The 113,318-nt window shown below is 47.7% G+C and carries 120 protein-coding genes and 1 riboswitch (1 of these 121 running past the window's edge); of the genes, 69 read left to right on the plus strand and 51 right to left on the minus strand.

The features are described from left to right. The first annotated feature begins 178 nt into the window (after positions 1–178). Both B2X65_RS17830 and B2X65_RS07610 read left to right on the plus strand, forming a co-directional pair. A complete protein-coding gene (locus B2X65_RS17830; RefSeq protein WP_414631413.1) occupies positions 179–832 on the plus strand; it encodes an inovirus Gp2 family protein in 654 nt (217 codons plus the stop codon). 274 nt (positions 833–1,106) lie between these two features. Further along, entirely contained in the window at positions 1,107–2,198 is a 1,092-nt protein-coding gene (locus B2X65_RS07610) for a hypothetical protein (protein ID WP_290611700.1), read from the plus strand. A gap of 43 nt (positions 2,199–2,241) precedes the next feature. Here the strand turns inward: B2X65_RS07610 and B2X65_RS07615 are convergent, their stop codons facing one another. Both B2X65_RS07615 and radC (B2X65_RS07620) read right to left on the minus strand, forming a co-directional pair. After that, positions 2,242–2,802, minus strand: a complete 561-nt coding sequence (locus B2X65_RS07615; protein ID WP_290611701.1) for a tyrosine-type recombinase/integrase — start codon at positions 2,800–2,802, stop codon at positions 2,242–2,244. Positions 2,803–2,953: 151 nt separating this feature from the next. Next, positions 2,954–3,430 (minus strand): RadC family protein, encoded by a 477-nt coding sequence (radC, locus tag B2X65_RS07620; protein WP_290611702.1) that lies wholly within the window; start codon positions 3,428–3,430, stop codon positions 2,954–2,956. A gap of 141 nt (positions 3,431–3,571) precedes the next feature. On the opposite strand from radC (B2X65_RS07620), the gene B2X65_RS07625 reads away from it, so the two are divergent. The 3 genes from B2X65_RS07625 (at position 3,572) to B2X65_RS07635 (ending at position 6,483) form a co-directional block, all read left to right on the plus strand. Beyond that, positions 3,572–3,757: an AlpA family transcriptional regulator gene (locus tag B2X65_RS07625; RefSeq protein WP_290611703.1), complete on the plus strand. Its 186-nt coding sequence runs from the start codon at positions 3,572–3,574 to the stop codon at positions 3,755–3,757. A gap of 190 nt (positions 3,758–3,947) precedes the next feature. Next, on the plus strand, positions 3,948–5,162 hold the full coding sequence (locus tag B2X65_RS07630; RefSeq protein WP_290611705.1) for a phosphoribosyltransferase-like protein: 1,215 nt from the start codon (positions 3,948–3,950) through the stop codon (positions 5,160–5,162). Between the two features lie 178 nt (positions 5,163–5,340). Continuing rightward, entirely contained in the window at positions 5,341–6,483 is a 1,143-nt protein-coding gene (locus B2X65_RS07635) for a reverse transcriptase family protein (RefSeq protein ID WP_290611707.1), read from the plus strand. Positions 6,484–6,601: 118 nt separating this feature from the next. Here the strand turns inward: B2X65_RS07635 and B2X65_RS07640 are convergent, their stop codons facing one another. Both B2X65_RS07640 and B2X65_RS07645 read right to left on the minus strand, forming a co-directional pair. Then, a complete protein-coding gene (locus B2X65_RS07640) occupies positions 6,602–7,492 on the minus strand; it encodes a helix-turn-helix transcriptional regulator (RefSeq protein ID WP_290611709.1) in 891 nt (296 codons plus the stop codon). A 71-nt stretch (positions 7,493–7,563) separates the two neighbouring features. Next, on the minus strand, positions 7,564–7,842 hold the full coding sequence (locus B2X65_RS07645) for a hypothetical protein (protein WP_290611710.1): 279 nt from the start codon (positions 7,840–7,842) through the stop codon (positions 7,564–7,566). Between the two features lie 439 nt (positions 7,843–8,281). On the opposite strand from B2X65_RS07645, the gene B2X65_RS07650 reads away from it, so the two are divergent. From B2X65_RS07650 to B2X65_RS07675, 6 genes are all read left to right on the plus strand, one after another. Further along, complete coding sequence (locus B2X65_RS07650; protein ID WP_290611711.1) at positions 8,282–8,578, plus strand: hypothetical protein; 297 nt, start codon at positions 8,282–8,284, stop codon at positions 8,576–8,578. 484 nt (positions 8,579–9,062) lie between these two features. Further along, positions 9,063–11,435, plus strand: a complete 2,373-nt coding sequence (locus tag B2X65_RS07655; protein WP_290611712.1) for a sigma-70 family RNA polymerase sigma factor — start codon at positions 9,063–9,065, stop codon at positions 11,433–11,435. 5 nt (positions 11,436–11,440) lie between these two features. Then, positions 11,441–12,943: an ATP-binding protein gene (locus tag B2X65_RS07660; RefSeq protein ID WP_290611714.1), complete on the plus strand. Its 1,503-nt coding sequence runs from the start codon at positions 11,441–11,443 to the stop codon at positions 12,941–12,943. Then, complete coding sequence (locus tag B2X65_RS07665) at positions 12,936–15,842, plus strand: Z1 domain-containing protein (RefSeq protein ID WP_290611715.1); 2,907 nt, start codon at positions 12,936–12,938, stop codon at positions 15,840–15,842. Before B2X65_RS07660 ends, B2X65_RS07665 begins: the two co-directional genes overlap by 8 nt. Continuing rightward, entirely contained in the window at positions 15,829–16,851 is a 1,023-nt protein-coding gene (locus B2X65_RS07670; RefSeq protein WP_290611716.1) for a PD-(D/E)XK motif protein, read from the plus strand. Before B2X65_RS07665 ends, B2X65_RS07670 begins: the two co-directional genes overlap by 14 nt. Further along, the gene (locus tag B2X65_RS07675) at positions 16,848–18,629 is read left to right on the plus strand and encodes an AIPR family protein (RefSeq protein ID WP_290611717.1); all 1,782 of its coding nucleotides are present in this window, start codon (positions 16,848–16,850) and stop codon (positions 18,627–18,629) included. Before B2X65_RS07670 ends, B2X65_RS07675 begins: the two co-directional genes overlap by 4 nt. 68 nt (positions 18,630–18,697) lie before the next feature. Here the strand turns inward: B2X65_RS07675 and B2X65_RS07680 are convergent, their stop codons facing one another. The 6 genes from B2X65_RS07680 to B2X65_RS07705 all read right to left on the minus strand — a co-directional run bounded on the left by B2X65_RS07680 (position 18,698) and on the right by B2X65_RS07705 (position 23,561). Beyond that, on the minus strand, positions 18,698–19,126 hold the full coding sequence (locus tag B2X65_RS07680; protein ID WP_290611718.1) for a very short patch repair endonuclease: 429 nt from the start codon (positions 19,124–19,126) through the stop codon (positions 18,698–18,700). A gap of 12 nt (positions 19,127–19,138) precedes the next feature. Beyond that, a complete protein-coding gene (locus B2X65_RS07685; RefSeq protein WP_290611719.1) occupies positions 19,139–20,710 on the minus strand; it encodes a DNA cytosine methyltransferase in 1,572 nt (523 codons plus the stop codon). Positions 20,711–20,753: 43 nt separating this feature from the next. Beyond that, entirely contained in the window at positions 20,754–20,945 is a 192-nt protein-coding gene (locus B2X65_RS07690) for a hypothetical protein (protein WP_290611720.1), read from the minus strand. A gap of 15 nt (positions 20,946–20,960) precedes the next feature. Then, positions 20,961–21,158, minus strand: a complete 198-nt coding sequence (locus B2X65_RS07695) for a helix-turn-helix domain-containing protein (RefSeq protein ID WP_290611722.1) — start codon at positions 21,156–21,158, stop codon at positions 20,961–20,963. Positions 21,159–21,287: 129 nt separating this feature from the next. Further along, a complete protein-coding gene (locus B2X65_RS07700) occupies positions 21,288–22,502 on the minus strand; it encodes a tyrosine-type recombinase/integrase (protein ID WP_290611723.1) in 1,215 nt (404 codons plus the stop codon). Positions 22,503–22,700: 198 nt separating this feature from the next. After that, on the minus strand, positions 22,701–23,561 hold the full coding sequence (locus B2X65_RS07705) for a YicC/YloC family endoribonuclease (RefSeq protein ID WP_290611724.1): 861 nt from the start codon (positions 23,559–23,561) through the stop codon (positions 22,701–22,703). Between the two features lie 249 nt (positions 23,562–23,810). Between B2X65_RS07705 and rph the strand changes: the two genes are divergently transcribed. After that, a complete protein-coding gene (gene rph / locus B2X65_RS07710) occupies positions 23,811–24,524 on the plus strand; it encodes a ribonuclease PH (RefSeq protein ID WP_097112337.1) in 714 nt (237 codons plus the stop codon). Positions 24,525–24,542: 18 nt separating this feature from the next. Next, positions 24,543–25,190, plus strand: a complete 648-nt coding sequence (pyrE, locus tag B2X65_RS07715; protein WP_290611726.1) for an orotate phosphoribosyltransferase — start codon at positions 24,543–24,545, stop codon at positions 25,188–25,190. A 201-nt stretch (positions 25,191–25,391) separates the two neighbouring features. On the opposite strand, the gene slmA is transcribed toward pyrE, so the two are convergent. The 3 genes from slmA to coaBC form a co-directional block, all read right to left on the minus strand. After that, the gene (gene slmA / locus B2X65_RS07720; protein WP_290611727.1) at positions 25,392–25,982 is read right to left on the minus strand and encodes a nucleoid occlusion factor SlmA; all 591 of its coding nucleotides are present in this window, start codon (positions 25,980–25,982) and stop codon (positions 25,392–25,394) included. A gap of 279 nt (positions 25,983–26,261) precedes the next feature. After that, entirely contained in the window at positions 26,262–26,720 is a 459-nt protein-coding gene (gene dut / locus B2X65_RS07725; RefSeq protein WP_290611728.1) for a dUTP diphosphatase, read from the minus strand. Next, the gene (gene coaBC / locus B2X65_RS07730) at positions 26,717–27,976 is read right to left on the minus strand and encodes a bifunctional phosphopantothenoylcysteine decarboxylase/phosphopantothenate--cysteine ligase CoaBC (RefSeq protein ID WP_290611729.1); all 1,260 of its coding nucleotides are present in this window, start codon (positions 27,974–27,976) and stop codon (positions 26,717–26,719) included. Before coaBC ends, dut begins: the two co-directional genes overlap by 4 nt. 82 nt (positions 27,977–28,058) lie before the next feature. Here coaBC and radC (B2X65_RS07735) point away from each other — a divergent pair, with 82 nt between their 5' ends. The 5 genes from radC (B2X65_RS07735) (at position 28,059) to mutM (ending at position 30,764) form a co-directional block, all read left to right on the plus strand. Beyond that, positions 28,059–28,733 (plus strand): RadC family protein, encoded by a 675-nt coding sequence (gene radC / locus B2X65_RS07735; protein WP_214000520.1) that lies wholly within the window; start codon positions 28,059–28,061, stop codon positions 28,731–28,733. Positions 28,734–28,912: 179 nt separating this feature from the next. Further along, on the plus strand, positions 28,913–29,149 hold the full coding sequence (gene rpmB, locus B2X65_RS07740; RefSeq protein WP_026349251.1) for a 50S ribosomal protein L28: 237 nt from the start codon (positions 28,913–28,915) through the stop codon (positions 29,147–29,149). Between the two features lie 11 nt (positions 29,150–29,160). Continuing rightward, positions 29,161–29,316: a 50S ribosomal protein L33 gene (gene rpmG, locus B2X65_RS07745; protein ID WP_008219722.1), complete on the plus strand. Its 156-nt coding sequence runs from the start codon at positions 29,161–29,163 to the stop codon at positions 29,314–29,316. A gap of 111 nt (positions 29,317–29,427) precedes the next feature. Continuing rightward, a complete protein-coding gene (locus B2X65_RS07750; protein WP_290611739.1) occupies positions 29,428–29,901 on the plus strand; it encodes a hypothetical protein in 474 nt (157 codons plus the stop codon). Positions 29,902–29,954: 53 nt separating this feature from the next. Then, complete coding sequence (gene mutM / locus B2X65_RS07755) at positions 29,955–30,764, plus strand: bifunctional DNA-formamidopyrimidine glycosylase/DNA-(apurinic or apyrimidinic site) lyase (protein WP_290611741.1); 810 nt, start codon at positions 29,955–29,957, stop codon at positions 30,762–30,764. Position 30,765: 1 nt separating this feature from the next. Here mutM and B2X65_RS07760 read toward each other — a convergent pair whose 3' ends face one another. The 3 genes from B2X65_RS07760 to B2X65_RS07770 form a co-directional block, all read right to left on the minus strand. Next, positions 30,766–32,382, minus strand: a complete 1,617-nt coding sequence (locus tag B2X65_RS07760; RefSeq protein ID WP_290611742.1) for a BamA/TamA family outer membrane protein — start codon at positions 32,380–32,382, stop codon at positions 30,766–30,768. A gap of 137 nt (positions 32,383–32,519) precedes the next feature. Then, positions 32,520–33,344, minus strand: a complete 825-nt coding sequence (locus B2X65_RS07765; RefSeq protein WP_290611743.1) for a mechanosensitive ion channel family protein — start codon at positions 33,342–33,344, stop codon at positions 32,520–32,522. Between the two features lie 14 nt (positions 33,345–33,358). Next, complete coding sequence (locus B2X65_RS07770) at positions 33,359–34,174, minus strand: DUF432 domain-containing protein (RefSeq protein WP_290611744.1); 816 nt, start codon at positions 34,172–34,174, stop codon at positions 33,359–33,361. A gap of 229 nt (positions 34,175–34,403) precedes the next feature. On the opposite strand from B2X65_RS07770, the gene mgtE reads away from it, so the two are divergent. Together mgtE and B2X65_RS07780 are read left to right on the plus strand one after the other, a co-directional pair. Further along, the gene (gene mgtE / locus B2X65_RS07775; protein WP_290611745.1) at positions 34,404–35,837 is read left to right on the plus strand and encodes a magnesium transporter; all 1,434 of its coding nucleotides are present in this window, start codon (positions 34,404–34,406) and stop codon (positions 35,835–35,837) included. 118 nt (positions 35,838–35,955) lie between these two features. Further along, a complete protein-coding gene (locus B2X65_RS07780) occupies positions 35,956–36,453 on the plus strand; it encodes an outer membrane beta-barrel protein (protein WP_290611746.1) in 498 nt (165 codons plus the stop codon). Positions 36,454–36,559: 106 nt separating this feature from the next. On the opposite strand, the gene B2X65_RS07785 is transcribed toward B2X65_RS07780, so the two are convergent. Further along, entirely contained in the window at positions 36,560–37,327 is a 768-nt protein-coding gene (locus B2X65_RS07785) for a M15 family metallopeptidase (RefSeq protein WP_290611747.1), read from the minus strand. A 150-nt stretch (positions 37,328–37,477) separates the two neighbouring features. Continuing rightward, positions 37,478–37,590: riboswitch (TPP riboswitch) on the plus strand. Positions 37,591–37,630: 40 nt separating this feature from the next. Here B2X65_RS07785 and B2X65_RS07790 point away from each other — a divergent pair. From B2X65_RS07790 to B2X65_RS07805, 4 genes are read left to right on the plus strand one after another with little or no spacing between them, the layout of a single operon-like run. Beyond that, on the plus strand, positions 37,631–39,745 hold the full coding sequence (locus tag B2X65_RS07790) for a TonB-dependent receptor (RefSeq protein ID WP_290611748.1): 2,115 nt from the start codon (positions 37,631–37,633) through the stop codon (positions 39,743–39,745). A 33-nt stretch (positions 39,746–39,778) separates the two neighbouring features. Next, entirely contained in the window at positions 39,779–40,030 is a 252-nt protein-coding gene (locus tag B2X65_RS07795; protein WP_290611749.1) for a YkoF family thiamine/hydroxymethylpyrimidine-binding protein, read from the plus strand. Next, positions 40,027–40,656 carry a nicotinamide riboside transporter PnuC gene (gene pnuC, locus B2X65_RS07800; RefSeq protein ID WP_290611750.1) on the plus strand — a complete coding sequence of 210 codons (630 nt, stop codon included), beginning with the start codon at positions 40,027–40,029 and terminating at the stop codon, positions 40,654–40,656. Before B2X65_RS07795 ends, pnuC begins: the two co-directional genes overlap by 4 nt. Continuing rightward, positions 40,605–41,516 carry a phosphotransferase family protein gene (locus B2X65_RS07805; protein WP_290611751.1) on the plus strand — a complete coding sequence of 304 codons (912 nt, stop codon included), beginning with the start codon at positions 40,605–40,607 and terminating at the stop codon, positions 41,514–41,516. Before pnuC ends, B2X65_RS07805 begins: the two co-directional genes overlap by 52 nt. On the opposite strand, the gene B2X65_RS07810 is transcribed toward B2X65_RS07805, so the two are convergent. Then, a complete protein-coding gene (locus B2X65_RS07810) occupies positions 41,502–41,684 on the minus strand; it encodes a helix-turn-helix domain-containing protein (RefSeq protein ID WP_290611752.1) in 183 nt (60 codons plus the stop codon). The two genes, B2X65_RS07805 and B2X65_RS07810, sit on opposite strands and share 15 nt — an antisense overlap. A 325-nt stretch (positions 41,685–42,009) precedes the next feature. Here B2X65_RS07810 and B2X65_RS07815 point away from each other — a divergent pair, with 325 nt between their 5' ends. From B2X65_RS07815 to B2X65_RS07840, 6 genes are read left to right on the plus strand one after another with little or no spacing between them, the layout of a single operon-like run. Further along, positions 42,010–44,805, plus strand: a complete 2,796-nt coding sequence (locus B2X65_RS07815; RefSeq protein WP_290611753.1) for a monovalent cation/H+ antiporter subunit A — start codon at positions 42,010–42,012, stop codon at positions 44,803–44,805. Next, positions 44,805–45,158: a Na+/H+ antiporter subunit C gene (locus B2X65_RS07820; protein WP_290611754.1), complete on the plus strand. Its 354-nt coding sequence runs from the start codon at positions 44,805–44,807 to the stop codon at positions 45,156–45,158. The genes B2X65_RS07815 and B2X65_RS07820 overlap by 1 nt, the downstream gene beginning before the upstream one ends. Further along, positions 45,158–46,681, plus strand: a complete 1,524-nt coding sequence (locus B2X65_RS07825) for a monovalent cation/H+ antiporter subunit D (RefSeq protein WP_290611755.1) — start codon at positions 45,158–45,160, stop codon at positions 46,679–46,681. Before B2X65_RS07820 ends, B2X65_RS07825 begins: the two co-directional genes overlap by 1 nt. Continuing rightward, entirely contained in the window at positions 46,678–47,214 is a 537-nt protein-coding gene (locus B2X65_RS07830) for a Na+/H+ antiporter subunit E (protein ID WP_290611756.1), read from the plus strand. The genes B2X65_RS07825 and B2X65_RS07830 overlap by 4 nt, the downstream gene beginning before the upstream one ends. Next, a complete protein-coding gene (locus B2X65_RS07835) occupies positions 47,208–47,477 on the plus strand; it encodes a K+/H+ antiporter subunit F (RefSeq protein WP_290611757.1) in 270 nt (89 codons plus the stop codon). The genes B2X65_RS07830 and B2X65_RS07835 overlap by 7 nt, the downstream gene beginning before the upstream one ends. 10 nt (positions 47,478–47,487) lie before the next feature. Further along, positions 47,488–47,877, plus strand: a complete 390-nt coding sequence (locus B2X65_RS07840; RefSeq protein ID WP_290611758.1) for a Na+/H+ antiporter subunit G — start codon at positions 47,488–47,490, stop codon at positions 47,875–47,877. Between the two features lie 7 nt (positions 47,878–47,884). Here the strand turns inward: B2X65_RS07840 and B2X65_RS07845 are convergent, their stop codons facing one another. From B2X65_RS07845 to B2X65_RS07895, 11 genes are read right to left on the minus strand one after another with little or no spacing between them, the layout of a single operon-like run. Then, on the minus strand, positions 47,885–48,157 hold the full coding sequence (locus B2X65_RS07845) for an HPr family phosphocarrier protein (RefSeq protein WP_290611759.1): 273 nt from the start codon (positions 48,155–48,157) through the stop codon (positions 47,885–47,887). Further along, positions 48,147–49,004, minus strand: a complete 858-nt coding sequence (rapZ, locus tag B2X65_RS07850) for an RNase adapter RapZ (protein ID WP_290611760.1) — start codon at positions 49,002–49,004, stop codon at positions 48,147–48,149. The genes B2X65_RS07845 and rapZ overlap by 11 nt, the downstream gene beginning before the upstream one ends. Then, the gene (gene ptsN / locus B2X65_RS07855; RefSeq protein ID WP_290611761.1) at positions 49,001–49,474 is read right to left on the minus strand and encodes a PTS IIA-like nitrogen regulatory protein PtsN; all 474 of its coding nucleotides are present in this window, start codon (positions 49,472–49,474) and stop codon (positions 49,001–49,003) included. Before ptsN ends, rapZ begins: the two co-directional genes overlap by 4 nt. A gap of 7 nt (positions 49,475–49,481) precedes the next feature. Beyond that, on the minus strand, positions 49,482–49,769 hold the full coding sequence (gene hpf, locus B2X65_RS07860) for a ribosome hibernation promoting factor (protein WP_290611762.1): 288 nt from the start codon (positions 49,767–49,769) through the stop codon (positions 49,482–49,484). A 26-nt stretch (positions 49,770–49,795) separates the two neighbouring features. Next, on the minus strand, positions 49,796–51,292 hold the full coding sequence (locus B2X65_RS07865) for an RNA polymerase factor sigma-54 (RefSeq protein ID WP_290611763.1): 1,497 nt from the start codon (positions 51,290–51,292) through the stop codon (positions 49,796–49,798). Positions 51,293–51,338: 46 nt separating this feature from the next. Continuing rightward, on the minus strand, positions 51,339–52,061 hold the full coding sequence (gene lptB, locus B2X65_RS07870; RefSeq protein ID WP_290611764.1) for an LPS export ABC transporter ATP-binding protein: 723 nt from the start codon (positions 52,059–52,061) through the stop codon (positions 51,339–51,341). Further along, positions 52,058–52,552, minus strand: coding sequence for a lipopolysaccharide transport periplasmic protein LptA (gene lptA / locus B2X65_RS07875; RefSeq protein WP_290611765.1), 495 nt, complete (start codon positions 52,550–52,552; stop codon positions 52,058–52,060). Before lptA ends, lptB begins: the two co-directional genes overlap by 4 nt. Continuing rightward, entirely contained in the window at positions 52,539–53,096 is a 558-nt protein-coding gene (gene lptC, locus B2X65_RS07880) for an LPS export ABC transporter periplasmic protein LptC (RefSeq protein ID WP_290611766.1), read from the minus strand. Before lptC ends, lptA begins: the two co-directional genes overlap by 14 nt. Then, positions 53,093–53,647, minus strand: coding sequence for a 3-deoxy-manno-octulosonate-8-phosphatase KdsC (gene kdsC / locus B2X65_RS07885; RefSeq protein ID WP_290611767.1), 555 nt, complete (start codon positions 53,645–53,647; stop codon positions 53,093–53,095). The genes lptC and kdsC overlap by 4 nt, the downstream gene beginning before the upstream one ends. 1 nt (position 53,648) lies before the next feature. Continuing rightward, positions 53,649–54,617, minus strand: a complete 969-nt coding sequence (locus B2X65_RS07890; protein ID WP_290611768.1) for a KpsF/GutQ family sugar-phosphate isomerase — start codon at positions 54,615–54,617, stop codon at positions 53,649–53,651. A gap of 26 nt (positions 54,618–54,643) precedes the next feature. Next, positions 54,644–55,621: a calcium/sodium antiporter gene (locus B2X65_RS07895; protein WP_290611769.1), complete on the minus strand. Its 978-nt coding sequence runs from the start codon at positions 55,619–55,621 to the stop codon at positions 54,644–54,646. Positions 55,622–55,908: 287 nt separating this feature from the next. Here B2X65_RS07895 and mlaF point away from each other — a divergent pair, with 287 nt between their 5' ends. From mlaF to murA, 7 genes are read left to right on the plus strand one after another with little or no spacing between them, the layout of a single operon-like run. Then, a complete protein-coding gene (gene mlaF, locus B2X65_RS07900; protein WP_290611890.1) occupies positions 55,909–56,700 on the plus strand; it encodes a phospholipid ABC transporter ATP-binding protein MlaF in 792 nt (263 codons plus the stop codon). Then, positions 56,697–57,479: a lipid asymmetry maintenance ABC transporter permease subunit MlaE gene (mlaE, locus tag B2X65_RS07905; protein WP_290611771.1), complete on the plus strand. Its 783-nt coding sequence runs from the start codon at positions 56,697–56,699 to the stop codon at positions 57,477–57,479. Before mlaF ends, mlaE begins: the two co-directional genes overlap by 4 nt. A gap of 1 nt (position 57,480) precedes the next feature. Further along, on the plus strand, positions 57,481–57,945 hold the full coding sequence (gene mlaD, locus B2X65_RS07910) for an outer membrane lipid asymmetry maintenance protein MlaD (protein WP_290611772.1): 465 nt from the start codon (positions 57,481–57,483) through the stop codon (positions 57,943–57,945). Between the two features lie 2 nt (positions 57,946–57,947). Further along, on the plus strand, positions 57,948–58,622 hold the full coding sequence (locus B2X65_RS07915; protein WP_290611773.1) for an MlaC/ttg2D family ABC transporter substrate-binding protein: 675 nt from the start codon (positions 57,948–57,950) through the stop codon (positions 58,620–58,622). A gap of 3 nt (positions 58,623–58,625) precedes the next feature. After that, positions 58,626–58,934 carry an STAS domain-containing protein gene (locus B2X65_RS07920; RefSeq protein ID WP_290611775.1) on the plus strand — a complete coding sequence of 103 codons (309 nt, stop codon included), beginning with the start codon at positions 58,626–58,628 and terminating at the stop codon, positions 58,932–58,934. A gap of 8 nt (positions 58,935–58,942) precedes the next feature. Beyond that, on the plus strand, positions 58,943–59,200 hold the full coding sequence (locus tag B2X65_RS07925) for a BolA family protein (protein ID WP_290611776.1): 258 nt from the start codon (positions 58,943–58,945) through the stop codon (positions 59,198–59,200). Between the two features lie 8 nt (positions 59,201–59,208). Further along, positions 59,209–60,468: a UDP-N-acetylglucosamine 1-carboxyvinyltransferase gene (gene murA, locus B2X65_RS07930; RefSeq protein WP_290611777.1), complete on the plus strand. Its 1,260-nt coding sequence runs from the start codon at positions 59,209–59,211 to the stop codon at positions 60,466–60,468. 33 nt (positions 60,469–60,501) lie between these two features. Here the strand turns inward: murA and B2X65_RS07935 are convergent, their stop codons facing one another. The 3 genes from B2X65_RS07935 to B2X65_RS07945 all read right to left on the minus strand — a co-directional run bounded on the left by B2X65_RS07935 (position 60,502) and on the right by B2X65_RS07945 (position 63,569). Beyond that, complete coding sequence (locus B2X65_RS07935) at positions 60,502–61,623, minus strand: trypsin-like peptidase domain-containing protein (protein ID WP_290611778.1); 1,122 nt, start codon at positions 61,621–61,623, stop codon at positions 60,502–60,504. 55 nt (positions 61,624–61,678) lie between these two features. Further along, positions 61,679–63,031 (minus strand): Do family serine endopeptidase, encoded by a 1,353-nt coding sequence (locus tag B2X65_RS07940; RefSeq protein ID WP_290611779.1) that lies wholly within the window; start codon positions 63,029–63,031, stop codon positions 61,679–61,681. A gap of 91 nt (positions 63,032–63,122) precedes the next feature. Further along, positions 63,123–63,569, minus strand: coding sequence for a YhcB family protein (locus B2X65_RS07945; protein ID WP_290611780.1), 447 nt, complete (start codon positions 63,567–63,569; stop codon positions 63,123–63,125). Positions 63,570–63,692: 123 nt separating this feature from the next. Here B2X65_RS07945 and zapE point away from each other — a divergent pair, with 123 nt between their 5' ends. The 8 genes from zapE to B2X65_RS07985 all read left to right on the plus strand — a co-directional run bounded on the left by zapE (position 63,693) and on the right by B2X65_RS07985 (position 69,852). Continuing rightward, positions 63,693–64,784 carry a cell division protein ZapE gene (gene zapE, locus B2X65_RS07950; RefSeq protein ID WP_290611781.1) on the plus strand — a complete coding sequence of 364 codons (1,092 nt, stop codon included), beginning with the start codon at positions 63,693–63,695 and terminating at the stop codon, positions 64,782–64,784. A gap of 225 nt (positions 64,785–65,009) precedes the next feature. Then, positions 65,010–65,438, plus strand: coding sequence for a 50S ribosomal protein L13 (gene rplM, locus B2X65_RS07955; protein ID WP_019675269.1), 429 nt, complete (start codon positions 65,010–65,012; stop codon positions 65,436–65,438). Positions 65,439–65,450: 12 nt separating this feature from the next. Next, positions 65,451–65,843: a 30S ribosomal protein S9 gene (gene rpsI / locus B2X65_RS07960; protein ID WP_097112381.1), complete on the plus strand. Its 393-nt coding sequence runs from the start codon at positions 65,451–65,453 to the stop codon at positions 65,841–65,843. Between the two features lie 272 nt (positions 65,844–66,115). Next, entirely contained in the window at positions 66,116–66,706 is a 591-nt protein-coding gene (petA, locus tag B2X65_RS07965; protein ID WP_290611782.1) for a ubiquinol-cytochrome c reductase iron-sulfur subunit, read from the plus strand. Then, positions 66,706–67,980 carry a cytochrome b gene (locus B2X65_RS07970; RefSeq protein ID WP_290611783.1) on the plus strand — a complete coding sequence of 425 codons (1,275 nt, stop codon included), beginning with the start codon at positions 66,706–66,708 and terminating at the stop codon, positions 67,978–67,980. Before petA ends, B2X65_RS07970 begins: the two co-directional genes overlap by 1 nt. Positions 67,981–67,982: 2 nt before the next feature. Then, the gene (locus B2X65_RS07975; RefSeq protein WP_414631415.1) at positions 67,983–68,717 is read left to right on the plus strand and encodes a cytochrome c1; all 735 of its coding nucleotides are present in this window, start codon (positions 67,983–67,985) and stop codon (positions 68,715–68,717) included. Positions 68,718–68,794: 77 nt separating this feature from the next. Further along, entirely contained in the window at positions 68,795–69,433 is a 639-nt protein-coding gene (sspA, locus tag B2X65_RS07980; protein ID WP_290611785.1) for a stringent starvation protein SspA, read from the plus strand. A gap of 8 nt (positions 69,434–69,441) precedes the next feature. Further along, entirely contained in the window at positions 69,442–69,852 is a 411-nt protein-coding gene (locus tag B2X65_RS07985; RefSeq protein ID WP_414631416.1) for a ClpXP protease specificity-enhancing factor, read from the plus strand. A 55-nt stretch (positions 69,853–69,907) separates the two neighbouring features. On the opposite strand, the gene ilvY is transcribed toward B2X65_RS07985, so the two are convergent. Continuing rightward, positions 69,908–70,792 carry an HTH-type transcriptional activator IlvY gene (ilvY, locus tag B2X65_RS07990; protein ID WP_290611787.1) on the minus strand — a complete coding sequence of 295 codons (885 nt, stop codon included), beginning with the start codon at positions 70,790–70,792 and terminating at the stop codon, positions 69,908–69,910. 218 nt (positions 70,793–71,010) lie between these two features. Between ilvY and ilvC the strand changes: the two genes are divergently transcribed. From ilvC to B2X65_RS08020, 6 genes are all read left to right on the plus strand, one after another. Then, the gene (gene ilvC, locus B2X65_RS07995; protein ID WP_290611789.1) at positions 71,011–72,492 is read left to right on the plus strand and encodes a ketol-acid reductoisomerase; all 1,482 of its coding nucleotides are present in this window, start codon (positions 71,011–71,013) and stop codon (positions 72,490–72,492) included. 168 nt (positions 72,493–72,660) lie between these two features. Beyond that, entirely contained in the window at positions 72,661–73,092 is a 432-nt protein-coding gene (locus tag B2X65_RS08000; protein ID WP_290611791.1) for a methylglyoxal synthase, read from the plus strand. 10 nt (positions 73,093–73,102) lie between these two features. Then, positions 73,103–73,915 (plus strand): TlpA family protein disulfide reductase, encoded by an 813-nt coding sequence (locus tag B2X65_RS08005; protein ID WP_290611793.1) that lies wholly within the window; start codon positions 73,103–73,105, stop codon positions 73,913–73,915. 96 nt (positions 73,916–74,011) lie between these two features. Next, positions 74,012–75,031: a Fe(3+) ABC transporter substrate-binding protein gene (locus tag B2X65_RS08010; RefSeq protein ID WP_414631414.1), complete on the plus strand. Its 1,020-nt coding sequence runs from the start codon at positions 74,012–74,014 to the stop codon at positions 75,029–75,031. A gap of 29 nt (positions 75,032–75,060) precedes the next feature. Further along, a complete protein-coding gene (locus B2X65_RS08015) occupies positions 75,061–76,695 on the plus strand; it encodes an ABC transporter permease (RefSeq protein WP_290611795.1) in 1,635 nt (544 codons plus the stop codon). 2 nt (positions 76,696–76,697) lie between these two features. Beyond that, a complete protein-coding gene (locus tag B2X65_RS08020) occupies positions 76,698–77,735 on the plus strand; it encodes an ABC transporter ATP-binding protein (protein ID WP_290611797.1) in 1,038 nt (345 codons plus the stop codon). Between the two features lie 25 nt (positions 77,736–77,760). Here B2X65_RS08020 and B2X65_RS08025 read toward each other — a convergent pair whose 3' ends face one another. The 3 genes from B2X65_RS08025 to B2X65_RS08035 form a co-directional block, all read right to left on the minus strand. Next, the gene (locus B2X65_RS08025) at positions 77,761–78,510 is read right to left on the minus strand and encodes a substrate-binding periplasmic protein (RefSeq protein WP_290611798.1); all 750 of its coding nucleotides are present in this window, start codon (positions 78,508–78,510) and stop codon (positions 77,761–77,763) included. Positions 78,511–78,727: 217 nt separating this feature from the next. Continuing rightward, positions 78,728–79,897 carry an E22 family MetX-like putative esterase gene (locus B2X65_RS08030; RefSeq protein WP_290611800.1) on the minus strand — a complete coding sequence of 390 codons (1,170 nt, stop codon included), beginning with the start codon at positions 79,895–79,897 and terminating at the stop codon, positions 78,728–78,730. Between the two features lie 10 nt (positions 79,898–79,907). Next, on the minus strand, positions 79,908–81,209 hold the full coding sequence (locus B2X65_RS08035) for a GntP family permease (protein ID WP_290611802.1): 1,302 nt from the start codon (positions 81,207–81,209) through the stop codon (positions 79,908–79,910). Between the two features lie 154 nt (positions 81,210–81,363). On the opposite strand from B2X65_RS08035, the gene B2X65_RS08040 reads away from it, so the two are divergent. Both B2X65_RS08040 and B2X65_RS08045 read left to right on the plus strand, forming a co-directional pair. After that, the gene (locus tag B2X65_RS08040; protein ID WP_290611804.1) at positions 81,364–83,676 is read left to right on the plus strand and encodes a TonB-dependent receptor; all 2,313 of its coding nucleotides are present in this window, start codon (positions 81,364–81,366) and stop codon (positions 83,674–83,676) included. A 72-nt stretch (positions 83,677–83,748) separates the two neighbouring features. Beyond that, positions 83,749–84,402 carry a response regulator gene (locus B2X65_RS08045; protein WP_097112397.1) on the plus strand — a complete coding sequence of 218 codons (654 nt, stop codon included), beginning with the start codon at positions 83,749–83,751 and terminating at the stop codon, positions 84,400–84,402. A 19-nt stretch (positions 84,403–84,421) separates the two neighbouring features. Here the strand turns inward: B2X65_RS08045 and B2X65_RS08050 are convergent, their stop codons facing one another. Then, positions 84,422–87,907, minus strand: a complete 3,486-nt coding sequence (locus B2X65_RS08050) for a PAS domain-containing hybrid sensor histidine kinase/response regulator (RefSeq protein ID WP_290611806.1) — start codon at positions 87,905–87,907, stop codon at positions 84,422–84,424. Positions 87,908–87,950: 43 nt separating this feature from the next. Next, complete coding sequence (locus B2X65_RS08055; RefSeq protein WP_290611808.1) at positions 87,951–88,700, minus strand: 3-hydroxybutyrate dehydrogenase; 750 nt, start codon at positions 88,698–88,700, stop codon at positions 87,951–87,953. A 422-nt stretch (positions 88,701–89,122) separates the two neighbouring features. On the opposite strand from B2X65_RS08055, the gene B2X65_RS08060 reads away from it, so the two are divergent. The 4 genes from B2X65_RS08060 to B2X65_RS08075 all read left to right on the plus strand — a co-directional run bounded on the left by B2X65_RS08060 (position 89,123) and on the right by B2X65_RS08075 (position 94,273). After that, positions 89,123–90,724, plus strand: coding sequence for an AbgT family transporter (locus B2X65_RS08060; RefSeq protein ID WP_290611810.1), 1,602 nt, complete (start codon positions 89,123–89,125; stop codon positions 90,722–90,724). Positions 90,725–90,978: 254 nt separating this feature from the next. Next, a complete protein-coding gene (locus B2X65_RS08065; protein ID WP_290611814.1) occupies positions 90,979–91,689 on the plus strand; it encodes a SapC family protein in 711 nt (236 codons plus the stop codon). Positions 91,690–91,751: 62 nt separating this feature from the next. Next, a complete protein-coding gene (gene nagA, locus B2X65_RS08070; RefSeq protein ID WP_290611816.1) occupies positions 91,752–92,903 on the plus strand; it encodes an N-acetylglucosamine-6-phosphate deacetylase in 1,152 nt (383 codons plus the stop codon). A 44-nt stretch (positions 92,904–92,947) separates the two neighbouring features. Then, positions 92,948–94,273, plus strand: a complete 1,326-nt coding sequence (locus B2X65_RS08075) for a sugar MFS transporter (protein ID WP_290611820.1) — start codon at positions 92,948–92,950, stop codon at positions 94,271–94,273. Between the two features lie 10 nt (positions 94,274–94,283). Here the strand turns inward: B2X65_RS08075 and coaD are convergent, their stop codons facing one another. Further along, positions 94,284–94,769 (minus strand): pantetheine-phosphate adenylyltransferase, encoded by a 486-nt coding sequence (gene coaD / locus B2X65_RS08080; RefSeq protein WP_349678706.1) that lies wholly within the window; start codon positions 94,767–94,769, stop codon positions 94,284–94,286. Between the two features lie 120 nt (positions 94,770–94,889). On the opposite strand from coaD, the gene B2X65_RS08085 reads away from it, so the two are divergent. The 3 genes from B2X65_RS08085 (at position 94,890) to tdh (ending at position 97,936) form a co-directional block, all read left to right on the plus strand. Beyond that, the gene (locus B2X65_RS08085) at positions 94,890–95,555 is read left to right on the plus strand and encodes a TetR/AcrR family transcriptional regulator (RefSeq protein ID WP_290611823.1); all 666 of its coding nucleotides are present in this window, start codon (positions 94,890–94,892) and stop codon (positions 95,553–95,555) included. Positions 95,556–95,699: 144 nt separating this feature from the next. Then, entirely contained in the window at positions 95,700–96,896 is a 1,197-nt protein-coding gene (locus tag B2X65_RS08090; protein WP_290611826.1) for a glycine C-acetyltransferase, read from the plus strand. A gap of 14 nt (positions 96,897–96,910) precedes the next feature. Then, positions 96,911–97,936 carry an L-threonine 3-dehydrogenase gene (gene tdh, locus B2X65_RS08095; RefSeq protein ID WP_290611827.1) on the plus strand — a complete coding sequence of 342 codons (1,026 nt, stop codon included), beginning with the start codon at positions 96,911–96,913 and terminating at the stop codon, positions 97,934–97,936. A 38-nt stretch (positions 97,937–97,974) separates the two neighbouring features. Here tdh and dusC read toward each other — a convergent pair whose 3' ends face one another. From dusC to B2X65_RS08135, 8 genes are all read right to left on the minus strand, one after another. Continuing rightward, positions 97,975–98,928, minus strand: coding sequence for a tRNA dihydrouridine(16) synthase DusC (gene dusC, locus B2X65_RS08100; RefSeq protein ID WP_290611829.1), 954 nt, complete (start codon positions 98,926–98,928; stop codon positions 97,975–97,977). An 82-nt stretch (positions 98,929–99,010) separates the two neighbouring features. Continuing rightward, a complete protein-coding gene (locus B2X65_RS08105; protein ID WP_290611830.1) occupies positions 99,011–99,220 on the minus strand; it encodes a hypothetical protein in 210 nt (69 codons plus the stop codon). Next, the gene (locus B2X65_RS08110) at positions 99,220–99,804 is read right to left on the minus strand and encodes a glucosamine-6-phosphate deaminase (RefSeq protein WP_290611831.1); all 585 of its coding nucleotides are present in this window, start codon (positions 99,802–99,804) and stop codon (positions 99,220–99,222) included. Before B2X65_RS08110 ends, B2X65_RS08105 begins: the two co-directional genes overlap by 1 nt. A gap of 139 nt (positions 99,805–99,943) precedes the next feature. Then, positions 99,944–100,087, minus strand: coding sequence for a DUF2256 domain-containing protein (locus B2X65_RS08115; protein WP_290611833.1), 144 nt, complete (start codon positions 100,085–100,087; stop codon positions 99,944–99,946). Positions 100,088–100,106: 19 nt separating this feature from the next. Then, positions 100,107–100,982, minus strand: coding sequence for an HDOD domain-containing protein (locus tag B2X65_RS08120; RefSeq protein WP_290611834.1), 876 nt, complete (start codon positions 100,980–100,982; stop codon positions 100,107–100,109). Between the two features lie 105 nt (positions 100,983–101,087). After that, positions 101,088–101,564 (minus strand): hypothetical protein, encoded by a 477-nt coding sequence (locus B2X65_RS08125; RefSeq protein ID WP_290611835.1) that lies wholly within the window; start codon positions 101,562–101,564, stop codon positions 101,088–101,090. 100 nt (positions 101,565–101,664) lie between these two features. Beyond that, positions 101,665–103,554, minus strand: coding sequence for a M48 family metallopeptidase (locus tag B2X65_RS08130; protein WP_290611837.1), 1,890 nt, complete (start codon positions 103,552–103,554; stop codon positions 101,665–101,667). Positions 103,555–103,560: 6 nt separating this feature from the next. Then, on the minus strand, positions 103,561–104,151 hold the full coding sequence (locus tag B2X65_RS08135; RefSeq protein ID WP_290611839.1) for a LemA family protein: 591 nt from the start codon (positions 104,149–104,151) through the stop codon (positions 103,561–103,563). A 217-nt stretch (positions 104,152–104,368) separates the two neighbouring features. Here B2X65_RS08135 and glpE point away from each other — a divergent pair, with 217 nt between their 5' ends. Next, a complete protein-coding gene (gene glpE / locus B2X65_RS08140; RefSeq protein ID WP_290611842.1) occupies positions 104,369–104,695 on the plus strand; it encodes a thiosulfate sulfurtransferase GlpE in 327 nt (108 codons plus the stop codon). Next, a complete protein-coding gene (glpG, locus tag B2X65_RS08145; RefSeq protein ID WP_290611843.1) occupies positions 104,688–105,506 on the plus strand; it encodes a rhomboid family intramembrane serine protease GlpG in 819 nt (272 codons plus the stop codon). The genes glpE and glpG overlap by 8 nt, the downstream gene beginning before the upstream one ends. Before the next feature lie 18 nt (positions 105,507–105,524). Here the strand turns inward: glpG and B2X65_RS08150 are convergent, their stop codons facing one another. Then, positions 105,525–105,923 (minus strand): flagellar basal body-associated protein FliL, encoded by a 399-nt coding sequence (locus B2X65_RS08150; protein WP_290611845.1) that lies wholly within the window; start codon positions 105,921–105,923, stop codon positions 105,525–105,527. Between the two features lie 161 nt (positions 105,924–106,084). Between B2X65_RS08150 and B2X65_RS08155 the strand changes: the two genes are divergently transcribed. From B2X65_RS08155 to B2X65_RS08165, 3 genes are read left to right on the plus strand one after another with little or no spacing between them, the layout of a single operon-like run. Further along, positions 106,085–106,606, plus strand: coding sequence for a chorismate--pyruvate lyase family protein (locus B2X65_RS08155; RefSeq protein WP_290611846.1), 522 nt, complete (start codon positions 106,085–106,087; stop codon positions 106,604–106,606). After that, positions 106,603–107,478 carry a 4-hydroxybenzoate octaprenyltransferase gene (gene ubiA, locus B2X65_RS08160; protein WP_290611847.1) on the plus strand — a complete coding sequence of 292 codons (876 nt, stop codon included), beginning with the start codon at positions 106,603–106,605 and terminating at the stop codon, positions 107,476–107,478. The genes B2X65_RS08155 and ubiA overlap by 4 nt, the downstream gene beginning before the upstream one ends. Positions 107,479–107,516: 38 nt before the next feature. Continuing rightward, on the plus strand, positions 107,517–107,951 hold the full coding sequence (locus tag B2X65_RS08165) for a DUF192 domain-containing protein (protein ID WP_290611848.1): 435 nt from the start codon (positions 107,517–107,519) through the stop codon (positions 107,949–107,951). Between the two features lie 43 nt (positions 107,952–107,994). Here the strand turns inward: B2X65_RS08165 and B2X65_RS08170 are convergent, their stop codons facing one another. Then, entirely contained in the window at positions 107,995–108,648 is a 654-nt protein-coding gene (locus B2X65_RS08170; RefSeq protein ID WP_290611849.1) for a 2OG-Fe(II) oxygenase, read from the minus strand. A 175-nt stretch (positions 108,649–108,823) separates the two neighbouring features. On the opposite strand from B2X65_RS08170, the gene B2X65_RS08175 reads away from it, so the two are divergent. Continuing rightward, entirely contained in the window at positions 108,824–109,414 is a 591-nt protein-coding gene (locus B2X65_RS08175; RefSeq protein WP_290611850.1) for a DUF3833 domain-containing protein, read from the plus strand. Here the strand turns inward: B2X65_RS08175 and B2X65_RS08180 are convergent. Then, positions 109,411–110,004, minus strand: coding sequence for a DUF4136 domain-containing protein (locus B2X65_RS08180; RefSeq protein ID WP_290611852.1), 594 nt, complete (start codon positions 110,002–110,004; stop codon positions 109,411–109,413). The two genes, B2X65_RS08175 and B2X65_RS08180, sit on opposite strands and share 4 nt — an antisense overlap. 300 nt (positions 110,005–110,304) lie before the next feature. On the opposite strand from B2X65_RS08180, the gene B2X65_RS08185 reads away from it, so the two are divergent. After that, entirely contained in the window at positions 110,305–111,543 is a 1,239-nt protein-coding gene (locus tag B2X65_RS08185; protein ID WP_290611855.1) for a hypothetical protein, read from the plus strand. A gap of 29 nt (positions 111,544–111,572) precedes the next feature. Further along, the gene (locus B2X65_RS08190; RefSeq protein ID WP_290611856.1) at positions 111,573–112,178 is read left to right on the plus strand and encodes a YjaG family protein; all 606 of its coding nucleotides are present in this window, start codon (positions 111,573–111,575) and stop codon (positions 112,176–112,178) included. On the opposite strand, the gene rsmD is transcribed toward B2X65_RS08190, so the two are convergent. Continuing rightward, a complete protein-coding gene (rsmD, locus tag B2X65_RS08195) occupies positions 112,175–112,768 on the minus strand; it encodes a 16S rRNA (guanine(966)-N(2))-methyltransferase RsmD (protein ID WP_290611857.1) in 594 nt (197 codons plus the stop codon). The genes B2X65_RS08190 and rsmD overlap by 4 nt on opposite strands. Before the next feature lie 81 nt (positions 112,769–112,849). Between rsmD and ftsY the strand changes: the two genes are divergently transcribed. After that, positions 112,850–113,318, plus strand: partial view of a signal recognition particle-docking protein FtsY gene (gene ftsY / locus B2X65_RS08200; protein ID WP_290611860.1) — the start only. 773 nt of this gene lie beyond the right edge of the window; the window shows 469 of its 1,242 coding nt (coding positions 1–469); it begins with the start codon at positions 112,850–112,852; the stop codon falls past the right edge of the window.

The following is a 113,318-nucleotide window of genomic DNA, read 5'->3' on the forward strand; positions in this document are numbered from 1 at the left end:
TCTACTTTTTATGGGTAAGAACAATTGGTATATATAGGTATTATCTATAACTACTTAATTAAACAATGTCTGTAGCAGTAATATTACGTACTGTTAAGCACTAGGTATTACTCTAAATTACTGTAGAGAAATACATACCACGTTAATCCTTTTGAGATAACAGCAAAGAGGATTAGTCATGGTTTACAAAAAATTAGTTATAGCGAATACACCCGAAGCAGAGCAATTTACTAGCTATCCAGTTTTATCAAACATAGGGCCTTTGAGCCCTTATTACTTAGACCGGATACTAACAATTGTAGACAGAGCATTAGCTGACCACCCCAGAACACTGGCGATAAGGTTCGATCTACATCTTCCTTGTGGATATGGTGATGTTGGCTCAGACTTGATGACCAAATTTGTTGAATCGTTAAAAGCACAAATTAAAGCTGACTTACACCGAAGGGCTGCACAAGGCAAGAGGGTACATCACTGCAATATGCGGTACATCTGGGCAAGGGAGCGAGCTGATTCGGATTCACCACACTTTCATGTTGTCATTTTGTTGAACCATGATTCATATCACACATTAGGTGTTTATGTGGATGATCAGGCTCGGAACATGGCTTCCAGAATCCGGAAAGCTTGGGCAAGTACATTGAGGCGGTTGCCTGAAGAGATACTAGGACTGGTTCATTTCCCCGCAAATCCAACCTACAGCGTAAACGTCAACTCGCCTGATTTTTGGGCTATGAAAACTGACTTATTTCGTCGGCTAAGCTATTTTGCGAAGCTGGATACTAAAGAGTACGGTATTCATTCCCGTAGCTTCGGTTGCAGCTTGAAGTAGTGATTTGGTTATTTTCAAAGATAATATAGGTTTAAGATTTCTTCGGTACCATCAACGCAAAAATAAATCTTGCAAGCGATCTTAGAGCGGGTTAGCCTTTACTTAAGGCGCCCGCCTCACTTACATGCGAGTGAAAACAGGCAAAAATCGCTAACGCGTATCAATGTTATGTATAAACAGAATTTACTAACTTAATTCCAGGTTGAGCTACCTGGCCTTAATCGCATGCGGTCATGGTTAATTGCCCACGGCACTCAGCCACCGGAGTTAATTTATGTACAATCTATCTTCAACTGCGCATGCAGTTCTGCAACAACTTAAAAAACAAATCACTTCAGTGCCAACCCGAGCTCAGATACTTGAACTGCTGGCTGCGTATTTCGATTATAAAACTTACGCTGCTTTCAAGGCTGACGTCTCAATCAACGAAGATCAACTTAAGGCAGCAATTGCAGACCGTGCATCAGCACACTCGCGTTTACTATCAAGACTTACAGAATTAAGGCTATCAGCATCACTAGTTGACCGGCTTGAGCAAAGCTTTATCCAACAACTGCAGTTAGTTAAGCTAGAACCCAAAATCAGCCTTTTGCGAATTGCGCAGTATCTGAAGATTGCGGGCGGTCCCATAAGACTCGATTCTAAAGAAAGGAAAGTAAGTTACGACTATCTAGCTAAGGGACGTGATGCCGAAAGTTCACTTCTCAGGTATGTCTGGCAGGCTCATGAGCTGGGCAAAAGTTATGGCGACAAAGACGATTACTCTGGTGCAAGTGCTTATTGGTATCAACAGCGTGAAGCTGGAGCTCAACTTTCCGCTGCGGCTACTCAATGGGCCAACGCTTATGAGCGACAGTTGGCAGCAGAGAAACGCCAACAAGATTTTCTATCGGCTTATGCTGATGCCATCCTAGCCAGTCCTAATACTACAGATATCATTCGAGAAAATGCTGAACCCAACCTTTGTTGTCAGCTCGATGCTTCATATCTGCTGTTCTTGTTTGAGCGTTTACCAATGGCGACTATGACCGACGACTTTTATTATGAATGGCATTATTTGGCGACCTTACAAAGGCCGTGTCATGAAAGCATGGTTGAGTTAGCTGAAGGCATTGAAGATTCAGTTGAGCTGTGGTCTTGGTATCTGTTTGGGCTAAGCCAGAAAATCGATATTACAGCGAGTAATCATTGGGCTATAAATTCTGACACTGGTGCAATGTGGGATGAAGATGGGCCTGCTGAAGTAGCTGGCTACGATGGTATTCACTTGCCTGCAATATCAGACAGCCAAAAGCATGAAGCCAAGTTAATGGCTGAACGTATGCAAAGCCTGATGAACTTGGTGCGCCAGCCAGCAAAAAAATAAAAACGGCATAAGGCTACCGCATATGCGGTAGCCTATATCTGCGTTAAATTTCCAGTTCAATAAAGTCTTTATCAATATCCTCCTGGGTAATGCCGATGTAGCGCAGCGTCACACCTTCAGAGCTGTGTCGCAGCATCTTCATTACCCTGGCAATGTCTTTGGTTGATTTGTATAAGTGGTAACCGCGGGTTTTGCGCATCGAGTGCGTGCCAAGGTCGATGCCGACATCTTCACCTATCAATGCAAAAGCCCGGCTAACATAACGACGTGATAGTGGCGCCGGCGGCAAGTTACCGGCTCGCTGATTTCGATACGACTGAAACAGATAAGTATGATCCAGGTGTTGTCGTCTAATCCTGTTGGTAATTTCAATCGTCTTCTGGTTAAGTTTAATATTGGCCAACTTGCCGGTCTTACCTTCTTTAAGTAATAATCTTTGATCCTGGATATCGGTAAACCGAACTGACAGCAGATCGGTTATTCGCAGTGCCAGGTTTAAACCAATATTCCAAATATCCGCCATTTGTTGGCCATAGTGCCTGTCCAATAGGTGACTAATCAGTTTCACCGTGTCCAGGCTTTTGACCGCTTGTACCTCAGCCATAGTCAAGTTCCTCTTTTCGATTAAAACGCAGTTTTGAGAACTTCAGCACAGTGCAAAAAGTAACAGTGCCGGTTTATAAGGCTTGCCAAGTTCCCAAAAGGCTAATTTGGGAACTTGGCCATTTATGCCGTTTTTCTACAAATTAGTTAAGTTACAGAAGCCCACGCTCTGCGAACGAAACAGCTGTTTCGCCTACCACAATGTGGTCCAGCACTTTAACGTCGATAACGGCCAACGCATCAGTTAGCCGGCGGGTGATGCGTTTGTCAGCCTCTGATGGTTCAGAAACTCCGGAAGGATGGTTGTGGGCAAAGATCACCGCGCCGGCATTGTGTTCCAGTACCAGCTTTACCACTTCACGTGGATACACCGGTGCAGCATCAATAGTACCGAAGAACAATTCTCTGAATTCGATTAGCCGATGTTGGTTATCCAGCAGCATTACCGCGAAAACCTCTCGCTCATGATGCGCCAGTTTGTAAGTTAAATAGTCCTTAGTGGCTTGTGGGTTAGTAAAGGCATCTTGCCGGGCATATTTCTTGGCAATCAAAGTCGCCGCTTTATCTAAAACTTCCAATGCAGCAACTGACCATTTTACAACGTCAGCAGCAGTAGGTTTAGGGGCCATAGGTTATCTCCTTTAAGGCATTTGTTTGCTTGTGCATAAAGGTGATATAGGTCTGAGATTTTTTCGATTTGGCATATTCGCCAACAAGGGTAAGAAAATACGCAACAGGCACATGGTCTGGACTAATACGAGGACCCGACCATGAAACTAATCAAATTAAAAGCAGTGATGGAATGCACCGGCCTGGCCCGTTCAACTGTTTATAAGTTTATCGCAGAGGACCGCTTTCCAAAGCCAGTTAAGCTGGGTACCAGAATGGTGGCGTGGGTGGAGGGTGAGATACAAGAGTGGATTCGAGAGAAAATTGATAGTCGAAGTTCTCATTAGGCAAACCACATTGCCAGCTCAGCTTATAAGTTATTGTAAGTTAGGGAAAAGCTGTGTAATGTTGTATGAATTAAACTTAAAATTTTTTAAGTTCGTGACTTATACTAGATAAGTATTCTCTGAAAAGGACGGTATATGGGGAAAATGAAGGGACTCTTGTTCGCTTGCTGGTTGCCAAAAAGAGCTTTCGATGCAATCGCTGTCAGAGGCTGAGGCCGTACAAAAATGGCTTGCCAACTTCGGAGATGCCGATCAACCAGCAGCTTTGGATTTGATTAATGAAGTAATGCTGGTCAGTAGAGATGATTTTGCTGACGGTTTGAAATCATTATTGGATTCGATTAGCGGTACTCCAAATTGTGGTATAAATATCGCTCTTTATGCTGAACGACCGATTAAGAAAGTTTTTGGCAGAATCCCAAGTTTTTTTCCTCAATCTAGACGTGGTCGAGCTGAAGGTAATGGCATTCCTCCGATAGTTGTTGACCCTAGAGATCAAGAGGTTGGCAGTGAGGGCGTTGTCGCGAATCTAATTACTGATTACTCCCGGCAGAAAGGGCCGAATTACATATCGCACCCCGGACCTGATAAATTGAGAAAAGAAAAAGTGAGAGTTATAGCGATTGTCACTGATTTCATTGGTTCCGGGAAGCGAGTTCTGGATATGCTTGAATCTTTAGGACATGTGGCAACTCTTAATAGCTGGAATTCTTATCATCTTATTCGGTTTGTTGTCCTGGCATACTCTGGTGCCGCTGATGGATTAAAAGCTGTTCGATCTCATAAGTTGCAACCTGAGGTTTTAATAGTAATGGGATGCCCAACTATTCAAAATACCTTTAAAGGCAAAAGACGGACAGAAGTGGAAAGAGTTTGTAAAAAATACCCCAAAAGAAACAAAAATCCTCTCGGGTTTATGCAGAGCGGCGCGCTAATCGCATTTTCTCATGGTTGTCCTAACAACTCACCGCCTATTCTTCATAGCAAAGCAGCCGGATGGAAACCTCTATTCCACGGGAGGAGCACCAGTGAGCTTCCTGCGGAATTATTTCAGCTCAAAGATTTTGAGCAGCGAGCTAAAAATCTTCTCGGTATTAGGGAGGCCAGGGAAACCCTCTCTAGCCATAAAAACAGTGAGTGGTTATCAGTATTAAAAGTGCTGTCGGCCGCAGAGTCAGGTTTAAGATTTACAGATGACATCTCTGCAAAAACTCGAATAGAGGTAAATTCCGTTAATGAAATCCTCTCATTGACAATACAAGCGCTTTGGTTGGATAGCCAGAACCGATTGACGCAGCTAGGGGAACGTGAGTTGGCTCGCTTTCGTAAGCGCCGAAAAAAAACGCCTTTGCTTGCTGGTGATGAAGGAAAATATTACTATCCAACTCAGCTGAGGACTTCATGATCGAGATTAGACATTTGTCACGAGAGTGGCAAGGGGTTCTGTTTTTGGGACCCTGGATGCGGGAGTTCCTGCATTCGTTTCGCGGAGCTGTATTTTCATGCTGCGCATTAGTGCGCGTTAGCCCAGGCGACGTCTTCAGGCTAACGCGCACTAATCCCCACCGAGGTGGGTCAAAGTAATGTCTTCATGGAGTTCTCAGCGCTATAAATTTGAAGGCGAAACACAAGGAATTGATGACAGCGTTCTAGATAGTTCTATTTCGGCAATTGGACGAATTCAGAAAGTTGACGAGCGGCTACCTATTATCTTAACTTTGCGTCATTTCAGCTTGTTGACAGATTGCCATTTCGGCTATCTGAGAAGAGTAGTAAGTCGAGAATCTAGAGAGTATAAACGCATTCTTTTCAAGAAAAAAGTTCCGGGCAGATCTCGTTATCGTGAGATACATGTCCCTGAACAAGAATTGCTTGAAGTTCAGCAATGGGTTACGGCAAAAATATTAAGTAATACCAAAGCGCACCATTCGAGCTTTGCATATCATCCTAATTCGCAACCGATTTTCGCAGCAAGCCAACATTGTGGCTGTAAATGGCTACTAAAAATTGATATCGAAGATTTTTTTCACAGTATATCTGAGAGAATGGTTTATAAGGTTTTTAAGGACCTTGGTTATAATAAGCTGCTATCGTTTGAGTTGGCTCGAATAACTACAATTGTGAAAGCTAGGGACAAAAGCCAAGCTTCATCAGACTTAACTAAGTGGCCTGCCATTCCGACGTATTGCAAAAATAGTGAAGGCTTTCTTCCGCAGGGTGCTCCATCAAGCCCAATGCTTTCAAATCTTGTTATGAAAAGTGTTGATGAAAAGCTGGCAACTTTAGCCAAGACTAATGGGTTTATATATAGTAGGTATGCTGATGATCTTGCATTTTCAACGAAGCTGAATGTAGGCATGGTATCTATGAGACAGTTAAGTAAGCTAGTTAGCTGTTTACTTAGCGCGGAAGGGTTTAATCTGAATAAGAGAAAAACAGTCATTCGTGGGCCAGGCACTAGGAGAATTATACTCGGCATTTTAGTCGATAGTAAAAAACCTAGATTAAGTAAGGAATACAAGGATGATTTACGGCAGCATCTTTACTACCTATGCTCTCAGGATCATGGGCCGTCAAAGCATGCTGAAATACGTAAAATTTCAGTTTCAACTTTATTTCACCATATTAGGGGTAAGATAGCATGGGCAGAAAAAGTTGAACCAGAATTTGGCGCATACTGCTTGGAGCAATTCAATGGTATAAAGTGGCCTCCATTGGGCTATTAATAAGCCAAAGCATTCGGATACAAATCAGAAAAGTTTGAGTTAACGTGTGATTGATACGAAAGTTCACCTAGCTATATTTGTTATCATATTAAAATACTAAAAATTTAAGTAGTATCTTTTAAAAAGCATGCCGCTTAACTTCATCCAAATTCGCTACCATTATCTGCTGCGCCTCCGGGCGCGCTTCTATCTTTGCCAGGTCCAGGTTTAATGCCTGCACGGCATAGGGTACCAGCGCAGAGCGTACTGAAATAACCCGTTTACCGTCAGTCATATTGTAATCTTCGGCAATAATGGCTTTTTGATAGTCGCTTAACCTGGAGTCTGGCATTAGCACGATGTCTATTTTGGTATTCCAGCGATCATCCTGAACTTTGGTCATATTGGCATCGCCTTCGATGCCATTTATGCCGCGAAACCGACTCAGCACAAAATCGCGATACTCCCGGTTCTTTTCGCAGTAAGCACGTACATGCCAGCGAAGTGGGGTACAAACCAGAGTGTGCGGGGCGATTATGCGGCTTTCTTCATCAGGCGAAGTGAGTGACACGTAGCCCATATCAATCTTTTTGCCATCGCGCGCGGCTTGAACCAAGGCGCGTAAAATGTCCGGATTAACCTGCCGCAGCGGTGGTGTTAGCATTTCAGTATGGGCAAAGCCTAAATCGAGCTGGCTGAAAGTGTGGGCAAAGTCTTTAATGCTGGCTAAGGCATGCAGATATTCATCTGCCAGGCCGCTGGTTAGCTTGGGTGAAAAATCAGGTGCGGGTTTATAGCCTTTAAGCTTACCGTCGTAGATCAGGTTACCCGGTGCCACATCGCGCAAATAAGCATTAATGTCTTTTGACGCTTGCTGGCGGGCAATACCAAAACTGTTGCATAAGTGGTTGGTTGTTAGCCGGCCTTCCCAAAGGGCGACAATTTCAATTAGCCGGTAACGCATTAACAGCTCCCAGCGAATGGGCCAGCCTTCAGTTTCACGCTGCGCAATGTGTTCCATCGTTTTCATACTTACAATCCTTTAAATGTGTATGCAAAGCGTGCACGAGTAAACACTACATATCAATTACATATCAAGGGCTAGGCGGGCCAGGCCAAATGGTGCTGTTTTGAAAGAGCTTGCTCTTGCTCCAGCCACTTTACAAAATTATGTACCGTTAATCCATAATTACGTGCCAGTACATAGTACTCATATGCTAAATAGACTAAATCGGCATAACACCAAATCTTCCCTTCACAAATCACCTTATCGCTACGGTGCTCAGCTAAATGGGCAATTTTAGTCATCAGTTCGCGCAGTTTACCTATCCTAATCAGCGCAGGTAAATCATCGCTTGTAACGTTAAAGTTTATGGCCATCAGTCAATTGCTCCCGTTTATGTAGCTTTATACCTGTCATCCTTGAAGCTGCAGGGGTGTTGGCTGCCTTCACTCACTGGTGCGCCAGCCCGGCCCAATCGCATAGATAGCTATGCTCATGGAGATTCATTCAGTTGCCGCCTACCTGCAACTTCAATGATTTTGGGTATAGTTATTCACTCATATAAAAACTGTAGAGTAATTAAGCCAGGTACCCAACGCTTATTAAAGAATGCAAAAAAGCTCCTGCCTGAAAAACATACACTGAGCATCTGCACAGTATGGTGTGAATTTGGAAACTACCTAAGATGTGCAGCAAGGGATGACATGTCGCTATCAGTGACATAGTGAATGGACAAGGCTGCAGGAAGTGGCCAACAGGATGTAACAAGGACAAGCTGGCAGGGATGCCAATTACTCAAAGGCCAGAGGTATAGCAATGAATTACGCACAACACGAGCTGTTTTTAATCAATTTACGCCAGCAGTTTTCAGACATTTTTTTAGTAAGTAAGGCGGGAAAAGACAATTCTGAACAGAGGCTACGCGCTCAGGGTTTTATCCACGCTGGTGAGCTACTTGAAATATGCGGTCGGCAGGAAGTGCAGCAACTAATGGAGCAGGTACACCTGGAAGTGTTTGGGGTAACCATAGCCGAGCGGAAACCCAGCGAATTGGCGCGCCGCCAGCAGGCACTAAAGCTAGGTGATTATGATTACTTTGATGAGCCGGCCTGATCGCGTTTAAAGCGTTGAGTATAGATTGGAAGTTTAGATTTTATTAATGACCGTCAGGCGGGTTATCAAATCATATATCAGCTGCAGAAAACCAGTACTTGTTGTATTGGTATTCATTTGTTAATTTAGGTACGTAATAGTCATACCCTTAGTCAATAGATCTATATTTTGCAGTCGCTTTAAATCAGCTTGTTAGGAGCTTGATTAAAGCTGTGAGGCATCACTGGACCACTTGTCATTAGAACGAGAATCAATGTGTGCATAGTTCAACGGAAGTGTGCAGGTCTTTTTAACTGGAGACTTCAAAGATTATACAGGGAGAGTTTTTTGGCATTTGGCATCATTGGAAACATTTTGAATTTATTGGGTTTTTCTCTCCGGGAGTACTTAAAACTTCCAACTTCTTTTATAGTTTGGTGGCTTTAGTTGATGCTAGATGTAACTTATTGCTTGCTTTTGATAATTGCTGGGTTAGCAAAAGCCTATGATTAAGCTTAATCCATTGCTGCGTCTAGCTATTATCACAAATGCTCAAACAGCTATAAAACACCATATCCAAAAAGGCGACGACATAAATGGAGTAGACAGCAATGGAGCGACTCCTTTAATTTTGGCTGCAACCAGAAAGAACACTGATGTTGTCAGACTTTTGCTGGCTGCCGGGGCTGAACCAAACTTGGTTGATAATAAAGGCAATAATGCTCTTTTCTATGCTATTAAAAGTAATTGTCCTGATTTGATTCAGTTGCTTACGAATTTAAATATAAATATGCGTTCCAGTTCATACGATATCAGTACGGTAGAGACCGACCAATCTATAAAAGAAGAGTCATGTTCTCCCGAAGATTTGACGCAATTTAGGCCAAATAGTTTTGCTATCTCAGAAGATAATAATACCTCAATTTATAGCTTACAAACACCGGGATCAAATGAAAGCGCAATGGTACTCGAAGTAAATGACAACTCTCCAAAGACAGAGGTTGGTGAGCAAAGCTTTATCGATGATATTTGTCATGAGCCGAATTATCAAGTTCACAAGACTATAGATAATAACGAAGTATTAGGTGTTGGATTTCCGGTTTTATACATTGAAAAGCATAGTGATTTGAACAATAGCGTCAACACTGCGACATCTAAATATGAATTGCCAACTCATAACTTGAGTACCTCCGTCTTGCTTGATGAAGAACCTTTAGACTCGTGCCTTATCGATGAGTGGATTACAGAAAAGGAACCGGTTGCACCTGATGGCGATGAACAAGTTGTAGAAGCTGTTAAGAATGTACATAACGCTATTGGTCGACATAGGGCTTTAGATAGAGACGAAGATTGGGGCGAAATAGATCTTTATTTGCCTGAGCGCTCAGAATTACTGAACAAAGGCGATATCGATGAAACTCTCACAACATTTCTACTTTCTGCTGTTAGTTTGGGAAGTGTTTCCGAAACAGAGTTAATTGAGCTTTGTTTAGACCCCGACGGTTCGCGAAATCCTGATTCTGAGGGAGTTATTTCCTATGTTGTTGGCGAGCTCAAGTCGATTATCGGCGAATACAGCGAACTTTATTTTGAGGAAGTAGATTTGGAAAATGCATCGTCTGAAGAAAAATTTCAGATAGATGAAGCCAGAGATTTCATCAAGGAACTCGCCTCTAACTATAATGAGCCGTCCAGATTTTACTACAAAAATGTTCGGGGTAAACTTCTTGAAGCTGAGGAAGAAATTTCCCTGGGCAAGCAGATGGAAGATTCATTGCAAAGCGCCTTGCTCGCTCTAGCGCAATGGCCAGAAGGGCTTTCTGTTTTGTTTGAAAAAGCTGATAAGGTTGTTCTGGGTGAGATTGAATCAAAGTCTATCAGTCGAGGGCTAAACTCAGACAGTGAAGGTGATGATCAAATTTCAGATGAGATGTTAAATGACGATGAAGACTTTAAGGAAGGTAGTGAAATTGCTCCTTCAGGATTTTTGGATGCGATAGGCGCTGTCCGTGATGCTGAGGGAGATATCCAATTAACTGTTGAAGCATTGAAAGTATTGAGATTGACTCGTCAGTTTCTTTTTGAGCTGGTTGGTAAGCAAAAAGACTCTAATGCTTTTTATCAAGACTTTTTGACTGCATTAGAAAGTTATTCCCAAGCCAGACAACATATGATTCAGAGCAATCTGAGATTGGCTTTATCTATTGCCAAGAAATACTCTCGCTCTGATTTAGCGATGGATGATCTGATTCAGGAAGCAAATATTGGCCTAATGAAAGCGGTTGAGCGTTTTGACTGGCGTAGAGGATTTCGTTTTTCAACTTATGCTACTTGGTGGATCCGTCAGCAAGTAACAAGGGGTATAGCAGACACAGAAAGAACGGTTCGAGCTCCAGTTCATGTTCAAGAAAAGGCCAGAAAGCTGCTTCGCGAGCGAGAAGAAATGCAGCTTCGAAGTGGGATGCCTGAAACTGATATCGAAACTGCGAGACGTATAGGTGCTTCTTTGTCTTCCACTTGGCAGCTTCTTTCAATGTTTGAAAAGGCAGAGTCGCTTGATGACCAAGACTTTTCAATGAATTTAGCAGACGTCAATTTCCTAGATGAATCAGACCCATCAACGCCTGAGGAACAAGCTATTTATGAGTCTCTCTGCAGAGTAATCCACAAAATGTTGCAGGAATTCGATCCCCGATCCAGGGAGATAATAATTTCTCGCTTTGGTCTTTTTGAATCAAACGAAATGACCCTTGAAGAAGTTGGGCAGTCTTTTGGTGTTACTCGTGAGCGCATTCGGCAAATCGAATCAAAGGCCATGAGTAAACTTTTTCATCGGGAGAGAAAGGAAGTTCTAGCACCATTTTTAAATAAGGAATGACGGTAGTGTTGCTAAAGAAAAGACATGCGCCACCAAAAGCCAGTGCAATGATTGAAGCACTCCGCGGGCTTGGATACTCAACTGCTGCATCGCTGGCAGATGTTATCGACAACTCAATTTCTGCCGGGGCAACAGAAATTCGCTTGCAGTTCTACTGGGACGGTTTACAGAGTCGAATAAGTATTATAGACAACGGGCGTGGCATGAATGATGCTGAACTCGAAGCTGCTATGACCCTTGGAACAATCAACCCATTAGATGAGAGGCATCCAACAGATCTTGGCCGATTCGGAATGGGACTTAAGACGGCTTCTTTCTCACAATGCCGGAGGCTTACGGTTGCTTCAAGAGTTAAAAATGGTGACTTAGTTTGTTTACGTTGGGACTTGGATGCAATTGCTGAATCTTTAGATAGTGACTGGTATATGCTTGAAGGACCAGCAGCCGGGTCAGAACTTTTTATAGAGAAACTATCTTCGTTTGAATCAGGTACCTTGGTTCTCTGGGAACTAATGGACCGAGTGGTCACGCTTGGTACAGATTTGAATCATTTTTCTGACATGATTGATGACATAGAACTGCGTCTAGGTATGATATTTCACCGACTAATTGAAGGAGCACGACCTGGTTTTCGTCTTTTCATTAATGACAAGCAGGTTGCCCCTTGGGACCCGTTCATGACTGGGAATCCGGGAAAAGCTCTTGAATCTCCGATTGAACGAAAAAGCACGTCTTCAGGTGTTGTAGAAGTCCAGTGTCATGTCCTACCGCACAGGGATAAGCTTTCGGAGGAAGAATTTCTTAAAGCTGGTGGCCCTGAAGGATGGACATCGCATCAAGGTTTCTATGTTTATCGGAATAAGCGTCTTTTGTTGGCTGGAAATTGGTTAGGGTTAGGAAAAGGACGGGCTTGGCATAGAGAAGAGCCGCATCGACTTGCAAGAATTCGTATTGATATACCGAATACCGCGGATGCAGATTGGAAAATTGATATTAAAAAATCGACTGCCCGCCCGCCAGTTTTTGTGCGCAACTGGCTTACAAAACTTGCCGAAAGTACAAGAGATAAAGCGCGCAAGGTATTTGCTTTTCGCGGTTCCCCAACAACTGGTATCGGTGGCGAACCAATTGAGCATACTTGGCGTGTTGAACATCTGAAAAGTGGTGTCCGTTACAGGATTGATGTTTCACACCCAGCTGTGTCTGCTGTTATTGAAGCCTGTGGCGGTCATAAAGACCTTGTTAAGGCAATGCTTAGGGTTGTTGAAGAAACTGTTCCAGTTCAGCGAATATGGCTTGATACAGCAGAAAATAAAGATACGCCTAGAACAGGGTTTGATGGAGAACCGAATGATACAGTTGTAGAAGTGGCAACTGTTCTATTTAACGATTTGATCGAGCGCAAGGGATTGAGCGTTGAGGATGCCCACCAGTCTATGCTGAGAACGGAGCCTTTCCAAAAATACCCCTCCCTAATAGCGAATTTAAGGAAAACATTAAATGAATAAAACGGACGGCACTGGTTCGCAAGCTGAGTTATTGGAGAATATCATAGCCACAGCTCAGAGACTGGTTAAAGCTGAAAAAGATAAATCTAATGTTACCCCGGCGTTCATATTAGAGAAAGTCAAACTTGCAACCATGGTTTTCGGTGGTGATTCACATGATTTAGTAGATCAAAAACAAGCCGTAGCAACACTTATTCAGCGCTTTAGTCATCGGATTGGTAAATCTACCACATTAAAAGACGATATTGATCATGTTGATTGGTTATCTGCTTCTCGCAAACGTGACTGGCAATACTGGCGTCGCTACAAAGATTATCTCGAGTCAAAACTTTCAGATGTTGTGGTAGAAGGGTTGAATGAAGCCACCGATGACATTCTTAGTCTTTTGGAAGATCCAAAACGAGTCGACTCATGGGATCGTCGTGGGCTAGTTGTTGGCCATGTCCAGTCAGGTAAAACTAGTAATTATTCAGGTCTAATTTGTAAGGCTGCTGATGCTGGATACAAGATCATTATTGTACTTGCAGGGATGCACAATAATCTGAGATCACAAACACAAATAAGACTAGAGGAGAGTTTTCTCGGTTATGAAACAACAGTTGATCGAGACCCCGGAAAACCAATAGGTGTAGCAGAATTTGGTGGCGATTTAAAAACTAACTCTGCTACAACAAGAGCTGAGAATGGTGATTTTAATAAGGCTATAGCAAAGCATTTTCATGGTATAACTCCTGAAGAACGACCGTGGCTTTTCGTTGTAAAAAAACAGAAGACAGTGTTAACAGCACTTTTGCGGTGGTTACAAACGCGTGTAGCCGACAGCACAGATGAGAACGATGGAAGAAGCCTTGTAACTAAGTTGCCGTTATTGATGATAGATGACGAAGCCGACAACGCTTCTGTGGATACCGGCGAACAGTCATTCAATGAAGATGGAACACCGGACGAGGAGCATCAGCCGAAAACTATCAACAGCCTCATCAGACAGATCCTTCACTCCTTTACTCGAAAGGCATATGTTGGTTACACCGCAACGCCGTTTGCAAACATTTTTATTCATCAAAAAGGGGCCACTATAAAGGAAGGTCCTGATGTTTTTCCAAGCTCTTTTATCATTAACTTAGCTGCACCATCAAATTATGTTGGTCCCACACGAATGTTTGGCAAATTAACAAAAGATGGTCGAACTGAAGGACTACCACTTTCTAGATTCATTCTCGACGTCTATAACGATGAAACAAGATCAGGTTGGATGCCTCCTACACACAAGACAATTCATATTCCGACTTTTCAAGGGGAAGAGGTTATTCCACCTTCTCTTCAGGAGGCAATTTACTCATTTATATTGGCATGTGCTACTCGACAATTACGTGGGCAAGAAGGCGAGCACTGTTCAATGCTAATACACGTAACTCGTTTCGTTAACGTTCAAAAGCAAGTCTATGAACAGGTTGAAACTTTTATACGTCAAGTTCGACAAAGAATTGCACGGAGAATGGGTACGGAAGATATTCTAGAACAGTTAAGGAAGCTCTGGGAGAATGATTTCATTCCTATCAGCTATAAGGTCGCCGCGTTATCACCGAAAGAGGAATTGCCTCCACAAATGCCAGAGTGGAAGGAAATTCTTAATGTTTTACCAGAGGTGCTGGAGGATATTGAAGTTCGAGCTATTAATGGAACGGCAAAAGACGCATTAGATTACGTGACTCCGGGCGCTGCCCTTAAAGTCATAGCTGTGGGTGGAGACAAGCTGGCTCGAGGTTTAACGCTTGAAGGTTTATGTACTAGTTACTTCGTTCGGACCACAAAGATGTACGATACCTTAATGCAGATGGGGCGATGGTTTGGATATCGACCAGGTTATTTAGACTTATGCCGGTTATATACGTCACCTGATTTGGTTAATTGGTTTGGTCATATTGCAGATGCTGCGGAAGAGCTTCGAGAGGAGTTTGATTTTATGTCTGCAGCGAAGCTGACTCCCAAGCAGTATGGTCTCAAGGTATTGTCGCATAAGGTGATGATGGTGACCTCACCATTGAAGATGCGGAACTCTCAGAAGTTAGCACTCACCTATAGTGGAACGCGTCCTCAGACAATCCTCTTTCATCGAGATGCCAATATTCAGCAAAACAACCTGGACGCTACCGACTCATTAGTGCTATCTCTTGGAACTTCTTTTACAGAGTCCCCCAAATACGATCGTGATGGAGTTCAAGACTCTTGGTCAAACGCAAGACTTTGGAGAGATGTGGATGTTGCTAAAGTTCTCGATTTTCTGAATAGTTATATTACTCATCCTACAGCGACGAGCGCAAACGCATCAGTCTTGTCAGAGTTCATAACTAAAATGGTTGAAACTGGGCAATTGACCAGATGGAGTATTGCTTTATTAAGTGGCGGGAAAGGGGAGGGGAAGAAGCACACTTTTCCGGGGGGGACGGCATCCAAGAATTATTTCATCCGTAAAACTGAGGATTCCGAGGACTATGAACTTCAGGAGCCTGGCAAGTTTTCTATTGGAGTGTTGACTGATCCTAAGGATGAGGGAATCGATCTAAACGATGATGTCTGGCGTCAAGCGTTGAAGGCAACTCTTGACGCATGGAAGCCTGATCATGCTCGTGGCCGAGTTAAGCCTCCGCAGGTCCCTAGTGGTAAAGGGATTCGCGAAATCCGAGGTAAACTAGGTGATGAAGTTGATAGAGGTTTACTGCTGCTATATCCGCTTAGCCCTTATCATGACAACGGAAAGCTGAAAGGAAAATGTATAGTTCCTGGTTGGACAAAGCCCATAATGGCTTTTGCTATGGCATTCCCATCAAGTGACAATGCTATAACAGTGGTGTATGACGTAAATGACCTCTTTTGGAATCAAGAACATGGCCCGCTCTAGTGAAGAGTTCATTTTAGCTTGGTCTGCTCTCGCATTTAAGAATGTTGAATGCGAGGAAATCGGCTGGCAGGCCATTTTTTTACCCTCTGCTGGTTCTGTAGAGGTTCAGGCTGGACTGCGGTCTCCCAATAATGAGGAGGCGGTATTATTTTCTTTCCCGAATGCACGGATTACAAATAGAGAAAGATTACCCGAAGGTAAAGGATTCCTTGTTGAGAAGACAGAAACTTTTGGAAGTGGTGGTGTAAGGTTAGCTTTGACTAGAAAGATTGATGGTGATCTGGAATTGTTTACAACAATGGTCTGCGACATTGTAGGATCGATAGATGTAGCTGCAGCCGCAAATATGTCGGAATCCGGTTTATTACAAACTCTCATCAAACGGGTATTGCACTGGCAACGATTTATGTCACGAAATACAAATCCTTTAAGTCCTGAAGCAGAGCTCGGATTGGCAGGAGAACTTTATTTCGTGAAAGTTTTGCTTAAATCGCACTTACCGTCGGAAGTAGTTTTAAATGCATGGGTTGGACCAGAAGATGCACAACAAGATTTCTTGCTAGGGCAAGGTGCTATCGAAGTCAAGGCTACGATGTCGTCGTCGGGGTTTCCTGTGAAAATTGGTAGTTTAGAGCAATTAGATGATGCAGTTGCTTCGCCACTTTTTCTGGCCGCAGTAAAGTTTGTGGGAACTGACGAAGGTATGACTTTATCAGGCATGGTAACTGATATTGAGCATATTCTTAGGGAAGAACCCGAAATGGTTAATCTGTTTTATGAACGATTACTCCTTGCTGGATATACAGCTTCTCATTCAGAACAATACACCCGTCAATTTGAACCTAAAGAACAACGTATATTCATTGTGACGAATGATTTTCCCCGTATGACAACGGCTTCTGTCCCTGCCGGAGTAATCAGAGCCATCTATGAAATTAATTTGGATCAAGTGAAAGGTTTCTTTATTGAGTTGGATACGATGCTTAAAAAACTTGGAGTGACAGGATGACCCTTGACGATTTTTTGATGGAAATGCGAGTCGAAATAGCTTCTCAAATCAGTGATGGCTCGTCTTTTACCGAACTTATTTTTTGCGAAGTTGTAATGCAACATCTGATGGATGCAGGGATGACCTTTGAGCCTGTAGTTTGCCATTATCAAGGGAAGATAGGGAATGCAATTCTCAAATTGAGCGGTTATGCGATGTCTGAGGATGCGGAGCAGTTGGATCTTTTTGTTAGCCTTTATGAGGGGTTTGAGGTTCTTACACCAATACAAGAACACGACACCAAAACTGCTGCTCAACAATGTATCCGCTTTCTGGAGCTTTGTGCTAACGGGCGCCTTCAAGACAAGCTAGATCCGACCAGTGACGCACACTCCTTATCCTTAACTATCGGTGAAATTTATAACAGTCTCGAACAAGTACGAATTTTCGTTCTCACAGATGGTGTCGCAAAATCCAAAAACTTTAAAGCGCGAGAAATCGGTGGAAAAACTGTAAAACTAGAAGTTATGGACATCGAGCGACTTTTCCGCCATCGCTCTGAGGGTAAGCCACGAGATGAGCTTGTTATAGATTTTAAAGACGTTTCAGGATCCCCGTTGCCTTGTGTATATGTTCCCGGCGACTCAGGAGATTATGATTACGCATTGACAGCAATACCAGGCGAGGCCCTAAGATTTCTCTACGAGAAGTTTGGTCCGAGATTGTTGGAAGCCAATGTAAGATCTTTTCTAAGTGTTAGAGCTAAGGGAGTAAATGCCGGTATTCAAAGTACTCTTCGCACTTCTCCTGAGCGATTCATGGCATTTAACAACGGTATTGTTTTAGTCGCTGATGAGATGAAGCTTGAACGGGCCGAAGATGGTTCCCCAGGACTAATTTGGTTACGTGGAATGCAGATTGTAAATGGAGGTCAAACAACAGCCTCTTTATACTTTGCTAAGAAAAAATTCCCGGATACCGACCTCAGCAAAGTCAGGGTGCCTGCAAAGATTATTGTGATGAAGGAGGCTGATCCGGCAAAAGAGGAGTCTCTAGTTTCTGATATTTCTCGTTACGCCAACTCTCAGAATTCGGTTCGGCAATCCGATCTCTCTGCAAATAAACCGTTTCATGTTGATGTGGAAAGGCAGTCGATGACAGTTTATTGTCCTGATGGAGTAGGGCGCTGGTTTTATGAGCGTGCAGCAGGCAGCTACAACACACTTTTGACTCGTGAAGGCACTACACCTGCCAAACTTCGTGCTCTTAAAGAATCTTTGCCGCCATCCAGAAAAATAACTAAAACTGAATTGGCAAAATATTTAATGGCTTGGGAGATGAAGTCAGATATTGTTAGTCTTGGAACTCAGAAGTGCTTTGACAAATTCATGAATTATTTGAGTGAAGCGGAAGAGGCTGGTAATCCAATTGTTGTGGATACAGCTTTTTTCAAAACAATGGTAGCTAAATGCATTATGTTTAAGATGGTCCATAAAACAACTAGACCACTTGTATCTGCTTTTCTGGCTAATGTTGTGGTTTACACAATAGCTGTAATAGCAAATAACTACGGCGATAAATTTGATTTTGAAAAAGTTTGGCTACGTCAATCGGTTTCAGCTGAGTTTCTTGAGCAAGTTCAGATCTGGGCTCGCGAAGTGAATAATCGGCTCCATGAAACTGCGAAAGGCAAAATGATTTCAGAATGGGCAAAGCGCGCAGAGTGCAAAGAGGCAATGTTCTCTCGGCCTTTTTCGCCTCCAGTAATTGATGTTCCTGAGGTTCGAAAGTTAAGTTGAGTTTTTATTTCGATGTCAGATTTTGTTTTTATGCTGCATCGGGAAAGTTAGAATTCTGAGAGCTGAACTTAAGGAATCTCATAATACAATTCGCCAGAAAGTAAAAAGCCAGAAACTAAATCCATTAGTTTCTGGCTTTTTATCTCACACTCCCAAACTACAAGCACCCGCCAACCCAGTTCCATTAGTTTGTCCTGGGCTTCCAAGTCACGCTGCCGGTTGGTCATAAGCTTAACTTTCCACCATTCAGCTCGTGTTGAAGGCCATTTAAATAACAAGCAGTTGTGAAGATGCCAGAAGCATCCATGCACAAATATGACTGTTTTGTATTTCGGCAGAACGATATCTGGCTTTCCCGGCATCTCTTTTACATTGAGGCGGTACCGGAAACCAGCTGCGTGAAGCTGCTTACGTAGCATAAGCTCAGGCCGCGTATTTTTATTACGGATCGCGGCCATATTTTTGCTTCTGGTTTCTTTATCATGAACATCAACCAAAATGCCCCCGTGTCAGCTTGATGACCCTTGCAGGAGTTCATAAACAATAGCAGCAATCTGATTGGCCAGAAATGGCGGTACTGCATTACCAACCTGATGGTACTGCATGGTTCTGCCACCGCGGAAGAAATAGTTGTCAGGGAAAGTCTGCAATCTTGCAGCCTCCCTTACTGTCAGGCTGCGGCACTGTGCAGGGTCATAATGAATAAAATAGTGGCCATCTTTAGATATATGGCTGGTTATCGTCGTGGAAGGCCCCTTTTTCGTCTGAACTCTGAATCTATCTGAAAACTTACCGGACTCCCAGTTTTTGTGAGCGGGTGCCAAGCCCGGTAGATTAAATTCGGTATGTCCCTTTGGAGACCGGCTATGAATCTCAGCAAAGGCAGCAGCAAAAGCATAGCGGCCTAAATCATCAATGCGATGGCCTCGTGTTTCGTGGTTTAACCAAAATTTTAAATTTTCATCTTTAAGCCAGTCGTTTAGTTCAATCAACCCTGTTGACGCTATTTCATTATGTCTTGGAACCCTATTGTTACCATACTCCTTATGTTTACTAAGAGCTGTAAGAGCTTTACTGAGTACTTGTACGACACCAACCATGCCGGTTTTTTTTGCTTCCTCAGCAACTCGTGATATTTGCTCGGCAACTCTGGTTTGCCAGTTAGCAGCAGAGTCGGGCTCCTTACTTAGCCGACTTCGTAGCTTAGGTAGTACATCAATCACATCTTCGACATTAAGTTGTTGTTGGGGATGAAGTTTGTCGAGCTTACCTTGAGTGAACTCCTCTCTTATACCTACGAGTATTACCCGGTGCCTGGCTTGCGGAATGCCATAGCGTTCAGCTTTAATAATAAATGCATTTGCATCTATTTTTGTTGGGTCGCCATCCGGTTCGAAATACTGGTCTGACACCAATGAGCAAATCTTATAGCGTGGGTTGTCTTTTTCTCCAGGAAATGCGCGGGCCGGTGTCGCAAGATCCTGTAAAATCTCGTGGAAGATGCGGCCGCCGCCGACCGTGGCAGATAGCATGCCTTTCACATTTTCCATTACAAACATAGCGGGTTTATAACGATTAATGATTCGCAGATATTCTTTATAGAGGAAATTACGATGATCAGACTCAGCACTGTAATCAACTTTACCTTTATTCCGCGCTCTGCCAACAAGTGAATAAGCCTGACACGGTGGTCCACCGATCAGAACCCAAGGGTCTTTGCCAGTATCGCTTCCAAGACGTTGTTGAATTGCGTTATCAAGCGTCTCATTTCCTTGTTTTGAGCCGAGCTCAATACATAGCGCCTCTTCAGCGGCTTCGTTCCAAATAACCTCGGTTTTGGCAGAATAGGGAGATTCCGCATCACCATTACAAAATGCATAGTAGTCTGAAAGGCCATCTGGCATTTTTGTTTTTAGCAGTCGATAAAAAGCTCTTAACCGTAATGTTTGGTGGGCTATCGGATCTTTTTCGGCGGAAACGACTATCCGAAAAGCATGGCCATTTTCTAAAGCAGAAAAACCTTCACCAAGGCCACCAGGCCCGGCAAACAGATCAACTACAGGGATCACAGGTTTAGTCATAGAGGTAGTTTAGATTCCAAAATAAAGAGCAGACAAACGTCGTTTACTTTTTGATTAATTCGGTTACAGCAGCTTCGGCATCTGCAACGGCATCGTCTTTTGAGAAGGATAGGCCTGTGTCATATTCAACATCGTCCTTACATATCGACCAGCTATAAGCCGGGTTATAGCGGTCGGCAGAAATTTCCACATAGATGGTATAGCCCTGAAATTCTTCTTCATACGAATCAGACATGTCTACTCCTCAGATTCAAATCTTCTCAAATAAATCTTCGACTCTGCAATTAAACAAATCACACAATTTTTCCATGGTTTCAAAGTCCACTCGAACTGCAGTTTCTTTGTATAGCAAAGTAATGGTATTGCGGTTCAGCCCGGTTTCACGGGCAACATCTACCACCTTTAACTTGTGCTCACCCATTAGCTTGGCTAAGTGACACTTAATCAAAACACACCTCAAGTGGCTAAATGTAATTTAGAATGACTTTATGTCATCTAAAGTAACTCATTCGTACAGTAAACACCATACTACTCAACTTCCAACTAGTTGTGCTTTTGAATATAAATTAAGTAGAAATTACGAAATTATAGAACTCAGATATTTCGACAGCTTTACCAAAGCCTCTCTCCGCTCATCCAAATAATCATGCTTATTATAAATCCCTTCAACGCCCTTCAGCTTGTGGTTTAAGCAGCGCTCGGCCACATGGCCTGACACACCGAGTTGTGCCAGCAGGGTGCGACAGGTACGGCGTAGGTCGTGTACTGAAAAGTGCTTGATGTCACCCATTTTGTTGGGTGGCTGTTTCTTCTTGCCGGCTTCGTGACCAAATAGCTTGGTTATGGCGCGGTTAAGAGTGTCTGCGCCCATATAGGGGTTTTTACTGCTACGCCGGTTGGGGAATACATAAGGCGAACCTGCTGCCCGCTTATAGAGCTCTTCTAACCAGCTGAGGCATAATTCTGGTAGTGGTATAGTAAGACCCACGCCAGATTTACTTCGGGCCTTCGGTAACTCCCATATTCCGGCTTCTAAATCAAACTCCTGCCAACTTGCCTCTGTTAACTCACCTTTGCGCACGCCCAGTGTTACCAGCAGCGCACAGGCCAGGTAATTCTCTCTGGCAAAACTATCCCTATTTTCCCGAAATACTTTAAATACCTGGGTAAGCTCTTCCAACGTTAGCGCTCGATCTTTGCTTAGCTCTACGCCACCGGCATCACTAACGTTAAAGGCACTGGCTGGGTTAGCACCCACCACATCTAACTTTATGCCGTGGTTAAACAGTTGTTTTAAATAGAGCAGGGCGTCATTGGCGGTAGTAGGGCGGCCTGACTCAGTGATGCTTTCGATGATGTACTGAATATCCCTGGCGACCACCTTATTTGGCGCTGCGGCGCCAATATGCGGCGCAATATCTTTGCGGTAAACCCGTTCGGGGATGTTGTGGTGTTTTAACCGTTTAACATTACCTTTATGCCAGTCGACAAATAAGTCGTCTACCGTTTGCATTTTGTGCTGCTTGGCGCGCTGTTTTAAAAACAGTGGATCAACCTTTTCCACCACCAATTGTTTTTTCTGCATCACTGCTTCGGCACGTGCTTCAGTAAGTGAGAGATTGGCACATTTGGCCAACGTCATTTCCCGGCGTTTGCCATTAATGCTGTAACGAAGAAACCAAAAGGGCAGGCCTGATTTTGGTACGGCCAGATATAAGCCACCACCATCAGCATACTTACCTGGAATTCCCTTTATTAGGGACTCTACTTTCTTTACGGTTAAACTGCCCATAATCCCTCTCAGATCAGCATGTTAGCCAAAGATGATTTTACTCACCACTAGGCATCTGAGATATTCTAACATACCCACCACTTTACCCACCAGTTATACTTGGCTTTCGGTGGGTGAAGGTGGATGCTGGTAGACTATGGTTTTCCTTAAGTTATTGGATTTAATTATCTAAAATATCAGTATGAACTTCGGTGGATGCTATTCAATATTTTGGATCTGCTCTCTCATCTGCTCAATTAACACTTTAAGCTCTACCGCGGCATTGGTGATTTCGGTACTGATAGCTTTGGAGGATAGTGTATTCGCTTCGCGGTTAAATTCCTGCATCATAAAATCGAGGCGCCGGCCGCAGGCGCCGCCTTTTTTCAGGGTGTGGCGGGTTTCTTTGATGTGGGCATCTAAGCGGTCGAGCTCTTCTGCAACGTCAGATTTTGATGCTAAAAACGCCATTTCCTGCTCTAAACGACCTTGTTCAATGTCAGCCTTAATGTCATTTAAGCGGTTTAAAATACGATCGCGTTGCCATTGCATGGCTTGTGGCAGATGAGTGCGCACAAATGCCACTTGCTCGCCAATAGCGGTTAAACGTTGCTGGATCATTTGCTCAATGGCATCGCCCTCACGGCCACGGCCGGCCAGGAAATCCTGCAGCGCTGCATCAAAACCAGCCAGTAGTTCGCCCTGCATAGCGTCTAAATCTTCTGTTGGGGTTTCCATTACACCCGGCCAGCGCAGAATATCAGCAATATTGAGCTGCGCATTCGGTGCTTTTTGCAGTAATTTTTCAGCTTTTTGCAGCAGTTGGCTAGCAAATTCTTCATTTAAAGTTAGTTCGCCGGCAGCCTGATTCGCATGATAACGCAGATTCACTTCAATTTTGCCGCGCTGCAGGCTGTTACGCAGTTTGTCGCGCAGCAGGCTTTCTAAGCCGCGAAACTGCTCAGGTAACCGGAAATAACTTTCCAGATAGCGCTGGTTTACCGAGCGGATTTCCCACTGGGCAGTGCCCCAGCTGGCTTTGGTTTCGTGGCGGGCGAAGGCGGTCATGCTGTGGATCATGCTGAAATTCCAATACGTCAAAATTGTGTTGAGTATACCTGACTTTAGCCGATTTTGGCGAATTGCTCGCCCTGAGCGCTTATACCCCCTATACGCGTCGCCTTTCAAAATGCACGGGTGTTGTCTGCGCCAGTTCCCCCAATCACTTAGGAATAATAAGCTCATGGTGATTCACGGTCTGGCCGCCTACGTGCATTTAGAAATTCATAGCGTATAATGGCGGCTATCGTTAATTTCAGGAGTGCAGCTATGCGTCCAAGTGGCAGAACCGCCAGTCAGATCCGTCCCCTTACTTTTACCCGTCAATTTACCGCTCATGCTGAAGGCTCTGTGCTGGTGGAGTTTGGTAATACCAAGGTAATTTGTACCGCCAGTGTGGTGGAAGGCGTACCACGCTTTATGAAAGGCCAGGGTAAAGGCTGGGTTACTGCTGAGTACGGTATGTTGCCACGGGCAACCCACACCCGCAATGACCGCGAAGCGGCGCGCGGCAAGCAGGGTGGCCGTACCATGGAAATTCAGCGCTTAATTGGCCGGGCACTGCGCACAGCTGTCGATTTAAAACTGCTGGGTGAAAACACCATTACTATCGACTGTGATGTCATTCAGGCTGATGGCGGTACCCGCACGGCGTCGATTACCGGTGCCTGTGTGGCGCTGGTCGATGCGCTGAATTTTATGCGTGCCAAAGGCACTATTAAAACCAACCCGTTAAAGTATATGGTAGCAGCGGTTTCAGTAGGCGTTTATAAGGGTACCCCGGTAGCCGATTTAGATTACGCCGAAGACTCAAACGCTGAAACCGATATGAATATCGTGATGACTGAAACCGGTAAAATTATTGAAGTGCAGGGCACAGCAGAGACTGAGCCTTTCAGTTTTGATGAAATGCAGCAGATGATGGACCTGGGCCGCCATGCTATCCGGGAAATTATTGAAGAGCAAAAGCGGGTACTGGCGTAAGCAGGAGGCAAAAACACCATGAAGCAGTTTCAACGGGATTTTATTGAATTTGCCCTGGCACGTCAGGTATTAAAGTTTGGCCAGTTCACCCTGAAGTCAGGCCGAACCAGCCCGTATTTCTTTAACGCCGGTTTATTTAATACCGGTAGTGATTTAGCAAAACTGGGCCGGTTTTATGCGGCAGCGCTGCAGGATGCGGCGATTGAATTCGACGTGTTGTTTGGCCCGGCTTATAAAGGCATACCTATTGCGACGACTACGGCAGTGGCGTTAGCAGATCACCATAACCGTGACGTTCCATACTGCTTTAACCGCAAAGAAGCCAAGGCCCATGGCGAAGGCGGCAATTTAGTTGGCTCGCCACTAATGGGCCGTATTATGCTGGTAGATGATGTGATTACCGCAGGTACTGCTATTCGCGAATCTATGCAGCTGATTCAGGCGCAGGGTGCTGAACTTAGCGGCGTGCTGGTGGCACTCGACCGGCAGGAGCGCGGTCAGGGTGAATTATCGGCCATTCAGGAAGTGGAGCGCGATTTTAACACTAAGGTTGTGGCTATTATCAGCCTGCCGGATCTCATCAGCTATTTAGCGGATAAGCCAGAAATGGCTGAGCATCTGGAGGCGGTAAAAGCTTATCGGGCGCAGTATGGTGTGAAGATATAAGTCACTGTAAATAGGAACGCAGGGCATCAGGTAACGCTTACTCCACCGGCTTCAAGGATCACATCCCTGTGCCCCTTCAGCCTGCGCGGCATCCATGCCGCGGTTCCATAAGCATTACCTGACAGCTTGCTCTACAGCAGCACTTCGCCACTTTTTCTGACCTGACGCTTTATGTCAGGTCGACAACCAAAAGTACCATTCTTAATTAAACAACGTTTGTTGTAACAGAGCCCATTGATTTTGCCAGGCGTTGGTTGGCAGGCGTTTAAAGCCCGAACGAACAAATTGGCTTATTTTACCCTCTACCAAGGCCAGTAGTAAGTTTGCCAGCTCGCCTTCGTCAATGCTGAAACCTTTACCTTCGCGCAATTTGCGCTCGCGCAGGGTTTGTTTAAATTGGGTTTCCAGCTTTTCAAACAGTGCCGCTACCCGCTCCAGCAAGCGTTCCTGTTCACCCTGCAGCGCATCGCCGGTAAGGATGCGGCAAAAGCCCGGGTTACGCTCGGCAAATACCAAAATAAGCTGCAGCATGAGTTCTATGCGGCTTTGGGTGTCTTTGTGTTCATCTGAAATGCTGTTTATTCTGGATAACAGGGTGTCTTCAATAAATTCAATTAAGCCCTCAAACATCCGGGCTTTGCTGGGAAAGTGGCGATATAGCGCAGCCTCGGACACGCCGACTTTTTCGGCGAGAGCAGCAGTGGTAATGCGCTGGCCATTATTGCTTTGCAACATGGCGGCTAACGCCTGCAAAATATCTTCTTTTCTGTTGCCGCGACGCGGTGTTGACATAGCTGTTCCTGAAAATAAACTTATAGAGTATCTATTGCTTGGCCTGCTGCAACTTGAAGAAACCGTAAGGCAACATACTTGTGGAACAGCCGCAAGTTGCGGTGTAGGGCTCGTCCAGCCAGTATGCGCCTCTCGCCGCCTTCAAGGATCACATCCCTGTGCCCTTTCAGGCTCCGCGGCATCCTTGCCGCTGCTCAAAACGCACACTGGCCTCCCGAGCTTTCAAGTTTGGCGGTGAAAAAGTGTGTTGCCTGGAGGTTTTACCACCAAGTTCTAATGCTAGCTCTTCCCAGAGTGACCAAAACCACCTTCACCACGCTCTGAGGCGTCAAAGCTATCAACTAGCTTAAACTCTGCCTGTACCACCGGCATAAACACCAGCTGGGCAATCCGGTCGCCTGGTTCAATGCTGAATGTCTGCTGGCCGCGGTTCCACATGGATACCATTAATGGCCCCTGGTAATCAGAGTCAATTAAGCCCACCAGATTACCCAGCACAATACCGTGCTTATGGCCGAGGCCAGAGCGCGGTAAAATGGTGGCGCATAAATTCGCATCGCCAATAAAAATAGAGATACCGGTTGGAATTAATACCGTCTGGCCTGGTTCCAGGGTCAGGGTTTGATCCAAGCAGGCGCGCAAATCAAGGCCGGCTGAACCCGGTGTTGCATAGGCTGGTAGCGGGAATTCATTGCCAATACGGGGGTCGAGGATTTTCAGCTCAATCGCTTTATTCATTTAATCGTTTCACTTGTGGTCTGTTGTTGAGAAAATTGTTTAAAAATCAGTTCGATAAGGCTGGAAGCCAACGCTGTTTTGCTTTGTAACTCAAGCGTCTGCTCGCCACCGTGCCACAGGGCTGTTATCGCATTTTGGTCACTGTTAAAGCCCGCGCCGGGTTGCGATACATCATTGGCACAAATCATATCCAGCTTTTTGCTGGTCAGCTTTTTGTGGGCATAGCCCACTACGTCATTGGTTTCAGCGGCAAAGCCGACAGTGAAAGGCCGCTGTTGAGTTAAACCCGCTACGGCAGCGATGATGTCAGGATTTTTTATCAGGGTAAGTTGCAGCTGCTCGTCACTACCTTTTTTCAACTTATTGAGTGCTACTTCTGCGGCGCGATAGTCTGCCACGGCGGCGCAGCCGATAAAAATATCGCTTTGCACCGCCGCTTTTATTGCGGCGTCATGCATCTGCTGCGCACTGATAACATCTGTCCGCTTAACACCCGCCGGGGTGGTCAGTTGCACCGGGCCACTGATTAACGTGACATCTGCCCCCATGGCAGCGGCAGCGGCGGCTAAAGCAAAGCCCATTTTGCCGGAGCTATGGTTAGATAAATAACGCACCGGATCTAACGCTTCACGGGTAGGGCCGGCAGTAATAGCAAAGCGCAGGCCGGCTAATGGGCCTACTGGTACCTGGCTTTGCTCACCAGCCTGGCCAATAGTTTGTTCAACTAATGCCACCAACTCTAACGGCTCCAGCATGCGGCCATAGCCGACATCGCCACAGGCCTGCTCGCCGGCACCCGGGCCAAAAATGTGAAATTTATGTTTTTTTAGTGTTGCTAAGTTTTGCTGGGTGGCTATATTGTTATACATCTGCTGATTCATGGCTGGCGCTACCGCCACCGGTGCGGCAGAGGCCAGTACACAGGTGGTGAGTAAGTCGTTGGCCATGCCGTGCGCCAGCCGGGCGATGACATCGGCCGAGGCGGGTGCCACCACAATAAGGTTGGCCCATTTTGCCAGTTCAATATGGCCCATAGCGGCTTCTGCTGCCGGGTCGAGCATACTGGTGCTAACCGGGTTACCCGATACGGCCTGCAAGGTAAGCGGAGTAATAAATTGCTGGGCAGCATCGGTCAGGATCACTCTGACCTCGGCGCCCCGCTCTTTTAAGCGACGAACTAAGTCGGCACTTTTGTAGGCAGCAATGCCGCCACTAATGCCCAGTAAAATACGTTTTGCTGCCAGTGTCTGCTGCATAAATACCTAAAGCTGGTCCTGAAATCATCGGCATAAGATAACACGGAACGTAAAAATCGGCATCAATTCAGGGAGGATTCAGATGGCAATTTCTGACTGGCCATTAACCGAAAGACCACGGGAAAAACTGCTGCAGCTGGGGCCTAAGGCATTATCTGATGCCGAGCTTTTGGCAATATTTCTACGCACCGGTGTCAGCGGCTGTGACGCGGTAACGCTGGCTCGTCAGCTTTTGAATCATTTTGGCTCGCTGCGCCGCTTAATGGGTGCCAGCCAGCATGAGTTTTGTCAGGCGAAGGGCCTGGGTGAAGCAAAGTTTGTGCAATTACAGGCTGTGCTGGAACTGAGTAAGCGTTATATGCAGCAGCAATTACAGCGTGAAACGGTGTTTACTGAGCCGGCACTGGTGAAAAAGTTTTTATCGCACACCATTGGCCATGAGCAACGCGAAGTATTCTTGCTACTTTATCTTGATAATCAGCATCGTTTAATTGCCAGTGAGCCGCTATTTATGGGGACTATCGATGCATCGCCGGTATATCCGCGTATTGTAGTTCAGCGCGCTTTAGCGCATAATGCCGCCGCCGTTATATTGGCTCATAATCATCCTTCCGGGGTGGCAGAGCCAAGCCGCGCCGACAGGGCAATAACGGAGCGCCTCACCCAGGCCATGGCGTTAGTAGATATAAAAATACTGGACCATTTTGTGGTGGGCGATGCAGAGGTTGTGTCTTTTGCAGAACGCGGCTGGCTTTAACAAAATTTAAACGATAGAGGCGGATCGCCAATAGATCTGCCTGAAGTGCCATTTAAATTCTCTTGAGTTTAGTGGGGCTTTCGTGTATAAAGTGCGCCCTCATCCATTTTCGGGGCAACCTTCAAGGCCAGAAGGGTGAATGATAGCTCGAGCTGACGTAATTTTGGAGAAATATAGACATGTCTAGAGTATGCCAAGTAACTGGCAAAGGTCCGATGGTAGGTAACCGTCGTTCGCACGCCAACAACGCGACAAAGCGCCGTTTCCTGCCTAACCTGCAAACTCACCGTTTCTGGGTTGAAAGCGAAAACCGTTTTGTTACTTTACGTACTACCACCCGTGGTATGCGTATTATTGACAAGAAAGGTATCGACGCCGTTTTAGTAGACGTTCGTGCCAACGGTCACAAGGTATAAGGAATTAACTCATGCGCGATAAAATCCGTTTAGTTTCTTCTGCCGGTACTGGCTTCTTCTACACTACAACGAAGAACAAGCGTACCATGCCAGAAAAAATGGAAATTAAAAAGTTCGATCCTAAAGTGCGTAAGCACGTGATTTTCAAAGAAGCGAAAATCAAGTAATCGACCTGAAAACCCGGCTTTCGCCGGGTTTTTGCTTTTTACACCCTGCCTAAGTTACTATGCCGCTGCGCCCATGCAGACAGGTGCTGCCCTGAGCACTAAGGTATAGCTATGTTAAAACTCTCGCGCCGCAACTGGAACAATGTACTGATTTTTGCAGTGTTGATCCTGATGTTTGTGCTGTACGGTATTCCGCAACGTTTGCAACAAAAATCGATAGCAGAGCATCGCTTAATTCCAGCCGACGCCCAGCTGCTGATGGTGGGCTTTGTCAATCAGCGCCTGGTAAAAGCCGGGCCGCAGTGGCAACTGCAACCACAGAGTAGTAATCAGATTGATGCCGGACAATTAGCGCTGGCCTGGCAGCATAGCCAGTTAACACCTGTAGAAACCTTAACCATGCAAAGCCGGGTGCCGGTGGCACAGGCCAGTGTGCAACTGGTGGGTGAAAGCAGCCCGGTGATCTGGTTACTGTATCCTGATGCTGGATCAGAAGGTGAGCGCTACCTGTTACAACAGGCAGGTAACAACCAGTTTTATCAGCTAAGCACTGCTCAGGCTGAACAGTTGTTTTTGTTAAAGTAAGGCGCGATTGCCGCTCGCTTTTTTGGAATACCCGTTTTTTTGGAGTATAAGTAGTGCCAGAATTACCCGAAGTTGAAGTATCCCGCTTAGGCATTAGCCCGCATCTTGAAGGCCAGCAATTACTGAGCGTGGTCGCAAGGCAGCGTCAGCTGCGCTGGTGGATCCCGGATGAAGTGGTTGCACTTAGCAACCAGCCGATATTGGCGGTTACCCGTCGGGCCAAGTACTTGTTAATCAGGCTGCCGGCAGGTGAAATTATTCTGCATTTAGGCATGTCGGGTCATTTAAAAGTGGTAGCTGCCAATACCCCGGCTGCCAAGCACGACCATCTGGATTTACTGCTATCCAATAATAAAATACTGCGTTTAAACGATACCCGTCGTTTTGGTGCGGTATTGTGGCAGGCAAATAACCAGCCACATCCACTACTGGCTGCGTTAGGCCCAGAGCCGCTGACCAGTGACTTTAGTGTCCAGACGCTGATTAACGCTTGTGCCAAACGCTCGGCTGCCATCAAACTGGTGCTGATGGACAACAAGGTGGTAGTAGGGGTGGGTAATATTTACGCTAATGAAGCCCTGTTTAAAGCCGGCATTTTGCCTGCAGCGCCAGCGAACAGTGTGTCAGCCGATAAATTGGCCTTGCTAAGTACCGTCGTTAAAGAAACGCTGGCTGCGGCCATTGTGCAGGGTGGCACAACGTTGAAGGATTTCAGCCAGGCTGATGGTAAGCCAGGTTATTTTGCACAGCAGCTGTTAGTGTATGGCCGTGGCGGACAAGCTTGCGTTAGTTGTGGCAATACCTTAAGTGAAATTCGCCTGGGGCAGCGCAGTACGGTATTTTGCCAAAGCTGCCAGCGATAAACTAAAAACTGCGGGTTGCGGTAATTCTGACTTCAACAGCACCCAGGTTAGTGTTGTCGGTAAGTGCCTTGGTAATGTCCATATGGATCATAGTGCCGCGGCTGGAATGGTTAGACAGCAAGCGAATACCTGCACCAACACCAACCAAGGTGCCGCCGGATGACGTATGGGCATCTTGTTGCTGAGTTTGCCAGATTTTACCGGCATCAATATAGCCGGCAAAAGCAACGTCTAATAACTGCCACAATGACCAGTCGGTAAAATGACGATATTCGGTGGTAATAACAGCGCGAGACTCACCACTTCTAAAATAGGCAGGGTAAGCACGTAGCTGATTGTCGCCACCAATATAGAGCGGCTCATCACGAAACAAGTTTTGGCCTTTATCCAAAGCCAGTTTACCCACAATGCTGTTACTGTCATCTAGTCGCTTTACCAGCTGCCAATGTGTGGTTACCAGGTATTGTGGTTGTGCAAATTCGCGTTGTAGCCAACTGGCATCCGCCAATAAAAACAGATTGTTTGCCAGCTGCCAGTTTTTGGCAGTACTTACCGACCAGAATAACGCGTTGCTATCTGCGCCCAGGCTTTCGCTATAATTACCAATGCGAGCATTGAGTTGCCAGCCAAAGTTAAAATCCTCGGTACGGTTAAACGAGTTGATATTAAAAAGTTTTCGGTAATCAGCCTGAATAAATTCGTACTCCAGCCAGTAGCCGTTTAAGTTTCGGTCCTCTGGTGCATCTAACACGGTATCAATGTTTTCATTAAACTTAGAGGTATCCATTTCAACCGCAAACGTTAAACGGTGAATATTCTTACTGTTTATATTTAACTTGTAGCCTAGTTCCGCTTTAGCATGATTATTCTCACGCTTGTAACTGTTGAATTCTTCACCGGCGTCATACTCGGTAACGTCTTCAGATACTCTATTAATTTCAAACCCTAAAGCCCACGGCGATGACAACCGGTAGAACGGCCTGTTAATACTCAGTTGGTAGTTATTGCCGTCGCTGTTGTTGCTGTAGCCAAGAGAACTGTTCCAGAAACTGCCGAACATATTTGGCGACAAAAATAAAAATCCCAGCTCTGTGCGCTCACTGTCACTTTTGTATTCCAGGTTTAGCCGGTTGCCGGTCCCCAGAAAATTATCTTCTTCAATACCAAAAGCACTTTTACTGCGCCCACCTTCACTGGAAAAATCTATGGTAGGCAGCAGTGACCAGTTATCCCAGGTCGCGACATTAACGATAACGCTGTTGGTCTCGGCACAAAAATGGGTTATTCGTACTTCTGCTTCACGAATATAACGTCGGCTTCTTAGCAACCGCTCGGTTTCTGCCAACTCGCTAAGATGTAATTGACTGCCGGTTTGAAATAATAAATCGTCGTTTAGCACAGACTCTTTGGTAATGATGTGGGTATAGTTGGCGAAGCGGTGCAACCAAAAGGTGTTCTTTTTAGATAGGTCAAACACATTCTCTGCGGTAAAAGTAATGCTGTTGATGGTGACATCAGTCTCGTTAACCAGGAAGTGATTGTCAGCCACGGCCTGGCAGTCTGCTTGTGCTTTGGCAGCAAACAGCATAATAAAGGCTAGGTTGGCAAACAACTTCATAGGTATCTCCATATACAGGAAAAAGTGCAGGAACAAAACGAGTTTACCCTGCCAAACTTAAGGTAACATTAAGCTATGTGTGTACGCAGAAACATTTTTCTTATTTCAATTCATTACATTGCAGCTAATTGTTTTTCTCAGGTGATAGTATTGCCCTGGCCAGGCGGTGTTGCCGCGGCTAAATGCACCGTACGCTGCGGAAACGGAATTTCTATACCCGCTTGATCGAAGGCGATTTTAACTTCCTCCTGAATACTATTTTTAAGATCGCGAAAATTCTCCCGTTTGGTCCAGACACTGAATTGAATACTCAGCGAGGAATCGGCAAAACCATTAAAAATAAAAAGCGGGGCCGGTTCATCCAGGCTAAGGGGGTTAGCATCGGCTACCTGTTGTAATATTTGCCGAACCTGACTGATATTTTCTTTGTAAGCCACTCCTATCATTAAATCAAAGCGCCGGATAGGAAAACGGGTCAGATTGGTCATTTCGGTTTTAATCAGGCTTTCATTGGGAATGCGGACAAACAAATTATCGAAGGTGCGCAGTTTTACCGACAGTAAGTCTATCGACAGCACTTCGCCGGTGGTAGTACCTACTCTTATTACATCGCCCAGCTGAAAAGGTTTTTCGCCGATTAAAAACAGTCCGCTAATCAGGTTGGAGGCAGAAGTTTGCGAAGCAAATCCTATCGCCACCGACAACACGCCGGCGGCACCTATAAGCACCCCTAACGAAAAACCGAGTTGGCGCAGCGCGGAGGCCACAAACAGCGCCAGAACCAACCAGTAAACCAATCGCTTAAATAATACCGCATGGTGCTGTGAAAAGTTACGGGTAACCAGCTTTTGCACCGCGCGTCCGGCCAGACTGGCCAGCAGTAAGCCTGCTGCCAGTAAGATAGCGGCTTGCAGCATATTAACCATTTGCTCTGACCTTAAATAGGCCGAAATGTGCTCCATTTTACCCGTTCCTGTTAATCATTAAACATGCCGGTAAATGCCCGGATTAAACCCTGTTTTTCAATATTCTGCCGCGGCCCGGCAATTCTGGCTGCGGCGCTCACACCCGCTGGCAACTGTTTACTTATTTTAAACCGGGTCAGTGCATGGTTGCCATCGTGTTGCAGGGTAATAGGATCGGTCCATAACGAGCCGTCATCCAAACCATACAATGCCAGATACGGCAACGGGATACTTAGTTTATCAATCACCAGCATGGTGTCGGCATTATTTTCAATCGTCACTGCGGTAACGGCCCGGTGGGGCCTGACCGGCAAGTCGGCTCTGTTGTGCCGGGCCTGGGTTTTATCGGCGTAACACAACTCACCATGCAAGGTTGATGGCCCAAACCAGGTATCAGAGAGGCGCTGACTGACAATATCAAGCAGATTGCATGCCGGTTGCTGCAAATTTACTTCTATTACCACTGGCGAACTGATATAAAATACCGCCTGCTGGGCCGGCGGGATACTCAGTTGAGTGCGGGTTTTCACCACCATCGGCCGGTCAAGTAACTTTGGGCTAATACAAAACTGGGCCGGGCTTTGCTTAAATACAAAACGCTGTAAATTTTCCAGCTCAGGAAATTGCCTGATGCTCTTACTCTGTGTCTGACTGTGCGTGTCTTGCTCCGGTGCGCGGGTATAACCCAGCAGCCATTCCAGTGGTGCGCGCTGCAGATAAAGGGTTAATGGCCCCAAGGTATACTGCCAGCTCTGGCCGTTGTTCAAGGCAACAGGCTGCCACCATAGGTTACTTGTCTGCAGATCGTTGTGATGTTGTGGTTGCATATCCGGTCCGGTCATTCTCAGTGGCGTTGGTATAGTAGCAGAGCAAACGTCATTTATATGTGCGCTACAGCCTGATTGTTATCTCGGGCGGCGAAAACTAAAATAATGGTTAATTTCTGCTTCAGAAGCAATATGTTATTTTAGCTGAACTGTTGATAGCAGCCAGGTATGTGACAGCATACTATCTAAGCGGTTTTTGAAAAGCGGTTATGACAGGCTACCGTTGCCAGTGTGGCAGACACTTTATGACATTACGCTTAATACGTTAACCCTGAAATTACTGAACACCTGGGTGTCTGGTCAGGACTATGAGGTTGCTATGGAACTACCTGTACTAATAAACCGACTGCGCTTCGCGCTAGAGAACGATACGGTACAGCTGTTGCAAGACCAGCTGGAAGATGTGCATCCGGCTGACTACGCTCTGGCCATTATGGAGTTTTCGCTAGACCATTTATGGATGCTGCTGGTTGCCTTGCGTCGTTCAGAGCAAGCCAAGGTATTTGGCTACTTACCTGCTGAAATGCAGGTTGCGTTGGCTATCCAGGTAAGCCGGCGCAAACTGGCGCCCATTATTCGCCAGATGTCGTCTGACGAACGGGCCGATTTATTTAATCAGTTAACGGCAGAGCAACGGGAAATGCTATTGCCAGCATTGGCGCAGGCCGAGCGCGAAGATTTACTGCGGTTATCCAGTCATCAGGAGGGTACCGCTGGCGCTATTATGACGTCAGATTACGCGATACTGGCATCTGATATTTCCGTACGTGAGGCACTGGATGTGCTGCGCCGCGAAGCGCCCGACAAAGAAACCATCTATTCCGCCTACGTGGTTGATGAAGCCCGCAAATTGATTGGTGTGGTGTCACTGCGCGAACTTATTCTGGCACCGACCACCATGTTGGTGGATGAGCTGATGAACCACGATCCTATCTATGCCACGGTTGACATGAAACAAGAGCAAGTCGCGGCCATGGTGGCCAAATACGACTTACTGGCGTTACCTATTCTGAACGGCGAACAGCAGATGGTGGGTATTGTCACCTATGATGATGCGATGGATGTGGCCGCTGAGGAAGCAACCGAGGATTTTCATAAAACCGCGACCATCGGCAAGCTGGAGGGCAATGTTAAAGATGCCAGCATTGGCCTGCTGTACCGTAAAAGGGTGTTCTGGTTAGTGATCCTGGTATTTGGCAATATCTTCTCTGGTGCCGGTATCGCCTACTTTGAAGACACCATTGCCAGCTACCTGGCGCTGTTGTTCTTTCTGCCGCTGTTAATTGCCAGTAGCGGCAATGCCGGGGCGCAGTCAGGTACCTTGATGGTACGGGCACTGGCTACCGGCGATGTAAAACTGCGCGACTGGGGCTCGTTAATGGCCAAAGAATGCCTTATAGCTGGTTTACTGGGTTTAACCATGTCATTTGCCGTGGTATGGCTTGGCTGGTGGCGCGGCGGCTATGATATTGCGATTGTGGTTGCCGCCACCATGATGCTGGTAGTCATGGTCGGCAGCCTGGTCGGCTTGTCGTTACCCTTTTTACTAAGCCGCCTAAAACTCGACCCGGCCACCGCCAGCGGCCCGCTCATTACCTCCATTGCCGACGTGTCCGGGGTGGTACTTTATTTCTCCATCGCCACCTGGTATTTGGGGTTGTAAGTTTTTGTAGCAAACAGCGCAGTTACAACAGCAAAAACGTTTATCTTTACAACTCATAAATTTCGTTGCAAAAAATAAGGCTGCATGTAAAATCCGGGTGCATTTTAAAGGAGATTATATGCGCAACATGATAAAAACAATCGCAATCACTTCACTGTTAACCACTACTGCCTTCGCCGGCGCTGCTCAGGCAGAGATGTATTTCGAACTGGGTGCAACTCAGTTTTCTGCAGATCTTGATAATGAGAGCATCAGCCATTTTGGTGCTGTAGGCGTGTTGGGAACTACACTTAAAGCGACAGAAAAGTTTGCTCATAAAGTTGAAGCAATTGCGGTTATTGGCTTGAACTCTGACGAAGTCTATGGCGTAGATGTTAAGCTGCAATCGGTAATTGGTGCTGCGTACCGTCCAACTATAATAGTAAACGACTCCGTTTCGCTGTATGCCCGTGCCGGTATGTTTAATGGTCGTGTTAAAGCCAGTGGCTTTGGTATGAGTGAAACAGATTCAAGCACTGAATTTGGTTTTGGTGTGGGTGTCGATATTAAAAAGGTGTCGTTGTCATATTTAAACGTTGATGACACTAATTTTGTTACGGCCACTTTCCGTTTCTGATAACACTTTAAAGTTATCAGTGCCGTGTTTTTTACGCATTAAAGCCTGAAATATCAGGCTTTTTTGGTTTTTATGCCAGGCAAGCTCTCTGTTCGTCTAATTGTTATTATTCCATCGCCAAATAACCACTATGGCAGTAGCCATCAGCCAGGCCGTCGCCTTGCAAGTCTACCTGGCTCCAGTCTCCGCTTTGCCCAAGTACGTTAACCTGCTGGCCGCTGACTAAGGTAGTTTTGATATCAAAGCTGGTGCCGGGTCCAGCGCGCAGGCGCAAGCCATCGCGCGCAGTTACTCTGGCTTTATTAGCGGTTATGGTGGTTCTTGGTAGCGTGCGGTTATCGGCCTCGGTTGCTGCCGGTAATGGCGGCCGGGTGGGGGCCTCAATGGGTATTGGTGGTGCGGTGGGTAAACCCGACCAGCCTGTTATTGCTTGCTGTAAATTCTCGGCCCAGTCATTATCACCATTCTGTGGATAATTACCGCGTTGCAATTGTGCCAGGTTAATACCCTGCATTTGTAAGTGAGGCAGCTCCCAGCTTAATGGCTGTAACTGCTGTTTATCTGCCAGCTTGTGCAACTGCTGCCACCATTTTTTCCGCTCGCCAGTGTCATCCCAACTCCATTTACCGTCGATATACAACACAAAGTCGGCCGCCACCCCATACTGATGCATTGAACTCCAGGCATCGGCATTGGTGACTCTGGCGCCAGGCCGGCTGCGACCCTGGTTGAATAAATCACGTTGACGCTCGGGCGAACGGAAACCTTCAAAAACTTTGAACGGTAACTGGGCACTTAACAGGTCTTGCAATAACAGTTCAACTTTTTGCCGGAAAACCGGATGCAGGTGCGCCATATTAGTATCTCTGCTCATCGCTATGCTCCTTGCCAGTTGTTTTATGACACCCTTAGCGTTGCCCCGGCTAAACGCCGTGACTGACAATGAGTATAGCTACAGTTTGAGAAAAGTGACGCAACAGCTGCCCGACAGCTTGCCCCACTAATTGAAAAGCTATACACTTGCCGCGCAACCAAGGGGTGCACCTGCGCAAAAACGCCGGTGCTGAGATGCTTTCGGGCAAACCCTTAGAACCTGATCCGGATTATACCGGCGGAGGGATGGTGCTAACTCCTCAAGCTGGTGTGATCTCTGTTTTTAATGGAGAGTCATACAAAAATGCGTTTTACCCCTTCTATAATTTCGACTGCTGTTATTGCAGCGCTTTGTGTCGCGCCTGTCTCTGCGTTTGCTCAAGCCAACAAAGCTTCAGCTGATACTGCTATTGAGCGTATTACCGTGCAGGGCGATTTTCGTCAGCAAACTACCGGCCAGCTGGCGGGCAGTGTCACCGTAGTAACTGCAGAGGATTTACAGCGCCAGTCGGTGCAGCATCTTGACCAGCTGCTAAACCAGTTTGCCAATGTTAATTTCAGTGCAGGCGCCTCTCGCGGGCGCTTTATTCAGGTGCGCGGCATTGGTGAGCGCAGTGAATTTGTCGATACCATTAACCCGTCGGTCGGTATTCTGATTGATGGTATAGATTACTCCGGGCTTGGTATTAGTGGTATTAGCGATATTGCCCAGTTTGAGGTGTTCCGCGGCCCGGAAGCGACTCGTTTTGGCGCTAACGCGCTGGCGGGTATGCTAAACCTGACAACGATAGGCCCGACAGAGACTGCCGAAGGCAAAGCCAGCCTGACCATTGCTAACTACGACAGCTATCAGCTGGCCGGTCAGTTCAGTAATGCTATAAATTCACAATGGGGCTATAGCGTATCATTAGAGCAACAAGTGTCAGATGGCTTTATCCGCAACGTATTCCTTGATCGTGATGACACCAACAACATCGTCGAATTTACCGGCCGCTTTAAACTGGCTTATCAGCCAGTTGCTGAGTTGAAGCTGCAACTGATTGGCCACGTTGTCAACCAGGACAATGGTTATGATGCCTTTTCGCTGGACCGCGACCGCACTACATTATCAGACCAGCCAGGCCAGGACACACAGCGCAGCAACGCCCTGGCATTGCAGGCAGACTACAGCGGCCTGAGCGTTGCCCGATTTGAGGGCCAGTTAAGTTGGCTTGATGCGGATCTGGACTATGGCTTTGATGAAGACTGGAGCTATGTCGGGCTGCACCCCGATGAGTATTCGACCACGGACCGTTACCTGCGCAACCGGGAGCAGTTAACCCTGGATTACCGTCTTATTTCTAACGACGCCGGCCGGCTGGGGAATAGTGACTGGGTGCTTGGCGTCTATGCGGCAAGTAAAGATTTTGATTTAACCCGCCAGTTCTGGAATTGGGATTTATGGCAGGCAGACACCTTTGCCAGCAGCTTAAGCCGCAGCAACCTGGCACTCTATTCTGAATTGAACACGCCGCTGACAGAACAGCTGACCTTAGTATCAGGTTTAAGACTTGAGCGTTATGAAGATGAGTATGCCGATAGCAGCGCCAACCGCATAACAAACAATGACACCATGTGGGGGGCTAAACTAAGCCTGAATTATCAGCCTAATGCGCAGGCACTGATCTACCTGCTGGCGTCACGTGGTTATAAAGCGGGCGGTATTAATGGCGATGCGCTGGCAAAAGCAGCGGATGATAGTCTCAGTGAATTACTGTCTAAGGCCAGTTTTGCCCCTGAAACGCTGTATAACGCCGAGTTTGGCGTAAAAGGCACGGCGCTTGATCAAAGCCTGGTAACCCGGGTCGCGGCATTTTATATGTGGCGAGAGGATATGCAGGTAAAAGGCTGGCTAAACCCGGACAGCGGCCCGCAATTTGCTGGTTTTATTGATAATGCTGGCAGTGGTCGTAATTACGGGATTGAAATTGAAAACCGGCTGCAGCTGCATCCCCGGCTGACCGTAATGATTAATGCCAGCTGGCTGAAAACTAAGCTGGGTAACTATGTGACCATTGAGGGTGATGATTTCAGTGGCCGCGAGCAGGCGCAGGCGCCACGCTTTAGTTACAATATCGCTGCCGACTGGTATCTGAGCGATGCGCTGACATTTAACGTTGGCGTGCAAGGCAAAGACCGTTTTTATTATTCAGATAGCCACAATCAGCGGTCTGAGCGTTATGAGCTGCTAAACCTGCGGTTAAGTTATCAGCTGCAGCATTGGCAGCTGGCGCTGTGGAGTCGCAATGCGCTGGATCAGGATGTCGGCGTCCGCGGTTTTTACTTTGGCAATGACCCGCGCGATGGTTACGAGCCGCATTTGTATGAACAATTTGCCGAGCCACGTCGGGTAGGGGTTAGTGCCAGCTATCAATTTTGATGCTGCGCCAGCTATTCCAGTTATTAAGGAGACATGATGAAAGTATCAGTAGAAATTAGTAAGTATCCATTGGCTGAGGATTATATCGGGCCGATTAAAGGCTTTATTGAACAGCTTAATCAGTATCCAGAGATCCGGGTGATCACCAACACCATGAGTACCCAGTTATTTGGCGACTATGACCAGGTAATGCAGGCGCTGCAACACTGTATAAAATCCTCTTTTGAGCAATACGGCAAAGTGGTGTTTGTCTGCAAATTTATCCCGGGTGATTTGCAGCCATGATGCACTGGCTTAGTAATGCGCTGGACGACTGGCAGTTGATGCATAGCCTTGAGCTGCTGGCAACCTTGCTGGCGCTGGCCTACGTCATACTGGCCTTGCGCCAGAGCTTGTGGTGCTGGCCAGCGGCATTACTAAGCACGATGCTGTTTACCCATATTATGTGGGATTCTGCCTTATTATCAGATGCCTTGCTGCAGTTGTACTACGCCGCAATGGCGCTGTATGGCTGGTGGCGCTGGCAACAAATGAAACAGCAGCACAAGGGGCTGAATACAGTATCAGAATGGCCCTGGCGCCGGCACCTGCAGTTAATTACCATTACCGCGCTTGCCGGCGTGCTGCTGGGCTTCGTGATGGCGAACTATACGCATGCGGATTTTGCGTACCTTGACGCGCAAACCACGGTGTTTAGTGTTATGGCGACCTGGCTGGTCGCGCGCAAGCTGGTGTCGAACTGGTTGTACTGGGTGGTGATAGATGCGGTATCAATTTATGTGTATGCGCAAAAACATCTGTATTTTCTAACCCTGTTGTTTATGCTGTATACCATTATTGCGTTGGCGGGATATTTTATATGGCGGGCAAATTATCAGCAGCAACCGCAACTGGCGGTGTCGGGCCGGTAAGCGCATTATGCCGTCATCTGGAGTTTTTTGCTGCGCATCCGGCGCTTGCCGTTACACCGCTTTCTAATGGTGAGCTGAATCTTAATTACCAGGTCGAAACCTGCCGCGGAATGTATGCGCTAAGGCGTTACCCTGCAAGCAGCAGTGGTGTGTGTCGTCAGCAAGAGCTGCGCTGTCAGCATGCCGCTGCAGTGGCCGGTATCGCCCCGGCGCCTCTTTGCCTGAATAACCATTTACAGGTATTGATCAGCGAGTTTATTCAGGGCGGTTCGCGCTTCGAAGTGACAACGCAGACGATCCCAATACTGGCATGCACGCTGGCAAAACTGCATAAATTGCGGACCAGGACTGCACTGTTGCAGCCGGTCAATTACCTGCAGCAGTTAGCGCAGCATGTCGCAGAATCTAGTGGACACGAACTGCTACATGCTGATGCACCATTATTTGCCCGGTTGCTCAGAGCAGCAAAGCATTATCAGACATTACCAACCGATGAGGTGCTATGTCATCTGGATTTGCATGGCGGTAATATGCTTTGGGCAAAGCAGAAACTATGGTTGCTGGATTTCGAGTATGCTCAATCGGCGGACAGTTGCCTTGATTTAGCGGCAGTATCATTAAATTTTCAGTTATCTGCAGCAACAGAGCAACAGCTGCTTGCGGCATATCAGCAACATCGCGCCATTGGCGTTGGCGTGGATACAGCGTTGTCAGCCAAACTTGTGCTGGCTAAGATCATTTTTAGCGGATTCTGCTGGTTATGGTATCTGAGCCTGCAACAAAAACTGACCTCGTGTCAGCAGCAGGCTCAATACTGGCAGCAGCAGCTGACTGAGCAGCTGGCGCTACAACCCTCCTAAACGCTCCGCCAATACTTTATAGCGCTTAACATCGTCTTCGTTAAATAATGGCTTGCCACTATCATCTTGTTCAGTGGCAACCAGCAGATTTTCTCTGGCCAATCGTTCAACCCGAATATCCGGGATCCCAAGGAACTCAGCAACCTGTTGTACCGACATGAGTGACATAGCGTTATCCTGATAGTTGTTAAGTTACTAGTAATACCCTATTCATCGGCTTTTTTGAATTAAAAAAACACAATTTTTTAAAAAAACTCAACGGCATTTTCGCATGTGGCTACACCGACTTTAATAGACATTCCGGCTACTTAACGGTATAAATATCGGTTAAATTCAATTACGTTTTGATTCGCCGCAGGCGGCTGCACCTATATTACTCCTGCGTTATTGCTGCGCTGTCCAGATTAATGTCAGATAGCGCGTTTGGTCTGCAGGACACAGATTTGCAGTTTAGTTTAGAATTTGGCCATTTTGTAAAGGAAGCAACGACGCTATGACATTGTTATGGATACTATTACTTCCCCTGCTGGGTACTCTGGTGCCGGTATTGACGGCCAACTGGCGGCGAAGTGCCTGTGCCACGGCCACGGCCATTCCACCGGCGATCGCGTTAATGCTGCTGTTTTACCACAGCAGTGCCATTTTTGCCGGCGAAAGCTTTCGCTATACCCTGGGCTGGATACCATTGCTCGGGTTGGATGTCAGCATCCGGTTAGATGGACTGGCATTTCTGTTTAGTCTGTTAATTCTGGGTATTGGTTTACTGATTATTTTGTATGCGCGGTATTATTTATCTGAACAAGATTCTATGCCGCGCTTTTACGCTTATCTGATGCTGTTTATGACCGCAATGATGGGCATTGTATTATCTAATAATGTGCTGCAGCTGTGGTTGTTCTGGGAACTGACCAGTATCAGCTCTTTTTTACTGATAAGTTTCTGGTGGCACAAGTCTGAAGCGCGCCGTGGCGCCCGGATGGCGCTGACGGTGACCGGCGCAGGCGGCTTGTGTTTACTGGCGGCCTTGTTGTTACTTGGCCAGATTACCGGCAGCTACGATTTAGATGTCATTCTGGCCAGTGGTGCCGTTATTCAGCAACATGCTTGGTATCCGCTGGTTTTAGTATTGTTTTTGTTAGGCTGTTTCACAAAATCAGCGCAGTTTCCGTTTCATTTCTGGCTACCCAATGCGATGGCTGCGCCCACCCCGGTAAGCGCTTACTTACACTCCGCCACTATGGTGAAAGCGGGTATTTTCTTACTGGCGCGGTTTTATCCAGCCATGGCGGGCACCGACTTGTGGTTTTTACTGGTGAGTATGACCGGCTTAACCACCTTACTGGTTGGTGCTTATCTGGCATTGTTTAAGCATGACTTGAAAGGCTTGCTGGCCTATTCCACCATCAGCCATCTGGGATTAATTACTTTGCTGTTTGGTATGGGCACCGACTTAGCCGCGGTCGCCGGGGTATTTCATATTATTAACCATGCTACGTTTAAAGCGTCGCTGTTTATGGCTGCCGGTATTATCGATCACGAGTCAGGCTCGCGCGATATGCGAAAACTAAACGGCCTGTGGCACTTTATGCCGATTACCGCCACCCTGGCTATGGTCGCGGCGGCAGCCATGGCGGGGGTACCGTTACTCAACGGCTTCTTATCTAAAGAAATGTTTTTTGTCGAAACCCTGCAACAGCACCTGCTCGGCTCGTTATCGTGGATTATTCCGGTACTGGCAACGGTGGCAGGCGTGTTCTCTGTGGCCTATTCCACCCGCTTTATTCACGACGTATTTTTTAATGGTAAGCCAAAAGGGTTGACGAAAACACCGCATGAGCCACCGCGCTATATGCGGATGCCGGTTGAAGTATTGGTGGTGCTTTGTATTCTGGTCGGTATAGCGCCAGGTTACATTGTCGGCGATTTACTGCATGCCGCCTCTTCCTCGGTGCTCGGCGGGACGGTGCCTGAATACAGCCTGGCTATCTGGCATGGTTTTAATGTGGCCTTGCTAATGAGTGTGGTGGCGCTGGCCGGCGGCGCACTGATTTATATAAACCGTAAACATTTATTTGATTTTCAGAACACGCTGCCAGGGGTAGATGCCATTAATACCTTTGAACTGGCGATGAAATCTTTGGCCAAACGTTGTCAGCAATTTTACGGCCGGCTGGACAATGGTTCATTACAGCGTTATCTGGTGTTTTTGTTAAGCGCTGTTGTGGTATTGGCAGGACTGCCGTTGCTACAACTGGACACGCTGTTTGGCGGGCGACCAGAACTGCCAGTTGATGCCGTTAACGCAACCGGCGCGGCAATGTTGCTGATTACCGCGTTTGCGACTGTGGTATTTCACCGGCAGCGGGTAGTTGCGCTACTGATGATTTCTGTGGTGGGCTTGATGGTGTCTATTGCCTTTACCCGCTTTTCAGCTCCGGATCTGGCGCTGACTCAGCTGTCAGTAGAAGTGGTGACCATTATCCTGTTAATGCTGGCACTGTTTTTCTTACCTCATAAAACACCGAAACAATCTAGCCCGACCCGGGTCATCCGTGATATCAGTCTGGCCAGTATGGTGGGTGTGGTGATTGGCAGTATTAGTTACGCCATTATGACCCGACCCTTTAATACCATTTCCGATTACTTCCTGGCCAATGCGAAAACCGGTGGTGGCGGCACTAACGTGGTGAACGTTATTCTGGTCGATTTCCGGGGCTTTGATACCTTTGGTGAGATAGCGGTGTTAGGTATCGCGTCACTGGGTATTTTTAAGCTGCTGACCCGGATCCCGGTGTTTAAACCCAGCAGCGATGGCGAGGGCAGGCCCTGGGCGTTGGAACGTCATCCGGTATTACTGGCTACGGTATCCCAGAGTTTATTACCTTTGGCATTAATGGTGTCGGTGTTTATTTTCTTCCGGGGCCATAACTTACCTGGTGGCGGTTTTATTGCAGGCCTGGTCACTGCCGTGGCGTTAATTCTGCAATACATTGCCCACGGGGTTGAATGGGTGAAAAGCCGGATGAATATCGAGTATCAGCGGGTGGTTGCGGTCGGCCTGATGATTGCGCTGGTAACTGGCGTGGCCAGCTGGCTGTTTAATAAACCGTTTTTAACGTCATGGTTCGATTATTTTGATATACCTCTACTGGGAAAAATAGAGCTGGCCAGTGCAATTGCTTTTGATGCCGGGGTATATGTTACGGTAGTGGGGTCAACCCTGCTGATCCTGGCCAGTCTGGGTAAGATGACTACCAGTCATCGTCCTGTGCATACGGAGAGCATTTAATGGAAAGCTTACTTGCAGGTTGTATTGGCTTCCTGACGGCCTGCGGCGTATTTTTGATGCTACGCGGCCGCACGTTTCCGGTTGTGGTGGGGCTAACCATGCTGGCCTATGCCGTTAACTTATTTTTATTTTCATCTGGAAGGCTGACACTACAGGGTGCTGCGGTGCTTGGCACTACCGACAATTATGCTGACCCTTTGCCACAGGCGTTGGTGCTGACGGCAATAGTCATAGGCTTTGCCATGACCGCTTATCTGGTGATCCTGGCGATTCGGGCCCGGGCAGATTTGGGTAATGACCATGTTGATGGCAAATTGCCGGAAACTGAAAGTAGCCGCAAGGAGAGCCGTTAATGTCGCATCTGATAATCGCGCCTATTTTACTGCCAATATTTACTGCGCTACTGATTATGCTACCTCCTATTCATTATTCGCCAATGCGCAGGCGCTGGGTCAGCATGGTCTCTACGGTTATTCTGTTGATCCTGACCGTGTGTTTGTTAGTGCAAACGCAGCATACGGGTGTGTCGTTTTATGCTTTGGGTGCCTGGCAGCCTCCGTTTGGTATTATTCTGGTCGCTGATATTTTCAGTGTCAGCATGGTGTGCTTAACGTCGTTTTTGGCTCTGGGAGCGATTTGTTATGGCAGCGCCGGAGAAGATGAGCGAGGTTCATTTTTCCATCCTTTATTTCAGTTTCAGTTGATGGGTATTAATGGTGCCTTTTTAACCGGCGATTTATTTAACCTGTTCGTCTTTTTTGAAGTGCTGTTAATCGCCTCTTATGGTCTGCTGGTGCATGCCGGCGGTAAAAATAAAACCAAAGCCGCAGTGCACTATGTGGTACTAAACCTGGCGGGCTCGGCCGTATTTCTATTCTCGTTAGGTATTTTGTATGGCACCCTTGGCACCTTGAATATTGCTGATATGGCGGTTCAGGTAGCGAAGTTGCCGCCAGAGAACGTGATGCTGGTGAAGTCTGGTGGTTTGTTGCTGTTAATTGTATTTGCCCTTAAAGCAGCAATTTTACCCTTACAATTCTGGCTGCCCGCAACCTATTCTGCTGCATCGCCACCGGTTGCCGCACTTTTTGCGGTGATGACCAAAATAGGCACTTATTCTTTACTGCGGGTTTATACCACTATCTTTGGTGAGCAGGCCGGACCTTTGGCTGGTATGGCTTCTGACTGGTTATGGCCGCTTGGCTTAGCCACCATTATGCTCGGTGCTATTGGGGTATTAGCCAGTCAGGATTTCAGAAAGCTGGTGGCCAATCTGGTGATTATATCAGTTGGTACCCTGGTTACTTTGGTTTCGCTGCAAAGTACTGCGGCCACGTCAGCCATATTATATTACACGGTTCACTCGACGATGGTGTGCGGCGCGCTATTTTTACTGGCTGACGTTATTGGCGCCCAGCGCGGCAAGGCAGGTGACAGATTAGTGCCGGGCAGGCGTATGGGACAACCTGCTTTGCTGGGTACACTGTTTATTGTTGCTGCTATTGCCGTGGCAGGTTTACCACCCCTGTCAGGTTTTGTTGGCAAACTAATGATTTTGCAAGCCGCCAGTTCACCGTTGCAACAGATACTGCTTTGGTCTGTGATTTTACTCAGCAGTTTAATGGTGTTAATCGGGCTATCGCGCGCGGGCAGTATTTTGTTCTGGCGGGTCAGTGGTAATGAAGCCGGCCCGGAAAGAATGTTACCGTTGCAGACGTTTGCATTGGTCTGGCTGTTACTCGCTGCACCGCTAATGGCAGTATTTGCCGGTCCGCTTACTGAGCTTACCTTTGCCGCGGCTGACCAGATACGAGATATTCAAAGTAGTATCGCTATTATACTGGGTGATACCACAACTTTTGGAGGTACGCCATGAGAGTAACGCCTCGCTATAGCTGGTTACCCACACCGTATCGCAGTTTGCTGCTGCTGCTGGTGTGGCTGCTGTTAAATCAGAGTGTTGAATTAATTCATTTATTTTTTGGTACTATTCTGGCGCTGATTATTCCCTGGATTAGTGGCAAATTCCGTGATCCGCAACCACTGATTGAGCGGCCATTACTGGCACTACGATATATTCTGCGGGTATTTGGCGACATTGTTACCGCCAATGCTCAGGTCGCGATCCTGATCCTGGGGCCGCAGCGTCGGTTAAATCCGGCATTTGTAAGAATGCCATTGGATCTGCAGCACGATTTACCCATTACTATTCTGGCCAGCACCGTCTCTATGACCCCGGGTACCGTGAGCGCCGATGTGTATCCCTGTCATGATACCCAGCCGGGTGATGCTGAAATTACCCAGCGCTGGTTGCTTATTCATGTTCTCAATTTAGAGGACGAAGCAGAATTAATTGCGACCATAAAAAGCCGGTATGAAGCACCACTGAAGGAGATATTTCAATGTTAGAACAAGTGATATTTCTGGTGTTTGGCATGATTAGCCTGGCGTTACTGCTTAATCTCTGGCGTTTACTGGTCGGTCCTAGTATTCCTGACCGGATTCTGGCGCTGGATACCATGTTTATTAACAGTATCGCGCTGATTATTTTATACGGCCTGTTAATGGGCTCGCCGCTTTATTTTGAAGCAGCGTTACTGATTGCAATGTTAGGTTTTGTCAGTACGGTAGCCGTATGCAAATTCCTGCTGCGCGGCGATATCATCGAATAGGAGCGACATAATGCAAAACTGGATGGAATGGGCTGTCGCTTTTTTCTTATTACTCGGTGGCTGTTTTGTATTAATTGGCTCCATAGGCTTAAGCCGGATGCCAGACTTTTTTATGCGCTTGCATGGCCCGACTAAGGCCACGACTCTTGGTATGGGGGGCATTTTACTGGGCTCGATTTTTTATTTCAGCTTGTCACATAGCGTCAGTGTACATGAATTGCTGATTACTATTTTCCTGCTGATAACTGCACCCATAAGTGCTCATATGCTGATTAAAACGGCATTGCATCATCAGTTAAAAGCGATTGACCGAACCCGTGGTGAACGCGAATTAAAGCAGGGGCAGCAAGAGGGAAGCGGTGACCCGAAAAAGGTACTGACAGCTGAAAACAAACCTTAACCGGTGGTTACTCGCCAAAGCCTTGTTCTATTAAGGATACCACGGCGCTTAATGCTGCAGCCGCATCAGAACCTTCTGCAGTCACCTGCAAGGTCTTACCTTTGCTGCTTGCCAGCATAAGCAAGGCTAAAACGCTGCAGGCATCGGCCGTTTTATCTTGATAAACTAACTCAATATGGGCCTGAAACTGCTGGCACAACTGGGCCAGTTTGGTCGCTGCCCGGGCGTGTAAACCCAGTTGATTGACGATAGTAACGTTGCGGCTAAGTTTAGTGGCCATGATGACGAACCAGCTCCCTGTGCCGGATTTGTACGTCCTCACGCTGGCTGCGATAGCTGTCTGCCAGACTCTCTGCAATGTAAACTGAGCGGTGCTGACCGCCGGTACAACCGATTGCAATGGTAAGATAGCTGCGGTTGTTCCGTTCCAGATGAGGCAGCCAACTGCTGATAAAACTGTTGATTTGCCAGGTATATTTAGCAACCACAGCCTGAGATGCCAGATAGTCTTTTACCGGCTGGTCAAGGCCGGTTAATGGCTTAAGCTCTGGTTCCCAATGGGGATTTGGCAAAAAGCGGGCATCAAAAACAAAGTCAGCGTCTTTAGGAATACCGTATTTAAAACCGAACGATTCAAACAGCATGACCAGACGGCCGGTTTTTTGTCCGAGGATCCGTTCGCGCAGCTGTTCTGCTAACTGATGAACATTTAGTTCGGTGGTATCAATATATAAGTCTGCGCGGCTGGAAATAGGGTCTAGCAGTTGCTGTTCACGCGAGATTGCCTCGTCCAGCGACATGGCCTGATGGGACAGCGGATGCAAGCGGCGCGTTTCACTGAAACGTTTTATTAAGCTGGCGTGATCAGCATCGAGATACAATATTGTCAGGTCAAGCTTGCGAGGCAGGTAAGATAAAATATCTGCCAGTTCATCGGGATCTTGCGGTAAATTCCGAACATCAATGCTAACGGCTACCCGCTCATACTGACCCATTACCGTAGTGGCAAGAGTCGGTAACAGATTTACCGGTATATTATCGACGCAGTAATAGCCAAGGTCTTCTAACACCCGTAATGCCACTGACTTGCCTGAGCCTGAGCGACCGCTGACGACCAATAATTTCATGATGTTCCCATCACCTCACTGGCGTCGATGATCAACTGATATAACTGTTCATCAGATTCTGCATGCCGGATTTTACGAGTTAATTCTTTTTGACTTAACAAGCGGGCAATACCGGCGAGGGTCGTTAAATGAGCCTGACACTGTTCTTCAGGAATTAAGATAGCGCAGAAGATATCAACTGCCTGATTATCAATGGCATCAAAAGCAACAGTATCTTTGGTAACCACAAATACCAGAATAGGTTGGGTGACGGTTTTAAGCTTGCCATGCGGAATAGCAATACCTCCGCCAATACCCGTAGAGCCTAGCTTTTCACGGGTCATTAATGCTTCGAGGATAGTGTACTCGCTTATTTCCGGTAAGCGCTGATGCGCTAATTCCGCTATATACTCGAGAACCCGTTTTTTGCTGTTAAAAAGAACTGCACTCTTGGTGCAGTTCTCGGCTAGCATAGTGCTTAAGTTGATCATAATAAGTTTAGTGTCGGGCTATTTTTTCTTTATGTTTAATGACTTGCCTATCGAGTTTATCAATTAACTGGTCGATGGCCGCGTACATATTTTCATCTTCTGAAGCGGCAAAAACTTCACCGCCGGTCAGATGCAGTTTAGCTTCAGCAATTTGTCTTAATTTTTCCACGTTTAGGATGACATGTACATTGTTAATGTGATCAAAGTGACGTTCCAGCTTGGCGAATTTAGTGTCTACGTACTCTTTTAATGCAGTGGTAATTTCTACATGATGACCCGTTAAGTTGATTTGCATAGACGTTTTCCTTCTTTTTTGCTGACCTAAACCAAGGTCTTACGTTGATTCGATGGCGGAATAAACAGGGCCTCACGGTACTTGGCAATGGTGCGCCGCGCTACATTAATGCCTTGCTCTGACAATATATCTGCCATCTTGCTGTCACTGAGTGGCTTGGCTGGGTTTTCAGCCGCCACCAACTTTTTAATAAAAGCCCGGATAGCGGTCGACGAGCACTCACCGCCGCTTTCTGTACTAACATGACTGGAAAAAAAGAATTTAAGTTCAAATATTCCCCTTGGAGTGTGCATAAATTTCTGGGTGGTCACCCTGGAAATCGTTGACTCGTGCATACCGACCATCTCGGCCACATCGTTTAAGACCATCGGTTTCATTGCTTCTTCACCGTGCTCAAAAAAGGCTTGTTGCTGCTGTACAATGCAGTTTGCAACCTTTAATAAAGTATCGTTGCGGCTTTCAAGGCTTTTCAGAAACCACTTTGCCTCCTGCAGGTGAGACCTGATGAACTGGGTATCAGCCGTATTTTTGGCGGTACGGGACATCGCCGCATATTGCTGATTTATTCTGACTTTTGGCATTGCATCCGGGTTTAACTCCACTTGCCAACGGCCTTTTACTTTCATTACTGACACGTCAGGTATCACGTATTGTTGTTCCTGACGAATCACATCGGCCCCGGGTCTGGGGTTTAAACTGAGGATGAGCCGCATCACTTCTTTTAGCTCATCTTCTTTCAGTTTAGTCACACGCATCAAAGAACGAAAGTCCCGGTTCGCTAAATAATCAGTATGTTCTTTAATGACATGTTTGGCCTGCTGCAAAAATGGCGTGTTGGGATCAAATTGTCGCAGTTGTACCAGCAGGCATTCAGCAATAGTTCGGGCGCCAACACCAACAGGGTCAAATAATTGGATCCGTTTGATTACCGCTTCAACTTCATCTTCTTCTACATCCGGCAGACCCAGCGACTCCAGAATTTCAGCCACGTCTATGGTTAGTAACCCGGTTTCATCGATACCTTCAATAATAATCTCGGCGATGGCTAAATCGGTTTCAGAGAAGGGTGTTAACTGCATTTGCCAGCGCAGATAATCCTGCAGCGTTTCACTGGTTTCACCCTGGAAAACCATATCTTCATCGGGGGGAGAGCCGGCACTGACTGGCGCGGCGCTGATTAAATCATCCCAATTGTTGTCCAGCGGTAAATCATCTTGCAAACCTTGCTCAGATATTGATTCACTGCTGTCACGTTCGGCAATTTCAGTCAGATTTTCCTGTGCGGTATCGTTACTTTCCTCTGATGCAGAGCGGGTATCGTTGTCATTTACATCACTAGTGTCCGGATCAGCAGAAAAGCTTTCGAACTCATCTTCACTTTCAAGTAAAGGGTTGGCGTCCAGCGCTTCCTGTATTTCCTGCTGAAGCTCAATGGTGGACAACTGCAGCAAGCGGATAGCTTGTTGTAGTTGCGGTGTCATTGTAAGTTGCTGACCTAACCGAAGTTGCAAAGAGGGTTTCATTTACGTCTATTTCTCTCCTGAAGCAGGCGTTTGTCGTTTTTCTTAACTATAGCCTGAATTGCTCGCCCAGGTATACATCACGAACCTGCTGATTCACTAATACTTCCTGTGGCGGACCGGCGGCAATCAGCTCACCATGACTGACGATATAGGCCATTTCGCAAACATCAAGGGTTTCTCTGACATTGTGGTCGGTAATTAATACACCAATGCCACGTTGTCCTAAATGTTGAATTATCTTTTTGATGTCCAGCACTGAGATAGGGTCCACGCCTGCAAAGGGTTCATCCAGCAGAATAAAAGCCGGATTTGCAGCGAGCGCCCTGGCAATTTCAACCCGGCGCCGTTCGCCTCCGGATAAGCTCATGCCTAAACTATTTTTAATGTGGCCGATATGAAACTCTTCCAGTAAGTCGTCTGCCAGCTCTTCGCGTTTTGCGTTGCTAAGATCCTTGCGGGTTTGCAGTATCGCTAATAAGTTATCGTATACGGTCAACTTTCGGAAAATGGAACTTTCTTGTGGTAAGTAGCCAATGCCTGCTCTGGCCCGGGCATGAATAGGATCGAAGGTAATATCCTGATTATTTAACATGATTTGACCTTTGTCCGAAGGGACCAGGCCGACAATCATGTAGAAGGTCGTCGTTTTGCCGGCTCCATTGGGTCCGAGCAAGCCGACAATCTGTCCCGCGCTGACTTCAAGGCTGACATCTTTGACCACCTGTCTGCCTTTATAACTCTTAGCCAGATGCGCTGCCACTAACTTCATGGATTTTCCTTGTTCTGCGGGGTGAAAATCGTGGTTACCCGTTTTTTCTGCTCACCACTTTCTGCGCTGATTTGTTGCGTTTCAATGTTATAACGAATGACGGCGGCCTGCACCTGACTACCACTTTGGCTCAGTTGGGCGTCACCGCTTAGGGTTAGTGTGCGGCTGGCGAGGTCATACCGGATCTCAGCCGCGGTGGCGGTTACCGGTATTTCGCCTTCCAGCAGCTGGCTGTATTGCACGGGTGTACCTGTGGTAATAAATACTTCGTTACCTTTTCCTGCACTGGCATTAATTTCTAAACGGTCTGCTTTGATATTTAAGCTACCCTGGCGTACTTCGACATTCTGGGTATAAACGGAGACATAATCTTTGATTGAGGTTTCGTTATTGTCAGAAGTAATAGCAATGGGTTGGCTGTAATCCGCGTCACTGGCAAAGCAGTTTGCAGATAGCAGTACAGTGAGGAAAAATAGGTTAATTTTGTTCATTGGCGTATACCGTCTCCAAGTGCTTTACAATCCGCAGATTCTGCTCAGTTAAATCTGCTTGCAAGCCTATACCATTAATATAAAAACCTTTACCAATAATTTTTACCGCTGCTGTGGTTTGCAGCACTTTACTTGGCAACAGCAGCTCCAGGTTATCAGTATCGATGCGGTCGACCAGCTCGCTGCCGCTGACATTCACAATACTAACGTGTTGCTCCAGAATAATTTTATCTTCGGGTAACCATATGCCAAACTGGCTGGTCACTTTCCATGCAGGCTGATGCTCAGCATCAAACAAGGTATATTCTGGGTTTTCAAACTGGGTAAAACCTAAACGTTCAAAAAATTCTAAGCGCTCAGCCTTAATATGATCCGCCACATAGCCTTGCCCGTCATACAGGGTTCGGGTTACCTGTTCGGCAATATAATCGGGCAACAGTTCACGGTCGGCATCATTCAGGTTAAGTTGCTCAGTCTGGTTAAACCTGATGTAAGTTGCCGTTAATACCAAAGCAAATACCAACAGGAACAGGGTTTTTTTCATGAGCTGCTGCCATCAAACTGTTGAAACTTATGCTGACTGATCAGCAGTAAATCAGCCAGTTCGCGCACTGCCCCGAAGCCACCTGGCAGTGATGTCAGGTAATCTGCGTGCAGACGCAGATAGGGATGGGCATCTTTTACCGCCACCGATAAGCCACAATGTTGCATGACCTGCCAATCTGATAAATCATCACCTATATAGCCAATCTGCTCTGTGCTTAGCGCCAGTTGCTGTTGCACACTGGCAAAGGCTTCCAGTTTATTTTCCTGGCCCTGATAAATATAAGGTACGGTCAGCGAACGCATCCGTTGTTCAACAATAGCGGAGGTGCGACCAGTAATGATGGCCACCTCAATGCCGGCATGGCGCAATGCTTTAATACCAAAGCCATCGCGGGTATGAAATGCCTTGAGTTCCTCCCCGTTATTGCCCAGATAAATCCGGCCATCAGAAAATACGCCATCCACATCGCAAATTAATAATTTAATTGCGGCGGCGCGGCTCAGAATGTCGTCACTGACAGGTTGATAAAGGCTGGCAAAAAGCGACATGCTAAAGTACTCCTGCCCGCAATAAATCGTGCATATTCATCGCACCCACCGGCACCCGATGCTGGTCGACAATAAGCAGGCCGTTAATTTTTTTCTGCTGCATAATTTTCAGGGCTTCGCCGGCAAGCATTTCTGCATTGGCGGTAGTGCAGGGGGTGGTCATAACCTGTTCAATGGCGGTGCTGTGAATATCCAGTTTAAGGTCGAGGATCCGTCGTAAATCACCGTCAGTAAAAATTCCTGCCAGGCTCTGGTCATCGTTAACTACCGCTGTCATCCCCAGACCCTTTTCTGAAATCTCCAGCAAGGCTTCTTTGATGGTAGCGTGTCGCCTAACTAGTGGGACCTGGCTGTCTTTGTGCATGACATCGCTTAGGCGCAGTAGCAGTTTGCGACCGAGACTGCCCCCTGGATGAGACAGCGCGAAATCGTCGGCAGAAAAGCCGCGGGCATCCAGTAAAGCCACAGCCAACGCGTCACCCATCGCCAGCGTTGCAGTTGTGCTGGCCGTCGGTGCTAATCCCAGCGGGCAAGCTTCCTGCTCTACCTTTACACACAAATGGACATCAGATAACTTAGCCAACGTTGACCCCGGATTGCCTGACATGCTGATTAAGGTAATACCAAGGCGTTTAATTACCGGCAATATTGTTAAAATTTCTGCAGTTTCACCTGAATTTGAAATTGCCAGCACGATGTCACCTGCCGTAAGCATGCCTAAATCACCATGACTGGCTTCAGCAGGGTGGACAAAAAAAGCCGGTGTACCAGTTGACGCTAAAGTAGCCGATATCTTATTGGCGATGTGGCCGGACTTGCCCATTCCCATCACGATAACTTTGCCTTTACTGCTAAACAACAGCTGGCAGGCTTGCTCAAAATCGTCATTGATATATTGGGCAAGTTGTCGAACTGCTTCTGCTTCAATCTGCAGCACTTCCAGTGCCCGGTTACAAAACGTGCTGATCATAGTTTTAGCCATAAGTAAGAAAACGATTATGCCGTTTGTGAGAACAACAGATATTGGTAGCCGATAAATGCTGCCAGCAGTATAGCACCCTCAACCCGGTTGATCCGTTGCATCCGCGTCAGCCGCACTGACATTAGCAACATTAACACCGTGGCACCGATCATGACGTAACTGTCGCGACCACCGGCATTCGGATCGATCATGTCCGGGCCTATAACGGCGCCTAAACCTAAAACAGCAAGAATATTAAAGATATTGGAGCCGATAATATTTCCCAGAGCCAAATCATCCTCGCCTTTTAAAATACCAATAATGCTTGCTGCCAACTCCGGCAGGCTGGTGCCAATAGCGATGATGGTCAAACCAATCACCAAATCACTAAGACCAGCATAGCGGGCGATAGTTACTGCACCATGAACAAGCAGTTGTGAGCTCGCCAGTAACAATATGAGTCCGGCTGCAGCCCATAGGACGGCTTTGAGCGTAGAAATATTAACGGTAGGTACGTCAGCGTTAATCTCTGCTATTAACGGGTCATCCGGGGTGGCATGTTTTCCCCAATAAACCAGTAACGCCAGAAAACTAAAAAAGGCGACCAGTAACACAATGCCTTCCACCCGGGTTAGCAAATCGTCAGACAACAGGTAGTAGCCGAACAGCGTGCAAACCAATAACAACGGAAATTCACGACGTAAGGTTAATGACGAAACCGCAATAGGCTTCAACAATGCTGCCGCACCGATAACCAGTAAAATATTGGTGATATTAGAACCGACAGCATTACCGACCGAAGTGTCCAGTTTGCCTTGCCAGGCCGCGGTTGCCGACACCAGCATTTCAGGCGCCGAAGAGCCCATTGCAACGATGGTAAGGCCAATTACCATAGGTGAAATACCACTATTGCGGGCAATTGACGACGCGCCATAGACAAAACGATCAGCACTCCAGATCAATAATACCAGGCCAACAATGACAAAAAAAATAGCGACGAGTAAAGGAGACACGCAGCAGTCCTGTAGTTTACGGCTAAAGTTAACTGTATTTTCCGTGTTATTGACGGTAATTGCAAAAAAAAACCACAAGTTCAGTTGTCTTCGATTTTTTCGCACACTTTGTTACGATTTTTTGTAACGACATTGAGCTGCAATACCTTTACAATATGACAACCTAAGGGATTTCTGGTATCGGATTGCAAACATACACCCTCGTATGTATATTGGCAGGCTCGATACCAGGTCGGTAAAACTGCTTTCGCGGTTGTTTTCAGTTGGAGTCCAATTTGTCCGATATTATGGTTGATATCCAGCACTTAAGTTTTTCCCGTGGCCAACGCCTGATCTATGACGACATGAGTATGCAAGTGCGTCGCGGCAAGGTTACGGCCATCATGGGACCGAGCGGCATTGGTAAAACAACGCTGCTCAAACTTATTGGCGGCCAGTTAAAGCCTGACAGCGGCCATATTTTATTTGATGGCCAGGATATACCGGCATTATCACGAGCCGATTTATATCGGGCACGCAAAAAAATGAGTATGTTGTTTCAAAGCGGCGCCTTGTTTACCGAGATGTCGGTGTTTGACAACGTAGCCTTTCCTATACGTGAGCACACCCGGCTGCCAGAATCGTTAATCCGGCTTATCGTATTGATGAAGTTAGAATCTGTTGGCTTACGGGGTGCCCGCGATCTGAAGCCTGCCGAGTTGTCAGGTGGTATGGCAAGACGGGCGGCCCTGGCAAGAGCCATAGCGCTCGACCCAGAGTTAATCATGTTTGATGAACCTTTTGCCGGCCAGGATCCTATTTCAATGGGCGTGATTGTCAGGTTAATTAAAGAATTAAATAACGCGTTGGGCTTAACGTCCATCGTGGTTTCACATGATGTTACGGAAGTAATGAGTATTGCTGATTACGTTTATGTGGTTGCCGAAAAGAAAGTGATTGGCCATGGTACTCCCGAGCAACTTCGTCAGCATAAGTCAGAACTGGTGCAACAATTTTTAAAAGGTGAGGCGGACGGCGCTGTACCTTTTCATTACCGGGCTGATGCCTACGAAGATGAATTGATGGAGTCTGCCAGGTGATAACGGACAAACTGCAAGCGCTGGGGCGAAGCACCATTGACAACGTAGCCGGCTTTGGCCGCTCGGGGCTAATGTTGTTTGGTGCTCTGGTTGGGAAACCTGATTTTCGTAAAGGTTTCCCGCTGCTTATCAGGCAACTGTATGTGATTGGCGTGCTGTCACTGTTGATCATTGTGGTGTCAGGCCTGTTTATCGGAATGGTGCTGGCTCTGCAGGGCTACACAGTATTGGTAAAGTTTGGTGCGGACGGCATGCTTGGGCCGCTGGTCGCATTGAGCTTGCTACGGGAACTGGGACCGGTGGTCACTGCGCTGTTGTTTGCCGGTCGCGCCGGCAGCGCATTGACGGCAGAAATTGGCCTGATGAAAGCAACTGAGCAATTGTCTGGTATGGAGATGATGGCCGTTGACCCATTACGTCGGATTATAGCGCCACGCTTTTGGGCCGGGGTTATCAGCATGCCGCTGTTGGCGCTGGTATTTAACGCTGTCGGTATTCTTGGTGGCCATTTGATTGGAGTAGACTGGCTGGGTGTCGATGGCGGAAGCTACTGGTCAACGATGCAGGCCAATGTTGATCTGTATCAGGATGTGGTAAACGGCGTCATTAAAAGTGTTGTTTTTGCTATCATCGTTATCTGGATAGCGTTACACAAAGGCTATGACGCGGTGCCGACCTCAGAGGGAATAAGCCAGGCGACGACTCAGACCGTAGTAACAGCTTCATTAACGGTTCTGGGCTTTGACTTTATATTAACTGCATTAATGTTTGGTGGATAAAATGACCACACGGAAAATTGAAATTTTAGTTGGCGCTTTTATTGTTGTAGCGGTTGCTGCATTTCTTATGCTGGCGCTGAAAGTTGCTAATGCCGGGGTATCGGGTTCAGGCGAGAGTTATGTATTGTATGCTAAGTTCGAGAATATCGGGGGTTTAAAAGTTCGCTCTCCGATTAAAGTAGGTGGTGTGGTAGTGGGTAGGGTAGCCTCTATTGAGTTGGATACGGTGTACTACACCCCGGTAGTTAAAATGGAGATTAATGAGCAATACAGTAATTTTCCGGAAACCAGTTCTGTTGCCATCTTAACTTCAGGTTTGTTAGGTGAACAGTACCTCGGTTTGCAGCCGGGTTTTATCGATGAAACCGTCCAAATTCTGGCAGATGGTGACTCTATTCAAGATACGCGTTCAGCTATTGTGCTGGAAGAGCTTATTGGCCAGTTCTTATTTAACCGGGGAAATTAATTGTGAAATATTTATCGGGTAGCGCTCTGTTACTGGCTGTGTTGGTAGCGGTTCCTTTTACCGCATACAGTAACGAGACAGCTGAAAAAACCGCAACACAACAGGTGAAGCAATACACTGACCCGTTTGAAATGATGGAAGTGGTTGCTGACAAGACGTTTCAACGCATTGCCAAAGATCAGCAGCTGATTGCAGAGGATAAAGAGCACTTGCGGGTCATCGTCAATGAAGAACTGGTACCCTATATTGACGGTCGATATGCCGCGTTAACGGTAATTGGCCGCTCGGTCAATTTGCGGGAGTTGCCCCGGGAAGAGTTTGATGCGTTTGTGGTGGCATTCGAGGATTACATGGTGGCTTCTTATGCCGGTGCATTAACCTATTACCGTGATCAGAAAGTGATTATTCAACCGGCACGCCCACCTGAAAATCAAAGTATTATGACCATTAAAACCCGGGTAATAGATCCTGGTAAACCAGATATCACCATCGACTTTAAATTACGCCGTAATCGTGGCTCTGAATACTGGCTGGTGTATGACATGGTGGCTGAGGGTATCTCTTTATTGGACAGCAAACGGGCGGAGCTGAGCAACCTGATCCGGCAGCAAGGCGTAGCCCGGGTGACTGAACTCCTGCTGGAAAAAGCGAAAGAACCGATAAAAGTGCCGGAGTAAGTCGTGTCACTTAACATTGTTGCTGAAAATAATGCTTCTGAAAATAACATTGTGCGGTTCAGTGGAGAGCTGAACCGCGACACGTTAATGCTATATTCACCTTTTAAATTGTTAAATACCCTCAACGGCAAGGTAATCTTTGATTTTTCCGCCCTAAGCAATGTAGACTCAGCCGGATTAGCATGGTTAATTCAACAGCTCGGGAAAGCGCGCAAGCAGAAGCTGGATATCGAATTTATCAAAGTTCCCGCGCAACTACTTGCTTTAGCAAAGGTTAGCGCCGTAACGTCCTTGTTACCGATAACAGATTAAGGTGTCGTGTGGAGATTAAACAGATTGAACAACTGCTGACAGAGCAATTGCAGTTGACTGAAATATATGTTCGCGCCGAGGGGTCGCATTATTCGGTAACGGCGGTAGGCAACTGTTTTGCCGACGTCAGCCGGGTTAAGCAACAGCAAATGATTTACGCTCCCCTGATGAGTGCAATTGCAGACGGCAGTATTCATGCGGTTAGCATCAAGGCCTTTACGCCGGAACAATGGCGCAGAGAAAAACTTTTAAACCCACCTGTGTAAGACATATTATGCAACAATTCCGTGTTACTGCCAGTGGTCCTTTGCAAGGTGAGGTAATTATCTCAGGTGCGAAGAATGCCGCGTTACCTATTTTATTCGCCAGTATTCTGTCTGAAAAACCAAGCACAATAACCAATGTGCCTAAACTGAAAGATATTGAAACCACTTATCAACTGCTGCAGCTGTTTGGGGCTAAACTAACTGTTGAAACCAACAGTGTTACCGTTGATGCCGGTCAGATTAATAACCAGTATGCACCCTATGAGTTAGTGAAAACCATGCGGGCCTCTATTTTAGCGCTTGGTCCCTTACTGAGCCGCTTCGGTCAGGCTGAAGTATCATTACCCGGCGGTTGCGCTATCGGCGCCCGCCCGGTGAATCTGCATATCGATGGCCTGCGTAAAATGGGTGCCGAAATTCAGGTTGAAAATGGTTATATTAAGGCGCGGGCCAGTCGGTTGAAAGGCGCCCATATTATTATGGAAATGGTCAGTGTGACCGGTACTGAGAACCTGTTAATGGCCGCGGTGCTGGCGGACGGCACTACCACCATTGAAAATGCAGCACGCGAACCTGAAGTGGTTGATTTAGCAGCGTACCTGAATACCATGGGTGCAAAAATCACCGGTGCCGGTACCGACACTATACGCATTGAAGGCGTCAGCGCTTTACAAGGTGGTGAGCACAGGGTACTGCCAGATCGAATTGAAACGGGTACCTTTCTGGTGGCGGCTGCGGTTACGGGTGGCGATGTTACCTGTGTCAGTGCGGACCCCTCAGAGTTAGAAGTGGTGTTGGAAAAACTACGTGAAGCAGGTGCTGACATAACAACAGGTCAGGACTGGATCCGGCTTAATATGACGGGACGCAAGCTCACCTCTGTTGATGTAAAAACTGTACCTCATCCTGGTTTTCCAACCGATATGCAAGCTCAGTTCACCGTGCTGAATGTGGTTGCCGAAGGGGTAGGTGTCGTCACCGAAACCATTTTTGAAAACCGTTTTATGCATGTACCAGAATTACAGCGAATGGGTGCTAAAATAAGGCTGGAAGGTAACACTGCGGTGTGCCAGCATAGCCCAAAACTGATGGCAGCTCAGGTCATGGCAACTGACTTACGGGCGTCGGCAAGTTTAGTGATTGCCGGTTTGGTTGCTGAAGGGCAAACACTGGTAGAGCGAATTTATCATATCGATCGTGGTTATGAGCGAATTGAAGACAAGCTGCAAAGACTAGGTGCAAAAATTGAACGGATTGACGCAGCGTAGTCAATCCGTCATCGCAAAACCAATAACCGCCGCTTAACCGCGGCGGAGTTCCCGCACTACGGTCGGTACTTCCAGGATCTGGCCGTTGCGATTAATGGTCAGCACTAATTCAGTATTCGGCGCTGTTTCAGCAATAAGATTCAATGCCTGGCGAGTGTCTGAAAATTGCTCGCCGGCAATTTTCAGAATAACATCCCCAATTTGTAAATCTGCTTCATCAGCCGGTCCGCCAGGACTTATCGCGGTTAGAGCCAGGCCATACATTTTCTGGCCGGTAGAGACTAATTTGTCACCAGCAGCATTCACCACAGGATCACCCGACACGCCTAAGTGGCTGCGGGTCACCCGGCCATGTTTTATCAGCTTCTGCATTATGTTCTGTGCCAGTTGATAAGGCACCGCAAAAAATATGCCCTGGATTTCCTGATTCTGCAATTGAAACGCCGCTGCATTAATTCCGACTAAGGTGCCGTTGGTATTGACCAGCGCGCCGCCAGAATTACCTTTATTTATTGCCGCATCCATTCGCATAAAGTCGATATAGCCGCGTGAACTGAGACCCGTGTTGCCATTTGCACTAATAATTCCCTGGGTAATGGTCTGGCCAAGGTTAAGTGGGTTGCCAATCGCCAGCACCACATCGCCTACTTGTGAGTCCAAATCGAAATCCTGAGGTATCACTGGCAAGTTATCAGCCTGAACGTATAAAACGGCAAGGTCTGAGATAACATCCTGACCAATTAACACCGCTTCCAGCCAGCGGCCGTCTTGCAATGCAACTTCTATATGGTCGGCACCTGAAACAACATGGTGATTGGTTAATATATAACCCTTAGCGCTCATAATAACCCCGGAGCCCAGCTCCTGGCGTTCAATTGAGCGGGGTTGAAATCCCCTGGGGTCGATAACTCTGCTGCGGGTATAAACATTGACGACGGCCGGGGCGGCTTTTCTAACTGCGCTGGCGTAGGACACCGGTGCAGGTTCAGCTTGTTCACTCTGGTTTTGCCAGGTTGGCAGGCTAATTCCGGTAAGCTTGGGAAAAAATAGCAGAATGACCAGCGCGAGCGCCAGGCCGTAAACGACACTTTTGAGAATAAATAAGAAGATAATTCGCACAGCAGTCTGGTAGCAAAAAATATGTACAGCTAGCATAGCATTAATTATGCTTAAGCAGTAGCCACTTAGCTACTGCTTAAGCCAATTTGCGCTATCGGAGTAAGATATAAAGGTCGTCATTACCGCGGCGAATATACAGCGCTGCCACTCCCTGACGGCCTTCGAGTATCTGTCGTAAATCTGCCAGATTACTGACCCGTTGCCGATTAACACCGGTGATGATATCGCCCTGACGTAAGCCTATCTGCTCTGCCACCGAACCATTGGCTAACTCAGTAATTTCGACTCCCCGCTCACCGTTATTAAGAATGGCGCCTTGCAGCATCGGATGAAGTTGATTGGCGGCTAGTTGACCGCTTGCCAGTTCTTGCAGGGTTACAGTAACGCTGCGCTCTTTACCATCGCGCAAAATACCCAGTTCCGCTTTACGATTTGCGCCCAGGGTCGCAATTTTGGCCCGTAGCTCATTAAAGCTTTGAATACGGTTACCATTCATGCTGACAATAACATCACCTGCTTTTAAGCCGGCCTTTGCGGCGGCGGTATCTGGCAGTACTTCATTGACAAAGGCGCCCTTGCTCACGTTTAAATTCAGCGCTTCAGTGAGTTCTGAATTAACATCATTCCCCCGCACACCCAGACTGCCGCGGCGGATCTGGCCAAATTCAATGATCTGATCAACCAGATTCTTCATCATGTTAGAAGGGATAGAGAACCCAATACCGACGTTACCGCCGTTGGGGCCGAGGATCGCGGTATTAATGCCAATCAGTTCGCCTCGTAAGTTTACCAGGGCACCACCTGAGTTGCCCCGGTTGATGGCAGCATCGGTCTGGATAAAGTCTTCGAAGCCATCCATATTTAAACCACTGCGCCCTAGCGAGCTGACAATACCCGAGGTAACGGTTTGCTCTAGCCCAAAGGGGTTACCGATAGCTATGGCGTAGTCACCTACGCGCAGTTTATCTGAATCGGCTAACGGAATTTGTACCAGGTTTTTCGCTTCAATTTGCAATAGCGCTATATCACTTTGTGGATCGGCCCCGAGTTTGTTCGCGGTAAAGCTGCGGCCATCTTTTAACTTTATCTGAATTTTATCGGCGTCTTGCACCACATGGTTATTGGTAACGATATAACCTTTTTCGGCATCAATGATAACGCCTGAGCCCAGGCCACTGAATGGCTGTTCCTGACGCTGATTGCCCTCGCCTCGTTGTCCGAAAAACTCACGGAACGCATCAGGAATGCGCTGGCGTACTTCACGGCTGCCCTCAACAGAGATATGAACTACCGCCGGAGTCGCTTTATCCAGCATCGGTGCCAGAGAGGGCATCTCTTGTTTATCTGAATTAAAGAAAGGTAACGCAGCCTGCACAGTGCTGGCAGGTGCGGCCAAGGTTGCTGCCAGAATAGCAGCGTGTAACACAGACAATTTCATCTTCATCGCGTAACAGTCTCCTTCACATACATGCGACTAAGAACGTTATGGCATAGAAAAAGTTCAGCGTTTGTTTACAGCGTTATGTAACGAAGTATTACTCGGATTTACTCAGTTTGCGCTCTTTAATCAAACCGCTGGCTTCGCCAGAGTAGTCGCGGGGTTGCTCGTCAACAGCTGAATAAACCCGGCGTTTTTCATCAATCTGATGCAGCGACTGTTTAATATGGTCGGCGGCGTCGGTAGACAAGTAATTTAAATCAGAATTTTTACTGGCTGGCGGTTGCTCAACCAACTGCATTTTAGACTGCTGCACATGGCGGGCGATCCGTGAATAGTTGTCTTGTAGCTGGGTCATTAACTGGTTAGTGACATCCAGATGTTGTGAAACATCCTGACGGTACTGATTCAGTTGCTGGCGACTGGCATCAAGCTCTTGTTGCAATTTGTGGCTGTTAAATTGCTTCAAACTGTATAATCTGGCCAGAATCGAGCCCACAATTAAACCAACTGCCAGACCCGCCAGGGCGAACGTGAGATCCATATCAACTCCTAAATAGTAAATTCTGTCACCAGTGTACCTTAACTTCTTAGCTTGAGTGGTAAGGCATGTTATTATTATCGCCTGTTTTTCCAGCTAAACCAACTAAGTTTACAGCAATTGCCCATGACGCCAGCAGAAAAATATCAGCAAGATTTAACCCGGCCCGATTTTCATCATGATACGGCACAGGAATATGCGGTTAAGCAACTACAGCGTCTTTACGACGATTTTGTCCAGAAACTGCCGCAACGTCAGTCATGGTGGCAAAAGCTAAGAGCAGGTACTCCACAGGCAAAGCCGCTGACAGGCTTATATTTCTGGGGCGGGGTTGGCCGCGGTAAAACCTATCTGGTCGATACGTTTTATGAATGTTTGCCAACCAAACGTAAAATGAGAATTCATTTTCATCGATTTATGCACCGGGTACATGAAGATCTTAAAGCGCTAAAGGGAGTGAAAAATCCGCTTGAGCAGGTTGCTGATAATTTTAGTAAGCAAACCGATATCATTTGCTTTGATGAATTTTTTGTCTCAGACATTACTGACGCGATGATTTTAGGCACGTTAATGCAGGGTTTATTTGCCAGAGGAATCACATTAGTGGCTACTTCCAACATTGAACCCGATGGCCTGTATCGCAATGGTTTGCAACGTGCCCGTTTTTTACCGGCCATTGATTTGATTAAACAACATTGCCAGGTTTTCAATGTGGATAGCGGAATAGATTACCGGTTGCGGACACTGGAGCAAGCTGAAATTTATCACTATCCATTAGATCAGCAGGCTGAGCAGAATTTACAACAGTACTTTATGGCCCTGTCAGTAGAGCCACGTCAGAGTGCGTGCCAGATTGAGGTAGCCAACCGAAAGCTAAACGCGTTAGCTGAGGCCGACGGTATTGTCTGGTTTTCTTTTGGCACCTTGTGCGAAAGTGCGCGGAGCCAATACGACTATATGGAGCTCAGCAGATGTTATCACACCGTATTGCTGGCGGGTGTTAAACCAATGGGGCGTCATAATGAAGATGTCAGCCGTCGTTTTATCGCGTTGGTTGATGAGTTTTATGAGCGCCAGGTAAAACTGATCATCTCGGCAGAGGTTGCATTGGAACGCTTATATACCGAGGGCTTACTGGAGTTTGAATTTAAGCGCTGTATCAGCCGGCTGCAGGAAATGCAGTCACGTGATTATCTGGCCGCGCCCCATTTACCCTGATTAGCGTCGGCAGTAACGGTAAACTGCAACATTTATGATATTTTTTCATTATCAGGGCTGATCTTTGTAATTGTTTAATATATAATCCGCGCCCGGCCTACGTTACAGCCTCATACTGCCGTTAGCCCGGTAGTTTTTGTACTCGAAGGGGTGCGATTACGACATTGTTAGCAACAGCCCTGCGCAATGTTAGGTGTAACTTAAGTTTATTTGGAATAGGTTTAGATGAAAACTTTTACTGCAAAGCCAGAAAGCGTAGAACGCGACTGGTACGTTGTTGATGCAAACGGTAAAACACTGGGTCGTATCGCAACAGAAATCGCTGCTCGTTTACGTGGCAAGCATAAGCCAGAGTATACGCCTCATGTTGACACCGGTGATTACATCATCGTTATCAATGCTGAGAAAGTAACTGTTACTGGTAATAAAGCGAAAAACAAAATGTATTACTCGCATACTGGTTTCCCAGGCGGTATTAAGGAAATCAGCTTCGAGAAGCTGATCGCGAAAAAACCTGAAATGGTTCTGGAAACTGCCATCAAAGGTATGTTGCCAAAAGGCCCATTAGGCCGCGCTATGTTCCGTAAGTTAAAAGTTTACGCTGGCGCAGAGCATCAACACACTGCTCAGCAACCGCAAATTTTAGATATTTAATCGGAGCATAACATGGCACAGAATCAATACTACGGAACTGGTCGTCGTAAAAGCTCAACGGCCCGCGTCTTCTTAAAAGCTGGTTCAGGTAACATCGTTATCAACCAGCGCGTTCTGACTGAGTACTTCGGCCGCGAAACTGCCTGTATGGTAGTGAAGCAGCCTTTAGAACTGGTTGATATGGTTGAGAAATTTGACCTGTACATCACTGTTAAAGGTGGTGGTATCAGCGGTCAGGCCGGTGCTATCCGTCACGGTATCACCCGTGCACTGATGGAATTTGACGAGTCACTACGTCCAGCGCTGCGTAAAGCAGGCTTCGTAACGCGTGATGCTCGTAAAGTTGAACGTAAGAAGGTCGGTCTGCGTAAAGCACGTAAGCGTCCACAGTACTCAAAGCGTTAATTCGCTTCTGGTACCACAAAAACCCGGCTTATATGCCGGGTTTTTTATTTTTTTCGTTTTCAAATAAACCATGGCTGTAAGCCCTGAACTGTAACGCTTTGTTGCTGTTTATGCCTTTGAATGCCTGATATATTAGCTATTCATCCTACCTTAAACCTTGTGTAAAGCAGGGCTTTTCATTATGATCGGCGTTATTTTTTAAACTTATAATAATTGCTGGAATTCAGCCGCTTAAATTTTTTTATGTTAAGCGTTAACGTGGAGATGAGTGGATGAGCAATGCGCCTGTAGATCATGGTCGCCGCCGCTTCCTTACCATTGCTACCTCAGTAGTGGGAGGCGTGGGTGCTATTGGAGTGGCTGTGCCCTTTATTGCATCCTGGAATCCGAGTGAGCGGGCTAAACAAGCCGGTGCTGCAGTCACTGCAGACATAAGCAAACTCGAGCCAGGGCAGTTAATCCGGGTAGAGTGGCGGGGCAAGCCGGTGTGGATAGTAAAACGCACAGAGGAAACCCTGGCTGAGTTAGAGAAAACCGAAAATAAACTGCGTGATCCGTCATCCGATGTCGCACAGCAGCCTGCTTATGCTCAAAACCGGCACCGCTCAATCAGACCGGAAATTTTTATTGCTGTCGGAATTTGTACTCACCTCGGCTGCTCACCTTCTTATCTGCCAAATGACTTTTCAGCTCAGGTTGAAGGCATCCGGGCTGGTTTCTTTTGTCCTTGTCATGGTTCTAAGTTTGATATGGCGGGTCGGGTCTTCCAGGGCGTGCCGGCTCCTACCAATTTAGTGGTACCGCCACATATGTTTATCGATGATAACACCATTGTGGTTGGTGAAGATGCGGGGGTTGTCTGATGTTTAAAAACCTGATGAGCTGGATTGAATACCGCTTACCCTTTATGGATAAGATGAACCTGCATGTTATGCAGTATCCGGCACCAAAGAATTTTAACTTCTGGTACTTTTTTGGCTCTCTGGCCATGTTGGTGCTGGTTAACCAGATTGTTACCGGTATATGGTTAACGATGAATTACGAACCGTCTGCTGAAGGCGCGTTTGCTTCTGTTGAATACATCATGCGTGATGTTGATTACGGTTGGTTGCTACGTTATATGCACTCCACCGGTGCCTCGGCATTTTTCGTTGTAGTCTACCTGCATATGCTGCGTGGTATGATGTACGGCTCTTATCAGAAGCCACGGGAATTACTGTGGATTTTCGGTATGTTAATTTTCCTGGTACTGATGGCTGAAGCCTTTATGGGGTACTTATTACCCTGGGGCCAGATGTCGTTCTGGGGTGCGCAGGTTATTATCGGCATTTTTGGTACCATACCTTTTGTTGGTGAAGACTTAACCCTGTGGATCCGTGGCGACTATGTTATTTCCGGTGCAACCTTAAACCGTTTCTTCGCCTTGCATGTTATAGCCTTGCCATTGGTACTGGTTATTCTGGTGTTTTTACACATTATGGCGCTGCATGAAGTCGGCTCGAATAACCCTGACGGTATCGACATTAAGAAAGATAACGACGGCAGTGTTGAACAAACGGAAGCAGACAAGAAATTTACGTTCCATCAATACTTTACCCGCGGTGGTAAGAAGATTATCGTTGATGCGATACCTTTCCATCCATACTACACGGTGAAAGATCTGGTGGGTGTGGCTGGTTTCCTGTTAATTTTTGCCTGGGTTATTTTCTTCCTGCCAGAAGGCGGCGGCTATTTCCTTGAGCCACCAAACTTTGAACCGGCAAACCCGTTAAAGACACCAGCACATATTGCACCAGTGTGGTATTTCACACCGTTCTACGCCATTTTAAGGGCCATTCCTCATCCGTTTATGGGTGCCGTAGCAATGTTCGCTGCAATCGTAGCACTGGCATTGTTGCCATGGCTGGACCGGGGCAAGGTGCGTTCAGTGCGTTATCGTAGTGGCTTGCACAAAGTAAACCTGATTAATTTCTGCATCAGCTTTGTGGCATTGGGTGTGCTTGGCGTATTACCCGCGGAAGGTGTTTATACCTTACTGGCCCAGATATTCTCGTTTACGTATTTTGGATTCTTTGTGTTGCTGTTTTTCTACAGTAAGAATGAAAACACCAAGCCATTACCAGTGAGGGTTACCTGATGATGAAAACGTTATTGTCTGCTGTCGCATTATTAGCTTCTTCTCTGGCCATGGCAGCGGGCCCTTCAGTACAACTGGATAAAGCGCCAATTGATTTGACCGATAAAGCGTCATTGCAAAACGGCGCCCGTTTATTCCAGAACTATTGTCTGGGTTGTCATCAAATGCAATATCAGCGTTATTCGCGTACTTTTGCCGACCTGGGCATCCCGGAAGAGCTGGGTATGGAACATCTGATGTTTACCGGCGAAAAAGTGGGTGACCATATTACCAATAACATGTCGGCGAAAGATGGTGAGAAGTGGTTTGGCGCCACGCCGCCAGATTTAACCAACGTTGCAAGGGTACGTGGTCCGGATTGGTTATATACCTATCTACGCGCTTTTTATGCGGATGATAGCCGGCCTTTTGGCGTAAACAATGAAGTTTTTCCATTGGTAGGTATGCCGCATGTTCTGCAAGAGCTGCAGGGGTTGCCAAGCAAAACTTATGAAACCCGGTTAGTTGATGGTGAGCCTAAACAGGTTTACGTTGGCATTAAAACCGATGGTAGTGGCGAGCTAAGCGAAGAAGAATATGATCGTGCTGTGGCAGATCTGGTAAACTACATGGAATACGTAGGCGAGCCAACCAAGCTGGAAGCCCATGCTTTGGGTTACAAAGTAATGATATTCTTGTTGATTTTCTTGGTGCTGGCTTACTTACTGAAGAAAGAATACTGGAAAGATGTTCACTAATTAGTTGATTTAACTAGTATTGAGATACCAGGGGCCTTAGCGCCCCTTTGCCGTTTTTTATTTTACCGGAGGAATAAATGGCGATCATTGCCAATAAACGCCCTGTGATGACACTATTCACAGCCATTGATGATATGTACAGCCACCAGGTACGTATTGTCCTGGCCGAGAAAGGCGTAACTGTTGATATCCTTCAGGTAGCTCAGGATAACCTGCCAGAAGATTTATACGAAGTTAACCCGTATGGCAGCTTACCGACATTACTTGACCGAGAACTTGCGCTATATCAGGCCGACATTATTATGGAGTACCTGGATGAGCGTTTTCCACATCCACCGCTAATGCCGGTGTATCCGGTAGCCCGCGGCCAGGCCCGGTTAATGATGTATCGTATTAAAAACGACTGGTATAGTCTGGCAGAAAAAGTATTAAGCAATGCTGACGATGCTGAAAACGCCCGTCAGGAATTAAAAGAAGGCTTACTATCACTGGCGCCGTTATTTAACGAAACTCCATTTTTCATGAGTGAAGAATTTGGTTTAGTTGATTGCTATATGGCAGCGCTGATGTGGCGTTTACCGACGCTGGGTATTGAATTCCAGGGCCCGGGCAGCAAAGAGCTGAAAAACTACATGGCACGTATTTTTGAACGTGATGCGTTTCAGGCTTCATTAACTGAAGCCGAGCGGGAAATACGGCGCGGGATGCGTTTGTAATGGCGGCAATGTCACCAAACCGTCCGTACTTAGTGCGGGCGTTTTACGAATGGATAGTTGATAACGACTGTACGCCGTATTTGGTGGTAGATGCCAGCTATCCGCAGGTAAAAGTACCACAGCAGTTTGTACAGAACGGCCAGATCGTTTTGAATGTTCTGCCCTCGGCGGTGGGAAACATGCAGTTGGGTAATGAAGCTATTACCTTTAGTGCCCGTTTTGGTGGTCAGCCGTTTGCGTTACATATTCCGGTAAAGGCGGTGTTAGCCATTTACGCTAAGGAAAATGGTGCAGGTACGGTATTTACCCTTGAAGAAGAAGAGGAAGATGCGGAATTGTTCTCAGAACCTTTTGAGGATGATAATACTCCAGAGCCACCTAAGCCCAAAAAAGGCAGCCACCTGAAGGTTGTTAAGTAGAATTTTTGCGTATTTGCGTAAGAAAATGTTTGTAATAAAGCTGCCATTGGCAGTTTTATTTTTTTGTAGCGGCTAACTGCCAGAATGCTTTTAACAACGGCTGCTCTATTTTTTTACTCAGCATGCACACTCCAAGCTCAAACGGTTGAAACGAATAGCTAATATCCAATATCCGTACCCGGTCTCTCACCGGGCTATGTTGAATTACCGGCTCGGGTACCACGGCAACACCACTGCCTAATGCCACCATCGATACCATGGCTTCGTGGCCATCTACTTTCACTGCCACTCTGGGTTTAATGTTACTGGCTGCCAGCCACTGATCTGAGCGGGAGCGGGCTGGGCCATGGTCAGACTGAACCAGTGGGATCTCATTCCAGTTGATCGTTGCCGCTGCCAGTAAATCATTTACTCTACAGGGAATAACCGGCGCAATCAGCCAGACCGGCAACTGGGCAATGCGCTGAAAACTCATGGTGGCAGGCAAATGGGTTGGATAAGCGGCCAAAGCAATATCGACATCATCCGCTTTAATTTTCTCAAACGCCATCGCGGCATCGCCGGTAGTTAGCTTAATTTCGGCCTTTGGACATTGCAGGCGGAACTTATCCAAAATAGCGGGTAAATGGCTATAACTGGCAGTTACGGTGCAAAAAAGCCGTATTTCGCCGGTTAGTTCAGCACTGGCCAGTTGTAAATCAAGCTGCAACTGATGCCACTCGTCCAGCCAGAGCCGGACAAACTGCTGCACTCTGATACCTTCTTTGCTCAGCAACACAGAGCGTTTATCGCGGTTGAACAGCAGGACGCCAAGTTCTTCCTCCAGCCGCTGGATCACCCGGGTCAGAGTTGAGGGGCTGACAAACATCTGTTCGCTGGTTTTAGCAAAATTCAGACTGGAGGCTAAGTGCAGGAATAGCTGGGCACTGCGAATGTCCATAAATAACCCTATTGCATAAAATGAAATACAGAGTTTTAAATATATCACTTCACGCAATAGATTGCTGTGGCTATTATGAATTCATTAACGCAGTCTGCCGGCCCATCGACGTAATCTGTTTGTCATGGTGCCCCACTATCGTGAGTAGCGATGGAGAGCAAGCACAAATGCGTAAGGTAAGCCTGGCTTATCCGCTAAACTGAATTCTGAGAAATTGTATGAGTAATTATTTTAATACCTTAAGTTTACGTCAGCAGCTGCAGCAGCTGGGCCAATGTCGCTTTATGGATAAAAGTGAGTTCAGCGATGGCTGCAGTTTCATTAAAGACTGGAATATCGTTATTGTCGGCTGCGGCGCTCAGGGTTTAAACCAGGGCCTGAATATGCGCGACTCTGGCTTAAACATAAGCTATGCATTGCGTGAAGAAGCGATTAGTGAAAAACGCGCATCTTTTGAAAAAGCCAGCAGCAATGGCTTTACGGTGGGTACTTACCAGCAGCTGATCCCGCAGGCTGATTTAGTTCTAAACCTGACGCCAGACAAACAACATAGCAGTGTGGTTGATGCGGTTATGCCATTAATGAAACAGGGCGCGACCTTAGCTTACTCGCATGGCTTTAATATTGTTGAAGAAGGTAAGCAAATCCGGCCTGATATCACGGTGGTGATGGTGGCGCCGAAGTGCCCGGGTACCGAGGTAAGGGAAGAATACAAGCGTGGCTTTGGTGTGCCAACCCTGATTGCCGTGCACCCAGAAAACGACCCGAAGGCTCAGGGTTTAGCCGTAGCGAAAGCCTATGCTTCGGCAACCGGCGGCGACCGAGCCGGCGTGTTGCAGTCGTCTTTTATTGCTGAAGTAAAATCAGATTTAATGGGTGAGCAAACTATTCTGTGCGGCATGTTGCAAACCGGAGCTATTCTGGCGTTTGATAAACTGGTAGCAGAAGGTACGGAAGCCGGTTATGCCGCTAAGCTTATTCAGTATGGCTGGGAAACGGTCACTGAAGCGCTGAAGCACGGCGGCATCACCAATATGATGGACCGCCTAAGCAACCCGGCGAAAATTAAAGCGTATGATTTAGCAGAAGAGCTAAAAGTAACGTTACGGCCACTATTTGAAAAGCATATGGACGATATCATCAGCGGTGAGTTTTCCAGCACCATGATGGCTGACTGGGCCAATGATGATAAAAACCTGCTGACCTGGCGAGAGCAAACCCGTGATAGCGGTTTTGAACAAGCACCGGTATCAGCTGAGAAAATTACTGAACAAGACTATTTTGACCGCGGTATCTTGCTAGTCGCCATGGTAAAGGCCGGAGTAGAACTGGCCTTCGAAACCATGGTAGATGCCGGAATTATTGCAGAATCGGCATATTATGAGTCGCTGCATGAAACACCGTTAATTGCCAATACCATCGCCCGTAAGCGCTTGTATGAAATGAATGTGGTGATTTCCGATACCGCTGAATACGGCAACTACCTGTTCGCCCATGCTGCTGTGCCATTGCTGCGTGATAAGGTAAACAGCTTAAGCAGTGAGTATATTGGCAAAGGGTTAAGCCACAGCCAAAACGGCGTGGACAACTTAAAGTTAATTGCGGTAAATGATGCCATCAGGCAGCACCCGGTAGAGCAGGTTGGTAAAAAACTACGGGGTTATATGACGGCGATGAAACGAATTGTAGACGCGGGCTAAACCGCTGCAAAAAGAATGATGTGGTTAATGGTGGTTAGCCCGGAAGCATTGCTTCAGTTAACGCCAGACCAATAACGATGTTATACGTGGACCTTGGTTGTTTTGCCCCGCTTGTCGGGGCTTTTTTTTGAGTGTATGGTCAGCTAAATAGTTAATGCAGGTAACCTTATGAAAAATATTGCTCTGGTGGCACACGATGGTAAAAAGGCCACCTTATTAGAATGGATTAGCAAACACAAAGCGTTTTTTGCCGACAAAAACCTGGTTGCGACCGGTACTACCGGCAAGCTGATTGCTGATACTTTACAGCAACCAGTGCAATGCATGGCCAGCGGCCCGATTGGCGGTGATCAGCAAATAGGGGCGTTAATTGCCGAGCAAAAAATAGATTGGCTGATTTTTTTCTGGGATCCGTTATCCTCCCAACCGCATGATCCTGATGTTAAAGCTTTAATCCGCTTAGCGGTGGTGTGGAATATTCCGGTGGCCTGTAATCGTGCCACAGCCGATTTTATTATTCATTCCAGCCTTTACCAGCAAGATTACCAGCGGGAGGTGCCTGATTTTTCAGCACATAATCAACGCATGACTAAAGCATAAGAGAGGCCTGATGACAGCAGTAAACCTTGGGCCGCTGGCCTTACCTTTAAGCCCCTTATTGCTATTAATCAGTGTACTGCTCGGGCTATTAGTTGCCGCACTGGTCGGCCGCAAATATAACGTCTCGGTTACCGATCCGCTGTTAACATTACTACTGGGCAGCTTACTATTTGGCCGGCTGGTGTTTGTCGCCCGGTTTGCAGACAGCTATGACAGTGTCTGGCAGATGCTGGATATCCGTGACCGTGGTTTTGATATTACAGCTACCTTGATCGGAGCGTTGATGATTTTAGTCTGGCTGCTATGGCGACGCCAACAGCAGCGGCAAGCTTTGCTGGCTGGGGTATTAACGGTAACGATGTTATTTGGTGTGTTTAGCGCTGTTATTTATGTTGGCCGCCAGCAAGCTACCTTACCCGAGCTGACTTTACAGCAGTTAAAGGGTGATAGCGTTAATTTAGCAGATCTGGGCCGCGGCCAGATCACCGTGGTTAATTTGTGGGCTACCTGGTGTCCGCCTTGCCGTCGGGAGATGCCGGTATTGCAGCAAGCTGAGCAAGCGTATCCAGATGTGCGCTTTGTTCTGCTTAATCAGCGCGAACATCCCGAGACTGTGCAGCAATACCTGCAGCAGGCGGGGTTAGCATTTCAATATTTGTTGTTGGACCGGCAAGGCCAGTTAGCCACTCAGCTTGGGACACATGGTTTACCGGTAACCCTATATTTTGGCACAGAGGGGCAGTTGCTAAAAAGCCATATGGGTGAATTATCAGCAGCTAGTCTGGCGCAAAGCCTGCAACAACTGGGCGTAACTTCAGAATAAATATTTTAAATATAGATCGCAAACTTATTGAGAATAATTCGCGTTTATGTTTATATAATAACCCTGCACGTTAGCCTGAAGTTGGAGTTATTCCTTATGCGTATTAAACCGACATTATTAATTGTTTCTGCCCTTGCCAGCGCCTTGTTTAGTGCCGTTTCGGCAATGGCCAGTGAAGTAAATATTTATTCTGCCCGTCAGGAAGAGCTGATTAAACCGTTGCTGGATGACTTTACCAAGGACACCGGTATCAAGGTTAATCTGATCACCGGTAAACCCGACGAACTCATTAGCCGATTGGCCAGTGAAGGCCGCAACAGCCCGGCCGATGTATTGATTAGTACCGACGTCGGCCGCTTATACCGGGCTAAAACTCAGGGTGTATTGCAAAGCATAGAGTCTGAGAAACTGAACACGGCTATTCCTGCAGAACTACGTGATCCCGCTGGCCAGTGGTACGGTTTGACCATGCGAGCCAGGCCCATTATGTATGTGCCAGGTAAGGTGAGCCCGCAAGAATTATCAACCTATGCCGATTTAGCCAGTCCAAAATGGCGTGGCCGCATTTGTATTCGTTCTTCAGACAATATTTATAACCAATCTATGGTCGCCGGTTTAATTGCTCATGAAGGTGTAGCAGCGGCCGAGCAATGGGTAAAAGGCCTGGTCGCAAACTTTGCAAGGCCGCCACGTGGTGGTGATCGTGACCAAATTAGTGCTGCTGCCAGTGGTGTTTGCGATATTGCTATTGCCAACACCTATTATTTAGGGGGCATGCTGGCTGACTCAGAGCAACGCGCTACCGCGGAAAAAGTAAAAGTTTTTTGGCCTGATCAAGCTGGTAACGGCGTACATGTTAATATCTCAGGTGCCGGTGTGGCTGCCTATGCGCCAAATAAAGCCAATGCGGTGCGGTTACTGGAGTATATGGTAACGGAGCAAGCGCAACAGTGGTATGCCGAGCAAAATCACGAATACCCGGTGGTACAGGGCGTGCAAGCCAGCGAGTTATTGCAAAGTTTTGGTGATTTTAAAGCCGACCAGCTAAATCTGGATAAATTGGGTGAGCTAAATGGCGAGGCCATTCGGGTAATGGACCGGGCAGGTTGGCGTTAACGGTCAGGTTCGATTAGCAGCGGGGTAGTATGCTGCCATTTAAAGTGGATATCTGGCGTTGGTCAGTACTAATACCGGCATTGTTGTTAGCAATGCCGGTATTAGTCGTTTTCGGCAGTGTGTTTAGCCCTGATATTGAGGTATGGCGCCATCTGCGGCAAACCGTGCTGGCCGACTACATTGTTAATTCATTAGTGCTGGCGCTTGGCACCGGCATGGGGACATTGGCTATTGGCACCGGCGCGGCATGGCTGGTTAGCCAGTACCAGTTTGTTGGCAGAAGGGTGTTACAGTGGTTGCTATTACTGCCACTGGCGATGCCCGCCTATATTATTGCCTATACCTATACCGGCATGCTTGATTTCGCCGGTCCGGTGCAAAGTGGCCTGCGTGCCTATTTTGGCTGGGCCTATGGCGATTACTGGTTCCCGGAAATTCGCTCTCTTGGCGGCGCTATTCTGATGCTGTCACTGGTGCTGTATCCGTATGTTTATATGTTAGCCCGTAGTGCGTTTCGCGAACAGTCAGCCAGTATGCTCGAAGCCAGCCGGACCTTAGGCTTCAGCCCGCGTCAGCATTTCTGGAAAGTGGCGTTGCCTCTGGCCCGCCCGGCACTGCTTACCGGGGTCGCACTGGCAATGATGGAGGCGTTTGCTGACTATGGCACGGTACAATATTTTGGGGTTGCCACCTTTACCACCGGCATTTTTCGTACCTGGTTTGGCATGGGTAGTCAGGAGGGGGCGGCGCAACTAGCGGCTTTACTCAGTAGTTTTGTGCTGGTGTTGCTGGTGCTGGAGCAATGGTCAAGACGTAAAATTCGTTATTTTTTTCAGGGGCAACGGCAACAAATCAGTGCTTTGCGGCCGTTGACCCCGGGCCGCCAGGTGCTGGTAGCCCTGCTATGTTTACTGCCGGTACTGTTCGGTTTTATTATTCCCGCTATTCAGCTTGCCAGCTGGGCATTACCTAACTGGTTAACCCTGCTAACCGCAGATTTTGGCCGTTTAATCTGGAATAGCTTCAGTCTGGCGGCATTGGCCGCAATAGTGTCGGTAATGCTTGCCTTGTTATTTGGCTATGCCAGCCGGCTGCGCCGCGATCCGCTGGTGCGCCTGCCAGTAAGGTTAGCGGCGCTTGGCTATGCCATCCCGGGAACCGTTATAGCCATTGGTGTGATGCTACCGCTGGCCTGGCTTGACCGAAATATCGATTTACTTGCCGAGCAATGGTTTGATATCCGCACCGGTTTGCTGTTATCGGGTACCTTATTTGCATTATTGCTGGCTTACAGCGTGCGTTTTCTGGCGGTGTCACTGCATAGCGTAGAAGCCGGTCTTGAACGTATTAAGCCCAGCATGGATAATGCAGCACGTTCATTGGGTGCCAGCCCGTTGCAGGTATTGCGCCGGGTACATGTGCCGCTGTTACGGGGTAGTGTATTAACCGCACTGATGCTGGTGTTTGTTGACGTACTTAAAGAGCTGCCAGCTACTCTGATATTGCGTCCGTTTAATTTTAATACTCTGGCAGTACGTACCTATGAGCTTGCCTCAGATGAGCGTTTGGCCGATGCGGCCCTGCCGGCACTTGCGATCGTCTGTGTCAGTATTATTCCGGTTATTTTATTATCACGGACGCTGGATAACAGCAGAGGATCTTAAGCATGTTAGTTTTGGATACGCTGGCAGTCGCCTACGGCTCGCATGTCGTGGTAAAAGACGTTAGCCTGGCATTGGCTGAAGGTCAGATTGGTTGTCTGGTCGGTCCGTCTGGATGCGGAAAAACCACATTATTGCGGGCCATTGCTGGCTTTGAGCCGGCAGCCAGTGGCAGTATCAGCCTGCAGCAGCGTCTGGTCAGTGATCAGCAGACCCAGTTAGCTACTGAGCTACGTCGGGTTGGCATGGTATTTCAGGACTTTGCCCTGTTTCCGCATTTATCGGTTGCCGATAATATTAGTTTTGGGCTGCAAGGAACAAGCAGCACGTTTAAGCAGGATAAAGTGAAACAGCTATTGCAGCTGGTGGGGTTGCCTGATTTAGCCAACCGATATCCCCATCAGTTATCGGGCGGACAGCAGCAGCGGGTGGCGCTGGCCAGAGCATTAGCGCCAGAACCTAAAGTGTTATTGCTGGATGAACCCTTTTCCAGCCTGGATGCAGAATTACGCGAAGCGCTGGCCCGCGACATCAGACAGATTTTGCAGCAGTTAAAAATTACCGCAGTCATGGTGACTCATGATCAGTTTGAAGCCTTTACCATGGCCGATATGGTGGGGGTAATGCAACATGGTAAGTTGCAGCAATGGGCTACCCCGTATGAGCTATACCATAAGCCCGCCAGCAGGTTTGTTGCAGACTTTGTTGGCCGGGGCGTAATGTTACCGGGTGAAATGCTGGATGCCAGGCGGGTGCAAACCTGTCTGGGCATCTTTAATCAGCGTTATCTGCAAAATGCCAATACGGGCGATAAAGTGGATGTATTGATCCGCCCGGACGATATTGTGCATGATGATGCCAGTGGCATTACCGCCAAAGTGCTGGAGAAATCTTTTCGGGGGTCGCACATTCTGTACACGCTGGCACTTAGCGGTGGTGAGCAGGTGTATTGTTTAGCGTTAAGCCATCACAACCATGCTATAGGTGAGCAAATCGGCATCCGACTTGACCTTGACCACTTGGTGCTTTTCCCGCGGATCTAACCAGGCCGGCCGGTGTCTGGCAGTGTTACTCTTTAACATACTGTGGTAGCAGAGTATCGATAATGTGCTGATATTGGCCTGATGCTCTGAGTTGTTGCAACCCCAGATTAAAGCGCGCAATGCGTTGCATATTGGCCGGATCTTTCTTTGATAGCACCAGATACATTGGCCGTTGTTCCAGTTCAGGCGTTAACCAGTCCAGCTGTTGCTGATATTGCGGCAGCTTAAATTCCAGAATATATAATGCTGTCATCAAATCGACCGGAACCAAGTCAACCCGCTGCAGCGCCAGCATGGCCAGAGCCTGCTCATCAGTTGCGACACTAATGGTGTTCAGACCACTTTCAAGTAAACCTGCCGGTTGTGCATAACCCTGGACCACGCCCAGCCTGCGGTGCTGGCTTCTGAGTTCCTGATAATTCTGAAAGCGGATAGTGTCCTTTTTACGTTTAAAAAAAACAATCTTGTTGGCGTAAAGTGGCTGCGAATAATAAAAATGAGCGGTGCGCTGCTCACTGTACCAGGCTGCCGCTAAACCGGTGTAATGCCCTTGCTGACTTTCGTACAATGCTCTGGCAAAAGGTAAAAAGTCTACTTCCAGTTGAATATCTTGCAATGCAAAAGCCTGGCGAATGATTTCAATAGTTGCACCCTGATGCGCAAGCCGCTCGCCATAATGTGGATCATAATTGCTGCTGGCTAAACGTATCACTTCGGCGCTTACCGTGCAATTGGTCAGCGCCACCAGCAATAACAGCTTAAATAACTTCAACATGACGCGGTATTTCCCCTAATAACGCTTTGATTATCAGAGTGTCACATATTTTTACAGCTAAGAGCTGGCGTCGCTGAACAAATCAACAAAATATCAAATTTCTATCAGCTAAAGTGCAGGGATTGTCGGTGGTGTCAGGCAGTAACGTTACGGGTATATAAAAAGGGATGCCCTAACTCAGCGACATCCCAACCAGGAAAAATAATGGCGTGGGTCGTTATTCAGATTCCAGGAAGGTACGGATATTATCAGCAACAGCGGCTATACCAACCACACCGTCTAAATGCCCCCAAATACCAGGAATTTCAGCATATTCCACGGTTTTGCCGGCCGCGGTCATGGCTTCAGCACTGGTTTTGGCCATTGTCGGTAGCAGTAACTGGTCGCCACTGGCGGGTAAAAATAAGGTTTTGGCCGTTACGCGGCTTAAGGCTTGCTGCCAGTTTTCACCCATACCTGCCCGATACAACTGTGAGGCGCGTATCAGATATAAAATATGATTAGCATCCTGCATTTTCGCGCGTAAATTGGCGTGAGCCATTAATTGATCCCAGGCAGAAAAGCTGGCCAGAATATCCTGGTGGGGCGCTTTGTCGGTATAGGGTGCCGGATAACGCATATTGAAACCCGTCGGGTAAACCGCATCCTGGATAATATAAGCCAGCGCGGTTGTTAAACCCTGTTCTGGCTGGCCGTGCTGGTAATAGTCGCCGCCACGCCATGCCGGATCTTGTTTAATCGGATACGCCCAGCGCTCTAAGCGCACGGCAGCCCAGGCGTCGATATAAGCAGTACCAATAACCGGTATTAACCGTTCTACACGATCCGGATAGCGGGTTGCCCACTCAATCGCCTGAAAAGAACCCATTGAGCCACCGATCACGGCATGTAGTTTGTTAATTCCCAGGTTATCGAGCAACGCTTTTTGTACTTCAACAAAGTCACCTATAGTCACTACCGGAAAACTTAACCCATAAGGCTTGCCGGTTGCCGGGTTAACCGTAGCCGGTCCGGTGGTAATTACTGTTGGGTCGAACACATTGGCATTGACCAGGGTATCAACGCTGATAACATAATATTTATCAGTATCAATTGCTTTGCCGGGACCAATAATGGCGTCCCAGTACCCCGGCGCTGCATCAGTTTCTTTATATTTACCAGCAGCATGCGAGCTGCCTGAGAAAAAGTGAGTGATCAAAATAACATTTGATTTATCAGCATTAAGCTTACCATAGGCTTCCCAGCCTACTTTTGCCGGGCTTATCAGCGCGCCATTTTCGGTTTTAAAATTGGCTATCTCAAAAGCTTGCTTTTCAACCAGCATGGCCTGGCTGTTGCAGCCAGTCAGTAGCAGCCCCAGCAGGAGTAAAGTACTTAAAAATTTCATTTAATTATCCTTAAAACCACTGAAACAGGGTAATTGCCAGCACTACGCCAAGCAGCGGCATTAATACACTGACTACGGCCATGGGCCAGTAAGCGTTTTGATGCGTTTCGCCACAGATTGCACGAATAGTGGTGACCACGTAGCCATTATGCGGCAGCGAGTCGAGTGCACCGGATGAAATGGCAACCACCCGGTGCAGCTGCTCAGCATCCACTCCACGGTCAAGATAGGTGGGTGCAATCTCCGGCAAGGCAATGGCCTGGCCGCCTGAGGCAGAGCCGGTTAAACCGGCGATAGCACTGACGGCTACGGCGGCACCGACGAGTTCAGGGCCCGGCAGGTGAGTCATGTAATCAACCACGCTGCTAAAGGCGGGCGTTAATTTGGCAACACTGCCAAAACCTACTACAGCAGCCGTGTTACCAATGGCCAGCAATGCGCCCAGTACCCCTTCGTTAGTAGCGGTGGCCGGGTTAGCCAGAAAGCGGAAATTAAGCAAGTATAAACTGACTACACCGCCTGCCAGCGCAATAATTAATGCCGCCTGTTGCAACGCATCGTGCAGTAAAAAGGAGGTGACCAATACGACCAGTAAGGGAATAAGACCCGTTAACCAGTGGGGTAAAGGTTTGTCGGTTAAGGTCGGGTCGCTGGCACGCTGCACGAACTGCTCACCGTTTTTTACCGCATTTTTAATCATCCACATCAGGCTGAAATAGCCGCCGACGGCCATAAACAAGGCAACGACAATACTGACTTGCCAGCCGGCATAGGGCGTAGTGCCCAGATAGGCGATGGGGATCCAGTTCTGAATTTCCGGAGAGCCGGCAGAGGTCATGGTAAAGGTAACTGAGCCCAACGCTAAGGCCGCAGGGATAAAGCGCCGGGGTAAATTGGCCCCCTTAAACAGGCTGACTGCCATCGGGTAGGCTGAAAAGGCCACCACAAATAAACTGACGCCACCGTAAGTTAACACCGCGCAGGCCAGCACGATGGCAAGCACTGCCCGGGTATGGCCTAAGCGTTTAACAATCGCCAGCGCCACCGCATCGGCTGCGCCGGTATGCTCCATCAATTTACCGAATATTGAACCCAGTAAAAACATCAGAAACCAGGCGGCGACAAAACCAGCAAAACCATTCATGTAACCATGAACAAAATCTATTTTATCAGCTACTTGCCAAAATGGGATACCATTAGTCGCGGCGACAAGCAGGGCACATAATGGTGCGGTTATAAACAGATTAAAGCCGCGCATCGTAAATACAATTAACAGGCCTAAACCCAGTAGTAAGCCAAAGATACTTAACATCGGCAAATCCTTGTTATCATTTTCAGCTAGTCTGATACAGCTTGGCGATTGTCACCATAGTACTAAGGTACAGGTTAAAAATTCTGCGTTTAGGCCTACAGTAACAACACTGGTTAGTACCACATTTTGCAATCAATCAGCAGGAGAGCCAACGATGGCCAATAACTATAAGAATGCACAGCACAAGTTTACCCGCTCGGCCCTGAAACCCAGCCTGTTAGCGTTGGCTATCAGCAGCTGTCTGGCAATGCCGGCACTGGCGCAGGAGCAAGCAACAGCAGAATCCGAATTAAAACTGGAACGAATTGAAGTTACCGCACGGCGTACGGTTGAAAGCTTGCAGGAAGTGCCGGTTGCCGTTACCTCTATTGGCGCAACTGATATCGCAGAGCGGGGCTTATCCTCGGTCGTTGAAGTACAGCAGTTTTCACCTAATACCACTTTGCAGGCAAGTCGTGGTACCAACTCAACACTAACCGCTTTTATTCGCGGTGTGGGTCAGGAAGATCCGTTGTGGGGGTACGAGCCTGGTGTCGGTATCTATATTGACGATGTGTATGTAGCTCGGCCACAGGGCGCGGTGCTGGATATATTAAACGTAGAACGGATAGAAGTACTGCGTGGCCCGCAAGGCACGTTATATGGTAAGAATACCATTGGTGGTGCCCTTAAATACGTTACGCGTGAAATGACGGGTGATACCGAGTTTTCAGTTAGCGGCACCGTTGGTACTTATAATCAGCGCGATGTTAAAGTTACCGGCCAGATCCCACTGATCGCCAATACCCTGTATCTGGGTGTAGGTTATGCTAATTTACAGCGGGATGGCTATGGTCAGTTTCTGATCTCCGATTTACCAAATCAAGACAGAGAAAACTACAACAAAGACTTACAGGCACTGCGTCTGACCTTAGAGTACCGGCCAGTGGACAACTTGTTTTTCCGGTTGAATTACGACAAAACTGAAGATGACTCTAATGCCAAAGGTGGTTATCGCTTATTACCAAGTCTGTTAACTGATGCGCCGGTACCGGATAGTGTCTACGACTCATACACCAGTTTGCCTACCGAGAATAAAGTTGAAACTGATGGTATCAGTTTAACCGCGTCGTGGGACATCAACGATAATTTCACCTTAAAGTCTATTACGTCACAGCGGACAAGTTATTCGCCAACAAATATCGATTTTGACAACACCTCGTTGCGGATATTTGACGTGCCGGCCATTTATGACGATGAAAACTTTACTCAGGAACTGCAATTAAATTATCAGACTGATGGTTTTAAAATGGTATCAGGCTTGTATTACTATACTGCTGACTCCTGTGGTGTGTTCGATGCTATTCTGGAAGTTCTGGGACAAGGAGCCTTCGGCACACCTGGCTTAACCCGTGAAGTAGGAGGGTGCAGTAATACTGATAGTTCTGCTGCCTATGCTCAGGGTAGTTACGATTTAACTGATAAGTGGTCTGTAACCGCAGGCTTACGTTATACCAAAGACGAAAAGCGCGCTACGGTTCGCAACGGTCTGGTGTTCGATACTGTGTATCCGGAATCAGGTTGGATACCAGGTTATGTTCGTCCAGATGGTTTAACCACACCTATCGTGCTGGATGACAAAGAAAGCTGGAACAAGCTTACCCCGAAAATTGGTATCGAATATCAACACAGCCGGGATATGATGTTATTTGCCAGCTTTAGCCAGGGCTTTAAATCAGGGACTTTCAACCCGCGGGCAACCGTTGCCGAGCCAGCTGCTGATCCAGAAACCGTTAACTCATTCGAAATTGGTATGAAGAGTGACTGGAATGATAGCCTGCGTTTGAACGCAACTTTGTTTATGCTGGACCATAAAGACCGGCAGTATATTTCAGTGATTCCGGATCCGGACGATGCCACTGCCCTTAACCAGCGGTTGGGTAACATTGGCCGTTCAGAAGCAACGGGCGCCGAATTGGAAATGACCTGGATAGCCAGCCGCAACCTGAACATTTATGCCAATATTGGTTTAATTGATGCAAAGTTTGAAGAAGCATTGACCTTTGATCCAGTTGAAGGCGCTGTTGATATTTCTGACCGTTTCACCATTACCAATACGCCTGAAACTACCGCTACCGTGGGTTTTAGCTACGACATGATTACTGATTTCGGTGATGTTATCTTTAATGGTAACTATGCCTATCGCAGTGACTATGACCTGGTTGAACTGGACAACCTGTTGTCGCAGGATGCCTATGGCTTGCTGAATCTGGGTGTGACCTGGTTAAGCAAAGATGGCCAGTGGCGGGTAGGCTTACATGGTAAAAACCTGACCGATGAGCAGTATTTAATTGGCAACTATGCCTTTATTGCGCCAGACCCAGCTAACCCAGGTCAGTTTATTCCTGGCTTAGGTGGCGACAATACCTTAATTGGTTATTATGGTGCTCCGCGTGAAGTCAGTTTAACCGTGGCTTATCGCTTCTGATCCATTAAAAACCTTGCCGGGGCGTAAGCCCCGGTTCATTATAGCGAGCCCATGTGCTCAGAAGTATACGTTATGATAGCCATCATCGCTGATGATCATCCTTTATTCCGGGTTGCCCTTGCCCAGGCCTCCTCAGCCATTCTTGGCAACGATGCCCTGTTGCTGCAGGCGCAAACAATGGAACAAGTCTGGCCATTATTACGCCAGCATCCCGATACCCATTTTATCTTCCTCGACTTAAAAATGCCTGGCTCTGACGGTTTTACTGGTCTTAGCGCGCTTCGCACCGAATACCCCGACGTGCCGGTGATTATGGTGTCAGCGGAAGAAGATCCGGTTATTATTAAACAGGCATTAGCGCTAGGTGCTGCTGCCTATATTCCTAAGTCCGTGCCGTTAGAACTGTTATCTGACGCTATCAGCGCCGTATTAAATGGTGACAGCTGGCTACCGCCTGGCCTGGCAGAAGACGTTAAAAATGCGAAACCACTTATCGACAATGATTTTGCACAGCGGCTGGAACAGCTGACTCCGCAGCAGTTCCGGGTGCTGAAAATGATCGCCGATGGCTTGTTAAATAAGCAGATTGCTTACGAAATGAATGTGCAGGAAACCACGATCAAGCAGCATGTCTCGGCTATTTTACGCAAGTTAAACGTAAATAACCGCACGCTGGCTGGCATTATGTTTGAAAAACTGCGCCTGCCAGAGAGCTATACAGGCTAACTTACATAGACTGAGGCGCTTAATTTCTAAGTAAGCGCTGAAATAAGCGTTTTAAAGCCGCCGGTTTTAGTGGTTTCAGTAAGAAATAGAACCCTCCGTTCAAAGCCTGCTCCCGAATATGCTGGTCATGATCCGCTGAATGAATAATGACCGGCGCAGTCAGGGCAAAATGACTGGTCAGTTGTTCAGCGACAGCGACCCCTGTGGCAGCATTATCCAGATGGTAATCAAACAGACATAAATCAGGTTTTAAGCCTTGTGAAATGGCGGCTAAGGCTTCGCCAGGCTGACTTACTGCGGTTACCTGGCATTGCCAGCTGCTTAGGAGTGCACTGACGGCACTAAGCAAATGGGCTTCGTTATCTAGCAATAAGATTTTTTTACCGGCAAAACTGGCACTAATTTCATTGATTGCAGGAATCGCTGTCATTGAGCTTGGCGGCATGGTGGCACGTGGTAACGTTAAACTAAAGCAGCTGCCTTTGCCGGGTATAGAGTGCACAGTGAGTGTGTGGCCCAAGATGGCACTAATCCGGTGCGCGATAGCCAGCCCTAAGCCCAGGCCTTTTTGATCCGGCTGACTACCTTGCTGAAACTCCTCAAATATGCGCTGCTGATCTGTTTCTGCGATGCCAACACCGGTATCAATAATATGAATATGAAGCTGCTTATTCGAACGTTTTACTCCGAGAATGATTTTCCCTTCAGTAGTGTAGCGTACCGCATTGGCCAACAGGTTCTGAATAACCCGTTTTACCAGTTTACGATCCGTTGTTACCCATAACGTGCTGCTATGCATGCTGAACTGCAAGCCTTTCTCAGCAGCAAGAACTGCGGCATCGCGGCCTATATCTTCCAATAACTGAGTTACGGCGACCGGTTGCAGGTTGGCTTTAATGACCCCGGAGTCAAGCTTGGTTAAATCCAGAATAGCGGTTAACAGCTCTTCTGCCGAATTAAGTGAATTGGTTAAATTGGCACTGAGCTGGCGAAGTTCGGGAGTGGTGCTTTGTTGACGTAGCAAGCCGGCAAACAGCGCCGCGGCGTTAAACGGCTGCATCAGGTCATGACTGGCGGCAGCAAAAAAACGGGTTTTCGCTGCCGTACTTGTCTCCAGTTGCTGCTGAGTAAGTTGCAGCTGCTGATTTAACGATTGCAATTCAGAGGTACGCTCACTGACCCGTTGTTCAAGCAAGGTATTGCTTTGTTCCAGCTGGGTTTGCACCTCAATAAACGAGCTGATGTCAGTATAGGTGGTAACAAAGCCACCACCGGGCAGCGGGTCGCCCTGCATTTCAAACACCCTGCCATCTTGTTGCTCACGCTGAAACTTATAGCTGCTTCCCTGGCGCAAATAGCTAAGCCGTTTGCTTATCTCTGCTTCAATATTCTCGCTGTCAATTAAACCCCGCTGCAGGTTAAAACGAATAACCTCTGCTACTGGCTTACCTACTTCGACCATGCCGGCAGGATAACTAAACATATCGATATAGCGTTGGTTCCAGGCGATGAGCCGCAGGTCAGCATCGACCACACTGATGCCCTGGCTGATGTTATCAATGGTAGATAGCAAGAGTGCCTGATTAAACTGAAACACCTGACTGGCTTCGTCTACAAAGCGTTCTACTGTTTCCATCGGTAACTGGGCATGCTTACCAGCCGCATCCATAATTAACCGCATGGAAGCCCCGCCGACAACAGCCGCAAGACTGCGTTCTGCCGCCTGCACCAGATTAAGCGGAGCAAACTGGTTTTGCAGAGGATTGGGATCTTTTAAGTTGCGCAGTAACAAGCGCCGGGCTTCTTTCTCACCGGCGAAGCGTTTTACCAGTAAATAGCAGTCCTGAATACTCAGTTGCACACTACGGCGATTGTCATTGCTGAGCTGGGCGCGCAAAAAGCGGCCGCTTTCCAGGTACTCACTGACCCGGGTGTTGCTAAACCGGCTAACCAGCATCACCATCAGACAATTTACCGACAAGCTAAGCAGCACGCCTAAACTCAATGGGTCGGCCTGCCAGCCAAACAACTGCTGTGGTGCCAGCCATGACAAGCCAAAGGGCCCCTGGCTAAGCCAGGTTGAGCTCATCAGGCCTGCTCTGCTGATTTCGGGTAACAACAGAATATAGGCCCAGACCACAGCGCCGCTAAGCACACCGGCCATAGCGCCCTGGCGGTTGACCTTACGTGACAACAAACCGAGAATTAACGCTGGTGCTAACTGTGCAACCAGGGCGAAAGCCATTAAGCCAAGCTGGGCCAGGCCAGTCTCGGTGCCAATAAACCGGTAGTAAATAAAGCCCAGGGCCATCACCGTCAGCATGGCCGAACGGCGCAGCGTCGCAACTTTAACTTTGTTCTGCTGCTCTTTTTGCAGTGACGTACTGCGGTAAATAAACGGTGCCAGCAATTCGTTGGTGATCATGATCCCCAGTACCACTGTGGCAACCACGACCATACTGGTGGCTGCTGAAAACCCACCCAAGTACGCAAGTAACGCGATGTCAGTGCGGTTCGCAGCCAGGGGTAACTGCAATACTACAACATCAATGTTGGCGTCATTGCCCAGTAACATCACGCCGGCCAGCGCCAGCGGCAGCGTAAAAATACTCATGAGTAGCAGGTAAAGTGGGAAAATCCAGCGGGCGCTGCGCAGGTGGCTTAGTTTCTGGTTTTCAACAAAACTGACATGAAACTGTCTGGGCAAGCAGAGGGTAGCAAAAAATCCCAGCAGCGCGTGCAGCCAGTATGCATGCATGGGCAGCGCTTGTTGGCGCAATTCACTAATGGCGGGATCCTTCGCTGCGTTGTCAAAAATACTGGCAAAACCGTCAAACATGCCAAATACCACAAAACAGCCTATGGCCAGCAACGCCAGCAGTTTAATCAGCGATTCAAAGGCGATTGCCGTCATCAGACCCGGGTTCGGTTGATGTGCTCTGGCACTCTTGCTGACAAACAGCAAGGCAAACACGGCCATCCATAAGCTGACATAAAAGCCGGTATCGGTGTACCAGTGTACGCCAACCTCTGCCTGAACCAGGGTATTGATACTGGTAGAGACTGCATGTAATTGCAGCGCGATATAAGGGATCACCGCCATGATCAAAATAAGGGTGATTAACACGGCCAACGAGCGGGAATGACCAAAACGGGTGGCGATAAAATCGGCTACCGAAGTGATACGATAACGCCGGCAGGCAATAGCAATACGGGCGATAAGCTTAAAACCAAACCAGAACAGAATAAATGAGCCGATATAGGTGGGCGGGATCCACCAGCCATTCACGGCGGCCTGGGCTGTTACACCATAAAAGGCCCAGGAGGTACAATAAATAGACAGGGCGAAGCTGAAAACCCAGGGCGCCAGGGGGTGGCGCGCCGTTATACGCCTGCCGAAGCGGCCGACGCTAAATAGAATAAGCAGGTATATCAGTGAAATGGCGGCAATGGTGGCTAAACCAATGCCGCTGCCATTTTCAATCATTTGTTGAGGAGACGTCATTAAATACTCATGAGTCGATTGTGCCTCAGATACCGTCGCAGTGCTAGCGGGCTGTCCAGCCACCATCCAGGATTAATGCCTGCGCGGTCATATGCCTTGCGCCATCCTGACAAAGAAATGCGGCCATTTCAGCAATTTCACTCACGTCTATAAAGGCTTTTTGCGGCATCGGCGCCAGCATAATTTGCTCAATGACTTGCTGCTCAGTCAGATTATGCTCTTTGGCCTGGGCAGCGATTTGTTGCTCCACCAGCGGTGTTTTAACATAGGCCGGACAGATGGTATTAATGGTAAAATTTTTATCGGCGTTTTCCAGCGCGATCACTTTACTAAAACCCAGCAAACCATGTTTTGCCGCCACATAGGCAGATTTAAACGGTGAAGCGATAACCGCGTGAATAGAGCCGATATTGATCACCCGGCCAAAATTATTGTTGCGCATATAAGGCAGCATCGCCCGCGTTAGCATGGCTGGCCCGGTTAACATAACATTGATAAGCAGTGCCCACTTTTCTGGTGGAAAATCCTCCAGCCGGGCCACATGCTGAATACCGGCATTGTTTACCACAATGTCGGCGGGAAAGCGCCTGGCACACTCTTCAATTGCCTGCTGATCGGTAACATCCAGCACACAATAGTCTGCGCTAATACCCTGCTGAGAAAGCTCCGCAGCTTTTTGCTGCAACAAGGTTTCGTTTAAATCAGCTAAAACTACCTGATAACCCGCTTTGCCAAAATGACTGGCAATAGCAAAGCCGATGCCACCGGTGCCTCCCGTAATAACTGCACGCATAAGTTTACTCCGTTACTCGTTAATTGCTTATGCTAGGCAGCGCAGCGACAGCAAGCAACGGTACTTTAGTGTTATACCTTGCGCATGCTTTGCCACCTGGCAGAAGGATTTACAGTAAAAATAACTGCCGCGGCGTTATCCTTGCTCAGGCGACTGCTTATTTTACGGATTCCAGCTGCAATTTAACGCTATAGCCCGTGTTAACGTGGCATCAGGCTTTGCCGCCGGCCGCTCCTGTGGTAGATTTGGTCGATAAATACTATAAAAGTCAGCTTCGGGCTATTGTTAAGCCCTGCTAAGTTGCGATATATCAGGCTCTTGCGCTACTTTCTTGTTGTGAGCCTTAAAATAACTAAAAAGCTGTTAACGATTTCCAGATAATTGTCGAGATTATCTGTGCTTTGACCAAGAGGAATGCATTTATGACAAACGCTGGTAGAACACCTGCCCCGGCGGGACCGAAGCGTGGCTGGTTTACCCGCTTTCTTGATACCGTAGAATGGCTGGGCAATTTATTACCGCACCCCGTGACGTTATTTGCCCTGTTTGCGGTGTTAGTTGTGGTAGGTAGCGGTGTCGCTGCTTATTTTGATTTTAGTGCGGTTGATCCCAGGCCAGAAGGTGCTGCCGGCCGCTCGGCCGACGGTATTATCCGGGTCGTCAGTTTATTCAGCGTTGATGGCCTGCAGCGGATTATCGCTAATCTGGTAACCAATTTTACCGGTTTCCCGCCGCTTGGTGTGGTGTTAGTGGCGTTACTGGGGGTCAGTATTGCTGAACATTCTGGCTTAATTTCAGCAGCGATGCGTGGCTTGGTGATGAATGCGTCACCGCGGATGGTAACAGTAACAGTGGTATTTGCGGGTATTGTGTCTAATACGGCTTCAGAATTAGGGTATGTGGTGCTTATTCCGATGGCCGCGGTGATTTTTCACTCTCTGGGCCGCCATCCACTGGCCGGTTTAGCTGCGGCTTTTGCCGGCGTCTCAGGTGGTTACAGTGCCAATTTATTTATCGGCACAGTAGACCCTCTGCTGGCAGGGTTTACGACCTCTGCAGCAAACCTGATTGATCCCAGTTACACGGTTGGACCTGAAGCCAACTGGTACTTTATGATTGCCAGTACCTTTGTCATCGCGACATTGGGGGCGATTGTCACGGAGAAAATTGTTGAGCCTAAATTGGGCAAATATAATGCAGATGAGGCCTCGATTGATTTAGGTAAGCAACAGCTTGACTCGTTAACCGCCAGAGAAAAATTAGGCCTTAAAGGCGCGGGGGTTGCTTTTTTACTTATCGCTATTTTATTAGCGTTAAGTGTGGTGCCAGAATGGGGCATTTTGCGTAATCCGGAAACGGGTGGTGTACCTGACTCGCCCTTTTTAAAAGGTATTGTGGTCTTTATTTTTGTTACCTTTGCGATTCCTGGTTTTGTCTACGGCAAGATAGTTGGCACCATGCAAACTGATCGCGACGTGATTAATGCTATGTCTAAAAGCATTGGGGCAATGGGGCTGTATATTGTGCTGGTGTTTTTTGCAGCGCAGTTTGTGGCCTTTTTTGGCTGGTCTAATATGGGCGCTATTTTTGCAGTAAAAGGGGCAACGGCCTTGCAGGAGCTAGGGTTAACCGGGCCACTATTATTTGTATTTTTTATTGCCATGTGTGGCTTTGTTAATCTGATGCTCGGATCCGCCTCCGCACAGTGGGCCATTACCGCACCTATTTTTGTGCCGATGCTGATGATTGTTGGCTACTCACCAGAAGTTATTCAGGCGGCTTACCGGATCGGTGATTCTGTTACCAATGTTATTACCCCAATGATGAGCTATTTCGGTTTAATTTTGGCCGTGGCGGCCCGCTACAAAAAAGATATGGGGCTGGGTACGTTAATTGCTACGATGCTGCCGTACTCCATGGTGTTTTTTGTCGGCTGGACCATTTTGTTTATTTTGTGGGTGTTTGTTGCTGGCTTCCCGGTGGGGCCGGGCGCGCCAACTTATTACGAGTTTAGTGCGGGTTAGTCGTTATCGATAAAAACCCGCTGAGTGCGTGATAGGGTAAGCGAAACTACCCGTGCTTGCCACGCTGTGTGCGTTGTCAGTTACAAGGCAATAACCGGGCTTTATCGGCATTCAGCAGTTGATTCACAGGCCAACTTCACGCAAGATAAGGCCGGTACGCCAGGGTGACAGACGGTGGCAGCAGACAAGCTTGCTGACAGTATTAACACCGCAAACCGCTGGTATTTTAAAAATCCCATAACAATGAGTTATCTATGGAACAGAATAAAGTAGTAGCGCTAAGCAAAGAACAACATGCCAAAACCAAAATCAGCAACGAAAATGCATTAAGCCATGTTGCTGATCAGCACATGCTGCCCGTCGTTGTGCAGGAGTTTGTCGTTGCTGGTGCCGAATTCCCAGTCGTATTTGTCAAAGATGGTGAAAATGACAGCTATCAGCCAGTGGTATTGTTAGGGTTGGCGGCAAATCAGAATCTGGTTATTCAGGATGGTAAATGGCAGGCACTGTACGTACCACGTGTGGCACGGAATTACCCCTTGGTATTGGTTCAGCCTGAGAAGGACAGTGACCGCTTAATTGTTGCGGTAGACGAGTCTTCTGAACGGGTCAATGAGAAGGATGGTGTGTCATTATTTAAGGATGATGGCAGCGAAACTGATTATCTGGCCGATCGTAAGAAGCAAATGGGCGAGTTTGTCGAATTTAGCCGGATGACCCGCGGCTTCAGCCAGAAGTTGAAAAGTCTGGATCTTATCAAAGAGCAGGTATTGACCATTACGGTCGACGGAGAGCCGCGCAATATTAACGGCATTCATATGATTGACGAGAAAAAGCTGAATGCGCTGAGTGATGAGGTGTTTTTGGAGTTGCGCAAACTGGGCTTCCTGACCGCTATTTATGCCCATCTGATGTCTTTACAGCACACTCAGAAACTGGTGCAAAAGCTGGTTAAACCAGCCTGATAGCCACCCGATAATTAAAAAAACGGCACCTGTATTGGTGCCGTTTTTGCAAGCGGAACAACATGATGAAACGCAATGCTGAAGATAGCAGCAATACCGGTAGCCTCGCTGTTTCCTCGCTGTTTGATGGCACGCACTGGCACAGCAATGTCGAGCTGCGCTGGCAACAGGGCAAGATTGTTAGCATCAAACCTGCTGTCGGTGCTGTGCTGGCCGCTACCCTGGTGCCGGGCTTTATTGATTTACAGGTAAATGGCGGCGGTGGCGTATTATTTAACAGCGCACCGACTGTGGCAACGTTGCGCACCATGCTAAAGGCGCACAGCCGCTTTGGCAGCACCGCCATCCTGCCCACCATTATTACCGACAGTATTAGTGTGATGCAGCAGGCTGCTGATGCAGTTGCCGGGGCCATTGCCTCAGCTGAGCCTGGGGTTATTGGCTTGCATTTTGAAGGGCCGCATCTGGCTGAGCCTAAAAAAGGCGTTCATCCGGCTATGCATATCCGCGAACTTAGCCCCGCAGAGTTAGCCATTTATAGTCGAAATGATATCGGTATTAAACTGGTTACGGTGGCACCGGAAAATGTCAGCCCTGCACAGATACGACAGTTGGTCGGGCTTAATGTGATTGTCTGCCTTGGGCACTCTAATGCCGACGCCGCGACGGTGCAGGCTGCATTGGACGCAGGTGCCAGCGGTTTTACTCATTTATACAATGCCATGTCACCCATGACTTCGCGGGAGCCCGGCATGGTTGGAGTGGCGCTGGCAGATGCTGACAGCTGGTGTGGGGTGATCTTTGATGGTCATCATATGCATCCGCTGACGGCTAAAGTCGCGCTGGCCGCCAAGCCCGCCGGAAAGTTATTGCTGGTTACCGATGCGATGGCCCCGGTGGGGACCACTGACACCGAGTTTGCCTTTTTTAGCGGCAAAGTGCGGCGCGAAGGCTCTAAACTCACTGACGAAGCAGGCCGGCTGGCCGGTTCCGTGCTGGATATGGCCAGCGCAGTACGTTATGCCATTGACGGGCTGGCGGTGTCTCCGGCTGAAGCACTGCGGATGGCGTCGCACTATCCGGCGCAGGCATTGGGCTGTGCAGCTAGCCGGGGTAGTTTATTCAAGGGCTATCAGGCGGATATGGTATTGCTGGATGAACACTATGAGGTGCGGCAAAACTGGATTGGCGGCTACTGTGTTTATCCAGTATAGCCGGGCGTAGATGCGTTAATCATGATAAAAAAGGAGTGAACAAGATGGGTGCATCCGTGGCACGGCCGGTTAGCCATAGCAGTGTTTTGCCGATGACAATAATCGGTATTTTGTTTTTTATCTTTGGTTTTGTCACCTGGCTAAACGGATCACTTATTCCATTTCTAAAAATTGTCTGCGAATTAAATGAATTCCAGGCCCTGCTGGTGACTTTCGCGTTTTATATTGCCTATGTCGTCATGGCATTGCCTATGTCGTTTGTGCTTAACAAGGTTGGCTATAAAAATGGCATGGTACTGGGTTTACTTATTATGGCGGTGGGCGCCATTCTGTTTATTCCAGCGGCGCAAACTTCCCACTATGCGTTGTTTCTTGCCGGATTGTTTACTCTGGGGACAGGGCTGACTATCCTGCAAACTGCGTCTAATCCTTATATCGTCTGTATTGGCCCGCGAGAAAGCGCGGCAATGCGGATCAGTGTTATGGGGCTGGTCAACAAAGGTGCAGGCTTTGTGGTGCCGCTTATTTTTACCGCATGGGTGTTAACGGGTATGGAGCCGTTTTCCTCAGAAGCGTTGGCATTGCTAACTGAAGCCGAACGTAATGCTCAACTGGCAGCGCTGTCGAACCGATTAGTTACCCCCTATATTTATATGACAGTGGCCTTACTGTTCCTGGCCGCCTTTATTAAGTTTTCACCGCTACCCGAGCTTGATTTAAATGACAGCGCGATTGAAAAAGCAGGCAAAGATCCCTGGACTGCGGTATTCAGCCATCCGCAGCTGGTGTTGGGTGTGGTGGCGCTGTTTGTTTATGTGGGCGTTGAGGTGATTGCCGGCGATACCATTGGTTTATACGGCCAGGGTTTAGGTGTCGCCCACTTTGGTGCGTTAACCTCCTATACCATGGCCTTTATGGTACTTGGTTATATGGTGGGCGTATTTTGTATTCCTAAATATTTGTCGCAGGAGCGTGCTCTGCAGGGATCAGCCATCTTTGGTTTGCTGTTTACCCTTGGCGTCATGTTTGGTAGTGCCGACAGCAGCTTGCTGGCTGATATTTTGTTTGGCTGGAGTGGTATTCCGGTAGTACCCAATACAATAATGTTCCTGGCATTACTCGGTTTTGCTAATGCGTTGGTATGGCCAGCGGTGTGGCCTCTGTCATTGCAGGGCCTGGGTAAGCTAACCAGTACCGGCTCGGCATTGTTGATTATGGGGATCGCAGGTGGTGCTATCTTACCCATGGTATATGGTTATCTTGCTCATAGTTCTGGCAACAGTCAGTTTGCCTACTGGATGATGTTGCCCTGTTACCTTTATATTTTATTCTATGCTTTTAAAGGCCATAAACTACGCCGCTGGCGTTAAGTACTCTTATTCAGGTTTTGCTGAATTTTGCTTTTAAAGCCCGCTCGACATGAGCGGGCACAAAACTACTGATATCGCCGCCGTGCCGGCATACTTCTTTTACCAGCGTCGAGGAAATAAAGGTATTTTTCTCTGATGGGGTCATAAATAAACTGTCCAGCTCCGGATTGAGTTGCCGGTTCATACTGGCTAGCTGAAATTCGTATTCATAATCAGCGACCGCCCGCACTCCCCGCAGTAACACCTGGGCATGCTGCTCTTTGGCAAATTGCGCCAATAAGCCGGAAAAGCCAATCACCTGCACATTGCCACAATCAGCAAACGCCTGCTCAGCCAGCTTTACCCGCTCTTGCAGACTGAATAAGGGCTGTTTACTGGGGTTTGAGGCAACGCCTACTACCACCGAATCAAATAGCCTGGCGGCGCGGAGCACTAAGTCACTGTGGCCATTCGTTAACGGGTCGAAGGTGCCGGGGTAAATGGCTTTTACTTTCATATTTATGATGCTTATGTTGTCGCCGCCTGACACCACAAAAGTGCAAGCGACTAGAGTTTTTAGTCAGTTTGGCGTTACTATAGCAAACTACTATACCAATTAAGAAGCTTAGCTATTCAGATGGAAAAAAAGCTCAGAACTAAAGATAAAATTCTGCAAGCCAGTATTGCGCTGTTTAACGACGTGGGCGAGCGCCAGGTTACCACCAACCATATTGCAGCCCATTTGGGTATCAGCCCGGGTAATCTGTATTACCATTTTCGCAATAAAGAAGACATTGTCCGGCAAATTTTTAAGGAATATGCCAAGTTGCTGGATACCCGGATAAAACCGCCTTCGGCGCAAACCGAGGCACTGGATGCGTTAGCAGAGTACCTGGATGTGGTATTCGAACTGATGTGGCGCTTTCATTTTTTCTATGCCAATTTGCCTGACATTCTGGCTCGTGACAGTGCATTGCAACAAGATTATGCCCGGGTACAACAAGGCGTGCTGGAGCGGGTTATTTCTGTGTTAAAGGCACTGAAGGCGAAATCGGTAATTGAAATTGCCGATGAGGATATTGCCGACTTCGCTCATAGCATTAAGTTGTTGGTGACTTTCTGGATTAGCTATCTGAAAACACAGGCACCGGATAAGCCGATTAATCAGGCCAGCGTGTATCAGGGGGTGTTAAAAGTGTTGTTGCTGTTTAAGCCCTATGCGACCGCTCAGGCATTGCCACGCATTACCAAGTTGCAGCAACATTACGCCCAGCTAGCCTTAGCAGAGCAGACCAGCAGCTAGAAAACCGCATAGCTGTAGCTGTTTATTTACAGCTGCTCAGCTGCAAGTTGCTACACTTAACCACTAAACGCTGCATGGCAGCGTCTTAACCATTACAATGTGCATCTTTTGCATCGCTCAGACCATCGCCAACCAGGAGGCCGCATGCGCAACAGCGCTTTTCTGCAACACTTACAACACCAGATCGAAGATGTTACCGCTGAAGGGCTATTTAAAGCTGAACGGATTATTTCCTCGCAACAGCAGGCAGATGTAACGGTAGGCGGCTCGCAGGTGCTGAATTTCTGTGCCAACAATTACCTGGGGTTAGCCAATCATCCGGATTTAATTGCTGCGGCAAAGCAGGGGCTGGACAGCCATGGCTTTGGTGTGGCATCAGTACGTTTTATTTGTGGTACTCAGGATATACACAAAACGCTGGAAGCGAAAATCAGTGAGTTTCTGGGCACCGAAGATACCATTTTGTACTCGTCCTGCTTTGATGCCAATGCCGGTTTATTTGAAACGATTTTAAGTCCGGAAGATGCAATCATTTCTGATGCGCTGAATCATGCTTCTATTATTGATGGTGTGCGTTTGTGTAAAGCAAAGCGTTTTCGGTACGCCAATAATGATATGGCTGATCTGGAAGCCCAGTTAAAGCAAGCCGATGCGGATGGCGCCCGCTTTAAACTGATTGCCACCGACGGCGTGTTTTCAATGGACGGCATTATTGCCAATTTAAAAACCGTGTGTGACTTAGCCGATAAGTACAACGCCATGGTGATGGTAGATGACAGCCATGCCGTCGGTTTTGTCGGTGAAAATGGTCGTGGTACCCATGAGTACTGCGATGTGTTAAACCGGGTCGATATTATTACCGGTACGCTGGGCAAAGCGCTGGGCGGTGCTTCTGGCGGTTATACTTCAGGTAAAAAAGAAGTGATCGCCTGGCTTAGACAGCGCTCACGCCCGTATTTGTTCTCCAATTCACTGGCGCCCTCTATTGTCACTGCATCTATAAAAGTACTGGAAATGCTGGCATCGGGTGATGCGCTGCGCGCCAAATTGTGGGATAACGCAAATTATTTTCGGGAACAAATGAGTGCAGCCGGTTTTACCCTGGCCGGTAAAGACCATGCCATTATTCCGGTAATGCTGGGAGATGCCAAAATAGCAGCAGAAATGTCAAAACGTATGCTGGCCGAGGGTATCTATGTCGTGGGTTTCTCCTTTCCGGTAGTGCCAAAAGGTCAGGCCCGAATTCGTACTCAAATTTCAGCAGCACACAGTAAAGCACAGCTGGATAAGGCGATTGCGGCCTTTATCCGGATTGGTAAAGATATGGGCGTGATCGCATAAGGGCGGGACGTAAAATGAAAGCATTAGCAAAGTTAAAAGCAGAACCGGGTATTTGGCAAACAGAGGTAGATAAACCGGAAGTTGGACCGAATGACGTATTAATTAAAATTAAAAAAACCGCAATATGCGGTACCGACGTGCACATCTATAAGTGGGATGAATGGGCGCAAAAAACCATTCCTCATGGCATGGTCGTTGGCCATGAGTATGTCGGCGTGATTGAAGGGATGGGCTCGGAGGTTCGCGGCTTTAAGGTGGGTGACAGGGTATCTGGTGAAGGCCATATTACCTGCGGCCATTGCCGAAACTGCCGTGCTGGCAGGGTGCATTTATGTCGAAATACTACGGGTGTGGGTGTTAATCGTCCGGGTTCATTCGCTGAATATCTGGTGATCCCGGCATTTAATGCGTTTAAGCTAGCGGATAATATTCCGGATAACATTGCTGCTATTTTCGACCCGTTTGGTAATGCAGTGCATACCGCGTTATCGTTCGATTTAGTGGGCGAGGATGTATTAATTACCGGCGCCGGGCCTATTGGTATTATGGCGGCCGCAGTGGCGCGTCATGTTGGCGCCCGCCACGTGGTGATTACCGATGTTAATCAGTACCGGCTCGATTTAGCACTGAAAATGGGTGCCAGCCGGGCAGTTGATGTCAGTAAGCAAAACTTAAAAGACGTTATGAAAGAACTGGGTATGACTGAAGGCTTTGACGTCGGGCTGGAAATGTCTGGCGTGCCGTCAGCTTTTCGTAGCATGCTCGATACCATGAATCATGGCGGTAAGATTGCTATGCTGGGTATCCCGCCTTCTGATATGGCAGTAGACTGGAATAAAGTGATCTTCAAAGGCTTGATCATTAAAGGTATTTATGGCCGGGAGATGTTTGAAACCTGGTACAAAATGGCCAGCTTAATTCAGTCTGGTCTGGATCTGACCCCAATGGTAACCCATGAAATGCCGATGGAACGGTTTCAGGAAGGCTTTGACATCATGTGTTCCGGCCAGTCAGGTAAAGTGGTACTGAATTGGTCGTAACGGATTAGCGCAAGACAACAGGCAACCTCCGTTGCCGGTCAAACTTCTACCTTGGGTTCAGTAAGCGCTGAGTTTAGTAAATTCAGAATATCAGCGCTTTTACTGAGTAACCTTAAATGTTGAAATAGGCTCGCGGCCTGCGGGTACTGCAGTTTCAAATAACTAAACCACTGTTTAACCCGATTAGCATAGTATTTTCCTTTATCACCGCTAATTTCAAATTCTGAATAATGCATTAGCAGTTGCAGCACCTGCGGCCAGGGCATAACAGCCTGCTGTTGCTTAATGCTTTGCGCCAGATTGGGCATGGCGAGTGCCCCCCGGCCGAGCATAATATCCTGACACTGGCTCTGCTGCTGACATAGGGCAGCATCCGCAGCAGACCATATCTCGCCATTAGCAATTAGTGGAATATCTACATGCTGTTTTATTTTGGCAATCCAGGGCCAGTAAGCGGGCGGCCGGTAGCCATCGCTTTTGGTGCGGGCATGCACAGCCAGACTGCTGGCGCCTGCTGCGCAAATAGCTTCAGCGTTCGCCAGGGTCAGGCTGGTATCATCATAACCCAGTCGAATTTTAGCGCTGACCGGATATTCGGCGGGCACAGCATCACGTACCGCCTTCACTATCTGATATAACTGCTCTGTTTGTTTTAGCAGTACGGCTCCGCCACGGCTTTTATTAACGGCTTTGGCCGGGCAGCCAAAGTTCAAATCAACGCCGGGTGAACCCAGCTCGACGGCTCTTACTGCATTCTCGGCTAACCAGTTGGGCTCTTGCCCCAGCAATTGCACCCGCACGGGGGTGCCGGCAAGGGTTTTGCCGCCCTGCTGCAATTCGGGGCAAATACGATGAAATACCCGGGCGGGTAAGCGTTGGTCAACTATCCGGATAAATTCGGTGACACACAAGTCATAGCCACCTATTTGGGTTAGCATCTCCCGCATCAGGTGATCGACCACACCTTCCATTGGCGCTAACACAATTTGCATATACCTTACCTACTTCAAGCTGCAGCGCCCCAGAGCGCAAAATTCAGGGCGCTATTGTAGCCCTAAGCAAGGCTATTGGGTATTACTGCTGCTTTAATCGCTGGAATAAAGCCTGATTTTCCCGCTCTATATGCCGGTAAAATTCAATGTCAGCCAACTCAGATGCTGCCGCTTCATCCAGGACAATGATCGCCTGCTGATGCAATTGCAAAGCAGAAGCCGGGCAGGCTGCAGTAAGTGGGCCCTCCACCATGGCTTTTACTGCGCCGGCTTTACTCGCACCGGTCGCCATTAACACCACTTTTTGGCCTCCAGAATAGTACCTATTCCCATGGTAATGGACAGATGTGGCTGATATTCGCCGGCGTTAAAAAAACGGCTGTTGTCGGCTATGGTAGCGGGTGTTAGCGTTTTAATTCGGGTGCGGGAATACAGCCCGGATGACGGTTCGTTAAAGCCAATGTGGCCGTTACGGCCCAACCCCAGCAGCTGCAAGTCGATGCCACCTGCGTCATTTATTTGCTGTTCGTACCGGGCACAGGCAGCTACCGGATCGGTTGTAGCACCATCGGGTACCGCGGTATTCTCTGGCGAAATATCAATATGATTAAATAAGTGTTGTTGCATAAAGTAGCGGTAGCTTTGTGGATGCTCGCCAGCTAAACCCAGATATTCGTCCAGATTGAACGTTTTTGCGCTGGAAAAAGAGATGTGCTGTTGCTGACAAGCCACGATCAGCAATTGATACAGTGCTAAGGGGGTCGAACCCGTGGCTAAGCCGAGCACTGATTCCGGCTTTGCAGCTAGCTGCTCGATAAACAATGCCGCGCCATATTCAGCAACACAGTTTGCGCTGGGTAGAATAACAATTTGCATCTGGGCCGCCCTGCAAAAAGTAATGCGCAACGTTGCGCGATAACTTATCGGTTAAAGGTAACAGATAGCGCCTTGTGTAACAAAGCTGTCATGTTGCCTTGGCAGGGGTTTTAATCTCAGGCATGCAGGGTTGAGACGCTTAACCTTCTGATTTTGTGCGGCGGCAACGTTCAGAGCAATAAATAACGTGCTCCCAGTCCCGTTGCCATTTTTTGCGCCAGTTAAACGGACGCTGGCAGCTCGGGCAAATTTTTTGAGGTAAAAAAGGTTTGCGGTGAACCACAGCTAAAGCTCAGATTAGTTTAGTTGAGGCTATATACGGTTTGAATATCCTGCTGGTGCAGTAGCTCGGCAAAATCTGGCAGGCTAAGACTGTCAAGCTCCAGCACATCCAGGATAGCACCGCTATAATTTTGCCACTCAGGATCAACATTAATGCTATACAACAACCTGCTTTCGCCACTGAAAAACTCCGCCAGCTTCAGCAAGGCAAATAGTTGCTGTTCATAGTCATTGTCTGACTGCAGAATAATCGCCGGACTATGATGGTACGCAATGACATTACACAATTCCGGCGTTAAGCCCCAGGACTGTGCAATAAGATACCCCAGCACTTCATGACATGTCTGAAAATGCTGCTCTTCAATTTCGCTATGTCCCCGGCCTGTTTGCAGCCCTTGTTGCATTAACGTGGCATAAAGCGGAGCCTGTCCGCTGATCAGCGCGATTCCGGCATTGTGGAATAAGCCAAGACTATAGCAATCGTCCTGAGCCGCCTGACTAAGATTAAACTGTTTAGCCAGCGCCATAGCAATAGTACCGGTATGTAAGGCACTGCTCCATAAACGTTGACTAAACGGGTCTTGCCGGCCTTCAGCCAGAGTAAAACGCAACAAAATACTACGAACCAGCGCCAGAACCCGGCTCATGCCAAGATATTTACAGGCATGTTCAATAGAGGTGATTTTCTGACGTAAGCCAAAAAATGCAGAGTTCACCACTTTCAATGTAAACCCGGCAATACCAACATCCAGATTAATTAAGGCGGCTATCCGGCTGATACTGGGATCACTTTTTGCCAGCTGCTGTTGAATATGCTGCAAAATTTCAGGTCGTGGTGGAATAGTGAAACCGTTTAAAGCCCGCTCAATTAAGGCCATATCAAGGGCTGTAGTCATTACGGTTGCTCCGTGTGCTGGCCTGTTAGTTTACCGATCGTCGATATAGTAAAAGAATAAAGTGAAAAAGCAATCTGTGATAGTGGGGTTAACGCAGCTGGTTCTCTAAGAATCCAGATAGGGCCGGCCCACCATCAGCTGCTGGGCTAATAACAGCTCACTTTGCTTATCTTTCAGTTGCAAATCATTGAACTGAACATCAAACTGGATAAGATCTTCATCGGGCAGGCTGAGTGCTACTAATTTGTCAGGTACCTGGCTGACCTGCCGATAGGCATTAATGGCAACCTGCGCTGCCTGCTCCATCAGCGTTAAAAACTGACCCAACGGATAGTGTTGAAAAATTTCAGCGTCTAAATGTGCCCAGCCCAGCAAGTCGCCGCTGATACTGCCGTCGGCATGATCGGTAAAAAGCATTGAGACAGCCGGGCAAGCCGGGTTTTCGCCAGCAGTAAACTGATTAACATCAGCTTCATTAAACAACAAAACGAAGCCAAAGCCCGGGCAACCTTCCGCATCCATATCGTCGAACGAAGCATCGTATAACAGAAATAAGCGATTATCTGACAGATTATCGGACACACAGCCTCCGGAATTAAACAAGAACCGGCTATTTTACCTTAGCTGGCAGCTTCGCTAAACCCCTAAAACACATTTTTCTGAAAAGGTTAAACCGCGCGGCTTAATTTACCGCTGCAGCAGGTTGCCAGGGCATCTCCAGTAGTAACGCCAGGGCAAGCAATAAAGCTTGCTCATTATCCGTTTCCAGTTTGTCTGCGGTAACCGCGGCCAGGATAGCCTGCCAGATCTGCTGCTTTACTAGCGGTGCCGCACTGAGCAAGTCGTTCAGATGACCGGTTAATGCAGCTAACGGGCTGTCAGGCCTTGGGGTGTCAACGGTAAGCCCCATGCTTGCTAATCCGGCCAGCCAGGCCTGTTTGCTCGCCGTTGCACCGTCGGGAGCATCGCCGGCGGCGTTCGCCACTGCGCTAAGCAATGCTAAAACCGGGCCTTGTAAAGCGAGCATATCCGTTTTTCTGGAGCCTCTGAGCTGTGGTTTTGGTTGAAAGTGGCTGGCTACCGTATGCTCAATAAACTGAGTCACTATCCACTGTGGTAATGACACCTGTTGATCGGCAGCGATAAGCGCCTGGATAAGTTGCTCAAACTGGGCAAACTGCTGTTGGCTAAGCTGTTTTAGTGCCGGTACGGTGCGCTGCAGTAATTGTACTTGTAGCGGCAGGCGCAACTTCTGCACTGCATCGATAATCTGGTCAACATTTTGCAACAGCTCCAGTGAGCCTTGCGTTTTAATCAGTTGCAGTTGTGCAGCTTCAACATGAGCATTCTGCAGCAGTAACGCACAAACAATGGCCTGAGCCTGCAGGGGCTGGCGGCTATTTTGCACTAATAATAAAGGCAGAGCAGCAATAGCCTGCAGCATTTTATGGCTATCGGGTGCGGCATTATCTGAGCGGGCGCTGCTGGTGGGGGGCGGGGGGCTTTGCTCAACCGCCGGGTCTACCTGATTTATCGGACTGGGAAACTTGCCATTCCAATGCGGTTCCAGGCGTTTTATCCGCTTTGCCAGAGGCGGGTGTGTTGCAAAAATGCTGGCCCAACGGGAGATAGCTTCGCCAAAAAATAAATGACTGTTTTCATCGGCATTACTATTACGGATACGGGTACCGGCACTGTGTGCGCCAATCCGCTTTAATGCACCGGCAATTCCTCTGGGGTTGCGGCTGAACTGCACCGCTGAGGCATCGGCCAGGTATTCGCGTTGCCTGCTCACTGCTGCTTTGATCAGGTTGCCAAAAAAAGAGCCTAAATAGCCAATGACCACCAGGCCAAGTGCAATCGCCAGCAGGCCGCCAGCATTTTTATTTTTATTGCTACCGCTGCTGCGACCAATACGTCCTCTGGACGTGCTGCCGGAGCGCAGCATAAAGTAGCCGATATGCCCTAAAAATAAAATGCCGTTTAAAATGGCTATCATCCGGATATTCATCCGCATATCGCCATTTAAAATGTGGCTGAATTCGTGCGCCATTACGCCTTGCAACTCGTCCCGATTTAGCTGTTCAACACAGCCACGGGTTACCCCGATTACGGCATCACCCGGACTGTAACCTGCAGCAAAAGCGTTAATCCCTTTCTCGGGCAATAAGTAAACAGGTGGTACCGGCACATTAGCGGCGATGGCCATTTCTTCAACAACATTTAGCAGACGCCGTTCCAGCGGATCATTGCTGGCGGCATCAATGCGGTTGCCACCGAGGCTGGTTGCAACGACTTTACCGCCGCCCTTCAGCTGCTGCCATTTTACCAGCACAGCGATACCGACCGCGATAATGACGCTGATACTGGTAATAAACACCATAGTCCATGGCAGATTATGGCTTAAAGGTTGCTGATTATTAACTTGCTGCAAGTCAACCAGGCCAAGACCAACCAACACCAGGGCGTTAGTTAAAAGCAGCAGTAGCACAACAGCAAGGGTAAATAGCGATATCAGGATCCGGGTGTTCCGTCTTGCTAAATCTTGCTGGCTGAAAAAGTTAGTGGCCATGCGTTATCAGAAACTGACTTTCGGTGCTGCCTGAATTAACTGACTGTCTTCAAACTCCAGCAAGGTCGCATCGTTAGCGTGGCCGAAGGTGGCCGCAACCAGCACCGGCGGAAAGCTTTGTTTGTATGTATTGTATTCAGTCACCGCATCATTAAATGCCTGGCGCGCAAAAGCGACCCGGTTTTCGGTGCTGGTCAGTTCTTCAGATAGTTGCATCATATTCTGATTAGCTTTCAGGTCGGGGTAAGCTTCCATCACCATATTCAGCCGGCCCATCGCACTTTGCAACGCGCCTTCTGCACCGGCAAGCTGGCTGATAGCGCCAGCGTCACCGGGATTGTTGGCGGCGACTTTTAATCCTGCCATAGCGGCGTTGCGGGCACTTATCACGGCTTCGAGAGTTTCACGCTCATGTGACATATAGGCTTTGGCCGTTTCAACCAGATTGGGAATTAAATCGTATCGGCGCTTTAATTGCACTTCGATCTGAGCAAAAGCGTTTTGAAAACGATTTTTGAGTTTAACCAGTTGATTAAAAATACTGATGACATAGAAAATAATGACTGCAAGAATGACAAGTATAATTAGTAAATTCATGATGGATCCCTGGCACGCTATTTCGATGCCAACATTGTTAACAATAGTTTAATCGAATGTCCAGCCTTTCTTGTTCAGTAACGGCTAAAACACCTGTGACACAGACGTTGCTACAGGTTGCCAAAGCGACACGGGCTGCTATTTACTGATCAGTGCGTTATGATAACGCCACAATTATATGACCACTTTTTTCTTACCACTTTGCCTGGGAGCAGTAATGACCGACTTTCACCATATTTCCGTTGCAGATACCGCGGCCATGCTATTACAGCAGGAGGTGATCATTGCCGATATTCGTGATGATCAAAGCTTCGCCAATGGCCATATTCCCGGCGCCTATCATTTGAATAATGGCAGTCTGAGCCAGTTTATGCAGCAGGTTGAATTTGACCAGCCGGTCATTGTCGTTTGCTACCATGGCAACTCGAGTCAGGGCGCCGCTCAATATCTGGCTCAGCAAGGTTTTGAAAAGGTATATAGTATGGATGGCGGTTTCAGCCAATGGCAGCAATCACAGCCCTTTGAGCGCAGTAACGATGCATAAACTGGCTGAAATCAATAATCTGTCAGCGGCGTTGCTGTTTACAGACTATTGCCAGAGTGAAGGGCTGCACGTTGTCGCGCAGCCGGTAAGCAATGGCCCCACCCAGTTGTATTGCGACGAGAACTGCGCGGAGCAAGTAGCTGACTTACTAAAAGAATTTGTAGAGGATCCTCATCATCCTCGCTACCAGGCAGCAGCATGGCAGCGTAGCCAGCCTGTCGCTCAAGCTGGCCAGCGCCGCATCGTGGTGCCATGGCAAAAGGTGCTTAGCCGCCCCATCACGGTGTTGATGTTAGGAATATGCCTACTGGTTTACGCCTGGTTACAGCTCGACTTTCGGGGCGCGACCAACAGTTTGCAACTGACTGTGCCACAGCAGCTCTGGCGCTGGTTTACCCCGGCACTATTGCATTTTTCCGCCACGCATCTGGTGTTTAACTTGCTGTGGTGGTTACTGCTCGGTTCAGCCCTGGAGCGCCAATTTGGCAGTATTAGGCTACTTAATTTTACTGTGCTCACTGCGGTCATTTCCAACGCCGCACAGTTTTTTCTGGTCGGCACTAATTTCGGGGGATTGTCGGGCGTGGTGTATGCACTTTTTGGTTTTTGCTGGCTTAGTCAGAAACGTTACCCCCGGCCCCGGCCACTGATCAGCGACGCTTTGGCCATGTTTATGGTGGTGTGGCTATTACTGGGCTTTGCTGACGTGCTATGGATTAGCATGGCAAACTGGGCTCATCTGGCAGGACTTTTGGCTGGGTTAATGCTGGCGTTGCTGATTAAACCGCCACGCCATGCTGCAACGAGTTGATTTGCTAGCGGTGTCTGTTTACTGATACAAATATTTAGTAAAGAGTAAGTCTTTGATGATGGTGTCACCGGTTTCTTTTTTCAGCACTTCCTGCAGTCGGGTCAGAATCGATGTCCGGATTTCTTCCCTTCCGGTAAGCGATTTCACTTTATCTTCAGTTTGTTTGCTCAGAATGCCAATAATGGTGTCGAGAATAAGCGGTTCATGATGTTCAATGGCTGTAAGAAAACGTTTGTCGGTTACCATTAATTCAACAGTCACCCTTACATAACCCAGACTGCGCCGGTTTCCTGAAACATAATTGGTGACAATATCCGGGTCAAAGCCATAATAAACAAATTCGGCTTCCTGCTGTCTGGCACTCGCTGCTGACGGCACCATAAGTAAAGCAGTGAGTATAAAAACGAAAAATTTCATGTTGCCCTACCTTAGGTTGTCTCGGGGAATTCTTTGTTAACCTTAGTGTTTTACCGCATGCTTTACCAGTTTAATTATGCTGTCGCGAACGTTTTTTTCAGCTGAAAAGGTGGGCCGAACTTGCTATCATTTGGCCATATTATCGCAATTTGAGTATTTGAGTGACCAAGCCCGCTATTTCATTAGCTTCTGACTGGCAATTGGCCAGTGCTGTCACGTTACCACCTGTGCTTGAAGCCTGGTTGCTGGAGCCCGCCTCCCTTACTGCACGGCTGAAAAGTCGTACCCGCCATTTTCAGCTGCAGGTGCTGCAGCAGCTAGAGTATGCCTTACCCGAATTTATCACGCCGTTGTTACCTGGTATTAAGCAGGCGCAATGTCGGGAAGTATTAATGTCGTGTAATCAGTTGCCTTGCATCTATGCACAAAGCTGGCTGCCATTAGCAACCTTAGCTGCGCTGCAGCCGCTGGCTCAACTTGGCAACCAGCCTTTGGGAGAAGTCATTTTTCAGCAGCAACATGTCAGCCGCGGTGAAATAGAGGTGGCAAGGGTACGGTTATCGCATCCTTTGACAGCAGCTGTCGCATCCGGTGAGTACTGGGCCCGACGTTCTGTTTTTACCCTATCGGGTCAGCCACTGCTGGTCGCTGAAGTGTTTCTGGATGGTGTTTTAACATTATGAAATGGCAGCTTAGCTGGCAGCGCTGGTCAGAATATCGACTGCTAATGCGTCTGGATAAACCAATTGGCATTTATTTATTATTATGGCCCACCTGGTGGGCTCTCTGGCTTGCCAGCGGCGGATTCCCGGCTATCAGTATGTTGCTAGTTTTCAGCATGGGAGTCGTACTGATGCGCTCCGCTGGCTGCGTAATAAATGATTATGCTGATCGCAACGTTGATGGACAGGTAGCTCGCACTGCGATGCGCCCGTTGGCCCGAGGTAGCGTTAGCGCCGCAGAAGCATTGCAGTTATTTGCCGTGCTTGTTGCACTAAGTGCCAGCTTATTATTGTGGCTAAACTGGCAAACGATGCTGCTGTCGTTGGTCGCGTTATTGTTGGCAGCTATTTATCCGTTTATGAAGCGCTACACCCATTTACCGCAAGTCGTGCTGGGGGCCGCCTTCAGCTGGGGCATGCCCATGGCGTTTATGGCAATTCAGGAGCAGTTGCCAGCCTTGGTCTGGTGCCTGTATCTGGCCAACTTATGTTGGACAGTAGCTTACGATACTTACTATGCCATGGTGGATAAACCGGACGATGTAAAGGCAGGAATCAAATCAACCGCTATTTTGTTTGGTAACCACGTACTTACCATCATTGTGCTGTTGCAGCTTTCAACCCTGCTGTTACTGGGTTATGTTGGAGTTTTGGCGCAATTAAGCCTGGTGTATTACGTAGCGCTGGTATGCAGCAGCCTGGTTTTTCTATATCAGTTCAGGTTAGCTGTACAAAGCCGGGCCGGTTGCTTTCAGGCGTTTTTAAATAATCATTATGTTGGATTACTGGTGTTCAGCGGTATTGCCTTGCATTACTATAGTAGTGGCGGTTAACCGCGCGTTTGCTCTATAACTTATTACAGGTATCCAGGATGAAGCACCCCATTTTTGCTGTTTTATTATCACTATTCACCGTAAATGCCTGTGCTGAACCCGAGCCTATCCAACGGATTAGTTTTCCAATAGCTAATATTCAGATTGCTGATATCAAACGTCAGGTACAGCTGGCGGATACGCCTGAGCTTCGCGAACGTGGCCTTATGTTTCAGCAAAGTGCCGAGCCAGGCATGTTATTGTTGTACCCTGAGCCGAGGTTTATCAGCCTGTGGATGCGCAATACCGATTTAGCCCTGGACGTGGCGTTTATTGATCCGCAATGGCGAATTATAGCGATAAAACCGCTTCATCCACTGGACGAGACACCTGTATCCACCCCGGCTGCAGCGCTGGCCGCGCTGGAAATGCCACGAGGCTGGTTTGCGAAGCACAATATTGAGGTCGGGCATACGCTAACAGTGATCCGCTAAACTAATTAGCCGTTAGGCGAATAAGCCACTTCACCGCTTTAACTTAGCGGCTGGGATCAATAAATCCGTTAATACTATTATTATGACGGAACCAGCCGGCAATACTGTAGCGCTCATCAATTGCAGGCAGTACCTCATGAGCAAACCGCTCACTTTCAAATAGTACCAGGGTACCTGCCTGTGGCGTAATACGCGTCAATATGGCGTCATCTGGCCCATACAGGACTAACTCTCCGCCAACCGCAATATTATTTAAATAGCTTACCGTCGTCAGCACTCTATTGGAGCGGCCGCTGAAGGCATCAAAATGCTTTTGATAAAAGTCACCGTGCTGATAGCGGGAAAAATGACATTCAAAATCAAATAAACCCAAAAAGTACTGTCGATTCAATTGCAACTGTAATTGGCGCATTATCTGCAAGTAGTCTTGCTGGGCATTGCTTTTGGCGTCAAACCAATGCGTTTTATCACGGCGGATCTGCCGGTTTACCATAAAATCATTTGCCCGCCCGACACCGGCTGGCGTTAGATCGGCGTCAAAACATGCTTCATCCAGTAGCAACTGATTTAGGACGCAGGGTAAAAACGCCGGCATAACGACCCAGCCATGCTGGTAAAAGTGGCTCAGAATCTCTTCGTTATTAATCACGTTAACAGTCGGGTCTCTCTCATCATAAGACACCATCAGATCTGGCATAGTAAACTCCCCGTGACACAGGGTTGCGTTTTAAGCGGTTGCTGGTCGTCTGTCTAACAAAAAAATCTTGTCTTCAGGATAAGTAATTCAGCTTAGCAAGGTAACCACCATACTGAGCTAAAGCAACGCTATCTGCGTAACGTCTGCTAAAGTTGAATAAAACAAGGAGATCGTGATGAAAAAGTTTTTCTGGCACAAAGCCGTGCTTGCAGCGAGCCTGTCAATACTGACGGGATGCAGCCAGTCTATTTCTGATTACCAACAACTGACACCAGAGCTGGCGCTTGACCAGTTTTTTCTGGGTTCTGGCCGGGCATACGGCGTTATGCACAATTGGCGAGGTCAGCAAAGCGTGCGTTTTGTTGCCGATCTCTGTGGCGAGTGGCAGCAGGGGCAGGGCGATTTGTATGAAGTTTTCTACTTTAGCGATGGCCGGGTGGAACAGCGCCACTGGCAGTTAAGCCAAAGTGCCGAAGGCGAGATAACTGGCACTGCCGGTGATGTAGTGGGTGAAGCGACCGGTCAATTGGCTGGCAATAGTTTGTATTGGCAGTATGTGTTACGCCTGCCTTATGATGGCGATACCCTGGACGTTACAGTGAAAGACTGGTTGCATCTGGTTGATGAAAAAAACCTGATAAACCGCACAACATTGCACAAGTTTGGCTTTAAAGTCGCCGAACTTACGTTGTCGATTCAGCAACTTGATGCCAAAGCTGATTGCTCAGCCTTGAAGCAGCAAGTTGCTGAAATCGCAGCAAACTAATTTTGTTGTGTTGGGAGCTTCTCGAAAATAAGAGCAACGGTGCGGGCTGCGGCGTCCCGCGGTTGCTCCAGGTCATTCTGCTTTAACGTCCCCTCAGCAATGCCTTCCCAGATTAACCTGCGCTTGGCGGCATCAACTAAATCAATATTTACGGTGCCTACCTTATAATGCACCGTGCTAACGTCGTTGCTGTAAACCGGAAAACCAGCATAGACGATGCCACGACGATAATGATAATAACCATAATGGTAACTTGCGGTTGGCGTGCTGCGCGTTTCGGAACGGTTTGCCACATTAGAATTAAAATTAACCAATAATTGCGGGTCCGATTCTACATAACGTAACCCCCGGGCAGCCAGTTCATTACTTATGGCATCTTTAAAATGCTGGGTAACTAAAGTGGTATAGCCCGCACGATCGGTAGCTAACTCTTCAACAAAAGAGAAAGTCTGGTACTGACTAAAATTAACATCAGTGGCTTGATCAGAGCGGACGGTAGGATTGCTGCTGCAAGCTGTCAATGTCAGTGCCAGCAAAGTGGCAGTCAAAAAATTACGGTTTAGCAGTACTTTTGTACGTATGGTGGTCATCACGGATTCCTCTGATTACAGCCTGAAACATAAGACATGTATTACGTTATTAAGTTGCGTTGAGTTTAGTATGGTTTTAGCGGGGTAAAGTAAGTAAACTTTCCAGCCCCGACAATAATTTGCCCACTCTGATATTTATTAAGGCATGCAAAGTGTGTTAAAACGATTGAGGACAAAATATACAATAGCGTTAGCTATCATTCTCAACTCATATTACACTCATTGATAACGTGCGGCAGGGATCTCGGCACAACATTGATAGTATACAGCCGGGGCGGCTGTTTAATTCGAGACCAGAACATGAATGCAGTGAAAAAAAATAATAATAACAACGAGCAACAGCTCGCAGCAGAACTGGAAAATCAAGCGCAGCAGCAGCTTGCAGCAAGTCTGGCAGACTTCGGTAAACAGCTGATGAATGAGCAGCAGCAGTTATTGCAAGGCTATAGCGCGCAGATTCTGGCGAAATCGCAAAGCCAGTGGCAGCAGCGGTTAATCGAACAGGAACAAGCCTACCAGAAATTATTTAAAGACTGGCAGCAAACGAAACAGCAACTTGATTTGGCGGCGCCAGTAGCCACTACCGACAATCAGGAATTGGCTGATTTGCAGCAGAAATCCGCTGAAACTACCAGGCAAATGGCGTCCCTGGCTGCCGAGCTGAAAAAAGCACAGCAACATAATGCCTCGCTAAGTGAACGTGAAATAAGTCTTGAGCAGCAGCTGGCCGAATTAACCAAAGAGCTGGATGTTGAGCAACGCAAGACGCAGCAGGCTGAACAGGCATTGCAAAGTGCGCAGCAAAACGCCGCCGATCCTGAAGAGCTTACTCAGCTGCATTCAGAGCTCGAGCAAGCTCGTGCTCAGGCGCATGAAAGTAAGCTGGCGTTGCAACATATGAAAACCAGCTTGCAGCAACAACAGCATGAAGCGCAGCATAACGCCGAGCAATTGGCCGAGCTGACAGCAAGCTATCAGGCCTTGCAACAAACTGCAGAAGAACAAACCCAGGCACAACAGGATAAACTGCAAGCGCTGGCAATAAGTCAGCAGCAAGTCCGTGATCTAGAGCAGCAACTGGCAGAACGTAATCAACTTCTTGAAGAGCAGCAACAACAGCATGATGAGTTAAAAGCGCAACTTGCGGAACTGGAAGCTCATAGCGAAACCCTGCAAGCTCAAATCAGTGAGTTTGAACAGCATCGCAACGAGCTGGCAGATAGCAGTGCTGAGCTTGGTTCTGAGTTAACCCGTTTGCAGGCTGAGTTTGTCAATATCAACGAGATGTTGACGCACAGCCAAAGCCGCACTAAGAAATTGGAAGGTCAGTTAGACCATGCGGTAAACCGGCAGCAAGCGGCCGAGCAAAAGCAGCAATACGAAGCCGATCAAAGCCGGGAAATGATTCGGCAGCTGCGCTCGCAACTTGCTGAGCAGGATGAAGTGAATCAGCAGCATACCAGCGAGTTGGAACAGAAAATTATGGAATACAAGCTTAAGTTTGAATACGCCCAGAAACAACTGGCCGTATCGGGTTAAGGCTAGCCTTTAATCCGCTCAGGAGTGGTATGAAACAAAAAGCAAATAACTTCCAGTTGATGCGTGATCTGGGGTTTTATCAACAGGCTGCCATTGCAGCCTGTTTGCTTGAGCGCATGTTACCGAATTATCAGTTGTTTAGTGAAGTCAGTGAGTTTGGCGACGCTGCAGCGCTCAGACATATGTTGGAGTTAAGCTGGGAGTGGTTAACCGTTAAAAAAGCTAAAATTAACTTTCCCCGGCTGGCAGAGGAACTAGAGCCACTGATCCCGGAAGTTAATCATTTTCAAATGTTTGGAGTATATCCGGCAGTAGATTGTGCCACTGCGCTGGATGCGATGTTCAACGGTATCAGTCAGCAAGACAGCGGCGAATTTATTAATGTAGCCAAAATATCTCAGGCTACCGTGGCACGGCTGATTGAGCATCAAGCTGAAGATGAAGATATTACCAGTGAAAATGAGCTGAAAAAACATGTACGGGATCATCCGCTGATGGCGTATGAAATGGAGTGTCTGGCTGAACTTATTGAGCTGGTCAGCCCAATGAAGCAGATAGAGCGTGAGCAAATGCTGCTGTTAAAAGCCTGGGTGCAAGAACAGGGTCTGACTAATTTGGGTATGGAGCTAGTCTAAGACGTTTTAACCCAAAGTCGGTATGCCAGCTGCCCAGCGATCTTTTCTTTTAAAAGTTGCCAGTTAGCGGGAATGTCGGTCATCGATAATTCCTTTTCAGTTTCCAGATAAATTAAGGCATTGGCGCTAAGCCAGCCTTGCTGTTGCAACAACTGGCAACAGGGAATTGCCAGATTTTGGCGAAAAGGAGGGTCGACCAGTACTATCTGGTATTGACGGCTTGCCGGCTGTGTCAGAAAACGTAAGCAATCGTTGTTTATTACCTCGGCCTGGCTGGCATTTAAACTTGCAAGCAACCCCTGAAGCCGTTTGGCCTGAGCGGAGTCTTTTTCAATAAGAGTGGCAAAAGCGGCGTAGCGCGACAGCGCTTCAAATGCCAGGGCGCCTGAGCCGCTGAAGCAGTCAAGCACCATACTGGCAGTGATATCATGCATCAACCAGTTAAATAAGGTTTCTTTTACCCGATCAGTGGTCGGACGAAGGCCGGTAACGTCGGCGACGGGTAAACGGCGACCCCGCCACTGACCGCTGATTATCCTGACAAAGCCAGGCTGGCCAACTTTACTTTTAGCGGTTTTAGCTTGTTTCATCGTTTCCGTTTTGCCTGCGAGTTAAAGGTGATAGTATTAGCAGCAATTTTATCCTGAATACTGCCTTCGACACAAAAGCTTATGACAAAACAGAAAAATCTTTTCTCCTGGCTTGGCCTGGGTAAAAAAACACCACCAGCAGAAGCCGAACCTGCCAAAGAGTCTGCTAAATCAACACAAGATGCTCAGGCTTCCCCTGAACATACTGACCCTGAGCACGCTGCACCAGAGCAGGGTATTGCTGAACCAGCGCCAGTGCCGGTGCAGACTGAGCTCACCGCAGAGCCGTCACCAGAGCCGCCACTTGAGCACGCTGCTGAACAACCTATGGCGTCGTCTGCGAATACGTTGCTGCCGTCTGATGCCAGTAACAAGCCGCTGCCGGAATCACCGGCTAAAAAAGCCGGTTTTTTTAGCCGGTTAAAGCAAGGACTTGCTAAAACCAGTCAAAACCTGGGAGACGGTCTTGCCGGGTTATTTAGTGGCAAAAAAATAGATGATGAGCTTTACGAAGAACTGGAAACCCAGTTGCTGATGGCCGATGTTGGTA

This window comes from Arsukibacterium sp. UBA3155, from assembly GCA_002364615.1.
In the GTDB taxonomy this organism is placed as follows: Bacteria; Pseudomonadota; Gammaproteobacteria; order Enterobacterales; family Alteromonadaceae; genus Alishewanella.

Bases quoted from the DNA above. Each gene is read 5' to 3' on its own strand.
- B2X65_RS17830 (WP_414631413.1), top strand. From the start codon at position 179: ATGGTTTACAAAAAATTAGTTATAGCGAATACACCCGAAGCAGAGCAA.
- B2X65_RS07610 (WP_290611700.1), top strand. From the start codon at position 1,107: ATGTACAATCTATCTTCAACTGCGCATGCAGTTCTGCAACAACTTAAA.
- B2X65_RS07615 (WP_290611701.1), bottom strand. From the start codon at position 2,802: ATGGCTGAGGTACAAGCGGTCAAAAGCCTGGACACGGTGAAACTGATT.
- radC (WP_290611702.1), bottom strand. From the start codon at position 3,430: ATGGCCCCTAAACCTACTGCTGCTGACGTTGTAAAATGGTCAGTTGCT.
- B2X65_RS07625 (WP_290611703.1), top strand. From the start codon at position 3,572: ATGAAACTAATCAAATTAAAAGCAGTGATGGAATGCACCGGCCTGGCC.
- B2X65_RS07630 (WP_290611705.1), top strand. From the start codon at position 3,948: ATGCAATCGCTGTCAGAGGCTGAGGCCGTACAAAAATGGCTTGCCAAC.
- B2X65_RS07635 (WP_290611707.1), top strand. From the start codon at position 5,341: ATGTCTTCATGGAGTTCTCAGCGCTATAAATTTGAAGGCGAAACACAA.
- B2X65_RS07640 (WP_290611709.1), bottom strand. From the start codon at position 7,492: ATGAAAACGATGGAACACATTGCGCAGCGTGAAACTGAAGGCTGGCCC.
- B2X65_RS07645 (WP_290611710.1), bottom strand. From the start codon at position 7,842: ATGGCCATAAACTTTAACGTTACAAGCGATGATTTACCTGCGCTGATT.
- B2X65_RS07650 (WP_290611711.1), top strand. From the start codon at position 8,282: ATGAATTACGCACAACACGAGCTGTTTTTAATCAATTTACGCCAGCAG.
- B2X65_RS07655 (WP_290611712.1), top strand. From the start codon at position 9,063: ATGATTAAGCTTAATCCATTGCTGCGTCTAGCTATTATCACAAATGCT.
- B2X65_RS07665 (WP_290611715.1), top strand. From the start codon at position 12,936: ATGAATAAAACGGACGGCACTGGTTCGCAAGCTGAGTTATTGGAGAAT.
- B2X65_RS07670 (WP_290611716.1), top strand. From the start codon at position 15,829: ATGGCCCGCTCTAGTGAAGAGTTCATTTTAGCTTGGTCTGCTCTCGCA.
- B2X65_RS07675 (WP_290611717.1), top strand. From the start codon at position 16,848: ATGACCCTTGACGATTTTTTGATGGAAATGCGAGTCGAAATAGCTTCT.
- B2X65_RS07685 (WP_290611719.1), bottom strand. From the start codon at position 20,710: ATGACTAAACCTGTGATCCCTGTAGTTGATCTGTTTGCCGGGCCTGGT.
- B2X65_RS07690 (WP_290611720.1), bottom strand. From the start codon at position 20,945: ATGTCTGATTCGTATGAAGAAGAATTTCAGGGCTATACCATCTATGTG.
- B2X65_RS07700 (WP_290611723.1), bottom strand. From the start codon at position 22,502: ATGGGCAGTTTAACCGTAAAGAAAGTAGAGTCCCTAATAAAGGGAATT.
- B2X65_RS07705 (WP_290611724.1), bottom strand. From the start codon at position 23,561: ATGATCCACAGCATGACCGCCTTCGCCCGCCACGAAACCAAAGCCAGC.
- rph (WP_097112337.1), top strand. From the start codon at position 23,811: ATGCGTCCAAGTGGCAGAACCGCCAGTCAGATCCGTCCCCTTACTTTT.
- pyrE (WP_290611726.1), top strand. From the start codon at position 24,543: ATGAAGCAGTTTCAACGGGATTTTATTGAATTTGCCCTGGCACGTCAG.
- slmA (WP_290611727.1), bottom strand. From the start codon at position 25,982: ATGTCAACACCGCGTCGCGGCAACAGAAAAGAAGATATTTTGCAGGCG.
- dut (WP_290611728.1), bottom strand. From the start codon at position 26,720: ATGAATAAAGCGATTGAGCTGAAAATCCTCGACCCCCGTATTGGCAAT.
- coaBC (WP_290611729.1), bottom strand. From the start codon at position 27,976: ATGCAGCAGACACTGGCAGCAAAACGTATTTTACTGGGCATTAGTGGC.
- radC (WP_214000520.1), top strand. From the start codon at position 28,059: ATGGCAATTTCTGACTGGCCATTAACCGAAAGACCACGGGAAAAACTG.
- rpmB (WP_026349251.1), top strand. From the start codon at position 28,913: ATGTCTAGAGTATGCCAAGTAACTGGCAAAGGTCCGATGGTAGGTAAC.
- rpmG (WP_008219722.1), top strand. From the start codon at position 29,161: ATGCGCGATAAAATCCGTTTAGTTTCTTCTGCCGGTACTGGCTTCTTC.
- B2X65_RS07750 (WP_290611739.1), top strand. From the start codon at position 29,428: ATGTTAAAACTCTCGCGCCGCAACTGGAACAATGTACTGATTTTTGCA.
- B2X65_RS07760 (WP_290611742.1), bottom strand. From the start codon at position 32,382: ATGAAGTTGTTTGCCAACCTAGCCTTTATTATGCTGTTTGCTGCCAAA.
- B2X65_RS07765 (WP_290611743.1), bottom strand. From the start codon at position 33,344: ATGGAGCACATTTCGGCCTATTTAAGGTCAGAGCAAATGGTTAATATG.
- B2X65_RS07770 (WP_290611744.1), bottom strand. From the start codon at position 34,174: ATGCAACCACAACATCACAACGATCTGCAGACAAGTAACCTATGGTGG.
- B2X65_RS07780 (WP_290611746.1), top strand. From the start codon at position 35,956: ATGCGCAACATGATAAAAACAATCGCAATCACTTCACTGTTAACCACT.
- B2X65_RS07785 (WP_290611747.1), bottom strand. From the start codon at position 37,327: ATGAGCAGAGATACTAATATGGCGCACCTGCATCCGGTTTTCCGGCAA.
- B2X65_RS07790 (WP_290611748.1), top strand. From the start codon at position 37,631: ATGCGTTTTACCCCTTCTATAATTTCGACTGCTGTTATTGCAGCGCTT.
- B2X65_RS07795 (WP_290611749.1), top strand. From the start codon at position 39,779: ATGATGAAAGTATCAGTAGAAATTAGTAAGTATCCATTGGCTGAGGAT.
- pnuC (WP_290611750.1), top strand. From the start codon at position 40,027: ATGATGCACTGGCTTAGTAATGCGCTGGACGACTGGCAGTTGATGCAT.
- B2X65_RS07805 (WP_290611751.1), top strand. From the start codon at position 40,605: ATGGCGGGCAAATTATCAGCAGCAACCGCAACTGGCGGTGTCGGGCCG.
- B2X65_RS07810 (WP_290611752.1), bottom strand. From the start codon at position 41,684: ATGTCACTCATGTCGGTACAACAGGTTGCTGAGTTCCTTGGGATCCCG.
- B2X65_RS07815 (WP_290611753.1), top strand. From the start codon at position 42,010: ATGACATTGTTATGGATACTATTACTTCCCCTGCTGGGTACTCTGGTG.
- B2X65_RS07820 (WP_290611754.1), top strand. From the start codon at position 44,805: ATGGAAAGCTTACTTGCAGGTTGTATTGGCTTCCTGACGGCCTGCGGC.
- B2X65_RS07825 (WP_290611755.1), top strand. From the start codon at position 45,158: ATGTCGCATCTGATAATCGCGCCTATTTTACTGCCAATATTTACTGCG.
- B2X65_RS07830 (WP_290611756.1), top strand. From the start codon at position 46,678: ATGAGAGTAACGCCTCGCTATAGCTGGTTACCCACACCGTATCGCAGT.
- B2X65_RS07835 (WP_290611757.1), top strand. From the start codon at position 47,208: ATGTTAGAACAAGTGATATTTCTGGTGTTTGGCATGATTAGCCTGGCG.
- B2X65_RS07840 (WP_290611758.1), top strand. From the start codon at position 47,488: ATGCAAAACTGGATGGAATGGGCTGTCGCTTTTTTCTTATTACTCGGT.
- B2X65_RS07845 (WP_290611759.1), bottom strand. From the start codon at position 48,157: ATGGCCACTAAACTTAGCCGCAACGTTACTATCGTCAATCAACTGGGT.
- rapZ (WP_290611760.1), bottom strand. From the start codon at position 49,004: ATGAAATTATTGGTCGTCAGCGGTCGCTCAGGCTCAGGCAAGTCAGTG.
- ptsN (WP_290611761.1), bottom strand. From the start codon at position 49,474: ATGATCAACTTAAGCACTATGCTAGCCGAGAACTGCACCAAGAGTGCA.
- hpf (WP_290611762.1), bottom strand. From the start codon at position 49,769: ATGCAAATCAACTTAACGGGTCATCATGTAGAAATTACCACTGCATTA.
- B2X65_RS07865 (WP_290611763.1), bottom strand. From the start codon at position 51,292: ATGAAACCCTCTTTGCAACTTCGGTTAGGTCAGCAACTTACAATGACA.
- lptB (WP_290611764.1), bottom strand. From the start codon at position 52,061: ATGAAGTTAGTGGCAGCGCATCTGGCTAAGAGTTATAAAGGCAGACAG.
- lptA (WP_290611765.1), bottom strand. From the start codon at position 52,552: ATGAACAAAATTAACCTATTTTTCCTCACTGTACTGCTATCTGCAAAC.
- lptC (WP_290611766.1), bottom strand. From the start codon at position 53,096: ATGAAAAAAACCCTGTTCCTGTTGGTATTTGCTTTGGTATTAACGGCA.
- kdsC (WP_290611767.1), bottom strand. From the start codon at position 53,647: ATGTCGCTTTTTGCCAGCCTTTATCAACCTGTCAGTGACGACATTCTG.
- B2X65_RS07890 (WP_290611768.1), bottom strand. From the start codon at position 54,617: ATGATCAGCACGTTTTGTAACCGGGCACTGGAAGTGCTGCAGATTGAA.
- mlaF (WP_290611890.1), top strand. From the start codon at position 55,909: ATGGTTGATATCCAGCACTTAAGTTTTTCCCGTGGCCAACGCCTGATC.
- mlaD (WP_290611772.1), top strand. From the start codon at position 57,481: ATGACCACACGGAAAATTGAAATTTTAGTTGGCGCTTTTATTGTTGTA.
- murA (WP_290611777.1), top strand. From the start codon at position 59,209: ATGCAACAATTCCGTGTTACTGCCAGTGGTCCTTTGCAAGGTGAGGTA.
- B2X65_RS07935 (WP_290611778.1), bottom strand. From the start codon at position 61,623: ATGCTAGCTGTACATATTTTTTGCTACCAGACTGCTGTGCGAATTATC.
- B2X65_RS07940 (WP_290611779.1), bottom strand. From the start codon at position 63,031: ATGAAGATGAAATTGTCTGTGTTACACGCTGCTATTCTGGCAGCAACC.
- B2X65_RS07945 (WP_290611780.1), bottom strand. From the start codon at position 63,569: ATGGATCTCACGTTCGCCCTGGCGGGTCTGGCAGTTGGTTTAATTGTG.
- zapE (WP_290611781.1), top strand. From the start codon at position 63,693: ATGACGCCAGCAGAAAAATATCAGCAAGATTTAACCCGGCCCGATTTT.
- rplM (WP_019675269.1), top strand. From the start codon at position 65,010: ATGAAAACTTTTACTGCAAAGCCAGAAAGCGTAGAACGCGACTGGTAC.
- rpsI (WP_097112381.1), top strand. From the start codon at position 65,451: ATGGCACAGAATCAATACTACGGAACTGGTCGTCGTAAAAGCTCAACG.
- petA (WP_290611782.1), top strand. From the start codon at position 66,116: ATGAGCAATGCGCCTGTAGATCATGGTCGCCGCCGCTTCCTTACCATT.
- B2X65_RS07970 (WP_290611783.1), top strand. From the start codon at position 66,706: ATGTTTAAAAACCTGATGAGCTGGATTGAATACCGCTTACCCTTTATG.
- B2X65_RS07975 (WP_414631415.1), top strand. From the start codon at position 67,983: ATGAAAACGTTATTGTCTGCTGTCGCATTATTAGCTTCTTCTCTGGCC.
- sspA (WP_290611785.1), top strand. From the start codon at position 68,795: ATGGCGATCATTGCCAATAAACGCCCTGTGATGACACTATTCACAGCC.
- B2X65_RS07985 (WP_414631416.1), top strand. From the start codon at position 69,442: ATGTCACCAAACCGTCCGTACTTAGTGCGGGCGTTTTACGAATGGATA.
- ilvY (WP_290611787.1), bottom strand. From the start codon at position 70,792: ATGGACATTCGCAGTGCCCAGCTATTCCTGCACTTAGCCTCCAGTCTG.
- ilvC (WP_290611789.1), top strand. From the start codon at position 71,011: ATGAGTAATTATTTTAATACCTTAAGTTTACGTCAGCAGCTGCAGCAG.
- B2X65_RS08000 (WP_290611791.1), top strand. From the start codon at position 72,661: ATGAAAAATATTGCTCTGGTGGCACACGATGGTAAAAAGGCCACCTTA.
- B2X65_RS08005 (WP_290611793.1), top strand. From the start codon at position 73,103: ATGACAGCAGTAAACCTTGGGCCGCTGGCCTTACCTTTAAGCCCCTTA.
- B2X65_RS08010 (WP_414631414.1), top strand. From the start codon at position 74,012: ATGCGTATTAAACCGACATTATTAATTGTTTCTGCCCTTGCCAGCGCC.
- B2X65_RS08015 (WP_290611795.1), top strand. From the start codon at position 75,061: ATGCTGCCATTTAAAGTGGATATCTGGCGTTGGTCAGTACTAATACCG.
- B2X65_RS08020 (WP_290611797.1), top strand. From the start codon at position 76,698: ATGTTAGTTTTGGATACGCTGGCAGTCGCCTACGGCTCGCATGTCGTG.
- B2X65_RS08025 (WP_290611798.1), bottom strand. From the start codon at position 78,510: ATGTTGAAGTTATTTAAGCTGTTATTGCTGGTGGCGCTGACCAATTGC.
- B2X65_RS08030 (WP_290611800.1), bottom strand. From the start codon at position 79,897: ATGAAATTTTTAAGTACTTTACTCCTGCTGGGGCTGCTACTGACTGGC.
- B2X65_RS08035 (WP_290611802.1), bottom strand. From the start codon at position 81,209: ATGTTAAGTATCTTTGGCTTACTACTGGGTTTAGGCCTGTTAATTGTA.
- B2X65_RS08040 (WP_290611804.1), top strand. From the start codon at position 81,364: ATGGCCAATAACTATAAGAATGCACAGCACAAGTTTACCCGCTCGGCC.
- B2X65_RS08045 (WP_097112397.1), top strand. From the start codon at position 83,749: ATGATAGCCATCATCGCTGATGATCATCCTTTATTCCGGGTTGCCCTT.
- B2X65_RS08050 (WP_290611806.1), bottom strand. From the start codon at position 87,907: ATGACGTCTCCTCAACAAATGATTGAAAATGGCAGCGGCATTGGTTTA.
- B2X65_RS08055 (WP_290611808.1), bottom strand. From the start codon at position 88,700: ATGCGTGCAGTTATTACGGGAGGCACCGGTGGCATCGGCTTTGCTATT.
- B2X65_RS08060 (WP_290611810.1), top strand. From the start codon at position 89,123: ATGACAAACGCTGGTAGAACACCTGCCCCGGCGGGACCGAAGCGTGGC.
- B2X65_RS08065 (WP_290611814.1), top strand. From the start codon at position 90,979: ATGGAACAGAATAAAGTAGTAGCGCTAAGCAAAGAACAACATGCCAAA.
- nagA (WP_290611816.1), top strand. From the start codon at position 91,752: ATGATGAAACGCAATGCTGAAGATAGCAGCAATACCGGTAGCCTCGCT.
- B2X65_RS08075 (WP_290611820.1), top strand. From the start codon at position 92,948: ATGGGTGCATCCGTGGCACGGCCGGTTAGCCATAGCAGTGTTTTGCCG.
- coaD (WP_349678706.1), bottom strand. From the start codon at position 94,769: ATGAAAGTAAAAGCCATTTACCCCGGCACCTTCGACCCGTTAACGAAT.
- B2X65_RS08085 (WP_290611823.1), top strand. From the start codon at position 94,890: ATGGAAAAAAAGCTCAGAACTAAAGATAAAATTCTGCAAGCCAGTATT.
- B2X65_RS08090 (WP_290611826.1), top strand. From the start codon at position 95,700: ATGCGCAACAGCGCTTTTCTGCAACACTTACAACACCAGATCGAAGAT.
- tdh (WP_290611827.1), top strand. From the start codon at position 96,911: ATGAAAGCATTAGCAAAGTTAAAAGCAGAACCGGGTATTTGGCAAACA.
- dusC (WP_290611829.1), bottom strand. From the start codon at position 98,928: ATGCAAATTGTGTTAGCGCCAATGGAAGGTGTGGTCGATCACCTGATG.
- B2X65_RS08105 (WP_290611830.1), bottom strand. From the start codon at position 99,220: ATGGCGACCGGTGCGAGTAAAGCCGGCGCAGTAAAAGCCATGGTGGAG.
- B2X65_RS08110 (WP_290611831.1), bottom strand. From the start codon at position 99,804: ATGCAAATTGTTATTCTACCCAGCGCAAACTGTGTTGCTGAATATGGC.
- B2X65_RS08120 (WP_290611834.1), bottom strand. From the start codon at position 100,982: ATGACTACAGCCCTTGATATGGCCTTAATTGAGCGGGCTTTAAACGGT.
- B2X65_RS08130 (WP_290611837.1), bottom strand. From the start codon at position 103,554: ATGGCCACTAACTTTTTCAGCCAGCAAGATTTAGCAAGACGGAACACC.
- B2X65_RS08135 (WP_290611839.1), bottom strand. From the start codon at position 104,151: ATGAATTTACTAATTATACTTGTCATTCTTGCAGTCATTATTTTCTAT.
- glpE (WP_290611842.1), top strand. From the start codon at position 104,369: ATGACCGACTTTCACCATATTTCCGTTGCAGATACCGCGGCCATGCTA.
- glpG (WP_290611843.1), top strand. From the start codon at position 104,688: ATGCATAAACTGGCTGAAATCAATAATCTGTCAGCGGCGTTGCTGTTT.
- B2X65_RS08150 (WP_290611845.1), bottom strand. From the start codon at position 105,923: ATGAAATTTTTCGTTTTTATACTCACTGCTTTACTTATGGTGCCGTCA.
- ubiA (WP_290611847.1), top strand. From the start codon at position 106,603: ATGAAATGGCAGCTTAGCTGGCAGCGCTGGTCAGAATATCGACTGCTA.
- B2X65_RS08165 (WP_290611848.1), top strand. From the start codon at position 107,517: ATGAAGCACCCCATTTTTGCTGTTTTATTATCACTATTCACCGTAAAT.
- B2X65_RS08170 (WP_290611849.1), bottom strand. From the start codon at position 108,648: ATGCCAGATCTGATGGTGTCTTATGATGAGAGAGACCCGACTGTTAAC.
- B2X65_RS08175 (WP_290611850.1), top strand. From the start codon at position 108,824: ATGAAAAAGTTTTTCTGGCACAAAGCCGTGCTTGCAGCGAGCCTGTCA.
- B2X65_RS08180 (WP_290611852.1), bottom strand. From the start codon at position 110,004: ATGACCACCATACGTACAAAAGTACTGCTAAACCGTAATTTTTTGACT.
- B2X65_RS08185 (WP_290611855.1), top strand. From the start codon at position 110,305: ATGAATGCAGTGAAAAAAAATAATAATAACAACGAGCAACAGCTCGCA.
- B2X65_RS08190 (WP_290611856.1), top strand. From the start codon at position 111,573: ATGAAACAAAAAGCAAATAACTTCCAGTTGATGCGTGATCTGGGGTTT.
- rsmD (WP_290611857.1), bottom strand. From the start codon at position 112,768: ATGAAACAAGCTAAAACCGCTAAAAGTAAAGTTGGCCAGCCTGGCTTT.